The 115343-nt window shown below is 68.5% G+C and carries 99 protein-coding genes and 2 pseudogenes (2 of these 101 cut by a window edge); 52 read left to right on the forward strand and 49 right to left on the reverse strand.

Going from position 1 to position 115343, the window contains the following annotated elements:
* From AVL48_RS32200 to AVL48_RS32215, 4 genes are all read left to right on the forward strand, one after another.
* On the forward strand, positions 1-17 hold the final stretch of the coding sequence (locus AVL48_RS32200; RefSeq protein WP_061984466.1) for a YifB family Mg chelatase-like AAA ATPase. The gene continues 1492 nt to the left of window position 1, outside the view; the window shows 17 of its 1509 coding nt (coding positions 1493-1509); its start codon lies off the left edge, out of view; the stop codon is at positions 15-17.
* Complete coding sequence (gene dprA / locus AVL48_RS32205) at positions 17-1156, forward strand: DNA-processing protein DprA (protein WP_061984464.1); 1140 nt, start codon at positions 17-19, stop codon at positions 1154-1156. The genes AVL48_RS32200 and dprA overlap by 1 nt, the downstream gene beginning before the upstream one ends.
* A gap of 105 nt (positions 1157-1261) precedes the next feature.
* Entirely contained in the window at positions 1262-2257 is a 996-nt protein-coding gene (locus AVL48_RS32210) for a tyrosine recombinase XerC (RefSeq protein WP_061984566.1), read from the forward strand.
* A gap of 20 nt (positions 2258-2277) precedes the next feature.
* Positions 2278-3213, forward strand: coding sequence for a FliA/WhiG family RNA polymerase sigma factor (locus AVL48_RS32215; RefSeq protein WP_061984564.1), 936 nt, complete (start codon positions 2278-2280; stop codon positions 3211-3213).
* Between the two features lie 28 nt (positions 3214-3241).
* On the opposite strand, the gene AVL48_RS32220 is transcribed toward AVL48_RS32215, so the two are convergent.
* Positions 3242-3904, reverse strand: coding sequence for a M23 family metallopeptidase (locus AVL48_RS32220; RefSeq protein WP_082857836.1), 663 nt, complete (start codon positions 3902-3904; stop codon positions 3242-3244).
* Positions 3905-4285: 381 nt separating this feature from the next.
* Here AVL48_RS32220 and rpsB point away from each other — a divergent pair, with 381 nt between their 5' ends.
* From rpsB to AVL48_RS32250, 6 genes are all read left to right on the forward strand, one after another.
* Positions 4286-5170, forward strand: a complete 885-nt coding sequence (rpsB, locus tag AVL48_RS32225; protein WP_061984463.1) for a 30S ribosomal protein S2 — start codon at positions 4286-4288, stop codon at positions 5168-5170.
* Between the two features lie 93 nt (positions 5171-5263).
* Entirely contained in the window at positions 5264-6088 is an 825-nt protein-coding gene (gene tsf, locus AVL48_RS32230; protein WP_061984461.1) for a translation elongation factor Ts, read from the forward strand.
* A gap of 93 nt (positions 6089-6181) precedes the next feature.
* Positions 6182-6925 carry a UMP kinase gene (gene pyrH / locus AVL48_RS32235; protein ID WP_061984459.1) on the forward strand — a complete coding sequence of 248 codons (744 nt, stop codon included), beginning with the start codon at positions 6182-6184 and terminating at the stop codon, positions 6923-6925.
* 51 nt (positions 6926-6976) lie between these two features.
* The gene (frr, locus tag AVL48_RS32240) at positions 6977-7534 is read left to right on the forward strand and encodes a ribosome recycling factor (protein WP_061984457.1); all 558 of its coding nucleotides are present in this window, start codon (positions 6977-6979) and stop codon (positions 7532-7534) included.
* Complete coding sequence (locus tag AVL48_RS32245; RefSeq protein WP_061984455.1) at positions 7534-8430, forward strand: phosphatidate cytidylyltransferase; 897 nt, start codon at positions 7534-7536, stop codon at positions 8428-8430. Before frr ends, AVL48_RS32245 begins: the two co-directional genes overlap by 1 nt.
* A 67-nt stretch (positions 8431-8497) precedes the next feature.
* The gene (locus AVL48_RS32250) at positions 8498-10030 is read left to right on the forward strand and encodes a carboxylesterase/lipase family protein (protein ID WP_244162539.1); all 1533 of its coding nucleotides are present in this window, start codon (positions 8498-8500) and stop codon (positions 10028-10030) included.
* Positions 10031-10074: 44 nt separating this feature from the next.
* Here the strand turns inward: AVL48_RS32250 and AVL48_RS32255 are convergent, their stop codons facing one another.
* Positions 10075-10920, reverse strand: a complete 846-nt coding sequence (locus AVL48_RS32255) for a VOC family protein (protein ID WP_061984453.1) — start codon at positions 10918-10920, stop codon at positions 10075-10077.
* A 115-nt stretch (positions 10921-11035) separates the two neighbouring features.
* Between AVL48_RS32255 and AVL48_RS32260 the strand changes: the two genes are divergently transcribed.
* A complete protein-coding gene (locus AVL48_RS32260) occupies positions 11036-11890 on the forward strand; it encodes a class I SAM-dependent methyltransferase (protein ID WP_061984451.1) in 855 nt (284 codons plus the stop codon).
* On the opposite strand, the gene AVL48_RS32265 is transcribed toward AVL48_RS32260, so the two are convergent.
* Together AVL48_RS32265 and AVL48_RS40755 are read right to left on the reverse strand one after the other, a co-directional pair.
* Entirely contained in the window at positions 11821-12459 is a 639-nt protein-coding gene (locus tag AVL48_RS32265; RefSeq protein ID WP_061984560.1) for a PadR family transcriptional regulator, read from the reverse strand. The two genes, AVL48_RS32260 and AVL48_RS32265, sit on opposite strands and share 70 nt — an antisense overlap.
* Before the next feature lie 88 nt (positions 12460-12547).
* Complete coding sequence (locus tag AVL48_RS40755; protein WP_341865677.1) at positions 12548-12799, reverse strand: GNAT family N-acetyltransferase; 252 nt, start codon at positions 12797-12799, stop codon at positions 12548-12550.
* An 89-nt stretch (positions 12800-12888) separates the two neighbouring features.
* On the opposite strand from AVL48_RS40755, the gene rlmN reads away from it, so the two are divergent.
* Both rlmN and AVL48_RS32275 read left to right on the forward strand, forming a co-directional pair.
* Positions 12889-13998, forward strand: coding sequence for a dual-specificity RNA methyltransferase RlmN (rlmN, locus tag AVL48_RS32270; RefSeq protein WP_061984449.1), 1110 nt, complete (start codon positions 12889-12891; stop codon positions 13996-13998).
* Between the two features lie 205 nt (positions 13999-14203).
* Positions 14204-14719, forward strand: a complete 516-nt coding sequence (locus tag AVL48_RS32275; RefSeq protein WP_244162540.1) for a YybH family protein — start codon at positions 14204-14206, stop codon at positions 14717-14719.
* A gap of 62 nt (positions 14720-14781) precedes the next feature.
* On the opposite strand, the gene AVL48_RS32280 is transcribed toward AVL48_RS32275, so the two are convergent.
* Positions 14782-15279: an SRPBCC family protein gene (locus AVL48_RS32280; RefSeq protein ID WP_061984447.1), complete on the reverse strand. Its 498-nt coding sequence runs from the start codon at positions 15277-15279 to the stop codon at positions 14782-14784.
* A 213-nt stretch (positions 15280-15492) separates the two neighbouring features.
* On the opposite strand from AVL48_RS32280, the gene AVL48_RS32285 reads away from it, so the two are divergent.
* From AVL48_RS32285 to AVL48_RS32295, 3 genes are all read left to right on the forward strand, one after another.
* The gene (locus AVL48_RS32285) at positions 15493-16305 is read left to right on the forward strand and encodes a DUF1206 domain-containing protein (RefSeq protein WP_061984445.1); all 813 of its coding nucleotides are present in this window, start codon (positions 15493-15495) and stop codon (positions 16303-16305) included.
* 247 nt (positions 16306-16552) lie between these two features.
* Complete coding sequence (locus AVL48_RS32290) at positions 16553-18538, forward strand: hypothetical protein (RefSeq protein ID WP_061984443.1); 1986 nt, start codon at positions 16553-16555, stop codon at positions 18536-18538.
* Between the two features lie 80 nt (positions 18539-18618).
* The gene (locus AVL48_RS32295) at positions 18619-19800 is read left to right on the forward strand and encodes a cysteine desulfurase-like protein (RefSeq protein ID WP_061984437.1); all 1182 of its coding nucleotides are present in this window, start codon (positions 18619-18621) and stop codon (positions 19798-19800) included.
* Here AVL48_RS32295 and AVL48_RS32300 read toward each other — a convergent pair.
* Both AVL48_RS32300 and AVL48_RS32305 read right to left on the reverse strand, forming a co-directional pair.
* On the reverse strand, positions 19793-21133 hold the full coding sequence (locus AVL48_RS32300) for a pyridoxal phosphate-dependent decarboxylase family protein (protein ID WP_061984435.1): 1341 nt from the start codon (positions 21131-21133) through the stop codon (positions 19793-19795). The two genes, AVL48_RS32295 and AVL48_RS32300, sit on opposite strands and share 8 nt — an antisense overlap.
* Positions 21134-21153: 20 nt before the next feature.
* Complete coding sequence (locus AVL48_RS32305) at positions 21154-21963, reverse strand: helix-turn-helix transcriptional regulator (protein ID WP_061984432.1); 810 nt, start codon at positions 21961-21963, stop codon at positions 21154-21156.
* 276 nt (positions 21964-22239) lie between these two features.
* Between AVL48_RS32305 and AVL48_RS32310 the strand changes: the two genes are divergently transcribed.
* Positions 22240-23064 carry a GAF and ANTAR domain-containing protein gene (locus tag AVL48_RS32310; RefSeq protein WP_061984556.1) on the forward strand — a complete coding sequence of 275 codons (825 nt, stop codon included), beginning with the start codon at positions 22240-22242 and terminating at the stop codon, positions 23062-23064.
* Positions 23065-23231: 167 nt separating this feature from the next.
* Here the strand turns inward: AVL48_RS32310 and AVL48_RS32315 are convergent, their stop codons facing one another.
* From AVL48_RS32315 to AVL48_RS32330, 4 genes are all read right to left on the reverse strand, one after another.
* Entirely contained in the window at positions 23232-24770 is a 1539-nt protein-coding gene (locus tag AVL48_RS32315) for an alkaline phosphatase D family protein (protein ID WP_061984430.1), read from the reverse strand.
* Between the two features lie 107 nt (positions 24771-24877).
* Positions 24878-25840, reverse strand: coding sequence for an NAD(P)-dependent alcohol dehydrogenase (locus tag AVL48_RS32320; RefSeq protein ID WP_061984428.1), 963 nt, complete (start codon positions 25838-25840; stop codon positions 24878-24880).
* Between the two features lie 13 nt (positions 25841-25853).
* Positions 25854-26069: a helix-turn-helix transcriptional regulator gene (locus AVL48_RS32325; protein ID WP_061984426.1), complete on the reverse strand. Its 216-nt coding sequence runs from the start codon at positions 26067-26069 to the stop codon at positions 25854-25856.
* Positions 26063-26491, reverse strand: a complete 429-nt coding sequence (locus AVL48_RS32330; protein ID WP_143104973.1) for a hypothetical protein — start codon at positions 26489-26491, stop codon at positions 26063-26065. Before AVL48_RS32330 ends, AVL48_RS32325 begins: the two co-directional genes overlap by 7 nt.
* A 178-nt stretch (positions 26492-26669) precedes the next feature.
* Here AVL48_RS32330 and AVL48_RS32335 point away from each other — a divergent pair, with 178 nt between their 5' ends.
* Entirely contained in the window at positions 26670-27302 is a 633-nt protein-coding gene (locus AVL48_RS32335; RefSeq protein WP_061984424.1) for an LLM class flavin-dependent oxidoreductase, read from the forward strand.
* Here the strand turns inward: AVL48_RS32335 and AVL48_RS32340 are convergent.
* Positions 27289-27672 (reverse strand): MarR family winged helix-turn-helix transcriptional regulator, encoded by a 384-nt coding sequence (locus AVL48_RS32340; RefSeq protein WP_061984422.1) that lies wholly within the window; start codon positions 27670-27672, stop codon positions 27289-27291. The genes AVL48_RS32335 and AVL48_RS32340 overlap by 14 nt on opposite strands.
* A gap of 86 nt (positions 27673-27758) precedes the next feature.
* Here AVL48_RS32340 and AVL48_RS32345 point away from each other — a divergent pair, with 86 nt between their 5' ends.
* Positions 27759-29216: an MFS transporter gene (locus tag AVL48_RS32345; protein ID WP_061984420.1), complete on the forward strand. Its 1458-nt coding sequence runs from the start codon at positions 27759-27761 to the stop codon at positions 29214-29216.
* 48 nt (positions 29217-29264) lie between these two features.
* Here AVL48_RS32345 and AVL48_RS32350 read toward each other — a convergent pair whose 3' ends face one another.
* The gene (locus tag AVL48_RS32350; RefSeq protein WP_061984418.1) at positions 29265-30521 is read right to left on the reverse strand and encodes a cytochrome P450; all 1257 of its coding nucleotides are present in this window, start codon (positions 30519-30521) and stop codon (positions 29265-29267) included.
* Between the two features lie 48 nt (positions 30522-30569).
* On the opposite strand from AVL48_RS32350, the gene AVL48_RS32355 reads away from it, so the two are divergent.
* The gene (locus tag AVL48_RS32355; RefSeq protein WP_061984417.1) at positions 30570-31298 is read left to right on the forward strand and encodes an alpha/beta fold hydrolase; all 729 of its coding nucleotides are present in this window, start codon (positions 30570-30572) and stop codon (positions 31296-31298) included.
* A gap of 54 nt (positions 31299-31352) precedes the next feature.
* On the opposite strand, the gene pdxR is transcribed toward AVL48_RS32355, so the two are convergent.
* Positions 31353-32789 (reverse strand): MocR-like pyridoxine biosynthesis transcription factor PdxR, encoded by a 1437-nt coding sequence (gene pdxR / locus AVL48_RS32360; protein WP_061984415.1) that lies wholly within the window; start codon positions 32787-32789, stop codon positions 31353-31355.
* Between the two features lie 12 nt (positions 32790-32801).
* A complete protein-coding gene (gene metH, locus AVL48_RS32365) occupies positions 32802-36410 on the reverse strand; it encodes a methionine synthase (RefSeq protein WP_061984413.1) in 3609 nt (1202 codons plus the stop codon).
* A gap of 332 nt (positions 36411-36742) precedes the next feature.
* Between metH and AVL48_RS40900 the strand changes: the two are divergent.
* Positions 36743-37444, forward strand: a pseudogene (locus AVL48_RS40900) (DUF6531 domain-containing protein); the annotation flags it as partial.
* 99 nt (positions 37445-37543) lie between these two features.
* A complete protein-coding gene (locus tag AVL48_RS32370; protein ID WP_158070224.1) occupies positions 37544-44641 on the forward strand; it encodes a polymorphic toxin-type HINT domain-containing protein in 7098 nt (2365 codons plus the stop codon).
* Between the two features lie 653 nt (positions 44642-45294).
* Here the strand turns inward: AVL48_RS32370 and AVL48_RS32375 are convergent.
* Positions 45295-45972: a peptidylprolyl isomerase gene (locus AVL48_RS32375; RefSeq protein WP_061984409.1), complete on the reverse strand. Its 678-nt coding sequence runs from the start codon at positions 45970-45972 to the stop codon at positions 45295-45297.
* A 360-nt stretch (positions 45973-46332) separates the two neighbouring features.
* Here AVL48_RS32375 and AVL48_RS32380 point away from each other — a divergent pair, with 360 nt between their 5' ends.
* On the forward strand, positions 46333-46944 hold the full coding sequence (locus tag AVL48_RS32380; RefSeq protein ID WP_061984407.1) for a hypothetical protein: 612 nt from the start codon (positions 46333-46335) through the stop codon (positions 46942-46944).
* Between the two features lie 13 nt (positions 46945-46957).
* Here AVL48_RS32380 and AVL48_RS32385 read toward each other — a convergent pair whose 3' ends face one another.
* Entirely contained in the window at positions 46958-47227 is a 270-nt protein-coding gene (locus AVL48_RS32385) for a DUF2631 domain-containing protein (RefSeq protein ID WP_061984405.1), read from the reverse strand.
* Positions 47228-47322: 95 nt separating this feature from the next.
* Here AVL48_RS32385 and dxr point away from each other — a divergent pair, with 95 nt between their 5' ends.
* The 6 genes from dxr (at position 47323) to map (ending at position 54802) form a co-directional block, all read left to right on the forward strand.
* Positions 47323-48528 carry a 1-deoxy-D-xylulose-5-phosphate reductoisomerase gene (gene dxr / locus AVL48_RS32390; protein ID WP_061984403.1) on the forward strand — a complete coding sequence of 402 codons (1206 nt, stop codon included), beginning with the start codon at positions 47323-47325 and terminating at the stop codon, positions 48526-48528.
* 3 nt (positions 48529-48531) lie between these two features.
* Positions 48532-49776 carry a M50 family metallopeptidase gene (locus AVL48_RS32395; protein WP_061984401.1) on the forward strand — a complete coding sequence of 415 codons (1245 nt, stop codon included), beginning with the start codon at positions 48532-48534 and terminating at the stop codon, positions 49774-49776.
* A 118-nt stretch (positions 49777-49894) separates the two neighbouring features.
* Entirely contained in the window at positions 49895-51046 is a 1152-nt protein-coding gene (gene ispG, locus AVL48_RS32400) for a flavodoxin-dependent (E)-4-hydroxy-3-methylbut-2-enyl-diphosphate synthase (RefSeq protein ID WP_061984399.1), read from the forward strand.
* 164 nt (positions 51047-51210) lie between these two features.
* Entirely contained in the window at positions 51211-52065 is an 855-nt protein-coding gene (locus AVL48_RS32405) for a GNAT family N-acetyltransferase (protein ID WP_061984397.1), read from the forward strand.
* A gap of 50 nt (positions 52066-52115) precedes the next feature.
* Entirely contained in the window at positions 52116-53921 is a 1806-nt protein-coding gene (locus AVL48_RS32410) for a penicillin-binding transpeptidase domain-containing protein (RefSeq protein WP_061984395.1), read from the forward strand.
* A gap of 23 nt (positions 53922-53944) precedes the next feature.
* A complete protein-coding gene (map, locus tag AVL48_RS32415; protein WP_061984393.1) occupies positions 53945-54802 on the forward strand; it encodes a type I methionyl aminopeptidase in 858 nt (285 codons plus the stop codon).
* Positions 54803-54874: 72 nt separating this feature from the next.
* Here map and AVL48_RS32420 read toward each other — a convergent pair whose 3' ends face one another.
* Entirely contained in the window at positions 54875-55564 is a 690-nt protein-coding gene (locus AVL48_RS32420) for a FadR/GntR family transcriptional regulator (RefSeq protein WP_061984391.1), read from the reverse strand.
* A gap of 48 nt (positions 55565-55612) precedes the next feature.
* Between AVL48_RS32420 and AVL48_RS32425 the strand changes: the two genes are divergently transcribed.
* Positions 55613-56860 (forward strand): CynX/NimT family MFS transporter, encoded by a 1248-nt coding sequence (locus tag AVL48_RS32425; RefSeq protein ID WP_061984389.1) that lies wholly within the window; start codon positions 55613-55615, stop codon positions 56858-56860.
* An 89-nt stretch (positions 56861-56949) separates the two neighbouring features.
* The gene (locus tag AVL48_RS32430) at positions 56950-57426 is read left to right on the forward strand and encodes a hypothetical protein (RefSeq protein WP_061984387.1); all 477 of its coding nucleotides are present in this window, start codon (positions 56950-56952) and stop codon (positions 57424-57426) included.
* A 75-nt stretch (positions 57427-57501) separates the two neighbouring features.
* Here AVL48_RS32430 and AVL48_RS32435 read toward each other — a convergent pair whose 3' ends face one another.
* The gene (locus AVL48_RS32435; protein ID WP_061984385.1) at positions 57502-58896 is read right to left on the reverse strand and encodes a mycothione reductase; all 1395 of its coding nucleotides are present in this window, start codon (positions 58894-58896) and stop codon (positions 57502-57504) included.
* A 262-nt stretch (positions 58897-59158) separates the two neighbouring features.
* Here AVL48_RS32435 and AVL48_RS32440 point away from each other — a divergent pair, with 262 nt between their 5' ends.
* Together AVL48_RS32440 and AVL48_RS32445 are read left to right on the forward strand one after the other, a co-directional pair.
* The gene (locus AVL48_RS32440) at positions 59159-59992 is read left to right on the forward strand and encodes a S1 family peptidase (RefSeq protein WP_061984383.1); all 834 of its coding nucleotides are present in this window, start codon (positions 59159-59161) and stop codon (positions 59990-59992) included.
* A 33-nt stretch (positions 59993-60025) separates the two neighbouring features.
* Entirely contained in the window at positions 60026-60502 is a 477-nt protein-coding gene (locus AVL48_RS32445; protein WP_061984381.1) for a GNAT family N-acetyltransferase, read from the forward strand.
* Here the strand turns inward: AVL48_RS32445 and AVL48_RS32450 are convergent.
* The 5 genes from AVL48_RS32450 to AVL48_RS32470 form a co-directional block, all read right to left on the reverse strand.
* Positions 60474-61661: an 8-amino-7-oxononanoate synthase gene (locus tag AVL48_RS32450; RefSeq protein WP_061984379.1), complete on the reverse strand. Its 1188-nt coding sequence runs from the start codon at positions 61659-61661 to the stop codon at positions 60474-60476. The genes AVL48_RS32445 and AVL48_RS32450 overlap by 29 nt on opposite strands.
* Before the next feature lie 139 nt (positions 61662-61800).
* Complete coding sequence (locus tag AVL48_RS32455) at positions 61801-63303, reverse strand: DEAD/DEAH box helicase (RefSeq protein ID WP_061984377.1); 1503 nt, start codon at positions 63301-63303, stop codon at positions 61801-61803.
* Between the two features lie 373 nt (positions 63304-63676).
* The gene (locus AVL48_RS32460) at positions 63677-64765 is read right to left on the reverse strand and encodes a lytic polysaccharide monooxygenase auxiliary activity family 9 protein (protein ID WP_167386369.1); all 1089 of its coding nucleotides are present in this window, start codon (positions 64763-64765) and stop codon (positions 63677-63679) included.
* Positions 64766-64926: 161 nt separating this feature from the next.
* Positions 64927-65880: a serine protein kinase RIO gene (locus tag AVL48_RS32465; protein ID WP_061984375.1), complete on the reverse strand. Its 954-nt coding sequence runs from the start codon at positions 65878-65880 to the stop codon at positions 64927-64929.
* A gap of 301 nt (positions 65881-66181) precedes the next feature.
* Complete coding sequence (locus AVL48_RS32470; protein WP_061984373.1) at positions 66182-69046, reverse strand: ATP-binding protein; 2865 nt, start codon at positions 69044-69046, stop codon at positions 66182-66184.
* Between the two features lie 270 nt (positions 69047-69316).
* Here AVL48_RS32470 and AVL48_RS32475 point away from each other — a divergent pair, with 270 nt between their 5' ends.
* The 3 genes from AVL48_RS32475 to AVL48_RS32485 all read left to right on the forward strand — a co-directional run bounded on the left by AVL48_RS32475 (position 69317) and on the right by AVL48_RS32485 (position 73623).
* A complete protein-coding gene (locus AVL48_RS32475) occupies positions 69317-70480 on the forward strand; it encodes a S8 family peptidase (protein WP_061984371.1) in 1164 nt (387 codons plus the stop codon).
* The gene (locus AVL48_RS32480; protein ID WP_061984369.1) at positions 70480-72027 is read left to right on the forward strand and encodes a S8 family serine peptidase; all 1548 of its coding nucleotides are present in this window, start codon (positions 70480-70482) and stop codon (positions 72025-72027) included. Before AVL48_RS32475 ends, AVL48_RS32480 begins: the two co-directional genes overlap by 1 nt.
* A 72-nt stretch (positions 72028-72099) precedes the next feature.
* On the forward strand, positions 72100-73623 hold the full coding sequence (locus AVL48_RS32485; RefSeq protein ID WP_061984367.1) for a phytoene desaturase family protein: 1524 nt from the start codon (positions 72100-72102) through the stop codon (positions 73621-73623).
* Between the two features lie 58 nt (positions 73624-73681).
* On the opposite strand, the gene AVL48_RS32490 is transcribed toward AVL48_RS32485, so the two are convergent.
* Together AVL48_RS32490 and yaaA are read right to left on the reverse strand one after the other, a co-directional pair.
* A complete protein-coding gene (locus tag AVL48_RS32490; protein ID WP_061984365.1) occupies positions 73682-75133 on the reverse strand; it encodes a trypsin-like serine protease in 1452 nt (483 codons plus the stop codon).
* Between the two features lie 87 nt (positions 75134-75220).
* Positions 75221-75976 carry a peroxide stress protein YaaA gene (gene yaaA / locus AVL48_RS32495; protein WP_061984546.1) on the reverse strand — a complete coding sequence of 252 codons (756 nt, stop codon included), beginning with the start codon at positions 75974-75976 and terminating at the stop codon, positions 75221-75223.
* 57 nt (positions 75977-76033) lie between these two features.
* On the opposite strand from yaaA, the gene AVL48_RS32500 reads away from it, so the two are divergent.
* Both AVL48_RS32500 and AVL48_RS32505 read left to right on the forward strand, forming a co-directional pair.
* The gene (locus AVL48_RS32500) at positions 76034-77002 is read left to right on the forward strand and encodes a GNAT family N-acetyltransferase (RefSeq protein WP_061984363.1); all 969 of its coding nucleotides are present in this window, start codon (positions 76034-76036) and stop codon (positions 77000-77002) included.
* A gap of 246 nt (positions 77003-77248) precedes the next feature.
* Positions 77249-78184, forward strand: a complete 936-nt coding sequence (locus AVL48_RS32505) for a hypothetical protein (protein ID WP_061984360.1) — start codon at positions 77249-77251, stop codon at positions 78182-78184.
* A 39-nt stretch (positions 78185-78223) separates the two neighbouring features.
* Here AVL48_RS32505 and AVL48_RS32510 read toward each other — a convergent pair whose 3' ends face one another.
* Together AVL48_RS32510 and AVL48_RS32515 are read right to left on the reverse strand one after the other, a co-directional pair.
* Positions 78224-79138 carry a 2-hydroxyacid dehydrogenase gene (locus AVL48_RS32510; RefSeq protein ID WP_061984358.1) on the reverse strand — a complete coding sequence of 305 codons (915 nt, stop codon included), beginning with the start codon at positions 79136-79138 and terminating at the stop codon, positions 78224-78226.
* 28 nt (positions 79139-79166) lie between these two features.
* On the reverse strand, positions 79167-79523 hold the full coding sequence (locus AVL48_RS32515; protein WP_061984356.1) for a VOC family protein: 357 nt from the start codon (positions 79521-79523) through the stop codon (positions 79167-79169).
* Between the two features lie 126 nt (positions 79524-79649).
* Between AVL48_RS32515 and AVL48_RS32520 the strand changes: the two genes are divergently transcribed.
* On the forward strand, positions 79650-81398 hold the full coding sequence (locus AVL48_RS32520; RefSeq protein WP_061984354.1) for a proline--tRNA ligase: 1749 nt from the start codon (positions 79650-79652) through the stop codon (positions 81396-81398).
* Positions 81398-82336, forward strand: a complete 939-nt coding sequence (locus tag AVL48_RS32525) for a DUF8017 domain-containing protein (RefSeq protein WP_061984352.1) — start codon at positions 81398-81400, stop codon at positions 82334-82336. The genes AVL48_RS32520 and AVL48_RS32525 overlap by 1 nt, the downstream gene beginning before the upstream one ends.
* On the opposite strand, the gene AVL48_RS32530 is transcribed toward AVL48_RS32525, so the two are convergent.
* The 7 genes from AVL48_RS32530 to AVL48_RS32560 form a co-directional block, all read right to left on the reverse strand.
* Positions 82273-84462, reverse strand: a complete 2190-nt coding sequence (locus tag AVL48_RS32530; RefSeq protein ID WP_143104975.1) for a bifunctional lysylphosphatidylglycerol flippase/synthetase MprF — start codon at positions 84460-84462, stop codon at positions 82273-82275. The two genes, AVL48_RS32525 and AVL48_RS32530, sit on opposite strands and share 64 nt — an antisense overlap.
* A gap of 70 nt (positions 84463-84532) precedes the next feature.
* Entirely contained in the window at positions 84533-85150 is a 618-nt protein-coding gene (locus AVL48_RS32535) for a DUF8017 domain-containing protein (protein ID WP_244162541.1), read from the reverse strand.
* Positions 85151-85184: 34 nt separating this feature from the next.
* Positions 85185-86090, reverse strand: a complete 906-nt coding sequence (locus tag AVL48_RS32540; RefSeq protein ID WP_061984348.1) for a DUF8017 domain-containing protein — start codon at positions 86088-86090, stop codon at positions 85185-85187.
* A gap of 9 nt (positions 86091-86099) precedes the next feature.
* Entirely contained in the window at positions 86100-86786 is a 687-nt protein-coding gene (locus tag AVL48_RS32545) for an HAD hydrolase-like protein (protein ID WP_082857840.1), read from the reverse strand.
* A 199-nt stretch (positions 86787-86985) separates the two neighbouring features.
* A complete protein-coding gene (locus AVL48_RS39880) occupies positions 86986-87282 on the reverse strand; it encodes a hypothetical protein (RefSeq protein ID WP_061984344.1) in 297 nt (98 codons plus the stop codon).
* Positions 87283-87317: 35 nt separating this feature from the next.
* Positions 87318-87728, reverse strand: a complete 411-nt coding sequence (locus AVL48_RS32555) for a secondary thiamine-phosphate synthase enzyme YjbQ (RefSeq protein ID WP_061984342.1) — start codon at positions 87726-87728, stop codon at positions 87318-87320.
* An 18-nt stretch (positions 87729-87746) separates the two neighbouring features.
* The gene (locus AVL48_RS32560) at positions 87747-88310 is read right to left on the reverse strand and encodes a helix-turn-helix domain-containing protein (protein ID WP_061984340.1); all 564 of its coding nucleotides are present in this window, start codon (positions 88308-88310) and stop codon (positions 87747-87749) included.
* Between the two features lie 40 nt (positions 88311-88350).
* Between AVL48_RS32560 and AVL48_RS32565 the strand changes: the two genes are divergently transcribed.
* Positions 88351-88866: a GNAT family N-acetyltransferase gene (locus AVL48_RS32565; RefSeq protein WP_061984338.1), complete on the forward strand. Its 516-nt coding sequence runs from the start codon at positions 88351-88353 to the stop codon at positions 88864-88866.
* Between the two features lie 141 nt (positions 88867-89007).
* Here AVL48_RS32565 and AVL48_RS32570 read toward each other — a convergent pair whose 3' ends face one another.
* The 5 genes from AVL48_RS32570 to AVL48_RS32590 are packed head-to-tail and all read right to left on the reverse strand — an operon-like array spanning position 89008 to position 93414.
* Positions 89008-89652: a response regulator transcription factor gene (locus AVL48_RS32570; RefSeq protein ID WP_061984337.1), complete on the reverse strand. Its 645-nt coding sequence runs from the start codon at positions 89650-89652 to the stop codon at positions 89008-89010.
* 14 nt (positions 89653-89666) lie between these two features.
* On the reverse strand, positions 89667-90932 hold the full coding sequence (locus AVL48_RS32575; RefSeq protein ID WP_061984336.1) for a sensor histidine kinase: 1266 nt from the start codon (positions 90930-90932) through the stop codon (positions 89667-89669).
* Between the two features lie 47 nt (positions 90933-90979).
* Entirely contained in the window at positions 90980-91183 is a 204-nt protein-coding gene (locus tag AVL48_RS32580; RefSeq protein WP_037313821.1) for a hypothetical protein, read from the reverse strand.
* A gap of 10 nt (positions 91184-91193) precedes the next feature.
* Positions 91194-92309: a fatty acid desaturase family protein gene (locus AVL48_RS32585; protein ID WP_061984334.1), complete on the reverse strand. Its 1116-nt coding sequence runs from the start codon at positions 92307-92309 to the stop codon at positions 91194-91196.
* 13 nt (positions 92310-92322) lie between these two features.
* A complete protein-coding gene (locus tag AVL48_RS32590) occupies positions 92323-93414 on the reverse strand; it encodes a ferredoxin reductase (protein ID WP_061984327.1) in 1092 nt (363 codons plus the stop codon).
* Between the two features lie 89 nt (positions 93415-93503).
* Between AVL48_RS32590 and AVL48_RS32595 the strand changes: the two genes are divergently transcribed.
* The 5 genes from AVL48_RS32595 to AVL48_RS32615 all read left to right on the forward strand — a co-directional run bounded on the left by AVL48_RS32595 (position 93504) and on the right by AVL48_RS32615 (position 97868).
* Positions 93504-94160: a TetR family transcriptional regulator gene (locus AVL48_RS32595; protein ID WP_061984326.1), complete on the forward strand. Its 657-nt coding sequence runs from the start codon at positions 93504-93506 to the stop codon at positions 94158-94160.
* Between the two features lie 180 nt (positions 94161-94340).
* The gene (locus tag AVL48_RS32600) at positions 94341-95447 is read left to right on the forward strand and encodes a Re/Si-specific NAD(P)(+) transhydrogenase subunit alpha (protein WP_061984325.1); all 1107 of its coding nucleotides are present in this window, start codon (positions 94341-94343) and stop codon (positions 95445-95447) included.
* A complete protein-coding gene (locus tag AVL48_RS32605) occupies positions 95447-95746 on the forward strand; it encodes an NAD(P) transhydrogenase subunit alpha part 2 (protein WP_037313815.1) in 300 nt (99 codons plus the stop codon). Before AVL48_RS32600 ends, AVL48_RS32605 begins: the two co-directional genes overlap by 1 nt.
* Entirely contained in the window at positions 95743-97128 is a 1386-nt protein-coding gene (locus AVL48_RS32610) for an NAD(P)(+) transhydrogenase (Re/Si-specific) subunit beta (RefSeq protein ID WP_061984324.1), read from the forward strand. Before AVL48_RS32605 ends, AVL48_RS32610 begins: the two co-directional genes overlap by 4 nt.
* On the forward strand, positions 97125-97868 hold the full coding sequence (locus AVL48_RS32615) for a lipoate--protein ligase family protein (RefSeq protein WP_061984320.1): 744 nt from the start codon (positions 97125-97127) through the stop codon (positions 97866-97868). The genes AVL48_RS32610 and AVL48_RS32615 overlap by 4 nt, the downstream gene beginning before the upstream one ends.
* Before the next feature lie 94 nt (positions 97869-97962).
* Here AVL48_RS32615 and AVL48_RS32620 read toward each other — a convergent pair whose 3' ends face one another.
* Entirely contained in the window at positions 97963-98667 is a 705-nt protein-coding gene (locus AVL48_RS32620) for an Lsr2 dimerization domain-containing protein (RefSeq protein ID WP_074038241.1), read from the reverse strand.
* Between the two features lie 156 nt (positions 98668-98823).
* Between AVL48_RS32620 and AVL48_RS32625 the strand changes: the two genes are divergently transcribed.
* Positions 98824-100197, forward strand: a complete 1374-nt coding sequence (locus AVL48_RS32625; protein WP_061984316.1) for a dihydrolipoyl dehydrogenase family protein — start codon at positions 98824-98826, stop codon at positions 100195-100197.
* A 3-nt stretch (positions 100198-100200) separates the two neighbouring features.
* On the opposite strand, the gene AVL48_RS32630 is transcribed toward AVL48_RS32625, so the two are convergent.
* Entirely contained in the window at positions 100201-101682 is a 1482-nt protein-coding gene (locus AVL48_RS32630; protein ID WP_167386370.1) for a hypothetical protein, read from the reverse strand.
* A 424-nt stretch (positions 101683-102106) separates the two neighbouring features.
* Here AVL48_RS32630 and AVL48_RS32635 point away from each other — a divergent pair, with 424 nt between their 5' ends.
* The 3 genes from AVL48_RS32635 to AVL48_RS32645 all read left to right on the forward strand — a co-directional run bounded on the left by AVL48_RS32635 (position 102107) and on the right by AVL48_RS32645 (position 105672).
* Positions 102107-102610: a DUF3145 domain-containing protein gene (locus AVL48_RS32635; protein WP_143104976.1), complete on the forward strand. Its 504-nt coding sequence runs from the start codon at positions 102107-102109 to the stop codon at positions 102608-102610.
* 41 nt (positions 102611-102651) lie between these two features.
* On the forward strand, positions 102652-103245 hold the full coding sequence (locus AVL48_RS32640) for a hypothetical protein (RefSeq protein ID WP_061984314.1): 594 nt from the start codon (positions 102652-102654) through the stop codon (positions 103243-103245).
* A 66-nt stretch (positions 103246-103311) separates the two neighbouring features.
* The gene (locus AVL48_RS32645; protein ID WP_177242368.1) at positions 103312-105672 is read left to right on the forward strand and encodes a cation-translocating P-type ATPase; all 2361 of its coding nucleotides are present in this window, start codon (positions 103312-103314) and stop codon (positions 105670-105672) included.
* A gap of 79 nt (positions 105673-105751) precedes the next feature.
* On the opposite strand, the gene AVL48_RS32650 is transcribed toward AVL48_RS32645, so the two are convergent.
* The 5 genes from AVL48_RS32650 to AVL48_RS32670 form a co-directional block, all read right to left on the reverse strand.
* Positions 105752-107002, reverse strand: a complete 1251-nt coding sequence (locus AVL48_RS32650; RefSeq protein WP_061984312.1) for a beta-ketoacyl-[acyl-carrier-protein] synthase family protein — start codon at positions 107000-107002, stop codon at positions 105752-105754.
* Between the two features lie 40 nt (positions 107003-107042).
* Positions 107043-107288: an acyl carrier protein gene (locus tag AVL48_RS32655; protein ID WP_004559006.1), complete on the reverse strand. Its 246-nt coding sequence runs from the start codon at positions 107286-107288 to the stop codon at positions 107043-107045.
* A gap of 68 nt (positions 107289-107356) precedes the next feature.
* Entirely contained in the window at positions 107357-108340 is a 984-nt protein-coding gene (locus tag AVL48_RS32660) for a beta-ketoacyl-ACP synthase III (RefSeq protein ID WP_061984310.1), read from the reverse strand.
* On the reverse strand, positions 108337-109263 hold the full coding sequence (locus tag AVL48_RS32665) for an ACP S-malonyltransferase (RefSeq protein ID WP_074038242.1): 927 nt from the start codon (positions 109261-109263) through the stop codon (positions 108337-108339). Before AVL48_RS32665 ends, AVL48_RS32660 begins: the two co-directional genes overlap by 4 nt.
* A gap of 333 nt (positions 109264-109596) precedes the next feature.
* Positions 109597-110811 carry a PucR family transcriptional regulator gene (locus tag AVL48_RS32670; protein WP_061984308.1) on the reverse strand — a complete coding sequence of 405 codons (1215 nt, stop codon included), beginning with the start codon at positions 110809-110811 and terminating at the stop codon, positions 109597-109599.
* 329 nt (positions 110812-111140) lie between these two features.
* Here AVL48_RS32670 and AVL48_RS40905 point away from each other — a divergent pair.
* Positions 111141-111533: pseudogene (locus AVL48_RS40905) on the forward strand (hypothetical protein).
* Positions 111534-111761: 228 nt separating this feature from the next.
* The gene (locus AVL48_RS32680; RefSeq protein WP_061984304.1) at positions 111762-112403 is read left to right on the forward strand and encodes a nicotinamide mononucleotide transporter family protein; all 642 of its coding nucleotides are present in this window, start codon (positions 111762-111764) and stop codon (positions 112401-112403) included.
* A 73-nt stretch (positions 112404-112476) separates the two neighbouring features.
* On the opposite strand, the gene AVL48_RS32685 is transcribed toward AVL48_RS32680, so the two are convergent.
* Positions 112477-113688, reverse strand: coding sequence for an alpha-hydroxy acid oxidase (locus tag AVL48_RS32685; RefSeq protein ID WP_061984302.1), 1212 nt, complete (start codon positions 113686-113688; stop codon positions 112477-112479).
* Positions 113689-113813: 125 nt separating this feature from the next.
* A protein-coding gene (gene aceE / locus AVL48_RS32690; protein WP_061984300.1) for a pyruvate dehydrogenase (acetyl-transferring), homodimeric type crosses the window boundary here: on the reverse strand, positions 113814-115343 show its 3' portion. The gene runs 1266 nt beyond the window's last position; the window shows 1530 of its 2796 coding nt (coding positions 1267-2796); its start codon lies off the right edge, out of view — the gene reads right to left on this strand; it ends in the stop codon at positions 113814-113816.

The following is a 115343-nucleotide window of genomic DNA, read 5'->3' on the forward strand; positions in this document are numbered from 1 at the left end:
GGGAGAGGTCATCCTGATGGGTGAATTCGAGGCTGAACGGATCGCGCGGTCGTACTTACTGCGCGTGGCCGAGCCACCGGCGCCCGCGCTGACCGATTTCGTCGGCGAGCACGGTCCGGTCGTGGCCGCGGAACGGGTGCGCCGAGCCGATTGCCCGGCGAAGGTGCGCGACGAGACGGCCGCGCGGCGAGCGCACGACTACGCCGAGCGAGATCTGGAGCGGGCGGCGGCGGGCGAGACCCGGCTCGTCATCCCGGAAGACGGTGAATGGCCTGCCTGGCCCTTGCTTTCACTGGCCGTCGCCCGGGGCAGGGGCGTCTCTGGAGTGGCGTCTCCGCTGGCGCTGTGGGTGCGCGGTCCGGCCAGGCTCGACGAGGCGGTCGACCAGGCGATCGCGATCGTCGGCGCCCGCGCGGCGACCGAGTACGGCGAGCACAACGCGGCCGAGGTGGGCTATCACCTCGCGAGCCGGGGGATCCCGGTGTTCTCGGGAGCGGCGTACGGCATCGACGGCGCGGCCCACCGGGGCGCGCTGAGCGCGTCGGGCACGACGGTCGCCCTGCTCGGCTGCGGGATCGACGCCGGGTACCCGGCCCAGCACGCGACCTTGTTGCGCACCATCGGGCAAACCGGCGCCGTGGCCAGCGAGTATCCGCCGGGGACACCGCCCGCGAGGCATCGCTTCCTCGTCCGGAACAGGCTCATCGCGGCGCTCACCGAAGGGACGGTCGTGATCGAGGCGGGCAGGCGCAGCGGTGCGCGGAACACCGCGGGTACGGCCGGGGCACTGGGCAAGGTCGTGATGGCGATGCCGGGGCCGGTTTCGTCGGGGATGTCCGCGGGCTGCCACGCGCTGATCCGCGAAGGCGAGGCCACGCTGGTGACCTCGGTCGACGAGATCCTCGAGACCGCCGGCCGGCTCGGGCAGCAGGGCGAGGAGCCGCGGAAACCGGGTCGCCGCACCGATCGGCTCGGCCCGGAGGCACTGCGCGTGCATGACGCGCTGTCCGAACGGTCGGCCAAACCGGAGGAACGGATCGCGGCCGAGTCCGGTATTCCGGTGGAGCGGATCCGCTCGTTGCTGCCCGAGCTGGAACTCGACGGCTTCGCGGAAAGAGGTGACGCAGGGTGGCGAAGACGGACAGCGAAGACCTGACTGGCCTACCCGTGCGACGCCATCCCGGCACGATCCGACCACGGACACCGCAACAGGGTGCGGCGATACTTGACCATCCGCCGGACATCGCGCAGCGTGATCGGCATGCCGTCGACCGAAGGTACCCACGGCACGGGAAAACGCGCCCACAGGCCCGATCTGCGCGCCGCCCGTGCCGCGCTGCCGGAACCTGTCCGGAAGCTGATCGACGACTACGAGCGGCACCTTTCCCTGGAACGCGGGCTGTCCGCGCATACGGTGCGTGCCTATGTCGGCGACGTGGTGTCCCTGATGAGTTTCGTGGACGGGAACGGTGGCCGGTTCCCCGAACTCGACATCGCGACGCTGCGCGGCTGGCTCGCCCGGCAACGCGAGGAAGGGGCCAGCCGGACGACCTTGGCCAGGAGAGCGGCGGCGGCCCGCACCTTCACCGCGTGGGCACACCGCGGCGGGGCGCTCGCGACCGATCCCGGTGGACGGCTGGTGGCGCCGCGCGCGCACCGCAAGCTCCCCGGGGTCCTCCGGGCGGAGCAGGCGAGTGAGGTCATGCGGGCCTCAGCCGCCGGTGCCGAACAGCGGGACCCGGTGGCGTTGCGGGACAGTGCCATCGTGGAACTGCTTTACGCGACGGGGGTGCGGGTCTCCGAACTGTGCGGGCTGGACCTGGACGACGTCGACTTCTCGCGCCGGGTCGTGCTCGTGCTGGGCAAAGGCGGCAAGGAACGCGTCGTGCCGTTCGGCGTCCCGGCCGAAGCCGCGCTGCGTGCGTGGCTGGACGAGGGCAGGACGAAACTCGCCGTCGAAGCGAACGGCCGGGTGGAAGCCGCGCTCTTCCTGGGGGCGCGAGGCGGCAGGCTCGATCCGCGGGCGGCCCGCCGCGTCGTCCACGACGCCGTCGGCTCTGTGCCGGGCGCGAGCGACATGGGACCGCACGGCCTGAGGCACTCGGCGGCCACCCATCTGCTCGAAGGCGGTGCCGATCTTCGGAGCGTTCAGGAACTGCTTGGTCACGCTACGCTGGCTACGACGCAGCTCTACACTCATGTGACCGTCGATCGGCTGAAGGCGATCCACGACCGCGCGCACCCCCGGGCCCGATGATGCCGGGGAAGACTCGGCAGGTGACCCGACGGCCCGAATCGGCGGCGCACGCGCATCCGCACGAGCACGGAGACCATCCTGAGTCGCATGCTGAGAACGGCGGTCCGATGACCGCCGACCCACATGTCACCGAAGCCGCCGGGAAACACCGTTCCGGCGGGGACGGTCCTGCCGTCGCGCCCGAAACGCGGACGAGTTACGAAGTGGACGCTGGGATACAGGCGCTGTGGCGTGAGTTCACCGAGTCGCCGGACCAGGTCGTGCGTGACAGGCTCGTGCTGCACTACGCCCCGCTGGTCAAGTACGTCGCCGGCCGGGTCGGCACCGGCCTGCCCACCCACGTCGACGTCGGGGACCTGATTCAATCGGGGATCTTCGGCCTCGTCGACGCGATCGAGAAGTTCGAGCCGGCCAGGGGCCTGCGCTTCGAGACCTACGCCATGCAGCGCATCCGCGGCGCGATCCTCGACGACCTCCGCTCCCAGGACTGGGTCCCGAGGGCGGTGCGCAGCAAGGCTCGTGAGGCCGAGCGCGCGCTGGAACGCCTCGGTGCCCGGCTGAACCGCACGCCGACCGACGCCGAACTGGCGGCCGAACTGGAAATCGGTGTCGACGACCTGCGTGAGTTCTACGGCCAGCTGCAGCTGACCAGCGTCATCGCGCTGGAAGACCTCGTCGCCGCCGGCAAGGACAGCAGCTCGCTGGTCGACACCCTGCCCGACGACGGCGCCGTCGACCCGGTGGCCGTCCTGGTCGACCAGGACAACCGCCGCCAGCTGGCGCAGGCGATCGCCCAGCTCACCGAACGCGACCGGATCGTGGTCGGTCTCTACTACTTCGAGAGCCTGACGCTCGCCGAGATCGGCAAGGTCCTCGGCGTCACCGAGTCGCGGGTCAGCCAGTTGCACACCCGCGCCGTCATGCGGCTGCGCGCGAAGCTGGTCGAGCAGGCCTGAGCGTCTGTCGGTGAACCCGCGTCCGCGATCACGCATGTGGTCCCTTGCGAGGTAAGTCTTCAGCTCCGCCAACAGGCGTTGAAAGCCGGCCGCCCTCCCACGGTTTGAGGCGGATTTCCGACGGCTCACCGATCAACGCGAGCGGATCGACGTACTCGTCCCCTTTCCGGACACCGAAGTGAAGGCACGCGGGCTCCGGGCAGCCCGGATGTCCGGCCGCGAGCGTTCCGAGTAGCTGCCCCCGGTACACCTGGTCACCCGCGGTGACGACCGGCGCGAGAGGTTGGTAGGTGGTGTGCAGACCGCCTTCGTGATCGATCGAAACCACCCCGCGACCCGCCACCTGTCCGGCGAACATCACCACTCCCTCGGCGGCGGCGAGCACGTTCGTACCCGGTGCGGCGACGAGGTCCACGCCGCGATGCCCGGGACCGTACGACGTCGCCGGTGGCTCGAAGTACCTGGTGACGCTGGGTATCGGTGCGAGCGGCCAAGAGAGGCGTCCCTGGAGCGAAAAGGCGGCCCTGGCCGTTCCCGGAACGGCGAACGAGGCCATGAGCGCGAGTGTGATCGCCAGGATCGCGACGCGGGGGAGGCGTCTCGACCGCCCGGGACGGCGGTGCCTGCCGCCGGTGCGGTCGATCGCGAAAGAATGCCTGGTGACAGGGCGGGAACAGGTCGTCATGGTCATGCGTTCCAGCCTGGGCGCCCGGCGTGGCGAGTGGGGCGCGCCGGTGGAATCTGTGGATAACCGAGGCGGTTGTGGACAACCGCTCTCATCAGGGCTGCCGGTGCGGTAGGCGGTGACGACAGGGAGTAGACTCTTTTGCGCGGTCCGCGGCAGCGGACTGACTTCGCGTGCACGTGCGCGCTTCCGATGGCCGATCTCCTCACGGAGGGTCAGGACAACCGGGGGCACACGGTCCGGCGGTCCTTGGGGTCACTTCGCCTCCGGGTCCGGGCCCGAGCATCTGCACCAGGGCGATCGGCCACCCGGCCGAGAGCGACGAACCGAGCAAGCGCGTCCCGGCGGAGCCGGGCGCGCACGACACAGAAGAGGTTGATTCCGGCAATGGCCGTCGTCACCATGAAGCAGCTGCTCGACAGCGGCGTGCACTTCGGGCACCAGACCCGTCGGTGGAACCCGAAGATGAAGCGCTACATCTTCACCGAGCGCAATGGCATCTACATCATCGACCTGCAGCAGACGCTGACCTACATCGACCGTGCGTTCGAGTTCATCAAGGAAACCGTCGCGCACGGCGGCACCATCATGTTCGTCGGCACGAAGAAGCAGGCGCAGGAAGCCATCGCCTCCGAAGCCGCGCGCGTGGGCATGCCCTACGTCAACCAGCGTTGGCTCGGCGGCATGCTGACCAACTTCCAGACGGTGCACAAGCGTCTTCTCCGCCTGAAGGAGCTCGAGTCGCAGGAGCAGACCGGTGGTTTCGCCGGCCTGACCAAGCGCGAAATCCTCACGCTCACCCGTGAGAAGGACAAGCTCGAGAAGACCCTCGGCGGTATCCGCGACATGGCCAAGGTGCCGAGCATCGTGTGGATCGTCGACACGAAGAAGGAGCACATCGCCGTCGGCGAGGCTCGCAAGCTGAACATCCCGGTCGTCGCGATCCTCGACACCAACTGCGACCCGGACGAGGTCGACTACCCGATTCCGGGTAACGACGACGCGATCCGTTCGGCCGCGCTGCTGACCAAGGTCGTGGCCGAGGCCGCCGCCGCCGGTCTGATGGCCCGCTCCAGCCGCAACGGTTCCTCCGCCGACGCCAAGCCCGAGGCGGGCGTCGCCACGGACGAGCCGCTGGCCGAGTGGGAGAAGGAGCTGCTCGCCGGCTCCGAGACCGCCGCCGCGGACGCCAAGGAAGCCGCCGCCGCGACCGAGAGCGCCACCGAGGCGCCGGCCGAAGCCCAGGCCGAGCAGGCCACCGCCTCCTCCTGATCCACCCGCCCGTGGGGCCGCCGCCTGGCGGCCTCACGGGTGACTTCCCCAAAAGACTTTTCTCGTACCTGAAAAAGGACGGACACACCCACGATGGCGAACTACACCGCCGCAGACGTGAAGCGTCTCCGCGAGCTGACCGGCTCCGGCATGATGAACTGCAAGAAGGCGCTGGAAGAGACCGACGGCGACTTCGACAAGGCCGTCGAGTTCCTGCGCATCAAGGGCGCGAAGGACGTCGGCAAGCGCGCCGAGCGTGCCACCGCCGAGGGCCTCGTCGCCGGTGACGGCGGCGTGCTGATCGAGCTCGACTCCGAGACCGACTTCGTCGCGAAGAACAAGGACTTCCAGGACCTCGCCGCGAAGATCGTTGAGGTCGCGAAGGCCGAGAAGACCAGCGACGTCGAGAAGCTGAAGGCCGCCTCGCTCGACGGCAAGACCGTCGACGAGACCGTCCAGGAGATGGCCGCCCGCATCGGCGAGAAGCTCGAGCTGCGCCGCGTCGCCGCCTTCGAGGGCACCACCACCACCTACCTGCACCGTCGCGGTGCGGACCTGCCGCCCGCCGTCGGCGTGCTCATCGAGTACACCGGTGAGGGCGAGGCCGCCGCCGAGGCCGCTCGTGGCGCCGCCATGCAGGTCGCCGCGCTGAAGGCCAAGTTCCTCACGCGTGACGAGGTCCCGGCCGACGTCGTCGAGAACGAGCGCAACATCGCGGAGAAGACCGCTCGCGAAGAGGGCAAGCCGGAGCAGGCCATGCCGAAGATCATCGAGGGCAAGGTCAACGCCTTCTACAAGGACAACGTCCTGCTCGAGCAGCCGTCGGTCAAGGACAACAAGAAGACCGTCAAGGCCCTGCTCGACGAGGCCGGCGTGACCGTGAGCCGGTTCGCCCGGTTCGAGGTCGGCCAGGCCTGATCCAGGCCGCGGAACACAAGAGTCACCACTGTGCCCCGTCTCCGTCCATCGGGGACGGGGCACAGTCGGGTCCAGAGCATTAGGGAGGGCGACATGGGTGTCCGGGTCGAAGGCGGATACCGGCGGGTGCTGCTGAAGCTGGGCGGCGAGATGTTCGGCGGCGGTTCCATCGGGGTTGATCCGGATGTGGTGCACTCGGTCGCTCAGCAGATCGCCGACGTGGCGCGCACAGGCGTGCAGATCGCCGTCGTGATCGGCGGCGGCAACTACTTCCGCGGCGCGGAACTGTCGCAGCGCGGCATGGACCGCGACCGCGCGGACTACATGGCGATGCTCGGCACCGTCATGAACTGTCTGGCACTGCAGGACTTCTTGGAGAAGGAGGGCCTGCCGACACGCGTGCAGACCGCCATCACCATGGGCCAGGTCGCCGAGCCGTACATCCCGCGTCGCGCCGAGCGTCACCTGGAGAAGGGCCGCGTCGTCATCTTCGGTGCCGGGGTCGGCATGCCGTACTTCTCCACCGACACCGCCGCCGCGCAGCGCGCGCTCGAACTCGGCTGTGAAGCCGTCTTGATGGCGAAGGCCGTCGACGGCGTCTACACCGCGGATCCGAAGAGCGACCCGACCGCGGAGATGTTCCACGAGATCAGCCACCGCGAGGTGCTGGAACGGGACCTCAAGGTCGCCGACGCCACCGCGTTCAGCCTGTGCATGGACAACAACATGCCGATCATCGTGTTCAATCTGCTCACCGAGGGGAACATCGCTCGCGCGGTCGGTGGTGAGAGGATCGGCACACTGGTCGACACCCCCGCCGACAGGGTGCCCGCGTAGTCCTGCTCTGCTCTTCGCAACCGGTACGAATACACAACAACGGGAGTTGCCGTGATCGACGAGACCCTCCTCGACGCCGAGGAGAAGATGGAAAAAGCGGTGTCCGTCGCCAAGGAGGACCTGTCGTCGGTGCGCACCGGCCGGGCCCACCCTGGGATGTTCTCGCGCGTTGTCGTCGACTACTACGGCGCGCCGACCCCGCTGAACCAGCTGGCGGGCGTCAACATCCCTGAAGCCCGGATGGCGTTGATCAAGCCCTACGACCAGACCTCGCTCAACGCCATCGAGAAGGCGATCCGCGAGTCGGACCTCGGCGTCAACCCGAGCAACGACGGCAACGTGATCCGCATCGTGATCCCGCAGCTCACCGAAGAGCGCCGCAAGGAAATGGTGAAGGTCGCCAAGGCCAAGGGTGAGGACGCCCGTGTCTCGATCCGCAGCGTCCGCCGCAAGGCCAAGGAAGAGCTCGACCGGATCAAGAAGGACGGCGAGGCGGGCGAGGACGAGGTCGTCCACGCCGAGAAGGAACTCCAGAACCTCACCGACACGTACACGCACAAGGTCGACGAGCTGGTGAAACACAAGGAAGCCGAGCTACTCGAGGTCTGATGAGCCAGGTGAGCGAGGAACGCGACGACCGGGTGGACGTCCCGGAACCGGTTCCGGCTGAGAAGCCGGAACCGGCGCAGAAGGTTTCCCGCGCCGGCCGCAACCTGCCCGCCGCGATCGGGGTCGGGCTGCTGCTGGGGGCGGCGATCATCACGTCCCTGCTCACCGTCCGGTTTCTTTTCATCGGCATCATCGCGATCGCCATCGCGGTCGGCACGATCGAACTGGCCGGTGCGCTGAAGCGCGCGGCGGACATCCGGATCGCGCTGGTCCCGGTGCTCGTCGGCGGTCAGGCGATGATCTGGCTGGCGTGGCCGTTCGGCCGTGAGGGCGCGCTGACGGCGTTCGTGCTGACGGTGCTGGTCTGCCTGTTGTGGCGGTTGCCCGGCGGGGCGGAAGGCTATCTGCGCGACATCAGCGCGTCGGTCTTCGCCGCCGCGTACATCCCGCTCTTCGGCGCCTTCGCCGCGATGCTGGTGCCGCCCGAAGACGGGGTCGGCCGCGTCCTGGCCTTCATGATCGGGGTCGTCGCCTCGGACACCGGCGGCTACATCGCCGGCGTGCTGGGCGGCAAGCATCCGATGGCGCCCAGCATCAGCCCGAAGAAGACTTGGGAAGGCTTCGCCGGTTCACTCGTGGCGGGTGTGGTCGCCGGGGCGCTGACGCTGAGCCTTCTGCTCGACGGCCACGCCTGGCAGGGTGTGCTGTTCGGCGCGGCGATCGTCTTGACCGCGACGCTGGGCGATCTCGTGGAGTCGCTGATCAAGCGCGATCTCGGCGTCAAGGACATGGGGAACATGTTGCCGGGGCATGGTGGCCTGATGGACCGCCTCGACTCGCTGCTCCCCTCGGCCGTCGTCTCCTGGCTGCTGCTCTCCGCCTTCGTCCCCGTTTAGACAGCGGCGAAAGCAATGTGACAAGCCCGCGCCGTTGGGCCAAGGTCGGAGTATGCGAACTCAACGGATGAGTAAGCGACTTCTGACCCTGGCAATGAGCGTCCTGACGCTCGGCGCCCTGACGACATCCGTGGCGGAGGCGGGCGAAAGTCCGGTCGTCCGCACGGATTCCGGCCCCGTTCGCGGGGTGCTCACCAGCGAATACCGGAGTTTTCAAGGCATCCCGTTCGCCGCGCCACCGGTCGGCGAGCTCCGCTGGGCACCACCACAGAGACCCCGGCCGTGGACCGCTGTGCGGGACGCGAGCAAACCCGGACCTCGGTGCGCGCAAGGGGAGGGCATCGGCTCACCCTCGAGCGTCGACGAGGATTGCCTGTACCTCAATGTGATCAGCCCGGCCAAACCGACGCCCCGACCGCGTCCGGTGCTGGTGTGGGTCCATGGCGGCGGCTTCACTTCCGGCGCCGGCAGTGACTACGACTTCGAACGGCTCGCTCTCGGCGGGGATGTCGTCGTGGTGACCGTGAACTACCGGCTGGGTGTGTTCGGCTTCTTCGGCCATCCTGGACTCGGGCGCGACTCCGGCGTCTTCGGCCTTCAGGACCAGCAAGCCGCTCTTCGCTGGGTCCAGCGCAACGCCCGCGCTTTCGGCGGGGATCCTCGCAATGTCACGTTGTTCGGTGAGTCAGCGGGCGGGATGAGCACCTGCGCCCAGCTGACTTCGCCGTCGGCCGCCGGGCTCTTCTCCCGCGCGATCATCCAGAGCGGGCCGTGCACGATCGACTGGCCCGCCAACGGGATCTTCCCCGGTGCTCCCGAAGGGAAGCTCTTCCAACGCCGCTCGGACGTCGAGGCGTTCGGCGACGCCGAGGGGCAGAAGCTCGGCTGTGCCGACGTGGAGTGCCTGCGCCGCTTGCCTGTCGACGCGTTGCTGCCGTTGCCGTTCAACGCCCCGGCCTTCGACACCCGCCTCTTGCCGACCGATCCGGCGGAGGCGTTCCGGGCGGGCCGGTTCGCGAAGGTGCCGGTGATGACCGGGACCACGCGTGACGAGGGCAGGTTGTTCGCCGCGTTCTTCCCGGACCAGCCGATCACCGAAGCGCGCTATCAGCAACTGCTGCGGGACGCCTTTGGCGACAAGGCGTCCGTCGTCGCGGCGAAGTATCCGTCGGCCGCGCATGGCAGTCCGGGCAACGCCTTCGCCGACGTCATGACAGATCGAGTGTGGGCGTGCTCGGAGGTCGAGGCTCAGCGTCACCTCGCCGCGAGGACACGGACGTTCGCTTACGAATTCGCCGATCGCGGCGCTCCGTCGCTGATCCCCTTCCCGCCTGGGATCGACCCGGGAGCTTCCCATGGTTCAGAATTGGCGTATTTGTCTGAGTTAGGTGGTTCTCCGGCGAAGTTGACGCCCGCGCAGCAGAAACTCGCGGCGCTAATGATCCAGTACTGGACCCGGTTCGCCAGGACTGGCGATCCGAACGGCGAAGCCCTGCCGAAGTGGCGCCCGGCGCCGAAGGTGCAGTCGCTGGCACCGGACCGGATCGGCCCGGTCGACTACGCCGCCGAGCACAACTGCGGCTTCTGGGCGAAGCTCTGACGAAAGAGCCGGGGGCGAGCTGACTCGCCCCCGGCTCGATCAGCTCAGTCGTCGTAGGGGTCGTCGACTTCGGCGGTACCCCAGCCTTCGGCGACCCGGGAGTGGTCGATCACCGCGAACACCGAACCGTCGGGGTCGGCGAGGATCGCGACGCGGCCGTACGGGGTGTCGTAGGGCTGGACCACGACGGCGCCGCCGAGCATCAACGCCTGTCCCGCGGCGGCGTCCGCGCCGCGGGCGGGATCCAGCGCGAGGTAGACCATCCAATGCGGGGGAGTGTCCGGCCGGTATTCCGTGCCCATCACGTACCGGTACAGCACGGGCTCGTGCTCGATGAGCCATTCGGCGTAGTCGAGCGAGGTGCCGTCGCCGATCTGGTGGCTGGTGTAGTTGAAGAGGCGGCAGTAGAAGTGATCCGCCGCCGCGCCGTCGTGGGTGTTGAGGTCCGCGCCGCTGAAGGTGTTGGGGATACCGGTCGCGAACTCCCAGGTGACCGGCGGTTCCCAGAAGACGACGTGCGCGCCGCAAGCGTCGACGGCGTGGACGATGGTGCCGCGCTCGGGAATCGCCACCGGGCCGAGGGTGACCCGGCCACCGAGACTGTCGACCCATTCCGCGGCCGCGGCGGCCGAATGGGTCGACAGGTGGACGCTCCATCCGCTCGGCCCGCCGGTGCCGGAGCGGTACAGACCGCCGACGGGGACGCCGTTCAGGGTCGCGATCGAGTAGCGTCCGGTCGGCGTCGCGGGATCACGCTGGACAGTGAACTCCCAGTCGAAAAGCCCGCTGTAGAAAGCTTGAGCGGCCGCTTCGTCTCTGCAGGCGAGTTCGATCCAGCACGGGATTCCTGAAGGGATGACGGAAGTGTGAGCGGCCGAGCCAAGCGACATGCGGTTCTCCCTTACCGGTAGGGGTAAAGTCTAGTCGCTTTCCGCATTGTTTCCGTCAAAGACTTGGATCCGGGCGGCCTGGAACCCGGCCCGGTGTTCCGTCGTTGGAGTTTTCGTGCGCTGGTTTCCCCGATCCGTCTCCTCCTTCCGCCGCGGTGGTGAGGAAGTGCTGCCGAGCCCGAACATCTGGTACTACCAAAAGGCCTACGAGATCGAGAACCGCGCGCAAGACGTCGACGACGAGATCTGGCGGGTCCTCGCCGAGTATCGCGACTGGGCCGGTGCGGACGTGCTCGACCTCGGCTGCGGCGACGGTTTCCACCTGCCCCGATTCGCCGCGACGGCGCGGTCCGTGCTCGGGGTCGAACCCCACGAACCGCTCGTCCGTGACGCGCGGCACCGCGTCGGGGACCTGGCGAACGTCGAGGTGCGGCAAGGCCGTGCGCAGCGGCTTCCGGTGCCGGACGCGGCTTTCGACGTCGTTCACGCGCGGACGGCGTACTTTTTCGGCCCCGGCTGCGAGCCCGGCCTTCGTGAGGCGGAGCGGGTACTGCGGCCCGGCGGGACGTTGATGATCGTGGATCTCGACGTGACGAGTGAGCCCTACGGACGCTGGATGCGACAGGATCTGCCGCACTACGACCCGTCCGGTGTCGAGAAGTTCTTCGCCCGTCAGGGATTCGGCTGCCGCAAGGTGATGACGCGGTGGCTGTTCGAGGACGTGGCCGCGATGGAAGCGGTGCTGAAGATCGAGTTCAGCGCGCCGGTCGCGGCGAAGGCGATCGCGGAGGTCCGGCGCCTCAACGAGGTTTCGTCAGGAGCCGGGGAGAAGCGGATGACGGTGCCGGTGGGCTATCGCGTGCATACCCGCACCAAGCCCACCGGCCTCGTCGTGCCAGGTCACTCCGCGTCCTCGGGGGACGCCCCGTCCGGAGTGGTGTCGTCGTCGGCCTCGCCGAGGATGCCGTAGATCGTCCGGCGTGCCTCGTTGAGCACGTCGACGGCGCGGGACTGCTGTGCTTCGCTGCCGGCGTGCATGACCTGCATGACCGCGGCGGCCAGGGTCGCGCCCGCCTTGCGCAGGTTCACCTCGACCGGGTCGACGTCGTGGGCGATCTGCTCCCACGGCGGGACGGCGTCCTGTTGCTGGGCCGCGGCGCGACCGGATTCGGTGAGCTCGAACAGCTTCTTGCCGCTCTCGTCCTTGCTGATCACCAGGCCTTCGTCGGCCAGCATCTGCAGGGTCGGGTAGACCGAGCCGGGACTCGGCTTCCAGAAGCCGCCGCTGCGCTCGCCGATCTCGCGGATGATCTCGTAACCGTGCCTCGGCTGCTCGGAAAGCAGCGCGAGGATCGCGGCGCGGACGTCACCGCGCTTGCCGCGACGGCCGCCGGGGCCACCACGACGGCCGTGCCGATGCCGGTGCCCGGGTCCGCCGGGGCCCCAGCCGGGCGGCGGGGGGAATTCGCCGAAGCCGCCGCGTGCCCAGGGTCCGAAGGCGGGTCGGCCGTGTTCTGGAGGAAAAGGTCGTCCTCGCATGATGTGAATCCTCTCTACGTAATGTTCCGACACGTTCACGATATATCGGAACCAGTCGTACGGCAACCCAATCTTCGTGACGTGGGTCTCAGCTGAGGTCGAGGGCGAGCAGATCGACGCCGCCCGTGTCGAACCCGCCGACCTTGCGCCAGCCCCAACGGCGGTACAGCGCCCTGGCAGGCGCCGCGACGCGGGACCCCAGGAGCGCGAACCGCTCCGGCCGGTCTTTCAGCAGGTCGTCGAGCAAGGCACGGCCGTGTCCTCGGCCTCGCAACTCCGGGACGACGGCCGGCTCGTATACGTCTTCATGGCGAACCCAGGAGCGCGGCGTGTTCGGCACAAGCCCGGGCGCGCGTCACGTGAGCTGGCGAACAGCGATGGAGGGCGGCGCGGGCGCGTCGAAGGTGGACATGGGAGACTGGGTGAGCTATGACTGCCCTCCCTCTCGTCTTCGACGCGCCCAAGCGCGGCCTCCCGCCGCGCCACCTCGCCGACCTCACCGCCGCCGAGCGGGCCGAGGCCGTCGCCGAGCTGGGTGAGAAGCCGTTCCGCGCGAAGCAGCTGTCGAACCACTACTTCTCGCGGCTCACGGTGAATCCGGAGGAGATGACCGACATCCCGGCCGCGTCGCGGGAGAGGCTCGTCGCCGACCTGATGCCGCCGCTGCTCACCGAGATCAAAGCACTCGCCTGCGACGACGGCGCCACCCGCAAGACCCTGTGGCGCGCGCACGACGGGACGCTGCTGGAGAGCGTGCTGATGCGCTACCCGGACCGCGCGACCCTGTGCATCTCGAGCCAGGCGGGCTGCGGCATGGCGTGCCCGTTCTGCGCGACCGGGCAGGGCGGCCTCGACCGGAACCTCTCGACCGCCGAGATCGTCGACCAGGTCCGCGCGGCCGCCGCCGTGATGCGCGACGGCGCGATGGCCGGTGGCCCCGGTCGCCTCTCGAACATCGTCTTCATGGGCATGGGCGAGCCGCTGGCGAACTACAAGCGGGTGGTGGCGGCGGTACGACGGATCACGGACCCGTCGCCCGAGGGGCTCGGTATCGGTCAGCGTTCGGTGACGGTGTCGACCGTCGGTCTCGCGCCCGCCATCCGCAAGCTGGCGGACGAGAAGATGCAGGTCCGGCTCGCGGTGTCGTTGCACACGCCGGACGACGAGCTGCGGGACACCCTCGTGCCGGTGAACGAGCGTTGGTCGGTGGACGAGGTTCTCTCGGCCGCCCGGTACTACGCGGACACGTCCGGTCGCCGGGTGTCGATCGAGTACGCCCTGATCCGGGACATCAACGACCAGCCTTGGCGCGCCGAGCTGCTCGCCAAGCGGCTGCGCAAGCATCTCGGCCAGCTGGTGCACGTGAACGTGATTCCGCTGAACCCGACTCCGGGCAGCAAGTGGGACGCGTCGCCGAAGCCGGTGGAGCGGGAGTTCGTCCGCCTGGTCAACGCCGGCGGTGTCGCGTGCACGGTACGGGACACGCGCGGCCAGGAGATCGCCGCGGCCTGCGGCCAGCTCGCGGCCGAAGAAAGCTGATCACTCGCCTGCCCACGGGCGAAGTTTCTCCGGGTCGCGGATGGCCCAGCTCCGCGTGATCCGGTCGTCCGCGACGTCGAACGCGTAGCCCGACGAGACATCGTGTCGCATTGTCAGGGTGGGATTGCGCCTGACGTTTTCCAGGGCTGTGTCGTCGTAGTGCTCGGAAGTGGACGCTACGAGCAGCTGCGGCTGATGGGCGCGGGTGACGCTGTCGTTGTCGGCCGAGTTCGAGAACTTCGTGCCGCGCCCCCGGTCGCCGTTGCTTGATTCTCCGGAAGGACTGATGATGCGGGAAACGGGCGAAGCCGGACTCAGGCGGCACATCGGCGAAATCGTCGAAGGGATCAAGGCCAAGGATCCGGACCGTCTCCGGCGGCTCTACTCCGACGACGTCGTGTCCTTCGACATCGATCCGCCGTTGCAGCACGTCGGCATCGACGCGAAATTGAAGAACTGGGCGAGGGTGTTCGTGTTCTTCGAGGACGTGCGCTACGAGATTCGCGATCTGCGGTTGACGGTGGGCGAAAGTGTCGCGTTCGGACACTGCTTCGGACGGCTCAGCGGCACGACGAAGGACGGGACCGCGGTGGGCGGGATGTGGGTCCGGGGGACCTTCGGCTTCCGGAAGATCGACGGGCGCTGGCTGATCACCCACGATCAGGTTTCGGTCCCGCTCGACATCGCGGGCGGTAAGGGGATGACCGATCTCGAGCCGTGAGCCGGGATCGACGATCGGCGCCGACCACGACGGCTTGTGGCCGGTGCCGATGCCGGGGGTCGCTAGGGCCGTTCGGAGATCGCAGCCGTCCGTGTGGCGATTTCGGCCAGGTGGCGCAGCGAGTTGATGAGATGGTCGGGGCCGAACGGCGGGAACTGGAGGTATTCGCGGATGGAAGGCGGCACCGCCGACCAGTCGTAGGTCAGCGTGACCTCGGTCTCGGCCGGGCCGAGCGGTGCCAGGTCGTAGCGCCAGCTCCAGCCGCCGAACTCCAGGCTGCCGCCGGCTTTCTCCGTCCCCGTCAGCCAGCCGATGGCGCGCGGCGGGTCGAAGACCGCGACCTTGTTGACCACCCGGTAGTCACCGTCGGGACGGGCGGCGTGATACATGTCCATCCGGAACAGCTGCCCCACCACGGCCAGTGGCGCCTGGTCGACCGCTTCCTGAACCCAGCCGGTGCCATCGATCGCGGAGTGGGTCGTCGGATCCGCCAGTATCGCGAACATCCTGGCGACCGGCGCGGCGACGGTCATGGTGGCGGTGACGTTCTCCTCGGCCATGGTGTGCGCTCTCCTTCGTCTCGGGCCTCCCAGCGGCCCGTCGTGGTCTCTCACTCTCGCTACGAACGGGACCGGCGCTTTTCGACATCGTCCGCGAAAGAACTTCGGCGAGCCCGGAAAAGGGGCCCGCACTGGGCCGGATGGCCCAGTCGCGCGGCGGACCCGGCCGTCGGCCGCGACACTCGGAGGAAGTCGACGGCGGAGGTGAGCAGGATGTCCGGGACGAAGGCGAGACAGGTTCGCCACAGCGACACCGTGCAGGTGCTCGGGCGGATCGGAATGGGGTGCTATGGGTTGGTGTACCTGCTGATCGGGTACCTGGCGGTGCGGATCGCCGTCGGCGGCGGCGGTCAGGAGGCGGACGGGCGCGGCGCGATCACCGAGGTCGGCTCGACGCCGCTCGGTGGTGCGCTGTTGTGGGTCCTCGCGGCCGGTCTGGTGGCGTACGGGCTGTGGCAGGCACTGCTGGCCGCGGTCGGATACACCTGGATCGACAAGGAGTGGCGCCGTACGGTCAAACGCGTGACCTCCGGAGCGCGGTGCGTGGTCGGGATCGGGCTTGGCCTGTACGCGGTCCGGCTGGCCGCGGGGGCGGGAGAGCAGAGCGGTGACCAGAAGCAGCAGGAGTTCACCGCGCGGCTATTGGCGCTGCCCGCCGGTCCGTTCCTGGTGATCGTGGTGGCGGTCATCGTGTTCGGGGTCGCCGTCGCTTCCGTGGTGAAGGGGGTGCGGCGGACGTTCTTGCAGGATCTCGACCTCTCGTCCTTGCCGTCGGGTACCCGGCGCTGGGTCGAGCGGCTCGGCCAGATCGGTTACGTGGCAAGGGGTGTCGTGTTCGGCGTGGTCTCGGTGCTTCTCGGGTACGCGGCGCTGACGCATGATCCGTCCCGCTCCGGCGGTCTCGACGCCGCCCTGCGCACCTTGGCCGCTCAGCCGTTCGGCACGGTGCTGCTCTTCGTTGTGGCCCTCGGTGTCGCCGCGTTCGGTGTCTATTGCGGCGGAGCGGCACGGGCACAGCGCGGTTGAGTCCGCTCTGGGGGACAGAACACTCCGGATGCCGTCCGGAAGCGGCGACAGGGAGAGCAGGCATAGGCCCGTTGCCGCCGGCGGGCGAAACTCAGCCCGGTCTCGGCGATGAAGAGCCGGTTCTCCGCTAGTGATCCGATGAGTCGAGGCTCGAAGCAATGTCTCGGTGGACAAAAGCGGGCCTTGTCGCCAATAGATCCGATGAATCCTCTATCTCTTTGCCGGATCTTGCGCCAAGATGCTCCGCATGAAACTGAGATCGATCACCAAACGCATGCTCGTTCTCGGGCTGCTGACGGTTCTGGGGACCACCGGGATCCCGTCCGCGGCCACCGCCGACCCGCTGCCCGGCAACCCGGACGTGAACGCGACCGGGCTGCCGCGTGGCGGCTGGGAACCGGTCGGTCCGAACAGCATCGGCGGGCTGCTGGCGGTTTCCCCCGCCGGCCTGCTCATGATGCAGCCCAGCCCGCCCGCGTTGTGGGTCTCCGGCGATCGCGGCGCCTCGTGGACGGCGCGCCGAGGGCTCCCGGCGGAGACCGTCATCCAGGGGTTCTTCGCCGATCCGGTGAACCCCGGCCGGATGCTCGCGGTGGGCAACAAACCCGCGGGACTGCAGGGCGAGTGGCGCGGACTGCTGATGAGCACCACCGACGGCGGCCAGACCTGGGAGACCCTGCGTGAGTGGTATCCCGACGGCGCGTTCGGCATGGCCACGGACCCGGCCGGTCGCGTCGTCGTCGTGCAGAACCTCGACTCGCTGAGCGTGAGCACCGACGGCGGTGTGCACTGGAACGACGTACCGAGGACGTGGCCGCGTGAAGGGATCGCCGCGCCGGTCGGCGGGCTCAAGCTCACCCTGGTCGGCGACGACGCCTACTTCACGACGGTCTACCCGGAGTACTCGCTGTGGGTGGTCCGCGGTGTCAGCGGCAAGGAGCCGAAGGCCGAACTCGTCTACCGCGTCAACGGCGAGATCGGGCAGGTCGCCGCGGACGGCGAGCGGTTCGTGGTCACGGTCGGCCCCGAACTGCACGGTTCCGCCGACGGCGGGAAGACCTGGACGGTCCTGCGCCGCGAGCCCGGCGGGCAGCCGCTGCGCGAACCGCACTTCGTCGGCGGCCGCCTGTATGTGGCGACGTATAACGACATAGACGTCAGCGCGGACGGCGGCCGTACCTGGACCCGCAAGCCGGTGCCCGCGGCGGGCGAAGGCGTCACCGACATGGCCCAACTCCCTGCCGTCGCCGGCAAACCCGCCACCACGCTGATCTCCGCGGTGTACCGAGGGGTGTACGCCGACGGCGGCAAGAACGGCTACCAGCAGATCGGGGTGCCCGGCGAGTCCATTCGCGACCTCGTGACCACCGGGAACCTTCTGCGCGAGAACGTCGTCGCCGCCGGGATGCAGGAGATCTACAACACCCCGCTGCCGCGCGGCAAGGTCACCGCGGCGACCAGGATCTGGCAGTCGCACCCCACCGACCGGCTGCACGAAGACGCGCGCCTGTCCGTCTCGCCGAGCCGCCCGGACGTCGTCTGGCAGGTCACCCGGAACGGCTTCGCGCTCGACGTACTGCGCAGCGGCGACGGCGGCCGCACCTGGCAGTTCGCGGCGAAGGCGAAGGAAGGCCTCCCCCGGGCGATCTTCGCCCATCCGGCTGACCCGGACAGGCTGCTCGTCTCGGCCTTCGCCCCCAGCGGCTACGTCCTCTACCGCAGTGGCGATGCCGGGAAGACCTGGGAAAAGCTCCCCACCGACCACGGCTTCATCGCCTTGGCCGGGGACCCGTGGAACGCGGATCGCGTCTGGGGCGGGGACTTCGATGGCCTGTCCCGATCCGACGACGGCGGCAAGACCTGGACCCACGTGTCCGACGAACCGGTCAGTTCGATCTCGGTGAGCCGCTGGGGCGGCGGCCGCGTTCTCGTCGGTGGGGCGGGCCTGCTGCTCAGTGAGGACAACGGCCGGACGTTCCGCCGGGTCCGCGACGGCGAGGACCCGCGCGAGATCAGCCGGATCCTGCCGCATCCGTTCGATTTCCGGGTGTGGTTCGCGGCAGGCTCGACCGGGGGAGGCGTCCTGCGCAGCACGGACTTCGGCCGCACCTGGTCGCCGGTGCCCGGCGCCCTGCCCGACGCCAGGGTGCTCTCCCTGACGACCAGTTCGGACGGCCGGTACCTGTTCGCCGGAACCGCGCAGTCCGGCGCTTACCGCCTGACGCTGTACTGAGCCGAGGCGCTTCGTGGCCGGAGCAAGTTCCGGCCACGAAGCGTTTACTCGGTCCACCACCGGATGTCAGAGTCGAGGTCATGGCCATCGACGTCGCCGCCCTCCGGGCCCACTTCCCGTCTCTCACCACCGGAACCGCCTTCTTCGACGGACCAGCGGGCACCCAGACACCCCGGCAAGTCGGCGACGCCATCGCGGCGACGCTGACCGGTCCGCTGTCGAACCGGGGCAGGGTCAGCCCGTCCGAACTCCACGCCGAGAACGCGGTCGCGGACTTCCGCGCCGCTTACGCCGACTTCCTCGGCGTGCCGGCCGAGGGGATCGTTCACGGCCGCAGCGCCACCCAGCTGACGTACGACTTTTCCCGGCATCTGGCCAAAACCTGGCGTGAGGGTGACGAGATCGTGGTCAGCCGTCTCGATCACGACGCCAACGTCCGGCCCTGGATCCAGGCCGCCGAACGGGCCGGGGTGACCGTCCGCTGGATCGGCATCGATCCCGACACCACCGATTTCGACCTCGCTTCCCTCGTCCTCACCGAGCGGACGCGGCTGGTCGCGGTCACGGCGGCGTCGAACGTCCTCGGCACCAAACCGCCGGTCCGCCGGATCGCCGATCTCGCCCACGACGCCGGGGCGCTGGTGTTCGTCGACGGCGTGCACTACGCCGCGCACAATCGGGTGGACGTTCCCGCGCTGGGAGCGGACTTCTTCGTCTGCTCGCCGTACAAGTTCCTCGGCCCGCACTGCGGCGTGCTCGGCGCGTCGCCCGCCCTGCTGGAAACCGTCGAGCCGGACAAGCTCGTGCCGTCGCCAGGCACCGTGCCCGAGCGGTTCGAATTCGGCACCCTGCCCTACGAGATCCTCGCGGGCGCCACGGCCGCGGTGGACTTCCTCGCCGGTATCGACCCGGGCGCGGGCGGATCGCGGCGGGACCGGCTGACGAATTCGCTGAACTCCTTGCAGGACCACGAACTCTCGCTCCGCACGAGGCTGGAAAAGGGGCTGGGCGGCGCGATCACCGTCCACTGCAAGGCGGACGACCGGACCCCGACCATCCTGATGAGCCTCGGCGGCCGGGAGCGCGAGGCTCAGCGGCGGCTCGCCGAACGGAACATCGTCGCCCCGGCGGGTTCTTTCTACGCGTACGAAGTCTTCGCGGCTTTGAACCTGCGGGATCCGGCGCTCCGGGTCGGGGTCGCTCCCTACACCAGCGCCGAGGACGTCGACAGGTTGCTGGACGGGCTGGCGGCGTTCAGCTGAGGGACCGGATCTCCTCGACGGCGCCCAGCACGTGCTCGGCGTGCGTGCGGTGGCTGAGCACGCAAAGCCTGATGAAGAACCGTCCGCGAATCCTGGTACTGGTGAGCAGGTACCGTCCCCGCGCGCGGATCTCGTCGAAAAGCCGTTCCGTGGCCTCGTCACCCGCGCTCGCCCGGAAGACCACAGTGGACAGTTGAGGCGGCCAGGGCAGGTCCAGACCGGGGATGTGGAGAAGCTCCTCGTAGGCCCTCCAGGCGAGGTCGAGCTTCTCGTCCAACGCATCCCGGAAGGACTGGACCCCGTGCAGCCGCAACGGAAGCCAGACGGCGAGCCCGCGATGCTCCCTGGTCAACTCGAGGCCGCGATGGGCGTAGTCGGGCAGTCCCTCACGCCGGCCGAGGTCCTGGTAATAGGCGGCTTGCCGGTGATACGCCCGATCGAGTGTCGCGGTGTCCCGCACCAGTAGCGCGCCGATCCCGTAGGGCAGGAACAGGCCCTTGTGCGGATCGAGGGTGATCGAGTCGGCCTGTTCGATCCCGGCGAAGCGAGCACGGCCGCGCTCGGTCAGCTGGAACGCGCCGCCGTACGCGCCGTCGACGTGGAACCACAGGTTTTCGCGGCGGGCGAGGTCGGCGAGTTCGGCCAGCGGGTCGACGGCGCCGGTGTCCGTGGTGCCCGCGGTTCCGGCGATCAGGAAGGGAACCAGGCCCCGACGCCGGTCCTCGGCGATCATGCGGGCGGCCGCGAGCGGATCCATCCGCAGCTCGTCGTCCACCGGGACGACCCGGACGCTTTCCGAGGGCAGCCCGGCGATCGACGCGGCTTTGGCCACGCAGACATGCGTGTGCTCGCTGACGTACAGCGTGCCGTCCGGCGTGCGTCTCGCCGCTACGACGGCGGTGAGCGTCGCCAGCGAACCGCCGGAGGTCAGCACCCCGCCCGAACCGGCGGGAAGGCCGAACTCCGCGCACAGCCAGCGCAGGACGCTCTCCTCGATCGCGACCAGACCGGGCGCCATGTCGGCGACCGTCCCGAACCGGTTCATCGTCAGGGTGAGCAACCCCGCTATCGCCGAGGTGACCAGTCCGCCCGCCGGGATGTACCCGAGATAGCGCGGTCCGGCGGTCTCGACGCCGACCGCGGCCGCCGCGCCCACGGTGTCGAGCAGTTCGCCCAGCGGCCGGGCGTCGTCGGTGATGGAGACGTCGCCGTCGAAGGCCGTGGGATCGTGCGCGGGCCTGTCGGGCAGTCCGGTGACGAAGGAGGTGACGAAGTCGAGCGCCGCGGTCCCGAGTTCGCGCAGTTCGGCGTCGGAGGGTTCGAGAGGGAGCATGTCCCGCAGTCAAACGGTGTTCAGCCCGCCGATCTTGTACGTTCTTGCACCGCACGCCGGTACTGACCGGGGGTGATCCCGAGCGTTTTGCGGAAGTGCCTGCTCAGATGCGCCTGATCGACGAAGCCGACGGCCGTGGCCGCGCCGGCGAGATCGGCCCCGCGCCGGATCAGCGTGCACGCCTTCCGTACGCGGTACTGGGTCAGATACGCGTGCGGCGGGAGGCCGTAGGTCGCGCGGAAGGCGCGCAGCAAGGCGAACCTGGTGGTGCCCAGCACTTCCGCGAGTTCGCCGAGGCTCGGCGGCGCGAGGTGTTCGTCGCTGAGGATGTCGCGGGCCGCCGCGGCGACCGGTCGCACCTGAACCTGCTTCCGCGGGTGTCCGCCGTACCGGCCGAAGACATGGGCCAGCGCGGTGCACAGCAGAGTGTCCGCCGTGCAGACGTCCTCGTCCATCGCCCGGACCGCCGCGCGGAGCGCGTTCCGCGCCACCGGGTCGTCCGCGATCCTCGTGGTGAGGGCCGGGGCTTCGCCGAGACTGGACCGCACGAACCCCACGGGGACGTAGAGCGCGTGGTAAGTCCAGCCCGCGCCGGTCATCGCCCGCCCGGTATGGATGGTCTCGGGGTTGATCAGGACGACGTCACCGGCGCCGGCGTACTCGCGATCGTCGCCGTAGGAAAGTTCCTCCGACCCGTGTTCGACCACGCCGATCGTGTAGGTCGAGTGGGCGTGCCTGCCGAAGGCGTGGCGGCGGTAGCGAGCGTGCAGGACGCCCAGTTCGGGTGAACACGGATGCCATCGGTAGTGGACGAACTCGCCGGCTTCCACCCGGCCAGCGTAACCCGCAGGTCTCGTGGGCGGTGAAGACGGTTCTCGCCGTCTTTACCACCCACGAAGGGCGGTCGGCACGCGGGTCGCGGTAGGCGGGGCGATCGCATTCGGCTAAGGTCGGCTCCAGAAGCGGTTCTGAGCGTTGAGAAGTTAGCGCCGATCCGCCGGTAACCGGGTTGGTTGCGGCGGTTGATGGTGCGCGCTCGGCGCCGGTTCCCGCCGGTGGCTCCCGTGGTGCATCACGCCGATGTGCAGAAGTGGGAGAGGCGGGCTTTGGTCAATGAAACCGACTGGCAGCAGGACAAGAACCGATTCGTCGAGGATGTCGGCGACGGCGAACTGCCAGTGACCTCTGAGAACGGTACCCGGCTCGTCGCCGGGCCATTGGTTACCCAGTTCGTGTCCCTGACCAGGGCGTTGCTGGATTCCGGTTCGGTCGCGGCGGTACTCGAACGCGTGATCTTCGCGACCCGGGACCTGGTACCGGGGGCGGACCTGGTGAGCGTCACCCTCCTCGATCCCGACGGTCGGTTCCACACGCCGGTGGGGACCGACGAGATCGCCGGTGAACTGGACCAGTTGCAGTATCAGTACGGAGAAGGTGCCTGTGTCGAAGCGGCGCGGGTTTCGGGACCGGCGGCGGCTTTCAGCGACAACCTCGCCGAAGACGCCCGCTGGCCCCGGTTCGGGCCTGCCGCCGCGACGCTCGGGTTCCACTCGCTGGTTTCGACGGCTTTGCTGCCGGAAGCGTCGAGTTCGCAGCTGTCGGGAGCCTTGAACGTCTACTCGCGGCATCCGCACGGTATCGCGAGGGAGGACAGGGACGTGTTGTTGCTGCTGGCGACGCACGCGTCGCTGGCACTGGCGACCACGCAGGCGGTCACGCGCGGCCAGCTCCAGGAGGAGCAGCTCCAGCAGGCGCTGGACAGCCGGGACGCGATCGGGCAGGCCAAGGGCATCCTGATGGCGCGGCGCGGGATCGACGCGGCGGAGGCGTTCGAAGTCCTGCGGCACACGTCGCAGAACATGAACGTCAAACTCCGGGAACTGGCGGAGATGCTGTCCAAACGGCATACGGAATTGCACATCCCCGAGTGAGCAACGAAGGCGCCCCGGTGGTGCTGTGGCACGGAATACCGTGCCGCGGCATCGTCGGGGCGCTTTTCATACGGTCCGGCCGGGCGCCTGGAAGAGCACCCTTTCCGACGCGCGGTGTGCGACCACCCGGTAGGTCTGTGACACAGGGGAACCGTTCCTCTTTCGGCCTAGTGCCGCCGATATTGCGCCGGGGACGTGATCGTCGCCCGGTCCTCATAGGATCCCGGCCTGCCGCGGTCGACGTGGAACGTGGTCAGGGTGCTCACCGGTGAACGCGGGTCGCGCCTGTCGCCGATCACCCGGAGGTGGGTACTCCAGCGGCGCGGGGTGACCTCGTAGACGTCGTAGCCGTACCGGTTGCCCTCGAAGTACTTGAGATGCGGGTTCGCCGCGCCCATCTTCGGCCCGTTCGTGGCGTTCCATTCGGGGGAGTAGGCGCCGGAGGAGACCGAATGCGCGGTGAACTCGGTTCCGATCACCGGGGTGGCCGGGTCCGCGAAATCCGGGCGGATGTCGTCGACGAACGCGGAATGCCAATCTCCGGTGATCACCACGAGGTCTTCGAGACCGCTTTGGGCCACATGGGTCAGTACCTCCTTGCGTTCGGCGAGGAAGCCGTCCCATTGGTCGGTGAACATGTAGCCGCCGCCGCCCGGCTTCGCCAACTGGCTCAGCATGATCGAGTTCACCCAGCAGTGCCATGCCTCGCCGGCACCGGTCACCTGGTCCTTGAGCCACGCCTTCTGGTCCGCGCCGAGGATCGTGCCGTCGGGCAGGTTCTGTGCCGACCGGTACTGCCGGAGGTCCAAAATGGACAGATCGAGCAGGTCGCCCCAGCGCCGCTGCCGGTGGATCCTCGGCGTCGAGGGGTGGTCCGGCCGCACCGGCATGTGCTCGAACCAGGCCTGATACGCCGCCGATCGCCGCGCCCGCAGTGACGGGGAGGTGCCGCTGTAGTCGTTGACCACCTCGTGGTCGTCCCAGGTGACGAACCACGGGTGGGCCGCGTGGGCGTCCCGGAGCGAGGGATCGGATTTGTAGAGCGCGTGCCGCCGCCGGTACGACGGCAGGGTCAGCACCTCGGGGCCTTCGTGGTCGCGCAGCGGATTGCCGCCGACCTGGCCGTGCTCGTAGATGTAGTCGCCGAGGTGGACGACGAAATCGAGCTCCTCCCGTGCGATCCCGGCGTGCGCCGCGTAGAAGCCGTCGTGGAACGCCTGGCAGTTCGCCGACGCGAACCGCACCCGCCGGACCGGCCCGACCGGGGCGGTCCGGGTCCGGCCGATCCGGCTGACCTTGCCGAGCGCGTGGAACCGGTAGTAGTACTGCGAACCGGGCTCCAGCCCGGACACCGGGACGTGCACGCTGTGCCCGAGCCCGGCGGTGGCCGCCACGGTCCCGCTCGCCACCCGGCGGCGGAAGCCGCGGTCGGTGGCGAGCTCCCAGCCGACCTCGACGGTGTCGTCCAGCGGCTGCTCGAACTCCATCGGTTTCGGTGCGAGCCTCGTCCAGAGCGCGATGCCGTAGGGGACCGGGTCGCCGGACGCGACGCCCAGCGTGAAGGGCGCTTCGTCCCAGCTCGCGCCCAGTCGCGTGGCGGCCTCCTCCGCCTGCGCGACGGTCATCCGCGAGCTCAGCGGCCACGCCAGCCCCAGCGCACCGGCGGTGGCGGCGCCTCGCAACAGATCCCGGCGGTTGACGGACATCGGTGGTCTCCTCGGCGTTCGGCGGATCGCTCTCCGACACCGAACACTCCCAAGATGGCCGGGGGTGAACACGCGGGCGAACTCTTGTCAGCCGAGTCCAGCCGAGTTCAGACGGTGATGACGACCTTGCCGCGCGCATGGCCCTCGCTCACATAGCGGATGGCTTCGGGAGCGTCGGCCAGTGCGTAGGTCCGATCGATGACCGGGGTCAGTTTCCCTTCCTCGATGAGCGCACGCAGCGCTTCGAGATCGTCGGGATTCTCCGTGGAGAACAGGCCGCGGAGTCGGTGTTTCACGAACGGGCCGATGAGCAGCGCTCGCAGATTGCGGCCGACCGGTCCGATCCATTTCCCCTCGCCTTCACCGCCGACGATCACGAGGGTTCCGCGCGGGGCAAGGGATTTCCGCAGCGAGCCAAGCGACCGGTTCCCGGCGGTGTCGAGGATGAGGTCGTAGGTTCCGGTGATGTCTTCGCGGGTGTAGTCGAAGACGGTGTCCGCGCCGAGCGAGCGGACCAGGTCCACCTTGCCGGTGCCGCATACGCCGTCCACCTCGGCGCCGAACGCCTTGGCGATCTGCACGGCGTAGGTGCCCACGCCGCCGCCCGCGCCGATGACGAGGACCTTCTGCCGGGGCTGGACGCCGCCTCTGTCACGAAGTGCCTGGAGCGCGGTGAACGCGGAAATCGGGACGGCGGCGGCCTCTTCGAAGCCGAGCCGCCCGGGTTTGCGGGCGATCTTGTCCACCGTGGTCAGTGCGTACTCGGCGAAGGAACCCTGGCAGGTGCCGAAAACCTCGTCACCAGGCCGGAATCCGGTCACGTTCTCGCCGACAGCGTGCACGACACCGGCGAAGTCCAGCCCGCGGACCCGCGCTTTCGGTCTGCGGACTCCGAATCCCATCAGCCGTACGAGGTAGGGCCTTCCTTCCATGAGGTGCCAAACCCCGGGGTCGACGCCTGCCGCGTGTATCCGGACGACCACGCCGTCCGGTCCGGCTTCGGGTTCCGGCAGGTCGGTCAGCGCCAGGACATCCGTCGTGCCGTACTCATTCTGGACGATCGCCTTCACGGCGGCCTCTTTCTTAGTCTGGGTACTGGAAAACGTCGTCGAGCCCGACGCCGAACACCCGGGCGATCTGGAAGGCCATCTCCAGGGACGGCGAGTAGCGGCCCTGCTCGATGGCGATGACCGTCTGGCGGGTGACGCCGATCCGGTCCGCGAGTTCGGCCTGCGTCATCTCGCCGGTGGCGAACCGCAGAGCGCGGATGGAGTTCGTGACCTTGGTCGGTTTCACCATGTCTGGAATCCCCGGCGGTACGCGGCGATCTTCGCGATCGAACCGAGCAAGGACGAGAGGACGAAGGCGAGGTACACGGCGTTGGCGATCCAGAAGTGGTCGAGTTCGGCCATCGCCATGACCAGCGCCGCGACACCGCCGATCACGACGAACGACTGTCCGATGTGCTCGCCGAACCGGCCGATCTCGCGGTCTCGCTGGTCTTTGCGGCCCGCGTCCTCCGGTGAAAGCAGCGACGCGGCGATGTGCAGCACGATCGAAGCCACGATGGCCGCCCCGACCGTCCACAGCAACGGCGCCACGTAGAAGACGTCGGCGAGCGGGCGGGAATTCGTCCGGCCGAGGACGACGACCAGGTAGACCGCGTAGGCGCAGATCGTGACCACGGCCATGATCCACGCACGTTTTTCTTCCAGTGCCACGGCGTCTTCTCTCGGTTCGGGTCGAGCTGACCAGTTCAAGGTAAAGAGTTCTAGACACCGTGTCAAATATTCTTTACCTCGGCTCCAGCAAGTAGTTCGCGATATCAATAGTACGTACTACGAACTAAGGAGTGATGATGACACTGTTCGGATTCGGGCTGAGACCGGCGTCGGCGAGGTGGAAGAGCTTCTGCGGCACGCGGAACAGGCGGATCGTGCCGGGCTTGACGTGGTCAGCCTCGAGGGCGAGTTCTATTCCGTCGCCGGCCTCGAGCCGGCCGCCGCGGCGGCTCCGCCGGTCTGGACCGGCGCGGTCGGACCCAAATCCCTCGCGGTGACGGGGAAGCTGGCGGACGGCTGGCTCCCGGGGCGCGCGGCGGACTGGCTGAGCCCCCGGTTCGCGGAATCGCGCCCGATCATCGACAAGGCCGCCGTCGAAGCGGGGCGAGACCCGGCCGAGGTCGCGACCATTTACCACTTCCCCGGCCGGATAACGGAAAACCCGCTGGCCGCCACCCGGGGCGACGACGGCCGCTGGATCGGCGGCTCGGTGGAGCAGTGGGTGGAGGAACTCACCTCGGCGGTGCGGAACCATGCCGCGGCCGGATTCATCTGCTTTCCGGTCAACGACGGTACGTCCACCGGCAGCGTGCTCGGCCGCAGTTATCGGCAAAGTCGCATACCTGCTGGCCGACCCTGCACGAAACCGAGAGGGGAACTTCACGGCAGCAGCCGATCACGCCGAATTTGCCTTGACGCCAAGTCGACAGAAGGCGTCTCTGAGAGCTTCGCGGGGCTCAGGCTTTGGTGAGGGTCTCTCCGAGAGTCGAACGATGGGTCGGCTTCGCCTCTTCGTAGCGGCGACGTCCTTCGTCGGTCACGACGACGAAGATTCCCCGCCTGTCCGACTCGCAGAGCGCGCGCTGGACGAGCCCTTCCCGTTCGAGGCGGGCGACGAGCCGCGACGTGGCGCTCTGGCTCAGGTGGACGACCTCGGTCAGGTCCGCCGCGCGGCACTTGCCGACAACGCAGGTCACCAGCCGCTCAAGGGCTTCGAACTCGGTGACGCCGAGGCCGTGGCGCTCCTGGAGGCGGCACTCGAGCAGACCGAAGACCGCGGCATGCCGCGCGGACAGGGCGTGCCACTCCTGCAGCAGGTCTTGCTCGGCGACGTCGCTCACGCGGCCCAATATAACATGCGCATGAATTTAATGCAAAGGCATTAAATGCACTTGCATTAGATGCGCGTGCATGTAGTGTACGGATCATGAGTTCTTCCGTGCAGCTGTCCACCAGCTCGACAAGGTGGGACGCGCGCCTCTGGGGTGTCCTGCTCACTGTGTCCGTCGTCGTGGGCCTCGACGCGCTCGACGTGTCGATGGTCGCCGTCGCTCTCCCGTCCATCCAGGCCGAACTCGGCCTCTCCACCGGTGCCTTGCAATGGATCATCAGCGCCTACGTGCTCGGCTACGGCGGGCTGCTGCTCCTCGGCGGCCGCACCGCCGACCTGCTCGGCAGGCGCCGGGTCTTCCTCGTCGCCGTCGCGGTCTTCGCGCTCGCTTCCCTGCTCGGCGGCCTCGTCGATGACGGCGCGCTGCTGATCGCCACCCGCTTCATCAAGGGTCTCGCGGCCGCGTTCACCGCGCCGGCGGCCCTGTCGATCATCACCACGACCTTCCACGAAGGCCCGGCCCGCAACCGCGCGATCAGCATCTTCGCCGTGTTCGGTGCCAGTGGCTACTCCGCGGGCCTCGTCTTCTCCGGACTGCTCACCCAGGTCGGCTGGCGCTGGACGTTCCTGCTTCCGGTGCCGATCGCGCTCGCCGCGTTGGCCGCCGCGATCAAGCTGATTCCGCACTACCAGCCGCAGACCGGTGGCGGCTATGACTTCCCCGGTGCCATCACCGGTGCCGCCGGTTCGCTCCTGCTGGTCTTCGCCGTGGTCGAGGCGCCGGAAATCGGCTGGGCCGCGCCGCGGACGCTGATCTCGTTCGCTCTCGCGCTCGCCCTGCTCGCCACCTTCGTGTTCATCGAGAAGCGCAGCAAGCACCCGCTGCTCCGCCTCGGCATCCTGCGCTCGGGTCCGCTGGCCCGCGCCAACCTCGGTGGCGCGACGTTCTTCGGCGCCTACATCGGTTTCCAGTTCGTGGTCATGCTGTACCTGCAGAACGTGCTGGGCTGGTCCGCGCTGCAGACCGCGCTCGGCTTCCTGCCCGCCGCGCTGATCGTGGCCTTCGGTTCGCCCAGGATCGAGCCGCTGATCGACCGGCTCGGCACGCCGCGCACGATCCTCGCCGGTGTCGTCGCCCACGTCATCGGGTACGCGCTGTTCCTGCGGATCGACGAGAGCTCCAGCTACGCCGGTTCGGTACTGCCGAGCATGATCCTGCTGGGTATCGGCTTCATGCTGGCGTTCTCCTCGCTGAACATCCAGGCGACCAATGGCATCTCCGATGACGAGCAGGGTCTCGCCGGCGGTCTGCTGAACACGTCGATCCAGGTCGGCGGCGCGATCGGCCTCGCCGTGGTGACCGCCGTCCTGACCGGCAACTCGGGTGGGGCGACCGGCCCGGCCGCACTGCTGAACGGTTTGGCGCCCGCGCTGACCGTCGTCACCGGTATCGCCGTGATCAGCCTCCTGGTGGCGCTGTCCGGAGTCATCGGCCTGCGCAAGGCCGAAGCCCGCTCCGCCATCGCCGAACCGGAGTTCGCCGCGGCCGAATGATCGAGGGGTGATCGGCCCCTTCCCGCGCTCGGGGGCGCGGGAAGGGGCTCATCGCCACCAGCGGATCGGCAAGGACTTCAGCCCGTTTTGGAAGTTCGACCGCAACCGCACCGGAGTACCGGCGAGCTCGACCTCGCCGAGCAGGTCCAGCACCGCTTCGAACATCGCCCGCAGCTGCACCCTGGCGAGCTGGGCGCCGAGGCAGAAATGCGGGCCGTGTCCGAAGGTCAGATGGTCGTTGGGCGTACGGCCGATGTCGAAGCGGTCCGGGTCCGGGAAAACGGACTCGTCGCGGTTCGCGGCGGAGAACCAGACGACGACCTTGTCTCCCGCGCGGATGTCCACATCGGACAGCCGGACGTCTTCGGTCGCGGTCCGGCGGAAATGCATGACCGGCGTCCACCAGCGCAACATCTCTTCCACCGCACCGGGAAGCAGGGAACGATCGGCCAGCAACAGCCGGTACTGCGCCGGATGTGACAGCAGTGCCAGCAGTCCACCGGGGATGCCGTTGCGCAGCGTTTCATTGCCCGCCACGGAAAACAGCCAGAACAGGTTCTCGAACTCCGCGATCGACACCCGCCCGCCGTCGTCGACGTGGCTCATGAGATTGCTCACCACGTCGTCGCCGGGGTGCCGCCGTTTGTACTCGCCGAGCGCGGTGGCATAGGCGTAGAGATCCGGCATCCCGGCGCGCGTGCGCGGATCGGGCATTGCACCGTCCGGCCCCGGCACCGGTCGCACGGCCAGCGCCGCCCGCGCGAGATCGGTGACCTGGTCCGCCTCGACCGTCGCGCTCACCGCGTAGTCGGCGTCCTGGTAGCCGATCACGCGATTGCTCCAGTCGTACATCAGCCGCCGGTCCTGTTCGGGAATCCCGAAGACCTCGGCGAGCGTCAGCAGCGGGAGATCGGCCGCGACGGCGGCGAAGTCGCATCGGCCGTCCGCGGCGACCGCGGTGATCAGCTCCCTCGCCCAGCCGTGGATCCGCTCGGTCAGCCTCCCGACGGCGCGCGGGGTGAACGCCTTGGTGAGCAGGCCACGCAGCCGGGCGTGCTCGGGCGGGTCCATGTTCAGCATCATCCGGCGGACGTAAGTCAGGTCCTGTTCGGTCGCCGGATCCCGGATCTGCGTCCCGCCGAGGTGCGAGGAGAACAGTTTCGGGTTCCGCAGCACGTATTTGACGTCCGCATGCCGTAGTACCGCCCAGAAATCGTCCACGCGCACCACCGGCGACGCCCGGCGCAGCGACGCCAGGTGCTCGTACGGCACGCCGCGCGTGTACACGTCAGGATCGGTGATCACGGACCGAGACTAGCTCGGGGACGGGTGGCTGGGGAAAGATCGGGAGCTGTGGAGACACTGAAGATGCGCACCGCCGGAACCGACGGCCCCACCGTTCTACTCCTGCACGGCCTCGGCGCGACGGGTGCGGTGTGGGACGGCCTGATGCTGCAGCCCGGCTACCGCTGGCTGGCACCCGACCTGCCGGGACACGGTGCCTCACCGCGGTTGGCGCACTATTCGTTCGGAAGCCTCGCCGGGGCGGTCGCCGACCTGCTGCCGGAACGCGGTCCGCTGCTGGTGATCGGTCACTCGCTGGGTGGAGTGGTCGGGCTCGCGCTGGCCAGTGGCTGGTTCGGGCTCCGGATCGACGGCCTGCTCGCGATCGGGGTCAAGGTCGAATGGAGCGAGTCCGACCTCGCCAAGGCCGCCGACATGGCGGCGAAGCCGCCCAGGGTGTTCCCGAACCGTGAAGACGCCGAACGAGCGTTCCTCAAGATCGCCGGTCTGACCGGACTGGCCGAAGCGGACCCCGACGGCATCGTCGAAACCGAAGGCGGGTGGCGGCTGACCCTGGACCCTCGCGCGTTCGCCGTCGGCGCGCCCGACATGCCCGGCCTGCTCGGCGCGGCGCGCTGCCCGGTCGCCCTCGCCGCCGGGACGCACGACCCGATGAGCAGCGTGGATCAGCTTCGCGCCCTCAGCCCGGCTTCCGCGGAGCTTCCCGGGCTGGGCCACAACCCTCACGTCGAAGACCCGGCCGTATTGCTGGCCTTCCTCCGGCAATTCGTCCTCTGAACGCGGTGGTTCGGCGCCGAACCACCGCATTCAGAGGACGAAACGCGGGGGTCTCTAGCGCCGGATCCGGCCCAGGACGGCGATGCCTTCGGCGATGTCGCTCGCCGGGCTCGCCCCGTAGCCGAGGACCAGGCCCGGATTCATCGGCCGCTGGCAGTGCCAGGACAGCGGCTGCACCTTCACGCCCTCTTCCAGCGCGGCGGCGGCGAAGTCGAGATCGGAGAACCCGGCGTCGAAGGTGATCGTCAGGTGCAACCCGGCGGCCGCGCCGTGCACCACGGCGTCCGGGAGATGGGTCCGCAGCGCCTCGATCATCGCGTCCCGGCGCCTCCGGTGCCGTTTGCGCACGAACCGCAGTTGGCGCTCCATCTCACCGGACTCCATGAGATGCGCGAGCACCAGCTGCGGGAGGACGGCGTTGCCCAGGTCGGCGAACCGTTTGGCCGCGACCACCTCGTCCCGGTAGCGCGGCGGCACCAGCATCCAGCCCACGCGGAGCGCGGGCGCGAGCCATTTCGACACGCTGCCCGCGTAGCAGACCTGTTCGGCGAGCATCGAGCGCAGCGCGGGGACCGGCGGGCGGTCGTAGCGGTGCTCGGCGTCGTAGTCGTCCTCGATGATCAGCCCGCCGTCGGCGGCCCAGCGCATGAGCTCCCGCCGCCGTTCGCCGCCGAGCACGACGCCCGTCGGGAACTGATGCGCGGGTGTCAGCAGCACGGCGGGCGCCCCGCTGCGGACGAGTTCGCCGACGTCGACCCCGTCCTCGTCCACCCGGATAGGCGGGGTCGCCAGCCGCCGGTCGTGCAGATGCTGCCGGGCGCCCAGTGAACTCGGGTCCTCGACGGCGATCTCGGAGATCCCGTTGTCGCACAGCACCTGCGCCAGCAGCCCGAGGCCTTGCGCGACGCCGGCGACGATCAGGACGTCGTCGGCGTCCGCCGTGATGCCGCGGGTGCGCGCGATCCAGTGCGCGATGGCCAACCGCAGCGCGGGAGCACCCCGCGGATCGCCGTAGCCGAAGGCCGCCGCCGACAGGTCGTTGAGCACGGTACGTTCCGCGCGCAGCCAAGCCGTCCTCGGGAACGCCGTCAGATCCGGGACGCCGGGGGACAGGTCGATCCTGGCCGGGGTCGACCGCAGCGAGTCGAAGACGCCGATCCCGGGAGCGGGCTGGAAGATCGTGCCCGCCGATGGCGGCCCGGGTGCCGTTTGTTCCTTCGTCCGCGCGGGCGCGGCGACGACCACCGTGCCGGCCCGGCCGCGTCCGGCGACGTGGCCGTCCTCGACCAGCCGCTGGTAGGCCTCGGTGACCACGCCGCGGGAGACCCGCAGGTCCGCGGCCAGTGCCCTGGTCGCGGGCAGTTTGCTGCCGACCGGCAGACGACCGTCGGAGATGGCGTGCCGCAGCCGCGACGCCAGCCAGTCCGACCGGCGCCCCGGTGGTGCGTCCCCGATGTCCAGCTGCAGGAAGTCCGAGCCCTCGGCAGTCACCTGATCATTGTGTCACTCGGGGTCGTAGGCGAGGTTCGGGCGCAGCCACTGCTCCATAGTGGACAGTTCGAGACCGCGGCGGGCGGCGTAGTCCTCGACCTGGTCCTTGCCCAGCCGTCCGACGGTGAAGTACCGCGATTCGGGGTGGGCGAAGATCAGCCCGCTGACACTCGCCGCCGGTGTCATCGCGAACGACTCGGTCAGCGACATCCCGAGACGGTCGGAGTCGAGCAGGTCGAACAGCTCCTGCTTCTCGCTGTGATCAGGGCTCGCCGGATAGCCGAGCGCCGGACGGATGCCGCGGAACTTCTCGGCGTGCAGGTCCTCCAGCTTCGGCTCGGCGCCCGGCTCGAACCAGTCCCGCCGCGCCTGGAGGTGGATGTGCTCGGCGAACGCCTCGGCGAGCCGGTCCGCGAGGGCCTTCACCATGATGGCGCGGTAGTCGTCCTGCTTGGCCTCGAACTCGGCGGCGAAGTCCTCGGCGCCGAGGATGGTGACCGCGAAGCCGCCGAGGTGGTCGCCCGCACCCGCCGGAGCGATGTAGTCCGCCAGGCAGCGGTTCGGCCGGGACAGCGGCTTCTTCGTCTGCTGACGCAGCATCGGGAACTTGACACCCGACTCCAGGATGATGTCGTCGCCCTCGGAATGCGCGGGCCAGAACGCGTACGCACCCTTGGCCTGGAACCGCTTCTCGGCGATGATCTGGTCCATCAGGGTGTTCGCGTCGTCGAACAGCTCCCGCGCCACCGGGTTCTCGAGGATCGCCGGGTACTTGCCCTTCAGCTCCCACGCCAGGAACAGAAAGGTCCAGTCGACCATCTCGCGCAGCTCGGTGAGGGTCGGCGAGACGTACCGGACGCCGGTGAACGCGGGCGTCGGGATCTCGTCGAACGAGACCTTCTCCGGGTTGGCCCTGGCCTGCTCGACCGTGAGCAACGGTGTCCGTTGCTTGTTGGCGTGCTGCTCCCGCAGTTTCTCCTGGTCCTCGCGGTTGTTCTTGTCGAGGATCTCGGCGCGGTCCGCGTCGAGCAGGTCGCCGACGACGCCCACGACGCGCGAGGCGTCCAGGACGTGCACCGTCGTGCTTTCGTACGCGGGCGCGATACGGACCGCGGTGTGCTGGCGCGACGTGGTCGCGCCGCCGATCAGCAGCGGCAGTTTCAGCCCGCGTCGCTGCATTTCGGTGGCCACGTTGACCATTTCGTCGAGTGACGGCGTGATCAGCCCGGAAAGCCCGATGGCGTCGGCACCTTCGGCGACGGCGGTGTCCAGGATGACCGATGCCTGGACCATCACGCCGAGGTCGATCACCTCGTAGTTGTTGCAGCCGAGCACCACGCCGACGATGTTCTTGCCGATGTCGTGCACGTCGCCCTTGACCGTCGCCAGGACGACCTTTCCGTTGCCCTGGCGGGTTTCGACGCGGCCTTCGAGGCGAGCCTTCTCCTTCTCGGCCTCCATGAACGGTTCGAGGTAGGCCACTGACCGCTTCATCACGCGCGCGCTCTTGACCACCTGCGGCAGGAACATCTTGCCGGAACCGAACAGATCCCCGACGATCTTCATGCCGTCCATCAAGGGGCCTTCGATGACCTCGAGCGGTTTCGGCAGCAGCTGCCGCGCCTCCTCGGTGTCCTCCTCGATGAAGTCGACGATCCCGTGCACCAGCGCGTGGCTGAGCCGCTCCGCGACCGGCTTCTCCCGCCAGGAGAGGTCGACGACGCGCTGGGTTCCCTTGCCGTTGACCGTTTCCGCGAAGGCGACCAGCCTGTCGGTGGCGTCCTCGCGACGGTCGAAGAGGACGTCCTCGACCAGTTCCAACAGATCCTTGGGGATGTCCTCGTAGACCGCGAGCTGCCCGGCGTTGACGATGCCCATGTCCAGTCCCGCGCGCACCGCGTACAGGAGGAAGGCCGAGTGCATCGCCTCGCGCACGACGTTGTTGCCGCGGAAGGAGAACGAGAGGTTCGAGATACCGCCGCTGATGCGCACACCGGGGCAGCGTTCCTTGATCCGCGGCAGCGCGTCGATGAACGCCTTGGCGTACCCGTTGTGCTCGGAGATGCCGGTCGCGACCGCGAGCACGTTCGGGTCGAAGATGATGTCCTCGGCGGCGAAACCGGCCTTCTGCGTCAGAAGGTCGTAGGCACGGCCGCAGATCTCGACCTTGCGATCGGCGGTGTCGGCCTGGCCCTGTTCGTCGAAGGCCATCACGACCACGCCCGCGCCGTAGTCGCGGATGCGCCGGGCCTGCTGGAGGAACTGCTCCTCGCCTTCCTTGAGGCTGATGGAGTTGACGACACCCTTGCCCTGCACGCACTTCAGCCCGGCTTCGAGCACCGTCCAGCGCGAGCTGTCGATCATGATCGGCAGCCGGGCGACCTCGGGCTCGGTGGCGATGAGGTTCAGGAACGTCGTCATCGCCTTTTCGCTGTCGAGCAGGTCGGCGTCCATGTTGACGTCCAGCAGGTTCGCCCCGCCGCGGACCTGCTCCAGCGCGACGTCGACGGCGGCCTGGTGATCGTCGGCCTCGATCAGCTTGCGGAACTTGGCGGATCCGGTGACGTTGGTCCGCTCGCCGATCATGACGAACCCGGTGTCCTTGCCTATTTCGAACGGCTCGAGGCCGCTGAACCGCGTGCTGGGCCGCGGCTGCGGGACGACCCGTGGCGCCATCCCGCGCACGGCGTCGGCGATCTCCTTGATGTGCGCGGGAGTCGTGCCGCAGCAGCCGCCGACGACGTTGACCATCCCCGCCGTGGCGAAGTCGCCGAGCAGCCCTCCGGTCTCCTCGGGCGTCTGGTCGTAGCCGCCGAAAGCGTTCGGCAGCCCGGCGTTGGGGTGGCAAGCGGTGTATGTCCCCGCCAGGCGGGACAATTCGGCGATGTGCGGGCGCATTTCCTCGGCGCCCAGCGAACAGTTGACGCCGACCAGCAACGGTTCCGCGTGCTCGATGGAACTCCAGAACGCCTCGACCGTCTGTCCGGACAGCGTCCGCCCGCTCAGGTCGACGATCGTCACCGAGATCCACAGCGGCAGATGCGGCGCGACGTCGCGCGCGGCGGAGATCGCGGCCTTGCAGTTGAGCGTGTCGAAAATCGTCTCGATCAACAGCAGATCGACGCCGCCCTCGGCGAGCGCCTTGATCTGGTCGGCGTACGCGGCGTACACCTCATCGAAGGTCACCGCGCGGAACGCGGGATCCTCGACCTTGGGCGACAGCGACAACGTGACGTTCAGCGGTCCGACCGACCCGGCGACGAACTTCCCGCCCGCCGCGTCCGCGGCCTCGCGCGCGATCTGGGCCCCGCGGAGGTTCATCTCGTACGCGAGATCCTCGAGCCCGTAATCCGCCTGGCCGATCGTGGTGGCGGTGAACGTGTTCGTCGTCGTGATGTCCGCGCCCGCTTCGAGATACTGGCGGTGGATGTCGCGCACGACGTCCGGCCTGGTGATGTTCAGCAGGTCGGGGTCGCCGGTGATGTCGCGGGGGTGATCCTGGAACCGCTCGGTGCGGTAGTCCTCCGGCTTGAGGCCGGCATTCTGGAGCATCGACCCCCACGCGCCGTCGAGCACGACGATGCGCTCATCGAGCAGCTTTCGCAAGGCGGTCGTTTCCATCCAGCGCTCCTCCCATGTGGTGGGAGGCGCCCTTGCGATGAAGTCCGGGGCCGAGCGTGGCGGACCCGTGGTCCGTTGCAGCGCCTCTCGACCTTGGCGACGAGCTTACCGGATCTCGCATCTGGATCGTCACTCGAAGTTGTCCTCCGTTGCCGGTATCCGATGTTGGCCATGAGTCCCCTGCTCAGAGGGGGGTGTCGACGTGATGGTGACCACTGCCAGGGAAAGGGAGGTGTCCACAAGGTGGGACGGCCGTCGTTGGAGGTGAGCCGAACGGCGCAACTGTAAAAGAATCAGTAACAGCTTTCGGAGTGTGCCGATGTGATCATCGGATGGCTCGCGGGAGGCGAGCCCGGTCCGACAACGGAGGTAGGCGCTCAGGGAGGGGACGCTGGCCGGTCGCTTTCGATCGGGAGGCATCCGTCGACATCCCCCCGGTGGTGAAGGCCCAGTACCCGCCGAACGGTTACTCCGCGCCGACCCTGACGCCGCAGTTGTGGGTCGACGCCGTCGACGTGGACGCGCCGCCGAACACCAACGGCCTGAAGTACCGGTTCGAAATCTGCGAGAGCTACCGCCAGAACCCCGACGGGTCCCAGACCGGGGTTTCGTGCACCGATTCCGGGTATGTCGCCAAGCGCACGTGGACGGTTCCCCAGAACGCCTTGCGCTGGAGCAAGGACTACCAATGGCGTGCCTTCGCCTATGACGGGAACTCCGAAAGCCAGAAGTTGCCGCCCAGCCACCTGCTGACCGCGGTGCCGCAGCCCGAGATCACGTCGCACCTGGCCAACGCGCCCTACAGTGGCGGTCCGTCGGACTTCGATCCGCAGACCGGTAACTACTATTCGAGCGCTGTGGACGCGACCGTCCGGGTCACCGGCCCGGAGCTGAGCGTCGCGCGTACCTACAACAGCCTCGATCCGCGGCGGGATCTGATGTTCGGCGCGGGCTGGTCCACTCGCTACGACATGCGCGTCGTTCCGGACGACGACGGCTCCGGCAACGTCGTCGTCACCTATTCCGACGGGCAGCAGATCCGGTTCGGGCGCAACGCCGACGGTACTTATGCGGCGCCCGAAGGCCGCCAGATGGACTTCCACGCGGAGGTCGAAGCCGCCGGCGGTGGCTGGATGCTGGTCGACCGGTCGGCGACCGTGTACCGGTTCCGGCCCGATGGCAGGCTGATCACCGTACACGATCAGAACGGCCGGTACATCGAACTCGACTACGGAACGGTCGACCATCTCAAGCGCGTCATCAGCAGGACGAGTGACCGGATCCTTTACTTCAAGTGGACCGGGGACCATGTCACGTCGGTGAGCACCGACCCGATCGACGGCAAACAGCTCACCTGGAACTACACCTACGACGCCGACAAACTGACCAAGGTCTGCGACCCGTACGGCGGATGCACCGGGTACGAGCAGACCTCGGGCTCTCACTACCGCAGCTCCGTCATCGATTCGCGTCCCGCGTCGTACTGGCGGTTCGGGGAGACCACCGGCGCCGATGCGAACAGCCAGGTGCAGACCAAACTCGGCAAGGACAAGGGAACCTACAAGGACGTCGGACTGGGCCAGCCGGGCCCCCTGGCGAACGCGGGTGACACCGCGGCTTCCTTCAACGGGACGTCCTCGGTGGTCACCCTGCCGGACGGCACGGTGAAGAAGAACCGCGACCTCGCGATCGAGCTCTGGTTCAAGACCACCCAGGGCGGGCCTCTCTTCGGGTATCAGAAGTCTCGGATCAACGAGACGCCGCAAGGCGCTGTTCCCGTGCTCTATGTGGGAACGGACGGCAAGCTGCGAGGACAATTCTGGAACGGCGCAGCCGGTCCCATCACCTCTTCGGCGCTGGTGAACGACGATCAATGGCACCATGTCGTGCTCTCCGGCTCGCTCGCCACTCAGACGCTCTACCTGGACGGGCAAAAGGTCGGTACGGCCGCCGGTGAGATTCAGCATGATGACATCACCTTCAACCAGATCGGTGCCGCATATACGGTTCCGCCGTCGTCGTGGCCCGCATGGGGCACCCAGCCTCGCCGGTTCTTCTCCGGCTTGATCGACGAGGTAGCCTTCTACGAGTACCCGCTCGGTCAGACCGCCGCTCTCTCGCATTTCCAGGCGAAGGCGGGTGCGGACTACCTTTCGAAGATCACGCTGCCGAGCGGGCGGGTCGCCGCGAAGCTTTCCTATGACGTCGCCGCGGACCGTCTCAGCGAGTTCACGGACCGGAACGGCGGGAACTGGAAGATCGTCTCGCCCGTGGTCACCGGGACGGCGACGAACCTGGTGCGGACGACGCAGGTCACCGATCCCGGCAACCGGCTCCACTTCTACGACTACGACCCCGCCCGAGGACGCATCCTGCGCTCCATCGCGCCACTCGGTCAGGGAATCCGCGCCGAGGACCGGTTGGACAACGTAGGAAAGCCGACACCGGAACCCACCCCCGGTTGCCCGCCGACAGGTGGGTTCTGCGGCGGACCGGCGAACGGAGGCAGCACCTGGGTCGGTGGTCCGGTGGTGGGTCTGGGTGTGCGGACCTATGACTACGACGACAAGGGCTTCCAGACGACGATCAGCGACGAACTGGGTGACCAGGTCGTCCTGACCAATGACGCACGAGGGAATGTCACCTCACGCAAGAGCTGCGGGGTCGCTCCCGGCGACTGCCAAACGAGTTACTACAGCTACTACTACAACTCGGATGACGTAACCGACGCACGAAACGGAAAGATCCTTTCGTCGCGCGATGCGCGTTCTTCGGACGCCAACGACTCCAGGTTCGCCACGACGTACACCTACACCGACGGGTGGAGCCGCGGGCTGCTCGCGACCCAGACGACGCCCGACGGTGCCGTCGTCCGGCATGTGTACACCGATGGAACGGAAGCGGCCGTCGGTGGCGGGAACGTCCCGAGTGGACTGATCGAAAAGACCACAGACCCTCGCGGCGGGGAAATCAGCTACTCCTATTACAAGAACGGTGATCTCGCCGAGCTGGTCAACGCCGCCGGCCTGATCACGAGATACACCTACGACATGCTTGGGCGGAAGAAGTCCGAGACCCAGATCAGTGACGCGAATCCGAACGGCATCACGACCACGTTCACCTATGACCTGCTGTCCAGGCAGGCGACGGCCACGAGTCCGGCGTCGAGTGACCCGGTCACCGGTGTAACCCATACCGCACAACGGAAGACCGACTACGACGCGGATGGAAACGTAACCCGTGACGAGGTCATCGACTTGACGGGAGGGGACCCGAGCCGAGTCACCAACATGTCCTACGACGCGTTCGGCAGGCCGAGTGAGGTCACGGATGCCGAAGGCGGTAAGCGCTTCTTCGGGTACGACGGATTCGGCAACCGCACGTGGATGGTCGACCCGATCGGGAACAAGTACGAGTACGCGTACACCGCCCGGAACGCGATCGCCGAGATCCGCCTGCGTGGCTGGCACGGCGGGACGATCGAGGCCGGAACCGGTGAGGGGGACGGAGACGGAGACGGATCCCCTACGGCTTCGCTCACCCTTAAGTCGTTCGCTTACGACTTCGCCGGTCGGCTGATCCGCGAGACGGACGCGGTGGGACGCACCATCCGCTACCAGTACTACACGGACGACAAGCTGCGGAAGAAGATCGCGACCGACGTGTCGGACCCGGACAATCCTTCGGGCCCCAAGACGAACGTCACACTCAGCGAACTGACGTATGACGCCGCCGGAAACGTGGTTCAAGAGGTTCGTCAGGGCGGTGGAGTGACCGCCTACGAGTACGACCCCACGGGCCGCCGGACGTCGCAGACCCACGATCCGGACGGGCTGGCCAACCGGAGCGAGTTCCAGTACTCGCTCGCTGGTGACCTGACCGCCGTGACGCACACCGGTCGCAGCTCGAACAGTTCACGCATCGACGCCGGACGGGTGGAGAGCACCGAGTACGGCTACGACACCGCCGGTCGGAAGATCAGCGAGGCCGTCCTCAATGGAGGGTCGCAGAAGTTCACCACCACTCAGACGTTCGATCAACGTGGACTCGTCACGTCGGTGACCGATCCGCGCGGGAACGTCGGCGGCGCGGACCCGGCGGCGTTCACCACGAACTTCGGGTACAACAGTGCCGGGCTCGCGACGACGGTGACAGGACCCGCGGTCGACGTCGAAAGCGGAGGCGCCCCGGCCACGCGCTCGCGGCCGCAGACGCTGACCGGCTTCAACACTTTCGGTGAGCCGACGGCGAAGCGGGACGCGAACGGTCACGTCAGCACGGTGACCTATGACCGTCTCGGCAGGGTCACCGACTCATCGTCGCCGGAGTATCGCAAACCCGGGGAAACGGCGTCGGCGAAGTCAGTGTCCAGGACGCAGTACGACGCCGCCGGAAAGGTCATCGCTTCCACCGATCCGAAGGGTGCTGTCACCCGGTACCGGTACGACCAGCTCGGTAGGCTGCTGGAGCGGGCCGATCCGCGGGCGGACGCGGGCGATCAGGAGGGTGGTGTCTGGAAGTACTCCTACACGAACGCCAGCGATCAGCTCTCCGTCATGGATCCGAACGGTTCGCGACAGGAGACGACCTACGACGATCTCGGACGTCCGATCACAGCCACCCAGCTTGAGCGGTACCCGCAGCCTGCTGCCTACACGACGAACATTCGCTACGACGCGGCCGGAAACCTGAAGTCGACGACCTCGCCGTCCGGTGAGATCACCCGGTTCGGTTACGACGCGCTCGGACAGCGGATCACCGCCACCGATCCCGCGGGCGTCGTGACGCAGTTCGGGTACGACCTGGCGGGGAACCGCGTCCGCGCCAGCGATGGAACCGGGTACACGCAGTACACGAGCATCGACGGTGCGGGCCGCCCGACCGGCAGCTTCGATCTCGATCCGGGTGAACGCATTCTGCGGAAGTCCTCGGCGAGCTACGACTCGGCGGGCAACCGCCTTTCGACCACGGATCCCTACGGACACACCGTTAAGTTCGCTTACGACGCGCAGGGAAGGATGACTCGGCAGGAGGAGCAGGTCTCGGCGACCGACTCCATTGTCACCGGTTTCGGTTATGACGCTGTCGGTCAGCGGACCCGGATCACCGACGGCCGGACCAACGCGACGATTCAGACGTTCAACTCGCTGGGACTGCCCGAATCGACCGTCGAACCCGTCACCGCGGCTCATCCCGAGCCGAAGGACCGGACGTGGACCACGGGTTACGACCTCAACGGCCAGGCCACGAACTTGCTGGCACCGGGCGGAGTGACCCGGGTACGCGAGTTCGACGCTCTGGGCCGGCTGACCGGTGAGACCGGTGGCGGCGCTTCGGAGGCGACGACGGAACGGAAGCGAAGCTTCGACTTAACAGGTCGGCTGACCAGCGTCGATTCACCCGGTGGGGCCAAGGTCTTCACCTACAACGACAGGGGAGGGCTCCTCACCAGCACCGGCCCGACGACCGGCGTGTCGACCTACGAGTACGACAACTCGGGGCGTCTGGCCAAGCGTGCCGATGCAGCTGGGACCTCTTCCTTTACTTACGACAAGGGAAGGCTCGCGACGCAGACCGACGGTCTGACCGGAGTGCGCCAGGCGATCGGCTACGACGCGGGTGGCCGTGTCGGGACGATCGATTACGGCGCGGGGCGAGTCAGAACATTCGGTTACGACGATTTCGGACGGATGTCTTCGGACACGCTGAAGGGCGCGGACAACGCGACTCTGTCAGGGATGGCGTACGGCTACGACCTCAACGATCGACTCACGACGAAGAACACCGCCGGCCCCGAGGGATCGCGTAGCAATGTTTATGGCTACGACTTCGCCGGCCGGATGACGTCGTGGACGGCGAGCGGTGAGAAGACTGAGTACTCGTGGGACAAATCCGGCAACCGCACCAAGTCCGGCGACAAGACCGCCACGTTCGATGAGCGGAACAGGCAGCTCACCGACGGGGCGACCAGGTTCGCGTGGAGCCCCCGAGGCACGCTCGAGTCCCGGACCACCGCGAGTGGTTCCGTGCAGTCCGGGTTCGACGCCTTCGACCGAGCGGTCAAGGAAGGCACCAGCACCTACGGGTATGACGGCCTCGACCGGATGTCGGTCCGCAACGGCCAGACGTTCGGCTACGACGGAACAAGCCTGGACCTGATCACCGACGGCACGGCGAAGTTCGCCCGCGGCGCCGGTGGCCAGCTGCTCGGCCAGCGCTCGGCGGTCGGGGTGTCGCAGGTCGCGGTGACCGACCAGCACGGCGACGTCGTCGCCGGTCTCGACCCGGCCGGTGGCCTGAGCGGATCGACCAGGTTCGACCCCTTCGGAAAGAAGCTCGGTTCGACTGGGGCGACGTCGACGCTTGGGTACCAGTCGGACTACACCGATCCTGACAGCGGGAACGTGGACATGGGTGCCCGGTGGTACTCGCCGGGGACGGGCACGTTCAATGCGCGGGACGACATCGCGCTGCCGAGCAATCCGTCGGTCGCCGGTAACCGGTATACGTATGGCAACGCGGCTCCGATGAACGGGAGTGACCCGGACGGGCACATCAGCAAAATCGGCTGTCTGATGTTCACGCCACTCTGTTTTGGTGATCCTAGCGATCTTCTTCCGCCGAAAAGGGAGATGCGGCGAGCCCCTATTTCACCTGTCCAGGGCTATTTCGGCTGGACCTGGTTCGACCTTAATGCCGGCTGGGATTCTGTGGCCGGTGGTACGGGCGGTGGGCCGGGGCAGAAGGTCGGTACAGGCGGTGGACGTGGCACGAAGCCTGGTGTGGGCGGTTCGCGAGGAGGCAAGCCCGCGAGTGGCGGTGCTCCGGTCGTCGACCACCGGGCTGCTGCACAGAGCGCGGCCAAGAACAATCCGCTGCCGGTTCCTCAGGCGGTGGCACAACCGGTCTATGCAGGTGGGGAGGGTATAACAGCACCGGTCTCGCCGAGCCCTCACCTCCCGGCGATTGCTGTCGGCGGAAGCGTGGCAGCGGACAACAACGTCAACAAGATCACGAACGCTGTGACCGGCGATGGTCCGATCGTCCAGAACGTCAACGAACTGCCGCCGTCAGAGCTTGGCGGCGCCGGTCGATCGAACAGCAGCGGTGGCTTCCCGTCGATCTCCGATGTACTCGACGTGATCCTTCCCCCGGTGAGCCTGCTCGGGATGCTCTGGCAGTTGGGCAAGGCGGACAGTCCTTCACAGCTCGCGCACGGTGTTCTCGACCTGATTGGCTATGTGCCACTTCTCGGTGAGGTCGCAGACCTGTCAAATGCTGCGCTGTATGCAGATGAAGGAGACAGCCTGAACGCGGGAATATCCGCGGCTGCCGCAATTCCTTTTCTCGGGTGGGGAGCCGCCGCTTGGAAGTCGGGTAAGCAAGGGGTCAAGGGTGTACAGGACGTCGCTGAGCGTGCGACCCATGACTTCCCGGTCAACCCGTCCTGCGTCGGCAAGAACAGCTTTGTCCCTGGTACGCGGGTTCTCATGGCCGGTGGGCTGACCAAGCCGATCGAAGAGGTTCAGCTCGGTGACCAGGTCGTCGCGACGGATCCGGAGACCGGTCGTACCGAGTCGCGCCCGGTCGTGGCCACCATCATCGGCGAGGGGCAGAAGGACCTCGTAAGGGTCTCGGTCGGAGATGGGGTGAGCAACAACCGTGCAGGTGAGGTCATCGCAACTGCCGAGCATCCGTTCTGGTCTAATGTCCGCAATGAGTGGATCAGTGCAACTCGATTGGAGGCTAGTGAGAAGCTCCTCGCAGCCTCGGGGGAGCTGGTTTCAATTGCTGGAATTGACAAGTGGTCTGCGGCGCAGCAGCGTGTTTATAACCTTACGATTGAGGGCGTACATACTTACTATGTTCTCGCAGGAGTTACTTCTGTACTGGTTCATAACTGTACTGCTGGGCAGGTGCCGTACTTTAGCGCGTATCCATCCGAATTCATGGATCAAGCCAAGAAGTATGGAAAGGGAGGGATTCGTGAACTTTCGGATGGGCGGGTTCGATTTTATGGTGAAATAGCTGAGGCGAGAACTGCGGGAGAGATGCTCGGTAGGCGACTGGTTCGCGAGTGGGATCCAAGTACAGGTGTTACGCGTATTTGGCATGAAACGTTGGATCACGCTGGAAATGTGCGGATTGTTCGACCTGACGTAGATGTAACGAACGGAAAAAAGATTCACTATAGTTTCGATTCGCTTGGCAACTATACGGGAAGGTGGTAGTCGGGTGCATAATGTCTTTGGTGAGGTGAGGGCAATGCTGGCGGCTTTGGTTAAGTCTGAGATCTCGCGAGAAGAGGCTGCCGATTGGGCGATAGTGCGAGTCCGGGAGGGCGCGTCCATCTATGTGGATAATCCTCGTGTTTGGACTGCTCTTGACCGCCTGGGAGGCGCTGACCTCAAGATTGGACCTGACGCTTACCTTCATGGGCAAGCGGACTTTGAGTCATGGTTGAGGGAATTGGATGCCTAATCGCGACTAGTCAAGTAATGGGGTTTGCAAACCAATTGCAGATGAATTTAGTTGTTGGAATTTGTCGATCGGGTGCGCCTAAGCCCTCTTCTGGCGTCGTCGAGACTATTTAGAGGGTCCAGTGGATCTGGCCCCGGCGCGTGGGTCTGGTCTTTAATGTGGCGGTGAAGCATGCGTCGAGGAGTGAATAATATGCGACGGTTTAGCGCGCCTAGCTAGTTGTGGTGCTACCTGGGTCAATGTTTACGTCGAGACTTTGGTCTGATGCGCAGCGGTGGCCCCTGTGGAGGGGACTCAGGTACTCTAGGCAAGGCTTCGCGGCGCGAACGGGCACATATATCAGGAGGCAACTGCTTGGAGACATCGATCGACGCGAGGTATCCGAAGTCCTGCGGCGGTCTGTTCAGAAACCCACGGTCGCCTTCTGGATCTTCACCGGCTTCGCGGGCAGCCCGTCGGCAGGACCGTTCGGATCCGTCGGGATGATCCCGGCGGCCACGATCCGGTCCAGCACCTCCATGCCCCGCACGACCTTGCCCATCACCGAGTAGTTCTTCGGGATGTTCGCGAACGAGTGCACGATGAAGAACTCGCTGCCGTTCGTCCCCGGTCCCTGGTTCCCCATGGCGATGGTGCCGCGTTCGTAGGTCTCGGTGCCGTCGACCTCGTCCGCGAACTTATAGCCCGGCCCGCCCTTCTCGGCTTCGTAGATGTCGCCGCACTGAAGGACGCCGAGGCGCGACGAGTTCGTCAGGCGCCAGCACTGGCTGTGGTCGTAGAAGCGTTGCAGCGCCAGGCTCGCCAGGTTGTGGACGGCGCAGGGAGCGGCGCCCGCGCGGTTCAGGCGCACGGTCACGGGGCCGTAGTTGAAGCGGAACGTGACGTCGACGGTGCCACGGGTCAGCGCGAAGGGGAGCGGCCGCAGGACCGGGCGGGCCGCGGGGTTTTCCGGCGTCGGCGTGAACTCGCAGCGCACGATCGGCAGGGACGCCGAGGACGTGGGCGCGGCGGCGGCCACGCCGGGCAGGAACACGGCGGCGAGAGCGGAAACGACAGCGGTGACACCCCAGCGCAACTTCATGAGGGGGAACCTAACCCAAAAGGGTGGTCGTTGGGTAGCGGTTCACGCGGTCACCCCTCACCTCAGTCGACCTTCACAGACTGGAACGCGAACACAGAGGACCACTGGCCTCTTTCGAGGTCGGCTCAAGCCGCTGACCGTGTGGATTTTGCTGCGTTGGATGACACGAAATCCACACGGTCCGACGTCACCGGTCCGGTCACGACTTTGCCGGGGCCCTGCCCTGAAGGTGGCGAAGGAGGCCTTCACACCTTCATGTACGCAGGAGAGAACTACCGCGGTCCAGGTGGTCGTGAGTGGCGATTCGGGTTAGAACACGAATCGCCACTCAGGACCACCTGCACCGAACGGTCACCGCACATGCTGAGCTCACTCACCGCCGCGTACCTCGCCTTCTCCCTCGTCCTGCTCCCGCCCACCGAGAGCCAGCCGGACCAGGTCGACCACGTCGCCCTGCCCTGCGCCCAGACGGGCCCGTCGGCCGACGACGGCGACACCGCCAAAGCGCTCAACCAGCAACTCGGCACCAAGATGCGCGGCTACATGAATCCCTACAACACTTCGTGCGCCAGAGTCGTCGTGGAATCGGTACGGAGAGCGGGGCTCGACGACCGCGCCGCGGCCATCGCGATCGCCACGGTCATCGTCGAATCGAGTATCGCCAACCTCGACGGCGGTATGGGCGACTCGGTCGGGCTCTTCCAGCAGCGCGCGAGCTGGGGCTCCTTCGCGCAGCGGACCGACCCGGTCTGGGCGACCGGCAAGTTCCTCGCGGTGATGCGCCAGTTCTACCCGAACGACTCGTGGAAGGCCGCCGCCATCGGAGACGTCGCGGCGGCGGTACAGCGGCCGGCGGCGAAGTACCGGCATCGCTACGGGGTCGAGGCCGGCGACGCGGTCAAGATCGTCAACGAACTTTGGGTCCAGGACGGCAAGCGGCCCCCGTCCTCGAAGGAGAGCGGGGGCCGCTGAAGCCGTGATGAAGCTACTTGCGCCAGGCCGTGCGCCGCTTGCGGATGTCCAGCACCAGCGCGAACATGACGGCCAGCGACAGGCCGATCAGCCACAGGTTCTCGGTCCAGCCGTGGTGGTTGCCGTACAGCATCACCAACAGGATGATCGCGGTCAGCCATCCCGCGACTCGCGACGCCTTCGGGAAGGAGCCGTGCCAGCCCCATTCGGCCGACGGTTCGTCGCGGGGATCGACGGTGTCGACGCCCACCCGGCCGCGCTTTTCGACCGCCTTGCTCGCCACGATCAACTCCTCAAGACCCGGTGGTTCACTTGCCCGCGAATGATCCCACACCTGGCTGCGCGCGCCCGACGGGGCCCGCGCGACAATGACCCCCGATGACTACCTCGCGAAGTGTGCTCGTGCTCGGTTCGACCGGTTCGGTCGGCGCCCAGGCCCTCGACGTCGCGGCCCGTAACCCGAAACTGTTCCGGGTCGCCGGGATCGCCGCGGGCGGCTCCGACCCCGCCGCGCTGGCCGCCCAGGCCCTGGCGCACCAGGTCGACGCCGTCGCCATCAGCAGGCCGACGGCCGTGGAAGACCTGCAGCTCGCGCTGTACGCCGAGGCGCAGAAGCGCGGCTACAACCGTGGCGACTTCAAGCTCCCGCGCATCTTCGCTGGGGCCGACGCGGTCGTCGAGATGATCGACGCCACCCCGGTCGACGTCGTCCTCAACGCGCTTCCCGGCTCTCAGGGACTCCCGCCGACCCTGCGCGCGCTCGCCACCGGCGCCACGCTCGCGCTGGCCAACAAGGAATCGCTGATCGCGGGCGGGCCGCTGGTGCTGGCCGCGGCCAAACCCGGCCAGCTGGTCCCGGTCGATTCCGAGCACTCCGCGATCGCGCAGGCCCTGCGCGCCGGCCGCGAATCCGAGGTCGCCCGGCTGGTGCTCACCGCGTCGGGTGGGCCGTTCCGCGGCCGCAAGCGCGAGGAGCTGGCGGACGTCACGGTCGAGCAGGCGATGGCGCATCCGACCTGGTCCATGGGCCCGCTCATCACCATCAACTCGTCGACCCTGGTCAACAAGGGGCTGGAGCTGATCGAGGCGAAGCTTCTCTTCGACATCGAGACCGACCGCATCGACGTGGTCGTCCACCCGCAGTCGATCATCCACTCGATGGTGACCTTCGTGGACGGCTCGACGATCGCCCAGGCCAGCCCGCCGGACATGCGGCTGCCGATCGCGCTCGCCCTGCACTGGCCCGACCGCGTGCCCGGCGCCGCGGCCGCCTGCGTCTGGGACAAGCCCGCGAACTGGACTTTCGAGCCGCTGGACAACGAGGCGTTCCCCGCCGTCGAGCTGGCGAGGCACGCCGGAACCGTCGGTGGCTGTGTCCCGGCGGTCTACAACGCGGCGAACGAGGAGCTGGTGGCCGCGTTCCTGGCACAGAACACCGGCTTCACCTCGATTGTGGACACTATTGCCCAGGTGGTGGAAGCCGCCGACGAATGGCGTCGTGAACCTCGCGACGTGGATGACGTACTAGCTGCCGAGCGCTGGGCTCGCGCGCGTGCCGGTGCGCTGATCGGTAAGGGGAAGTAGCGCGTGGTCTGGTTCATTCTCGGGATCGTGCTGTTCGCGCTGGGTATCTGCCTGTCCGTCGCGCTGCACGAGGCCGGTCACATGTGGGCGGCCAAGGCCTTCGGCATGAAGGTCCGGCGTTACTTCATCGGCTTCGGGCCGACGATCTTCTCGTTCCGCCGAGGTGAGACCGAGTACGGCGTGAAGTGGATCCCGCTCGGCGGATTCTGCGACATCGCGGGCATGACCGCGCTCGACGAAGTCACTCCGGACGAGTCGAAGCGCGCGATGTGGCGCTTCAAGACCTGGAAGCGCACCGTCGTCATGTCGGCGGGCTCGGCGATGCATTTCATTCTCGGTTTCATCATCCTGTACCTGATGGCCGTCACCATGGGCCTGCCGAACCCGGCCGCGCAGGCCGCCCCCACCGAAGCGGTGATCAGCGGTACGTCGTGCGCCCGTGCGGCCACGACCATGGAGCAGCTCAACGACACGAGCTGCCCGCCCGGCGCCCCCACGCCGGCGAAGACCGCCGGGCTTCAGGCGGGCGACAGGGTTGTCTCCGTCGCGGGCAAACCGATCAAGACCTGGCGCGAAATGCTCGCGGCCGTCCAGGTCGCGAGTGGCCCGACGCCGTTCGTGGTCGAGCGGAACGGGCAGCGGATCAACCTGACCGTCGACGTGCCGAGGGTGCAGCGGCTGGTCGCCGACGGCTCCGACAAGACCACGGTCAAGGACGTCGGCATGATCGGCGCCTCACCGGTCCAGAACACCGCGCCCCCGCTGCTGACCTACGGCCCGGTCGACGCGATCGGCGGGACGCTCGGCTTCACCGGCACGATGTTCTCCGAGACCGCCAAGCGGCTGATCGAGTTCCCGTCGCGGATCCCCGCGGTGGTGGACTCCATCTTCGGCGGCGAGCGCGACCCGAACACCCCGGTCAGCGTGGTCGGTGCCAGCCGGATCGGTGGCGAGGCGGCCGAGCAGGGCCTGTGGGAGATCTTCGTTCTTCTGCTGGCGAGCCTGAACTTCTTCATCGGCGTGTTCAACCTGCTGCCGCTGCTCCCGCTCGACGGCGGGCACATCGCGGTCGTCTGGTACGAGCGGGTCCGGGATTGGGTCCGGAAACTTCGCGGCAAGGCGGCGGGCGGTCCGGTCGACTACACGAAGCTCTCGGCGGTCACGATGGTGCTCGTCTTCATCGGCGGCGCGGTGACTCTGCTCACCGTCACCGCCGACATCGTGAACCCGGTCAAGCTGTTCCAGTGACGGGGACCGCCGATTACGGAGCGCGCTGTCAGGACCGTTGGGCTGCCCAGGTAATGCTGCTCACCGTGACGGCTGACGTCGTGCATGTCCGCCGATCGGGGTAGGTACGCTTGAAGGCGTGACTGTCGCTCTAGGTATGCCAGCGCTTCCTCCTCCCGTCCTCTCCGAGCGTCGCAAGACCCGACAGCTGCAGGTCGGGCCGGTCGGCGTCGGTAGTGAGCACCCGATTTCGGTGCAGTCGATGACCACCACCCTCACCTCCGACGTCAACGCGACCCTGCAGCAGATCGCCGAGCTGACCGCTGCGGGCTGTGACATCGTGCGGGTCGCGTGCCCGTCGGCGGACGACGCCGAGGCGCTGCCCGCGATCGCGAGGAAGTCGCAGATCCCGGTGATCGCCGACATCCACTTCCAGCCGAAGTACGTGTTCGCCGCGATCGAGGCGGGCTGCGCGGCGGTCCGGGTGAACCCGGGCAACATCCGCAAATTCGACGACCAGGTCAAGGAGATCGCGCGGGCGGCGAAGGACCACGGCACGCCGATCCGGATCGGGGTCAACGCGGGTTCGCTGGACAAGCGGATCATGGACAAGTACGGCAAGGCGACCCCGGAGGCGCTGGCGGAGTCGGCGTTGTGGGAGGCGTCGCTGTTCGCCGAGCACGACTTCCACGACGTCAAGATCTCCGTGAAGCACAACGACCCGGTGGTCATGGTGCGCGCGTACGAGATCCTGGCCGAGCAGTGCGACTACCCGCTGCACCTCGGCGTCACCGAGGCGGGCCCGGCGTTCCAGGGCACCATCAAGTCCGCTGTGGCGTTCGGTGCGCTGCTGCGCCAGGGGATCGGCGACACCATCCGCGTGTCGCTCTCGGCGCCGCCGGTGGAAGAGGTCAAGGTCGGGATCCAGATCCTGCAGTCGCTCAACCTCAAGGAGCGCAAGCTCGAGATCGTGTCCTGCCCGTCGTGCGGCCGCGCGCAGGTGGACGTCTACACCCTCGCCGAGCAGGTGACCGCCGGGCTGGAGGGCATGGAGGTCCCGCTGCGCGTCGCGGTCATGGGCTGTGTCGTCAACGGCCCGGGTGAGGCGCGCGAGGCCGACCTCGGAGTCGCGTCCGGCAACGGCAAGGGCCAGATCTTCGTGAAGGGCGAGGTCATCAAGACCGTGCCCGAGCACGCCATCGTCGAGACGCTCATCGAAGAGGCCATGCGCATCGCCGAGGAATCGGGCCAGACGATCGGCGAGGGGCAGCCCACCGTCAGCGTCGGCTGAGACCGGCCGGAAGGTCGAGACCACGCTAGGAAAGGTCCTTTCCTCGCAAAATTTGCCAGGAAAGGACCTTTCCTGGCGCTTGTGGCCCTCCACCAGCCAAGGTTCTCTCAGCGTGTCTTAAAGCTTGCGTTCCGTTTAAGGCGCCCATCTGGCACCCTGGAGTGGTGTTGCGGCTTGCAGGTGCACGGCTGCTCGATGATCGGGACTATCCGGCGGTCCGTGCCGCGCTCGCCGCAGACCCGGTCGGCAGCTGCATGGTCAGTGCCAGGGTGGAGACGGCGGGTCTCGACCCCTGGCGGCTCGGTGGTGAGCTCTGGGCTGCCGATTCCCGTCCGGTTCGCGCCGGCAGGCTCCAGGGCCTGTGCTTCTCCGGGCCGAATCTGATCCCCCTGCGCGGCAACGCCTCCGCTTTGCGTTCCTTCGCCGATCGCGCCCTGCGCCGCCAGCGCAACTGTTCCTCGCTGGTGGGCCCGGCCGAACAGGTCCTCGGGCTGTGGGACGAACTCGAGCCGGAATGGGGCCCCGCCCGCGAAGTCCGGCACGACCAGCCACTGATGGCGCTCGACGGGATCCCGGCCGTGGCCTCGGATCCGTTGGTCCGCCCGGTGCGGCCGGAAGAACTCGACAGGTACCTTCCCGCCGCGATCGCGATGTTCATCGAAGAGGTCGGTGTCGACCCCCGCAACGGTGACGGCGGCGCCGGTTATCGCGCCCGGGTGGCGGAACTGATCGCCGCCGGTCGCGCGTTCGCGCGGTTCGAGGACGGGGAGGTCGTCTTCAAGGCCGAGATCGGCGCGATGTCTTCGACGGTCGGCCAGATCCAGGGTGTCTGGGTGCATCCGGAACGCCGTAGCGGCGGTCTCGGCACGGCCGGGACGGCGTCCGTCGTGACCCGGCTCGTCCGCGGGATGAACCGCACCGCGAGCCTGTACGTCAACGCCTACAACGGCCCGGCGCTCGCCGCCTATCGCAAGATCGGCTTCCAGCAGGTCGGGCAGTACGCGACGGTTCTTTTCTGAGTCGGCGTTTCGACCGGGCGGAAACCGCCGGGACTGGCAGGATCCGGGGCATGCCAGCAGGTCGTCGTGTCGCCGTCGTCATGCTCGCGGGAATGGTCGGCCTCGCGGCCGCAGGCTGCGGCCTGTTCGCCGATTCCGGTCCCGAAGACGCCATCACCGGCTTCCTGGACGGCCTCTCCTCCGGTGACACCGCCGCCGCGGCCTTCTTCACCGATTCGCCGGACGCCGCGCGGTCGTCGCTGGAGATGGCGCGGAGAGCGCTTTCCCCGGAGTCGGTCAAGGTCGCGGCCAAGAAGGTCCAGCACGCGTCCGGCGCGGACAACGGGACGGCGACCTACGAGCTCACCTGGACGCTCCCGCGTGGCCGGGTCTGGACCTATCAGGCCGACGCCCAGGTGCATTCCACTCAGGACGGTTGGAAGGTGCGGTGGCTGCCGACGGCGCTTCACCCCCAACTGGCCGCTCAGCAGACCATCGCGCTGAAGCCCGAGCCGCCGGATCTCGCCCCGGTCCTCGATCGCGACGGATTGCCGTTGCTGCGCCCGCAGACCGTCGTCAGCGTGGTGCTCGACCCGGCGAAGGCGGGGGATCTGGTCGCGGTCTCCGACAAGCTCGGCGCCGCGCTCAACCGCTTCGAGCCGTCGGTGACCGGGCAGTCCATCCGCGACGGGGTGAAGACGGTCAAGCCCGGCGCCGGCTATCCGGTGATGATCCTGCGGGCGAACGACTACCAGGCGGTGAAACCCGAGATCTACGACCTGCCCGGCGTCCGGTTCAGCCAGCAGGACAGGCTCCTGCCCGACGACAAGAACTCCGGCAAGCAGGTGCTGCCCGCCGTCCGCTCGCTCGTCGAGGACCAAGTGGACGGCGCGGCGGGCTGGCGCGTGGTCACGCTCGACGTGAGCGGCGGCGAGATCGTCGACCTGCACAATGAACAGCCCAAACCGGCACCCGCGGTCGTGAGCACGCTCAGTGTGAAGACACAGGGTTCGGCGGAGCGGGCGCTGGCCTCGCTCCCGACGGCCTCCGCGCTGGTCGCGATCCAGCCGTCGACCGGCGAACTCCTCGCCGTGGCACAGAACGCCCCGGCCGACGCGCAGGGCGCGATCTCGCTCAGCGGCCGGTTCCCGCCGGGTTCCACGTTCAAGGTCGCCACCGCCGTCGCGGCGCTGTCCGCGGGCACGGTGCAGCCGGGCAGCCCGGTCGATTGCCCCGGCACGGCCACCTTCGAGAACCGGACGGTGCCGAACGAGGGCAAATTCGCCCTCGGTGTCGTCTCGCTGTCGAAGGCGTTCGCCCACTCCTGCAACACGACGTTCGCGAAGCTCGCGACGGACCTCCCGCCCGCGGCGCTGACCGACGCGGCGCGAGACCTCGGCATCGGGGCCGACTTCGTCATCCCCGGCGTGACCACGATCACCGGCTCGGTACCGCCCGCGAATACCGTCGCGCAGCGCGCCGAAAACGGCTTCGGCCAGGGGACCGTCGTGACGAGCCCGTTCGGGCTGGCGGTCGCCGCCGCGACGGTCCAGTCCGGGAAGGTCCCGGTGCCGACGCTGATGCGAGGGATGCCCGCGACGTCGTCCGGCCTCGGCAAGCCGATCCGGCCGGAGGTGCTCGACGCCGTCCGCGGGATGATGCGCGAGGTCGTCACCGACGGCACGGCGACACTGCTCAAGCCGCTGCCCGAAGTCCGGGGCAAGACCGGGACCGCCCAGTTCGGCGACGGGACGCACTCGCACGGCTGGTTCGTCGGCTACACCGGTGACCTGGCGTTCGCGGTACTGGTCACCGACGGCGGGACGTCCAAACCGGCGGTCGAGGCGGCGCAGCGCTTCCTGACGGGACTGGGCTAGCGAGCAGGTCGTAGGCTGGGCTCATGTCCGTTCGTTCCCCCTTGAAGCCCGGCGTCCAGACGCCGAGGCGACTCGTCCCCGCCAGCATCGCCCGCCCCGAGTACGTCGACAGGCCGGCGCCGAAACGCGACACGGGCAACGGGGTCCGCACGCCCGAGGTGATCGAGGCGATGCGCGTCGCGGGCCGGATCGCGGCGCAGGCGCTCGAGGAGGGCGGCAAGGCCGTCAAACCCGGCGCGACCACGGACGACATCGACAAGGTGATCCACGAGTTCCTGCTGGACCACCACGCCTACCCGTCGACACTGGGCTACCGCGCCTTCCCGAAGTCGTGCTGCACCTCGCTCAACGAGGTGATCTGCCACGGCATCCCGGACTCGACGGTGATCGAGGACGGCGACATCTGCAACATCGACGTCACCGCGTTCATCGGCGGCGTCCACGGCGACACCAACGCGACGTTCCTGGCGGGTGACGTCTCCGAGGAGGCGCGGCTGCTGGTCGAGCGCACGCGTGAGGCGACCATGCGGGCCATCAAGGCCGTCCGGCCGGGCAGGCAGCTCAATGTGATCGGCCGGGTCATCGAGGCGTACGCGAAGCGGTTCGGGTACGGCGTCGTGCGTGACTTCACCGGCCACGGCGTCGGGCCGGCGTTCCACACCGCGCCGACCGTCCTGCACTACGAGGAGCCCTCGGTCGAGACGATCATCGAGCAGGGCATGACCTTCACGATCGAGCCGATGATCACTCTCGGCACCATCGACTACGACATCTGGGCCGACGACTGGACCGTCACCACCAAGGACAAGAAGTGGACCGCCCAGTTCGAGCACACCCTCGTGGTCACCGAGGACGGCGCCGAAATCTTGACCCTGCCGTAGCGGCTCCGAAGTACATGAAGGCCCCCTTCCTTGTGCCAGGCGCAAGGAAGGGGGCCTTCATGTACTTCAGGATCAGTCCTCGTCTCGCTCCACCCGGGCCAGGAGTTCGTCGAGGAAACCGCACGCCTCGGTGGCGGCCCGGTCGGCGTCGCCGTCGGCGATGGCCTCGGCGAGTCCCTCGTGACCGATCTCCGGCAGGTACTCGCGGCCCGGCGTCACGTTCGACGTCGCGGCCACGCTGGCCGTGATCACCTCGGTGAGCCCGCGGTACATCTCGGTCAGCAGCGTGTTATGTCCACTTTGGACGACGGCGAAGTGGAATTCCGCGTCCAGACGGGCGAATTCCTCCCAGTGACGCTCGCGCAGCTCCTCGTTGCGGCGTTCGAGCAGCGATCGGAGAGCGGTCACCTCCTCTTCGGTCCGCGACACGGCGGCGAGCCGGGCGCCTTCGACCTCGAGGATGCGCCGCACCTGCAGCACCTCGCGCAGCTCCGAACCGCACAACCGCCGGATCGCGCCCGAGACCTCGCTCGTCGCCCGCACGTAGGTGCCGTCGCCTTGCCGGACCTCGAGCAGTCCCGTATGCGCGAGCGCGCGGACGGCCTCCCGGACGGTGTTGCGCCCGACCCCGAGCTGTCCCGCCAGCTCCGGCTCGGTCGGAATCCGCTGCCCGATGGGCCATTCTCCCTGCGTGACGGCGTCACGCAGCTGCTCGATGACCTGATCGACCAGGCCGGCACGGCGCGTGGTGGCCAATGGCACAGCGTTGTCCCTTCATCCAATCATCCTATGTATGTGATACTAGCCGACGTGCGTGTCGACTCCCGAGAATCCGTGTCCCCGTTCGACGAGCGTCTTGAACTCGAAGGCGCGATCGAAACGGAATGGCGGCCGGGAGTGCTCTCCGGGGGTCTCCTGCTCGGTGTCGCGGTGATCCTGGTCGCCCTGAACCTGCGCCCGGCGATCACCAGCGTCGGCCCGATGCTCGGCGACATGCGTGCCGATCTCGGCGCCACGGCGACCTGGGCCGGCGTGCTCACCACACTCCCCGGCCTGTGCTTCGCCGCCGCCGGTCTCGCCGCCCCCGTGCTGGCCCGCCGCTTCGGCGTGGGCGCCGCCATCGCTTCCGCGCTGTCGATCCTGGCCGTCGGCCTGGTGCTTCGGGTGCTCGACGGACCGTACGTCGTGCTCGGGGGAACCCTGGTGGCCACGGCCGGAATCGCCTTGGCGAACGTGCTGATCCCAGTCGTCATCAAGGACTCCTTCCCGGCGCGTGTCGGCATGATGACCGGCGTGTACACCGCCGCTCTGCAGGGCGGAGGCGCCCTGGGGTCCGCGCTCACCCCTCCCTTGGAGAACGCGTTGGGCGGCTGGCGCCAAGGTCTCGGCGCCTGGTCGGTTCTGGCGGTGCTCGCACTCCTCGTCTGGATTCTCGCAGCCCGCGGTACGGGGCGTGCGACCGTCGACGAGGCAGGCAAGCAGGGTAGCGGGCGATCGCTGCTGCGTAGCCCGCTTGCGTGGATGGTCACCCTTTTCTTCGGCACTCAGGCCTTTTTGGCCTACGTCGTGATGGGCTGGCTGCCGGAAGTGATGATCGACGCCGGGGTGAGCAAGGGCGACTCCGGCCTGCTGCTCGGGCTGATCTCGCTGATCGCCGTCCCGATCAGTCTCGTGGTCGCGCCGATGGCCGCGCGGCACCGCAGTCAGAGCGCGTGGATCGTCGGGCTGGGCGTCTTCGGCTTCGCCGGAATGGCCGGCATGATGCTCGCCCCTAGCGCCTCGCCGCTGCTCTGGAGCATCCTGATCGGCCTCGGGATGAGCGTCTTCTCTCTCGCGCTGACGGTGATCGCGCTCCGGGCGCGCACCGGCGCGGACACCGCCCGGCTCTCCGGGATGGCGCAGGGCATCGGCTACCTGATGGCGGCCGTCGGGCCGTTCCTGTTCGGGCTGCTTCACGACCTCACTCACGACTGGACCGTTCCCTGGATCATGATGCTCGTGATCTTCGCCGCGCAGATGACCTTCGGCGCCCTCGCCGGTCGCCGCCGCTTCGTCTGAACGCGTTCAAAAACTTCTTGACCCCACGCCCGGCGGAGCCATACGCTGAGCGAGTTGAACCTGTTCAAAACTCGGTTCTGGGGGTCGGCGTGGTGGAGGACCTGGCCTTCGGGGCGGCTCTGGCCTGCTTCGCCGCGGTGTGCGTGGCGGTGGCGCCGGTTCCGCAGGCACCTGCTGTTTCGCCGTTCGAGTTCTACCGCGCCGTGGACCGGGTGTGCGTGCGGGTGTGGGAGGACAGCGCCGCCGCGATCCGGCGCTACTGGCCGGACCGGGAGGGGGACGTCGCGACGGAGCAGCGCAAATGGCAGCACTACGTCGCGACGAAGGTGGACGACGCCAAGGACGTCCTCAAGGGGGCGACGGGGGTCCGCACGGTGCCGGGAGGGGCGGCATCGGCGCGTGAGGAGTTCTTGGCGGCCGTCCACCACTACGTCGAGGCGGCCGAACGGTTTCAACGGAATGGGGCAGGCTCGGCCGTCTTGCTGGGCGCGTCGGACCTCAAGCTGACCGCGGTGACCGAACTCGCGGTGCGGCACGGGGCCCGCAACTGCGAACGCGTCATTTGAGGCTCGGAGGATGAGATGAAGGGGCCTTTCATTGCAAATTTTGCAATGAAAGGCCCCTTCATCTCACGCCGGGCCTCAGTCCAGCGGCAGGTTCAGCAGCGCGTTCTCGACCAGTTCCGGCATCGCCGGGTGGATCCAGTACTGCCCACGGGCCATGCGCTTCGCGTCGAGACCGAAGCTCATCGCCTGGATCAGCGGCTGGATCACCGACGACGCCTGCGGGCCGATGATGTGCGCGCCCAGCAGCTGCCCGGTGGCCGGGTCGGCGAGCAGTTTCGCGAAGCCGGTGGTGTCCTCCATCGCCCAGCCGTAGGCGATACCGGCGTAGTCCTGGTGCGACGTCACGTACGACACGCCTCGCTCGCGAGCGTCGCGTTCGGTGAGCCCGACCGAAGCGACCTGCGGTGAAGTGAACACCGCGTGCGGGACGAACCGGTGGTCGGCTTCGATCCGCTCGTCCGGATGCAGCAGGTTGTGCTGCACGACGCGCTGCTCGTGGTTCGCGACATGCTTCAGCTCGAAGACCGACGAGATGTCGCCGAGCGCGTAGATCCCGTCGACCACGGTCTGCTGGTATTCGTCGACCACGACGTGCCCGCGCTCTCCGGTGGTCACACCGGTGGCGGCGACGTCGAGGATGTCCGAGTTCGGCGTGCGCCCGGTGGCGACCAGCAGCACTTCGGCCTCGACGGTCTCGGCGCCTTGGGGACCTTCGAGGTCCAAAGCGACCCCCGACGAGGTCTTGCGGGCGCGGACGGTCTTCCGGTCGAGCCGGACGTCGAACCGCTGCGAGGCCAGGTCGGTGAATCGGGCGCTGACGTCGTCGTCCTCGGAGCGCAGCAGCGCGCCGGACCGGTTGACCACGGTCACCTTCACCCCGAACGAGGCGAAGACGTGCGCGAACTCGGCCGCGATGTACCCGCCGCCGAGGATGACGATGTCGGTGGGCAGCTCGTCGAGCCGCATCACGGTGTCGGAGGTGTGGTAGCCGGTCTCGGCGAGCCCTGGGATGTCCGGGATCACCGGGCGGCCGCCGGCGGCGAGCACGAACCGGTCGGCGGTGACCGTCTCGGCCGGGCGGCCGTCGGAGTAGCTGACCCGGAGTTCCTTGTGGCCGGTGAAGCGGCCTTCGCCCTCGTACACGGTGACGTTCTTGTTGTCCTCGTGCTCGACGCGGTACTCGCGCCCGCCGGCGGCGATCGGGTCGATCCGCCCGAAGATCCGGTCGCGGACGTCGCGCCAGCGGACCCCGGTCAGCTCCTCGTCGACGCCGAACTTCGCCGACGACGCGGGGGTGGCCGCGACATTGGCGGCGTGGACGAACATCTTCGTCGGGATGCAGCCCACGTTCAGGCAGGTGCCACCGAACGTGCCCTTCTCCACGATCGCCGTGTTCCAGTCCGCGAAGCGCGGGTCGAGGATCGAGTTACCCGATCCGGTACCGACGATCACCAGGTCGTAGTGGGGCACGCTGTCTTCCTTTGCGGCGGGAGCGGGTGGTTCCGACTCTAGCCAACCTGTCACGGTGACCGGTTGTTCCCGCCCGCGGACGAAGGTGTACCCGGTTCAGTGACACCGCATCGGGCCTTCTCCGATTAAGGTATTCGCGATCGCTTGTGTACGCGCTGGAGTCGATTGATCACGACCACGATGATCGCGATGGCCCAGTGCCGCGGCGCCCCGGCCCCTGCCACCAGATGGCAGTACGTACGCCTCGGTGAAGGGACAGAACATGCCCAAGAAGTCACGTCGCACCCTGCTGCTCGCTGTCGGAGCGGTACTCGCGACGGCGGTGATGGTGCCGATCGCGGTCAACAGCGCGTCGGCGGACGACAGTGCGGTCAGTGGACCGGACAAGGCCGCCGAACCGAGGATCGTGGGCGGTGAAAAGGCTTCCGTCTCGCAGTACCCCTACGCGGTCTACTTGGCCGACCGCGACGGTAACCAGTACTGCGGAGCGGTGATCGTCAGCTCCACGACGGTCGCGACGGCGGCGCACTGCGCGGTCGCGTACGACAAGAACAACGTGCAGGTGGTGGCCGGCCGCGAGGACAAACGCTCGCGGGAAGGCCAGGTACTGCGCGTTTCGAAGGTCTGGGTCAGCCCCGGCTACAGCGGAGACCCCGGCAAGGGCGACGACATCGCCGTCATGACAGTCAGGGGGCAGTTGCCGTACCGGCCCGCGAAGGTAGCTGACACCGGTGATGCCGACCTGTACAGCGAAGGGACTAAGGCGACAGTCCTCGGCTGGGGTCGTATCGCCGACGGCGGCGCGCGGTCGGACTACCTCCGCAGCGCGGTCGTCCCGGTGGTCAGTGACAAGACCTGCCAGAGCGCGTACGCGGGCTACGACCCGACCGACATGGTGTGCGCCGGTTATCCCGAGGGCGGGGTCGACGCCTGTCAGGGCGATTCGGGTGGCCCACTCGTCGTGGGTGACAAGCTCATCGGGATCGTTTCGTTCGGCGAAGGCTGTGCGAAGCCGAACAGGCCGGGCGTCTACACCCGTGTCTCGCACTACGCCAAAGAGATCTCTCAGCAGAGCAGTCGCGGGCTGATCGGCTGATCGATGCCTTCTTCACGTCCGATGTGCTAACAAGTGGGCGTGAGCACCGACACCCCGATCATCGAGACCTCGTCGTTCCCGCTGTCCGTCGCCGGTGACGAGATCACCGCCGCTCAGCTGCACGGCATCCTCCGCCTGCGCGTGGACGTGTTCGTCGTCGAGCAGGAATGCGCCTACCACGAGATCGACGGACGTGACCTCCTGCCCGGCACCCGGCATCTCTGGATCGGGGGTTCCGTCGCCGTCGATTCGTACCTGCGGGTGTTGCAGGACGCGGGCGGCACCTTCCGCATCGGCCGGGTGTGCACGGCCGTCCGCGCACGCGGCAAGGGGCTGGCGGGACGGCTGATGGAGACCGCCCTCGCGGGGATCGGGGACGCGCCGTGCGTGCTCGACGCGCAGACGTACGCGAAGGATTTCTACGCCAAGTACGGATTCGTGGTCGAAGGCGAGGAGTTCTTGGAGGACGGCATCCCGCACCTCACGATGTGGCGCCGGGAGGTGCGGTAGCCGTGATCACCCCGACCGCGCGGTCCACCTCGGCCTCGGTGAGGTCGGCCCGTGCGGTCAGGCGCAGGCGGGAGATGCCGTCGGGTACGGACGGCGGACGGAAACAGCCGACCCGGACACCCTGATCCGCGCACGAAGCGGCCCACGCGACGGCCGCTTCGGGGGACGGCGCCTGCACGGAGATCACCGCGGCGTCCGGGAGACTTACCCGGAACCCCGCCGCTTTCAGTTGCATCGCGAGGTTTCCGGCCGCGTCGGTCACCTTGGTGGCCAGCTCCGGCTCGGCCTTCAGCGCGTTGAGCGCGGCCAGCGCGGCGGCGGCACTGGCGGGCGCGAGGGCGGTGTCGAAGATGAAACTGCGCGCGGTGTCCACGAGATGCTTGATCACACGACGCGGCCCGAGTACCGCTCCGCCTTGGGCGCCAAGGGATTTCGACAGCGTGATCGTGGTGACGACGTCCGGCGCGCCGGAGAGTCCCGCCGCGTTGACCGCGCCGCGGCCGCCCTCGCCGAGGACACCGAAGCCGTGAGCGTCGTCGATGAGCAGTGACGCGCCGTGCTCCCGGCAGACCGCCGCGAGTTGCTCCAGCGGCGCGATGTCGCCGTCGACGGAGAACACGGAATCGGTGACGACGAGCGCGCGCGGTTTGCGGCGGGTCGCGAGGGCGTGCTTGAAGGCGTTCGGATCGCTGTGGGCGACCGCGGCGATGTCCGAGCGGGACAGCCGGCAGCCCTCGATCAGCGAAGCGTGGATGTACTTGTCCGTGACGATCGCGGAATCCGCACCGGACAGAGCCGTGACGGCCCCGAGGTTGGCGGTGAAGCCGGACGAGAAGACCAGCGCGGCCTGCGCGCCACAGAAGCGGGCGAGTTCGTGCTCGAGTTCGACGTGGACCTCGGTGGTGCCGGAGACGAGACGGGAGCCCGTCGACCCGGCGCCCCAGCGCAACGCGGCGGCCGCGGCCGCACCGGCGACGCGTTTGTCGCGGGCGAGCCCGAGGTAGTCGTTGCCCGCGAGGTCGAGCTCCGGTTCCTGCGCCTGCCGGATGCGCAGCTTGCGCACCAGTCCGGCCTCGGCCCGCTTCTCAGCCTCCACGTCGAGCCAGTCGAAGACCTGGTCGGGAGGGAGGTTCTGGGGAGCGGGGGCGGGAGAGTTCACGTCCCGCAGTCTCCCATCCGGCCTTCGGCGCCGGGCGTGGTGGTCCCCACAGCGAGCGCAATGAAGGGGCCTTTCATCGCAAAATTTGCGATGAAAGGCCCCTTCATCTCATGCTTGGAGCCGGACCAGCCGGCTCGGCTCAGCTGTCGAAGCTGCGACGCGGGCCGCGGCTCGGCCGCTGCGGGCGGCCACTGCCGCCACCGGACTCGCCACGACGCGGGCGGCCGCGGAAGCCGCCGGGACGGCCGCCTTCGCGGTGACCGTGACCCTCGCGCGAACCCTGGTAGCCACCGCGGTCGCCGCCACCGTAGCCGCGGCCACCGCCGCGACGCGGGGACTCACGACGACGTTCGATGACCGGCTCGCCGCTGGGCTGCTGCGCACCGGTGATGCGGATCAGTTCGGCGTCGCCCGGGCGGACCGTGGTCTGCTCGGCGCGGACACCGGCGCGGTCGGTCATCCGGCGCACCATGCGGCGCTGGTCGTGGGTGACCAGCGTGACCACGACACCGGACGCCCCGGCGCGCGCGGTGCGGCCCGCGCGGTGCAGGTAGTCCTTGTGGTCGGCGGCCGGGTCCACGTGCAGCACCAGCGAGATGTCGTCGACGTGGATACCGCGCGCGGCGACGTCCGTGGCCACGAGGACCGGGGCGAAGCCTTCCTTGAAGTCCGCGAGGACCCGGTTGCGCTGGCCCTGGGTCTTGCCGCCGTGCAGTGCGGCCGCGTGGACGCCCTTTTCGCGCAGGCGCTCGGTGAGGCGGTCCACGTGGTGCTTGGTGCGGACGAACATGATCGTGCGGCCCTCGCGGGCGCCGATCTCGGTGATGACGTCCTGCTTGTCCTGGTGCGACACCTGGAACACGTGGTGGTCCATGGTGGTGACGCTCGCGGTCGACGGGGCGACCGAATGCGTGACCGGGTTGGTCAGATACGCGCGGACCAGGCGGTCGACGTCACCGTCGAGGGTGGCGGAGAACAGCAGACGCTGGCCGTCACGCGGGGTCAGGTCGAGGATCTCGCGAACCTGCGGCATGAAGCCCATGTCGGCCATCTGGTCGGCTTCGTCGAGCGCGATGAAGGTGCACTCCGACAGCGACGCCGTGCCCTGGCGGACGTGGTCCGACAACCGGCCCGGGGTGGCGATCAGCAGGTCGACGCCGCGGGAAAGCGCGTCGGCCTGACGGGTGAAGGCCATGCCGCCGACGGCGGTGCGGCACCACAGGCCGAGCGACTTGGCCAGCGGGGTCAGCGAGTCGGCGACCTGCATGGCCAGCTCACGGGTCGGCACCAGGATCAGCGCGCGGGGGTGCTTCGGGCGGGCCCTGCCGCCGTTGAGCCGGGTCAGCATCGCCAGGCCGAAGGCCAGGGTCTTGCCGGAACCGGTCTGCGCGCGGCCGAGCACGTCGCGGCCGGCGAGCGCGTCGGGGATGGTCGCCGACTGGATGGGGAAGGGGGTGGTGATTCCGCCCTCGGCCAAGGCCTTGAGCAGCGGGTCGGGAAGCCCGAGCTCCGCCCAGGTCGTGGCCTTGACACTCTCGACGGTGTCGTTGTGCAGCATGCCGTCACCCGCGGGGCGGGTGCGCGGCTTACGGTGCTGCCTGGCCGACGGCGAGGTGGGGCCGGAGTTGAACGTGACTGTCACAAATACCTCTCGGACGTGGTACGTCACAAGGAGGCCCGGGCTGCCCGCGCGCAAGCAGGGCAAGATGGTGTGCACAGATGGGCGTTCACAGGGACGAACCCGGCACACCGCGTCTGCATGACACCGCGCGCCAATTGGTTGATACGGATACCGCGAGCCATTCGGTTGGCTTTGGAGGCGACGGACACCACTCATCCACGCCGCCGATTGCGGTCTAGCACTACTGTACCGGACTGTTATCCGCACTCCCAACGGGAGGGACCGATTGTGGGCAGGGTCTCCACGACGGCGTCCGTCCCGGGAGATGCGGGAAAGGGTCTTCCAAGACGTGTTCCGCCTTGAAAGACCCCTTCGTGACACTGTGGACAGTCGCTCAACTTCCCTGACAGGTCACCGACGGCTGCGCCGGATCCGTCCCGGGTGCCTCGACGACGAGACCGAACGTCGTCTCGCCGTCCGGCGCGACCGCGCCGTTCCAGTTCGCGTTGACCACGTTCACCACGTTCCCCGCTTGGCTCAGCGTCCCGTTCCACACGCCGGCTATCCGCTGCCCGGCCGGCAGCACCCAGCCCGCCAGCCAGCCGGCGTAGGCGGTCGTGCCGTGGTTCATGATCGTCACGGTGGCCTGGTAGCCGCCTGACCACGAGTTCGTGACGGCGAACATCGCCATGCACGAACCGCCGGTCGGCGGCGGGGAGGTGGGCGTGGTCGACGAGGGCGGCGTGCCCGGTTCGTTGATGCCGGTCACCTCGCCCTTGCCGCCGTCGAAGACGACGTCGGAGCAACCGTAGAACGTCTCGGCGCTGTCGGAGCGTTTCCACACCGAGTAGATGATGTGCCGCCCCGTCTTGTTCGCCGGTAGCGCGCCGCTCCATTTGTACTGGCCTTCGACCGTCCCGACGGAGCCGGTCACCGGCGGATGGTCCACGGTCAGGAACGGCTGATCCTCGAAGTCGTCCCAGCGCAGCGGCCGGTTCGCAGTCCAGCCGTCCTTGGTGACGAACGTGTAGAACCAGCCAGGGTGCGCGGCCCACGCGTTGTAGGAGAAGTCGAACGTCGCGCCCGCCGTCAGATGCGTGAGCGGCCAGTCGCCGACGCCGTCATAACCGGCGTACCCGGGATTGCCGCCCGAGCACAGCTGCCCGTCGGGGATGAAACCGCGGGTGCGCCCGGCGCCGTCGGAACGCAGGACGGAGAACCAGTTGTAGAGCGAGTTCGCGCCGCTCGTCCGGACGGCGGCGGAGCACGCCGGGTTGTGCGGGACGATCTCACCGGTCGGGGACAAGCCGTCCTTCCAGCAGAGGAACGTGCGGCTGCCCGGTTTCATCATCGCGCCGTGCGCGGCGGCGGTGCCGGTGTTCAGCACCACGGCGAGCACGCTCGCCAGCAGCACGGTCACGACGGCCAGGACGGTACTTCGTTGTTTCGTCACGTCGGCTTCGCCCTTCTCCCATGCGGACATGGCCGCCGGGCTCCGGCGGCAGTGTTTATGGGAGCGCTCCCAGTAAGGAGGGTAAGCCACTTCCGGGTGGCGGGGAAGAGCTTTCACCGCTCTCGAAGCGCGAGGGTCACAGGGGATCCCCAGGGGACCGATTTCGTCCCATGGGGATCCCCTGTGACACGTCAGCGCAGTCCGGCGATCTCCCGCAGTTCCTCGATCAGCTCCGGGACCGCCGTCAGCCGCTCAGGCAGTCCTCGCGAGTGGAACCACGTGGCGATGTTCCGCACGTCGCGCGCGAGGAACTCCAGCCCGCCGGGGTTGGCCACGATGTCGACCACCTGCGGGAGGTCGATCACCATGATCCGCTCGCGGTGGACGAGCAGGTTGTACGCCGAGAGGTCGCCGTGCGCGAGCCCTTGCGACGCCAGGAGTTCCAGCATCGCCGAGGTCTGGAACCACAGTTCCCGCAGCTGCTCCGGCTCGGGCCGGACCTGCGCCAGCCGCGGCGCGGCCGTCTCGCCGTCGCCGAGGAACTCCAGCAGCAGCTCGGTACCGTCGCGTTGCACCGGATACGGCACCGGCGCGCCCACCGCCCAGAGTTTGCTCAGCGCGGAGAATTCGGCCACCGCCCACTGTTCGGCGATGAGGTTGCGGCCGAAACTGCTGCGCGACTCCATGGCCCGCATTTCGCGCGACCGCCGCATCCGCCTGCCTTCGAGGTAGCCCGCGTCGCGGTGGAACAGCCGGTGCTCCCCGCTGCGGTACCGCTTGGCGGCCAGCACCGTGCCCGGCGTGTCGGGCAGGCCACGGCGCACGAGATGGACGTCGGCCTCCTTGCCGGTCTTGAGGATGCCGAGTTCGGTGTCCACCGCCGCGAGTTCGGTGATCACCCAGTCCGGCCGCGGATACGGCCCGTGCTCGGCTTCGCCCCAGGTGCTCCAGCGGTCGCCGCCGCCGGGGATGGCGGTTTCGGTGTAGGCGTCTTCACGCAGCCGGGCGAGCCGGACGCGTTCGGCCTCGGTGAGCCTGCCGCCGCGGTCGGGTTCGGGTTCGTCGTCGAACCGGCCGCGCCGGGCACGACGAGGACGGTCGATCTTTTCGAAAGCGTGCGATTCTTCGAGATCGTGCTTGCGCACTGGTGGGTTCTCCTCGTCAGGGTGCCCCACCGGGCGAGCGTGGTCGCGCTCAGCCTCGAGGGGCGAGTGGATGGGGGCGGCAAAGGCCCCGGACAGTCATCAGCACGAGGCACCTCCCAGTCGCATCCACCGGCTCCTGCCGGATCGCGCACGATCATGCCGGACGCTCTTCCGCGCCCGCAACCGAATTAAGTCGTGAGTGGCGACGGCCGGTCCTCCGCACCTTCCCCAGTACATGATGGCCCCCTTCCTTGCGCTAGGCGCAAGGAAGGGGGCCATCATGTACTTCACGCCCTACGCCCTACGCCGAACGCAGCCCGGCCAGCTCGCTCCGCGACCGCACCTTCAGCTTGCGCAGCACGCTCGCGACATGCTGTTCCACCGTGCGCCGCGACAGGAACAGCACCTCGGCGATCTCCCGGTTGGTGTGCCCGGCGGACAGCAGCCGCGCGACGTCACGCTCGCGCGGGGACAGCTCGTCGCCGTAACCCCGGCGGCCGCGTCGAGACGGGGCGACCGCACCGGTGGAGCGGAACGCGTGGCGGCAGCGCGCGGCGTCGCGAGTGGCGCCGAGGTGGTCGAACGTCTCGGCGAGCGCGGAGAAGGTCTCGGCGACGTCCTCGTTCCCGGCCAGGCGGCACCGCGCGGCCCGCTCCGCGATCAGTGCCGCGTGATACGGCGCGGGGAGGGTGTCGAAACGCGCGCGTGCCTGCTCGAAAGCCAGGATCGCTTCGGCGTGCTCTCCCCGCGAGGCCGCGACGAGCCCGCGGTTCGCGGCCAGTGCCGCGCGGGTCGATGGCGCGTCGAGGCCGGAGATCTCGCGTTCGAACTCGTCGGTCAGTGCGTGCGCCGCGGCGTCCCGTCCGGTGGTGCAGTACGCGTCGGCGGCGGCCATGACGAGATCGGCGCCCCAGGCCCAGACACCCTTGGCGCGCAGGAGTTCCAGGCCTTTCTCGGCCTGCGCGACGGCCGCCTCGCCGAGGTCCTGCGCGAGCAGCATGCCCGCCATCCCGGCGTGCGCGGCGATCGCGACCGGGGTGAACGCGTTCTCCGGCTGGTCCGCCGCGGTTCCGGCGAACCGGGCCGCGGCTTCGTCCCATTCGCCGCGGGCGGCGGCGAGCAGGCCGAGCACGAGACACAGTTCGCTGGTCACCGGCAGGAGGTCGCGGTACTCGTCGATGAGCGCGCCCGCCCGTTCGGCGAGGCCGTCCCAGTTCCCGGTGAGCCAGTCGGTGTGGACCGCGGTCGCGCGAGCGGTGCTGACGACGTACGGTGCGCCGCAGTCGGCGGCCAGTTGCATCCCGCTGCGCAGCAGGCTCCTGGCGCGCCGGTGATGGCCGATCCAGGCACAGGCGTCGGCGCTGTTGCAGTGCAGCCGCGCCAGATGCCGTTGCTCGTCGGCCGAACCGACGCTGGTCGGGGCCCGGTCCAGCATGGCCCAGCCGCGAGCGTCCCCGATGTGCAGCCGCGACGCGACGTTGTTGGCCATCAGGATGATCCTCAGCCGCCGGTCGGTCGCCCGGTCGATGAGCCCGTCGACCCGGTCCATCCAGCGGCGGTGCTCGTGCAGCGGGGTCGCGCCGACCCACGGCTGGGCGAGCACACCCATCCCGCGTCCGGCGAGGTCGGGCCGGTCGGCGAGGTCGTTGACGGCGATCTCGATCTCGGTCCTGGCCGCCTCCAGCCCACCTGCCTGGCGCACCAGCAGGAGCCCGAGTCCCAGCCGGACTTCGCCGCTCAGCCTGCCGGAAAGCCTGCCGTCGGTGAGCAGTCGTTCCAGCGCCGGGACGACCTCCGCCTGCGCGAGTCCGTTGCACGCCACCGAACTGAACTTGACCGCCAGTCTGTCCACATCGGACGGTTGGAGGCCCGGTTCGTCGAGCAGGGTACGGAGCAGGTCCGTCGCCGTGGCGAGGTCACCGACCGTCGACGCCTGATCGGCGGCCGCCTCGCCGTACTTCAGGGCACCGGCCCGGTCACCCGCCTTACGGCAGTGTTCGGCGAGCCGCACCAGTGACTGCGGGAGGCGGTCGCGCAACAGCCGGGCCGCACGCCGATGCAGTTCCTGACGGTCGGGGCCCGGGATGGTGCGGTAGACGGCTTGCTGGGCGAGCGCGTGCCGGAAGCCGTATTCGCCTTCATTGGTTTCCACCAGGACATTGCGTTCGAGCGCGAGGACGAGTGCGCGGTGGCCGCGTTCGGCGGTGAGCGCGGCCGCGGCCGCCAGCAGGTCCGAAGTGGACGGTGTGCCGAGTACGGCGGCGGCCTCGGTGATCCGCCGGGCGGCCGTCGGCAGGGCGGCGAGCCGTTCCACCGTCGCTTCCCGCAGCAGTGCCGGGACTTCGACGGCGTCGAGCAGACGCCGTGCGGTCGCGCCGTCGGCGTGCACCGCGCCTTCGATGCCACCGATCGCGTGCACGACCTCCTCGATCACGAACGGGATCCCCGCGGTCCGCTCGTGCAGCCGCGCGGCGAACTCCGCCGAGACGCCTCCCTCGCCGAGCAGCGCCGACACCAGCGTTTGGACGCCGTCGCGGTTCAGCGGCCGGAGCGTGACGAGCACGTGTTCGGTGCCGGGCGCGGGGCGGTAGGCGCTGCCGAGTGGAATGCCGCCGGGGGTTTCCTCACGCCGGTAGGTGAGCAGGAGGGTCAGCCCGGTCGGCGGATCGGTCATCAGGAACCGCAGCAGGCGGCGGGAGCCGTCGTCCGCCCAGTGGAGGTCTTCGATGAGGAGGACGTGCGGGCCCAGCGAGCCGAGCAGTTCCCGGACGGCGCGGAAGAGCCGGTGCCGGTCGGCCCTCGGGTCGCCGAGCCGCGGTGGCGGCGGGGGCAGGAAGGCCGCGAGTTCCGGCAGGTATGGCCCGAGTACGCCGGTCACGGGGTTGAGGTCGCGTGGCGGGCGGACGTCCTTGAGCGCGTCGAAGACGACGCCGTACGGGAAGGGTTCGCGCAGTGGCTGGCAGCTCCCGGTCAGGACCGGCCGTCCGGCCAGTTCGGGACAGGCCAGCAGTTCGGTGGCGAGCCGGGTCTTGCCCACGCCCGCTTCACCTTCGAGCATGATCACCGCGGGCGAGCGCATCGCGCCGTCGAGGATCGCGCGTAGTTCCGCATCACGGCCGACGAGTACCGGCGAACTCGTCCTGCGTCGGCATCCACCGATCACCATGCCGGGTCACCCCCGCTTCACGAACAACACCGTTCGAGTGAACGCAGCTTAAGCGCGCGCTCAGTGCTCACGGAACCCGCTCGGACGGTCACGGAACTTTCGTAGGGACGGAGGCTTTCCCCAATAGATACGTAGTCCTACGGACTGTTGCCTCGCTTGTTCAGGCAGGTACCGCCACCCGAAAGTGATTCCAACGTGACCGCCCGTCACGGCGCTGGCCTCGACCCCCGCCGGCGCGAACCACCTGTTCGAGTGAACGGAGCTCAGGAAATGCGTGGAGATCTTCGACGTCACCGGATCGCGGGTGCGGTGCTCACCGGAGCCGCGGTAGCGGCTTCCGTGGCCTTCGCCGGACCGGCCGCGGCCGCCGAGGGGCAGATCCGCGGCGCCGGTGTGCCGGGAGCCGTCACGGACGGGTACATCGTCTCGCTGAAGAGCGGCGACGCCGGCCTCGCGGCGAAATACGGCGGTCAGGTGAAGGCGACCTACACCGCGGCGCTGAACGGCTTCTCGGCCAAGATGACCGAGGCTCAGGCGAAGCGGCTCGCCGCCGACCCCAATGTCGACTTCGTCCAGCAGGACGCGGTCGCGCACATGACCGGCACCCAGACCAACCCGACCTGGGGCCTCGACCGCATCGACCAGAAGAACCTGCCGCTGGACCGGAAGTACACCTACCCGAACGACGGAGCCGGTGCCACGGTCTACGTAGTCGACACCGGTGTCGACTACCGCCAGGCCGAGTTCGGCGGCCGGGCGACCAGCGGTTACGACTTCATCGACAACGACAGCGACGCCCGCGACTGCCAAGGACACGGTACGCACGTCGCCGGCACCGTCGGCAGCGCCACCTACGGCGTGGCCAAGGGCGCCAAGATCGTCGCGGTCCGCGTGCTGAACTGCCAGGGCAGCGGCCAGTACTCGCAGATCATCAGCGGGATCGACTGGGTCGTGAAGAACGCCAAGGGTCCGTCGGTGCTCACCATGAGCCTGGGCGGACCGGCCGACTCCGGGGTGGACGCAGCCGTGCGCCGCGCCGTCTCGGCGGGCATCACCAACACCGTGGCCTCCGGGAATTCCAACACCGACGCCTGCGGCACCAGCCCGGCCCGCGTGCGTGAGGCCATCACCGTCAACGCGACCCAGAGCGACGACCGCCGGTCCTCGTTCTCGAACTACGGCAGCTGCACCGACATCTTCGCGCCCGGCACCAACATCACCTCGCTGCGCAACGGTGGCGGTACCCAGCAGATGAGCGGCACCTCGATGGCGACGCCGCACGTCGCCGGCGCGGCCGCGATCTACCTGACGTCGCACCCGTCGGCGACCCCGGCCGCCGTCGCGTCCGGTCTGGCCGCCGCCGCCACCTCCGGCGTCGTGACGAGCCCGGGCTCCGGTTCGACCAACAAGCTGCTGAACGTGGCGGGTCTCTGATGCGCCGCGGCGTGCGGGCCGGTGTGGTGGCCGTCGCGGCCACCGCGCTGGCCGCGCTCGCCGCGGGCAACGCCCTCGCCGTGGAGGCGGAAGGCGTTGTCGTGCAGGCGAACCAGCACTACGGCGACCAGTACATCGTGGTGCTCCACGACGTCGGGACGCTGGCGGTCGAGCAGTCTTCGGCCGCGCTGACCGGCCGCTACGGCGGTGAGGTCCGGTCGGCGTACAAGAACGTGCTCCGTGGGTTCTCGGTCAAGGGCCTGTCCGAGCGGCAGGCCAGGCGGCTCGCGGCCGACCCGGGGGTCAAGGCGGTCTACCAGGACGGCACCGCGCGCGCCGTCGGCACTCAGACCAACCCCACCTGGGGGCTCGACCGGATCGACCAGAAGACTCTGCCGCGCGACAAGAGCTTCACGTACCCGAACACGGGCGAGGGCGTCACGGCGTACGACCTCGACACCGGCATCAACCCGGAGAACCCGGAGTACGAGGGGCGCGCGTCCATCGGCAAGGACTTCGTGGGCGGCAACGGGAAGGACTGCAACGGGCACGGCAGTCACACCGCGGGCACCATCGGCAGCAAGACCTACGGCGTGGCGAAGAAGGTCAAGCTCGTCGGGCTGAAGGTGCTGGGCAACGACTGCTCCGGCAACGGTCCCGACTCCGCCATCGTCGACGCGGCCGAATGGCTGACCGCGAACGGCACCAAACCGGCGGTCGCGAACCTGAGCCTGCGGATGGATCAGGTCGGGCTCGGCGACGACGTCATCAAGAAGTCCATCGCGGCGGGCTTCGTCTACGCGGTGGCGGCGGGCAACGAGAACCAGAACGCCTGCAACGTCAGCCCCGCCCGCATCCCCGAGGCGATCACGGTCGGCGCCTCGGACGAGAACGACAACAAGTCCTCGTTCTCCAACCACAGTTCGTGCGTGGACATCTTCGCCCCTGGCAGCAACATCACGTCGCTGTCCACGTCCAACGGTGGTTCGGCGAACATGAGCGGGACGTCGATGGCCACGCCGCACGTGGCCGGGGCGGCGGCGCTGTACCTCGCCGCGAACGCCGGTGCCACCGCGCAGCAGACGCGGGACGCGCTGGTGGGCAACGCCTCTGACGGCGTGCTCAAGGGACTGCCGTCCGGCACGGTCAACAAACTGCTGAACGTGTCGTTCATCGGCGGCGGTGGCCCCACGCCGACGTGCGGGGCCAAGTCCAACACGACACCGGTGTCCATTCCGGACGCGGGTGACGCGGTGACCAGTTCGGTGACGCAGGAAGGCTGTGACGGCAAGGCGTCGGCGACGCTGCCGGTCAAGGTCGACATCGCGCACACCTACACCGGTGACCTGGCGATAGACCTGATCGGGCCGAGCGGTGCGGTGTTCGGCCTCAAGCAGGCGGGAGGGATCGGCGAGGCGAGCGGCGTGCACACGTCGTACACGGTGAACGCCTCGTCCGAACCGGCGAACGGGACCTGGAAGCTGCGGGTCCGTGACGTCTACCGGTTCGACAGCGGGACGATCGAAGGGTTCTCCATCACCTTCTGAGTCCTTGCGAACGGCGGTGCGCCGCGGTCACGATGACCGCGGCGCACTGTCGTTTCGCGGGGGGAGGCCGGGATGGAGTCCTACGACGCCGTGATCGTCGGTGGCGGGCACAACGGGCTGGTGGCGGCGGCCTACCTGGCCAAGGCGGGCCGTTCGGTGCTGGTGCTCGAACGGCGTGACGAGGTCGGCGGGGCGGCGGTGTCGTTCCGTGCCTTCCCCGGCGTCGACGTCCGGCTCTCGCGGTACTCGTACCTGGTGAGCCTCCTGCCGCGCAAGATCATCGCGGACCTGGGGCTCGGCCTGGAGCTGCGGCGGCGGCGGATGTCGTCCTATACCCCCGTCGGCGACGGAGGTCTCCTTGTCGACACGGGCGACGACGGCCGTACGGCGGCGTCTTTCTCCGCGCTCACCGGGTCCACAAAGGACTTCGACGCGTGGCGGCGGTTCTACGCGATGACCTCCGGGGTCGCCGAGCGGACCTTCCCCACGCTGACGGAACCGTTGCTGTCCAGGGCGGAACTGCGGTCACGCATCGACCCGGAGGCGTGGGACGCGCTGTTCGAGCGGCCGGTCTCCGAAACGCTCACCCGGATGTTCGACGACGACACCGTCCGCGGCGTCGTCCTGACCGACGCGTTGATCGGGACTTTCGCCGACGCCGGCGATTTCCGGCAGAACCTGTGCCTGCTCTACCACGTGATCGGCAACGAGACCGGCGACTGGGACGTGCCGGTCGGCGGGATGGGTGCGGTGACCGGCGCGCTCGCGTCCGCCGCGCGGGCAGCTGGAGCGCGGCTGGTGACCGGCGCGGAGGTGCTGTCGGTCGATCCCGGCGGCTCAGTGCGGTACCGGCGGAACGACGACGAGTTCGTGGTGCGGGGTGGCCACGTCCTGTCGAACGTCGCGCCGCGGACGCTCGCGCGGTTGCTGGGGGAGGAGCCGCCACCGGCACCGGAGGGCGCGCAGCTCAAGGTGAACATGGTGCTGTCACGGCTGCCGCGGTTGCGCGATTCGGGAGTCGGCCCGCGAGAGGCGTTCGGAGGCACCTTCCACGTCAACGAGGGCTACGGGCAGTTGGCGACGGCGTACGCGGAGGCCGCTGCGGGCAGGATCCCGTCGCTGCCGCCGTGCGAGATCTACTGCCACTCGCTGACCGACCCGTCGATCCTCGGTCCGGCGGAACGAGCCGCCGGGGTGCAGACGCTGACGTTGTTCGGGCTGCACATGCCCGCGCGGCTGTTCGAGGGACGCGACGACACCGCGCGCGAGGCGGCGCTGCGGGCCACCTTGTCCTCTTTGGACAGTGTGCTGGCCGAGCCGATCGAAGACTGCGTGCTCCGTTCACCGGATGGCCGGTCGTGCATCGAAGCGAAGACCCCGCTGGACCTCGAAGCCGAACTGGGCTTGCCCGCGGGGCACATCTTCCATCGGGATCTGTCCTGGCCTTACGCCGCGGATGCCGCTCAGGTGGGTCGCTGGGGCGTCGAGACCGCGCACGATCGGGTGCTGCTCTGTGGTGCCGGGGCCGTCCGGGGCGGTGGCGTCTCCGGCATCCCCGGGCACAATGCCGCGATGGCTGTGCTGGCAAGCGCGTGAAGGTCCCCTTCCCTTCGGCCGAGCCGAAGGGAAGGGGACCTTCACGCGCGAAGCGGTACTACTGGACCGTGAGGGTGTAGGTCGCTGTGGAGGTCTTGCCCGCCGAGTCCGTCGCGGTGACGGTCACCGGATAGGTGCCGCGCTGGAAAGGCGCGACCACCTGCATCGTCGAACTACCACCGCTCGAGATCGTCTTCGGGTTGAAGAACGGCGCGAACGGCAGGCCCTGACCGGAGGCCGAAAGCGTGATCGTGCCGGTGCCGCCGGTGGCGGAAACCGTGACGTTGCTGAAGAAACCGGGCTGGGAGGTCCCGCTGGTCGGGCTCAGGCTCACCTTGAGCTCGCCGGGCTGCGGACCACCGGCGCCGACGGTCAGCGTCAGGTTCGTGGTCGCGGTGTCGGTGGTGCCCTTGCCCGAGATCGTGACCGCGTAGTCCTTTTCGGCCGTCCCGGCGGGGACTTCGATGCTCACCTTGGCCGACTCGCCCGAGTTGATGGACGCGGGCTGGAAAGTGGCCTTCGCGCCGTCCGGCAGCCCCGAAGCGCTCAGGTCGACCTTCTCCGCGCCGTCCTTACCGGGCTTGCTGGTCACCGTGGCCGAAACGTACTCGCCCGGCTCGACCTTGAGCGAGGGCGGTGTCACGGCGAGGGAGAACTTCTCCGGGTTCTGCGGCTCGCCGATCTGCTGCTTGACCCAGTCGCCCATGTCGTTGTTGAGCCTGCCGTACACGCTGTACCACTTGAAGTCGCTACGGCTCCACGACGCGACACCGACGACCTTGCCGTCCACGATGAGCGGTCCGCCGCTGTCGCCGGGAAGGATCGTGACGTGACCGTCGCTGTAGCCGCTGCAGATCATCGTGGCGTCGCGGAAGCCCGCGCCGACACCGTTGCAGTTGCTGCCCGCCACGATCGGCAGGGTGAACTTGTGCAGTTCGACGTTGCGGGTGTCGTCGTTGAAGTCCTTCTTGCCGTAGCCGAGTCCGAGCCCGGACTTGCCCGGCTTGTTCAGCTCGGTGTCGGCCGACGTCGCGACCTTCGCGTACTGACCCCCCGGCACTGGGATGTCGGCGTCCGTGGTGACCACGGCGACGTCGTAACCCTGGTCGAAGTTGACGTACTTCGGGTGCTTTTCATAGCTGACGACGCCGATCCGCGTTCCGCCACCGGCGTTGAGATCGTCCAGGCCGTAAAGAAAACTCTTCGCCCCCGCCGCGTCCTTGCAGTGCGCGGCGATCAGGATCTTGCGCGGGGCGACGACCGAACCGGTGCAGGTCTGACCCTGCGGCCGCGTCCCGCCTTCGCGCAGGCCCGCGATGATGAACGGGTAGTCCCGGACCGAGGCGGGCGTGCCGCCGATGGAACTGGTGTGCAGTCCACCGGGGACGACCGCCTGATCCGTCGGGGTGACGGCGGTCAGGTTCGCGGCGGCCGCCGGTGCGGGCAGGAGGACCGAGAGGCAGCCGAGGGTGGCGGTGGCGATCCCCAGAAGCCGTTGTCTTCTGTTCACGGTGGTTCCTTTCCAGATGGCTGGAAATCACTTTCCGCATGTGCACCTGGCGGAACAACCGAGGAAGGGGCCCGTAGGGCTACGGAACTAATGCACGCCGTCTCCGGTGAGCAGCTCCAGACTGTGGTCCCCGGTGCGCTCGACGTCGAGTCCCGCCTTCGACAGCACCCGGATCAATTGCTCCACAGTGGACGGTTCCGCGCGGGACTTCACCAGTTCCGCGGCCAGTCTTCCCTTGTACGCCTTGTTGAAGTGGCTCACCGTGGTGCGGTTGCCCTTCGCGTCCTCGGTCACGACGCGCACCGTCACCGCGTCCGGACGGAGTTTCGCGAGCGCCGAGTAGGTTCCGGACCTCAGATCGACGACAAGCCCCTCGATGCCCTGGAGTACCGGTTCGAGCACCGGCTTCCACACACCGCGGACGGAGCCGAGTGACGGCAGCGCGTTCCCGCCGGACAGCCGGTACGCGGGGATCGGGTCGGTCGCCGCGACCACACCGAACAGTGCCGAAGCGACGGCGAGGCGCTTCTCGGCCTTCGCCAGCGCCGCCTTGGTGAAGGACTTGACGTCGAGAGCGTCGTAGAGCACCCCGGTGTAGCGGCGCAGCGCGGGCATCGTGGGCGAGGACCACAGCTCCGCGTTGCGGGCGACCTCGTCGGCCTGCCTCGGCGTGATGCCGAGCGCGGCGATGCTGGCGGGGACGTCGCCCGCCAGTTCGGCCAGTGCGTCGGCCAGCTTCGCCCTGGTCGGGTTCAGTGCCGGGAACGACAGGGCGCCGAGGTCCAGCGGCGCGCCGGTGCCACCGGCGGCCTTGGTTTCGGAAGGGGGGAGCAGCACGAGCACCACGGAAGCGTAACTAAATGGAATGCGTCACCCGAGGCGCGGGCTTAACCTCCTGGCATGAGCTTGACCTGGCGCCCGCTGACCATGGACGACATGCCGCGACTGGCCGAAACCTTCGCCGCGGCGGAGCGCGTCGAGCCGATCGACGAGCACTACAGCGCCGAGGATCTCGCCGAAGAGATCGCCTCGCCGAACGTCGACCTGCCCACCGCGACCACCAGCGCGTGGGACGGCGAAACGCTGGTCGCCTACGGGCTGCTCCGCCGTCGCGACGCGGCGAATCCGGCGCATATGGTGCGGGTCGAGACGCTCGTCCATCCCGAATACCGCGAAGACGCGATCGCCGCGCACCTCACCGGCTGGTTCGAGGAAGCGGGCAAGCGTGTCCACGCGAAGTCCTTCCCGGACGCGCCGCTGGAGCTGCACGCCGCGGCCAACACCAAGCAGCGCTGGCTCTCCGACGTGCTCGTCGGTGCCGGGTACGAGCACGCGCGGTGGTTCGTCGACATGCGTGCCGACCTCGCCTCGATCCCGCCGGTGAAGCCGCTGCCCGAAGAGTTCCCGCTCGTCACGTACGAGGAGAAGTACGAGGCCTTGACCCTTCGGTCCCGCAACGAGACCTTCGCGGACCACTGGGGGAGCACGGCGCAATCCCCGGAGGCGTGGCGGCATCTGGTGGTCGGCGGGAAGGACTTCCAGCCGGACCTGTCGTTCCTGCTGCTGAGCCCGGCCAGGGACAAGGTGGTCGCGATGGTGCTGAGCGCGTTCTTCGCCTCCGACGAGGCCGCCACGGGTGTGAAGGACCTGTACGTCAGTCATGTCGCGACCGACGCGAGCCTTCGCGGACGCGGCATCGCGAGCGCGCTGCTCGGGCGCACGCTCGTCCAAGCCGAGGCCAAGGGCTTCCAGCGGGCTTCGCTCAACGTCGACCAGGACAACACCCACCGCGCCCTCGGCGTCTACGAACGCGTCGGGTTCAGCGAGCATCAGCGCTGGGCCGGGTACGTGAAGCCCATCCCGACCTGACCGCTTGCCACCCGAAAGGGTGGATTTCGGTACAGTCGATCTTCTCTGAGTGTCTGGTGGTGAACCCCGTCCGCGATCGACGTCGGCAGGACGCTGCCTGGTCATCGGCGTCACGGTGGTGGTTCAGGCGTCCTGCCACCGCGATAGCGGCGCCTTCGGCCGTGGCGGGTTACACGTCTGGTCACTTCGGAGGTAAGTCTTCAGCTTCGCCAACAGGCTCGGAGAGATCGCGGGGGTGGTAGGGCGTTGCCGGTTTCCGCACGCCTCGGCTGGCATGACCTGCCGTCGGCGACGCGTGACGCCGTGGAGCGTGAGCTCGGGTCGGTGGTCCGGCGTTCGCTGTGGCAGACCCCCGAATTCGACGGCGGTGTCGCCGCGAGGCTCGAACTCGGACGCGATCATCGCTGGGTCTTCCTGAAGGCGATCCCCGCGAACAGCCCGCGCGCGGGTGGCTACCGGACGGAGGCGGCCATCGCGCGAAGACTGCCCGCGGAAGCGCCCACGCCGACGCTGCTGTCCTTTGTGGACAGCGACTGGCTGGTGCTCGCCTTCGCCGACTTCGACGGCACCAGGCCGAACCTGCGCCCCGGATCACCGGATCTCTCCGCCGTGCTGGCCACGTTCGGCGCACTCGGGCGCACGCTCACGCCATGTCCGCTTCCCGACGTCCCGGACGCCCTCGACGATCTCGGCCCGCTCCTGCGCGGCTGGCATGAACTCGCGAAGGAACCACCGGACGACCTCGACGGCTGGGCCGTCCGCAATCTCGACCGGCTCGTCCAGCTGGAGACGTCGTGGCATCCCTGGGCGGCCGGGGACACGTTGCTGCACAACGACATCCAGCCCGAATACCTGGTACGGACCGGAACCGGCCGAGTGCTCGTCACCAACTGGCGTTACCCCGCCAGGGGCGCGGGCTGGCTCGACCTGGTGGCGCTGGTCCCGTACCTGCTGGACGCCGGGCACGGGCCGGCCGACGTCGACCGCCTGTTGCGGCGGCGTCCGGTACTCACCGGCGTCCCGGTCTGGGCGGTCACCGCGTTCGGCGTCGCCTTGGCCGGGCACGCCGAACGTGCCTGCCGGCTGCCGGAACCACCCGCGACGACCGGCGTCCGCGCGGCGCAACGGCGTCTCGCCTCGGCCATGCGCGAGTGGCTCGCCTACCGCACGCACTGGCAGTAGCGCCGCACTGTACGCAGTCAGAGGTACGCATTTAGAGGACTAAACGCGGGGTCGGCCGACCACGTTCAGCGGCTCTTCCCCGGCGACGTAGCGGCGAAGCTGCTCGGTGACCAGCCGCTTCGCGCGCGGGTAGAACGACGCCGACCCGCCCGCGACATGCGGCGTGATGACCACCCCCGGCGCGGTCCACAGTGGATGCCCGGCGGGCAGCGGCTCCGGGTCCACGACGTCCAGCGCCGCGCGCAACCGTCCGGCCACGGTCTCGGCGGTGAGGGCGGCGGTGTCGATCGCCGAGCCCCGCCCGACGTTCACCACCAGGGCGTCGTCCGGCAGCGCGGCGAGTTCCGCGGCGCCGAACAGGCCCGTGGTCGCGGGCGTCTCGGGCAGAATCAGGACCACGATGTCGGCCGACGGCAGCAGGTCCGCCAGCTCACCGACGCCGTGTACCCGCTCCTCGGGGCGCGCCGTGCTCGCCACCCTGGTCACGACCGCTTCGGCCGCGAGCAGTTGCCGCTCGATGGCCCGGCCGATCGAGCCGTATCCGACCAGCAGCACCCGGCTGTCGGCCAGCGACCGCGTGTGCTCGCGCTCCCACGAACCCGTCGACTGCTGCGCGAACCAGCGCGGCAGATCCCGCTGTGAGGCGTGGATCAACGCCAGCGCGTGCTCCGCCACGCTGAGGTCGTGCAGGCCACGGCCGTTGGCCAGCTTCACCCCCGCCGGCACCAGCGGGAGCAGCTTCTCCACCCCGGCCGAAAGCGACTGCAGGAGCTTCAGCGACGGCAGCCGGGCGATCAGCTTCGTCGGCTCCGCTCCGGTGTCGTACGGCAGCACGTAAACCTCGACATCATCGAGGTCGCCATCCGGCAAGGGACCGGTGCCGTCGTACCACCGGGCGTTCAGCCCCTCGGGCAGCTCGATGTCGGTCCAGGGCAGGATGGCGCGCTCGTTCATGCCGCCATTCTGACCATCGGGATCGGCGTCAGCCCTGGTGGGTGGCGACGCAGAACTCGTTCCCAACCGGATCGGTCAGCACCGTCCAGGCCATCCCCGGCATCTCGTGCTCCTCCACCTTCCTGGCACCCAGTCCGATCAGACGCTCCACCTCCTTCTCCCTGTCTTCGGTACCGAAGTCCATGTGGACCCGGTTCTTGCCCACCCGCGGCTCCGGTACGCGCTGGAACGCGAACACGGGCCCGTTCTCCGTCTTGGGTCGCAGGATCAGGAACTCGCCGTCGTAGTCCTGATCCACCGCCACCCCGAGCGCCTTCGTCCAGAACGCCGCCAGCTCGCGCGGCTCGGCGCAGTCGATCGTGATCATGCCCAGCTCGATACCCATGGCGGCAAGCTAGCGGCACCCACCGACAAAAACCGCGCACCGCGATAACCGGTTGAATCGGCCCGGGGCGGGGTGACTACGCTGCGCAGAACGTCTCAGCACGTAATTCCAGCGAGGAGCCCAGAAGTGATCACCAGGATGTCGTCGTTGTTCCTTCGCACCCTGCGTGAGGATCCGGCGGACGCCGAGGTACCGAGCCACCGGCTCCTGGTACGCGCCGGCTACGTCCGCCGAGTCGCTCCGGGCGGCTACTCCTGGCTGCCGCTGGGCCTGCGGGTGCTGCGCCGGATCGAGAACGTCGTCCGCGAAGAGATGAACGCCTTCGGCGCGCAGGAGATCCAGTTCCCCGCGCTGCTGCCGAAGGAGCCCTACGAGGCCACGGGCCGGTGGACCGAGTACGGCGACGCCCTCTTCCGCCTCAAGGACCGCAAGGGCGCCGACTACCTCCTCGGCCCGACGCACGAAGAGCTCTTCGCGCTCACCGTGAAGGGTGAGTACAACTCGTACAAGGACTACCCCGTCGTCCTGTACCAAATCCAGACGAAGTACCGCGACGAGGCGCGTCCCCGCGCCGGGATCCTGCGCGGCCGCGAGTTCGTCATGAAGGACTCCTACTCCTTCGACCTCGACGACGAGGGCCTGGCGAAGTCGTACGAGCTCCACCGCAAGGCGTACACGAAGCTGTTCGACCGCCTCGGCATCGAATACGTCGTCGTCAAGGCGACCTCCGGCGCGATGGGCGGCTCGGCCTCCGAAGAGTTCCTCGCCGTCGCCGAGACGGGTGAGGACACCTACGTCCGCAGCACCGAATCGGGGTACGCGGCCAACGTTGAAGCGGTCACCACGCCCGCCCCCGAGACCAAGCCGATCGAAGGCCTGCCCGAGGCGAAGGTCCACCACACGCCGAACACCCCGACCATCGAGTCGCTGGTCACCTTCTTGAACAACGCAGACCTCGGCCGCACCTTCACCGCCGCGGACACGCTCAAGAACGTCCTGGTCAAGACGCGTCAGCCGGGCGCGAAGGAGTGGGAGCTGCTGGCCGTCGGCCTCCCCGGCGACCGCGAGGTCGACACGAAACGCCTCGAAGCCTCACTCGAGCCCGCCGAGTTCGAGCTGCTCGACGAAGCCGACTTCGCCAAGAACCCCTTCCTGGTGAAGGGCTACATCGGTCCGAAGGCGCTGAAGGACAACGGCGTCCGCTACCTGCTCGATCCGCGCGTCGTCGACGGCACCGCCTGGGTCACCGGCGCCGACGAGCGTGACCACCACGTGGTCGACCTGGTCGCGGGCCGCGACTTCACCGGTGACGGCACGATCGAGGCCGCCGAGGTCCGCGAAGGCGACCCCTCGCCCGACGGCAAGGGCACCCTGGTCGCCGCGCGCGGTATCGAGATCGGGCACATCTTCCAGCTGGGCCGCAAGTACGCGGACGCCTTCGAGCTGGACGCGCTGGGCCCGGACTCCAAGCCCATCCGCATCACCATGGGCTCCTACGGTGTCGGCGTCTCGCGGCTGGTCGGTGTGCTCGCCGAGCAGAACCACGACGACCTCGGCATCATCTGGCCGCGCGAGGTCGCGCCGTTCGACGTGCACGTGGTCATCGCGGGCAAGGACGAGACGGTCGCCGCCGGCGCGGAGAAACTCGCCGCCGAACTGGACGCCGCCGGGATCGAGGTCGTCCTCGACGACCGCAAGGCCAGCCCCGGCGTGAAGTTCGCGGACGCCGAACTCGTCGGGGTGCCGACCATCCTGGTGGTCGGCCGCGGCCTGGCGAACGGCGTCGTCGAGGTCAAGGACCGCCGCACCGGCGACCGCGAGGAGATCGCCGTCGACGCGGTCGTGAAGCACCTGGTCGAACTCGTCCGTCCGTAATGGGCTGGTTCGGCAAGAAGCGCGAGGATTCCCCGGGCTACGAGGACAACGCCGCGCTGGACGGGTTCGGGGGCTACCAGCCCTCGGACTCGCCCGGCTACACGCCCGTCCCCGAGACTCCCGCTTCGACCGAACCGGAGCCGCAGAAGCCCGCGAAGCAGCCGATGTCGCGGAGCGGGCGAAGGGCCATGTACGGCTTCTTCGCCACGCTCGGTGTCATCGCGGTCGCCGCGCTGGCGAACAACGGTGACAGTTCCTCGGAAAGCAGTGCGCCGAAGACCCGGACCCCGATCGTCTACACGCCTTCGCCGCAGGTCGTCGCTCCGCCGGTGACCGATGGCTGGCAGTCGGTGGCGGGGAAAGACGGCGTCTACGCCTACGACGTGCCGCCGGACTGGACCCCGAAACCCGGCACGATCCATGGCTGGGAGAAGGGCTCGCAGGTCCCGGGCATCACCATGGTCGCCAGCGCCTTCGTCGGTGAGGGCTACTGCCCGCAGGAGAAGCGAAGCCGGATCGGCGGCAGTGGGGTGACGAAGGTGCAGGTGGCCGCACCGGCCGCCGCGGCGGAGAAGGCGGTCAACGACCTCGCGGTCAGCGCCTACAACCCCGAGAACGGTCCGCTGACGGCCAAGATCACCCCGGAACCGGCCCAGCCGACCGAATTCACCCTCGGTACCGGCAAGAAGGTCCCCGCGAGCATCGTTCTCGCGGAGGTCGTCACCCCGCAGCCGGGAGCGTGCGGGGTACGGCGTGCTCTTGTCGGGGTGCTCGCGCCGGAGCTGGGCGACGCCTCGGCGGCCCTGACCGTCTATTCGGGCCAGGACACGCCGGGTGCCGCGGATCGCGAGCTGATCTTGAAGATCCTCAAGTCCTACCGGGGCGTCCCGGAGGCCGACCGCAAGACCATCACGCCGCCGCCTTCGACTTTGCGCTGATCTTTTCGGGGCTGGGTCTTCTTGCCGGACCTCGCGAGTTTGGCCAGTCGCAGCAGTCCGGTGTTCGGCAGGTAGGCCCGGCCGAGCGCGATCCCGATCCGCGGCAGATCCGCTTCGTCGCGGAACGCGAGGTACAGCGGGACGTGACGAGGCTGGAACTTCGCCTTGAACGCGTGCAGCGAACGGAAGCCGTAGAACGGCTCCATCATCGTGCCGAGCGCGTCGAGGACGCGTTCGACGGCGTGCGCGGGTTCGCCGGAACTCGCCAGCGGAGCGCCGGACAGCGAAACGAATTTCGCGCCTTCTTCGCGGAAGGCCAGGCACGACGACGCGATCAGGAACTCCATCGTGGGACGGAACCCGTCGGCGCGTTTGCGCATGACGTCCAGCGTCCAGCCACCGACGGCGCCGGCACCGGTGTGGACCGGCAGCCACGACGTCACCCCGTGGACCACGCCGTCGGCGTCCACCGCGAGACCGACCCGGGTCTCCGGGTCCATCGCCTCGTCGACGCCACCGAGCGTGAAGCCCATCTCCGGCATGCCCTTGTCGCCGATCCATTCCTCGGAGATCGCGCGCACCTGCGAGAGCACCGAACGGGGCTGATCGGCGAGCCGGACCAGCCGGAACTCGATGCCGTCCTTCTTGGCGCGGTTGAGCGCGGTCCGCACGTCCTGCCAGCGCTTGCCGCGGAACTCCAGCGTGTCCAGTTCGATCAAGGTGTCTTCGGCGACCTGGACGTGCTTCCAGCCGAGATCCGTCGTCTTGGCGGTGGTGTCCCCGGTGGCGGAGAACAGGCACGGCACGAGACCGGTGTTCTCGCACATCGTGATGAACTCGGCGATCGTCCGGTCACCGGCGCCGTCGGGCGCGATCGGGTCGCCGAGCGCGATCGCGACACCGGCATGGCGACGGTAGGCGAGGTAGGACTTGCCGTCCGCGGCCACGAAGTACGAGTTCTGCGGCCAGGTCGTCATCCACGAAAGCGTGCTTCCACCGTGACGGCTGAGCAGTGTGCGGGCCAGCGCGGGGTTGCCCATCCGGCCGAGACGGCGGCACTTCCGCCGCGACGGGACGCGGAAGGCGCCGCGCGAGGAGATCAGCAGCGCGAACTCGACCGTCCACAGGAGATTGTCCACGAAGAACAGCGGCGGATCCGAAACCCCGGTGTCCTCACCGAAGACCTCGGCCAGCGCGAGCACTCCGCCGTAGGCCATCACCTGCAGGATGACGAACGAGGTCAGGAGCATCGCGCACCACCAGGCGACCTGGCTGCCCTTGCGCAGGCCGTTCATGATCGGCAGCACGATCAGGCACAGGACGCCGACCTCCCAGGTCGACAGCGAAAGCTCCTCGGACGAACCGAAGGGCCCGTTGCCCGGGACGAAGGACATCACCAGTTCCGCGACGGTGAGCACCAGCAGCCCGGCGACGACGTAGAACCGCCATTCGCGCAGGCTCGGCCGCCGTTCGCGGGCGGAATCCGGGGAACCGATGAACTTGCGCCCGAACGGCAGGGCCAGCACGAGTGCGAAGAAGTGCACGAGGTCGGCGAGCGTGCCGACGAAGATGATCGCGACCCCGGCGTAGACGCACAGCCCGGCGCGCAACCGCAGCCGCCACGGCGGCCGCAGGGTGGCGCTGGCGACCGCGACCGCGGCGAGCGCGCCGCCGGAGAATCCGACGTCGAGGCTGCCGGCGACCCGTTCCGCCCACTCCCAGCCGGAGTTGCGGCTCAGTGCGAGGAACTGGACCGCGACCAGCACGCTGACGAACTGGCCGCCGATGGCGACGGCCATCGCCCGGCGGGTGCCGAGCCGCCATTCCGCGAAGCCGGCGAACAACGCGAAACTCAGCACCATCGGCAGGTAGTACAGCGGGACGACCGCGAACAGCGGTCCGGTGAGCAAGGTCCACCACCGGCCTGATTCGAGCGACGGCAGCCCATAGGCGATGTACGGGTACACCGCGCGGTCCTCGGCGGCCGACCAGAGCGCGCCCGTGGCCAAGGCGAGCGCGAGCATGGTCACCGTGACGAGGGTGGTGAAAGGCAGCCGGTGCCTCAGCACCGTGGTGATCTTGTGCGTCCGGTCCGGCGCGGCCGTCCCGCTTCCCCCTGTTGGCATGGGAACAAGGTAAGCGGTCCGAGGCCGCCGGGACATCGGGCAGGGGACCCATATTTCCCTTAGGGGAGTGCTACTCCCGACGGATGCTTCCACCCATCTTGAGGACGATGTCCCTGGCTACCGCACCGGGGATCCCCTGGTCCGCCAGGACCAGGAGGACGTGGTAGCGGCCGGATCCGGGCAAGGCGCGCGGCGGCAGGGCGATCGCGGTGATCGAGACCGAGGGTGCGGCGCACGGCCCGTCTGCGGTGGGGACGACGGCCGTGGCCACCGTACCGCCGTCGAGCGCGCTCACCGGTCCGACGGCACCGGTTTCGGTCTTCGGGGCCGCCCGTCGCTCGCCCGCGCCGAGTGGCCGGAGCCGGGACAGGAATCGCGGTGGTACCGGGCGACGCCCTGCAAGGTGACCGGTTCTCGGCCGGAGTTTGGTAACCGACGGTGACCTCGGGCTTTTCGATCGTCCGGACAGCACCGGATCGGGCAGGACGAGGTCGGTGACCGACGGCGGGGGCGCGGTCTTGGCCTGATAGGTGGCCGTCGTGCCGACCGCGAGGACGACGATCAGGCCGATGACACCCAGTGTCGGCAGCAGGCGGAAGCGGCGGCGCGGCGTCCCGGACCGGGGATCGGCTTCGTCTGTTCGGCCTCGGATTCGAGCGGTCGCCCGATGAGCGGATCGGCGAACCACGCTCGCGGTTCGCCGGGGCGCCCACCGGGGCCGGTCATGGCTGTGGCCTCAAACTCGCGAGGATCATCTGCGCGTCCGCTTCGGACAGGGCGTCCGGGGTGCCCTGGTCGAGGATCATCACGAAGCAGATGGTCTGCTCACCGACCTTGAACGCCGCGGAAGTGACCTTCACACTCGGCGCCCGGCAGCCTTCGCCCTCGCTCGGGATGTACGAAGCGGAGGAACTGAGAGCCTGCATCGTGCCGCCCGCGATGGGGATCTGCTTGACCTCGGGCAGCGGCACGTCGGTCTTGCCGGTGGCGGATTGGATCCAGAGCCGGACGGCGCCTCTCGCGGCGTTGTCGACCGGAATCTGATCCGCGGTGGCGAAGCCGACCGTTCCCCGGTTCGAACCGGAAATGTCGGGGCAGGCGCCGAGCCTGTACCGCATCGCGTCGTGGATGACCATCTTCAGGTCGCGCCCGGTGTTCCCGGTGGTGTAGCCCGGCTTGGTCTCCCAGCCCGTCGGGGGCAGGTCGTACGCCGTCTTGTCCTGCCTGGAGACGATTCCCTGCCAGCCCAACGTCTTGGCCGGGACCTTGTTGTCCTCCGGGGCGTCGCCGCTCTGTGCGGTCGACGGAGGCTTCGACGCGGAAGCGGCCGCGGGCGGCGGAGTGGGCTCAGGGCGCGGATCGTCGCCGTCACGCAGGACGAAGAAGAGCGTGGCCCCGACGGCGATGACCACGACGAGCGCGCCGAGGCCGATCCACAGGCCCTTCTTGCCCTTCTTCGGCGGTGCCGGAGAGAAACCCTGATAGGTCTGCTGCGGGAACTGCTGGTGGCCCTGGTACTGCTGCTGGGGATCTTGGGCGTACTGGGGCGGGTACCCCGGGGGCGGGGGTTGCCGCTGATCGGGCTGCTGTGGTCGCTCCGGCCAGCCGTTGCCGCCTGGGTATGCCATGGATCGAGTTTAGTCGGCGCTCCCCAGCACAGCGGCGCGAACCGCGGCCAGGTCGGTCAGGTCGCCGAGCACCGTGTGCGCGCCCGCGTCGGCCAGTTCCTCCGCGCTGAACTGCCCGGTCGCCACGGCCACCGCGACGGCGCCGTTGTCGAGCGCGGCCCGCACGTCGTCCGGGGTGTCGCCGATGACGACGACCGACGTCGGCGCGAATTCGGTGCCGTGTTTCGCCGAAGCGTGGCCGACGGCCGCGGGCACGAGATCGGGCCGGTGCGCCGAAAGGGAGCCGTAACCGCCGATCTCGAAGTCCACGTGCTCGTGCAGGTCGAACGCGGTCAGCTTGTGCACGGAGATCTCCGGCAGGTTCCCGGTGACCAGTGTCTGCACGATGCCGCCGTGCGAGGCGAAGGCGTTCAGCGCGTCTTTGGCGCCCGGAAGCGCGCGGCCGTTCGAGGACAGTGTCGGGGCGTGGCTTTCGGAGACCGCGATCAGCGCGAGCCAGAGCTTGCGCACGTTCTCCTCGGTGGGCTCGACGCCGTGCGAGGTCAGGATGTCCGCGCTGATCGCGCGTTCGGTGCGGCCGCCGAAGTTCGGCAGCGCCCGCAGTTCGAGCCCGGCGACCTCGGCGAGCGCGGCCGTGTACCAGGCGGCGCCGATACCGCGCAGGTCCACGAGGGTCTGGTCGATGTCCCACAACACGAGCCGGTGCGGAGTAGTCACGTTGCCGACGGTACCGGTGAGCTAGTTCAACACGCGAAGAATAAATGGAGGGCGGTCATGCAGACCCAGAGCCGGCGCCCCGCCGGGGCGTTCGCCTCACTCGCCGCGGTGGCAGGCGCGAGCGGCCGCCCACGGGATCGCGTCCCGCAGCGGAGGCCTGGTCTCCTGGCGGGTGACCTCACCGGAGGGCGGCCGGAAGCTGTTGATTGTCGGACACCGCGTCGGCCGAGACGCGGGAGTCGCCGCGCGCTTCACACAGATCGTTTCGGCAGGCGTGCTGGTCACCGGTGTTTTGGCCGGATTCCTGAAACTGTGGGACTCCTCGCTGCCGCTCGGCTGGGACGTCCTCGGGTTCCTCTTCCTGACCTCGACCGGGTTCGCCGCGCTGCAGACCGGCCTGCCGCGGCTGCTCGGCGTGCGGGCGATGGCGCTCCTCGGCCCGCTGTACCTGGTCGCGCCCGCCGTCGCGGGTCAAGTGCCGGAGCTGCCGAGCCGGTCAGCCCGTCGGAATCAGCCCTCCAGGAGGCTGAAGCGGACGCGCCGGACCGGGTTGTCCAGGTTGGTGTCCACCAGGCAGATCGACTGCCAGGTGCCCAGCGTCAGCACCCCGCCGAGGACCGGGATCGTGGCGTACGGCGGCAGCAGCGCGGGCAGGACGTGGTCACGGCCGTGACCGGGACTGCCGTGCTGATGCCGCCAGCGCCCGTCGCGGGGGAGCAGGTCATCGAGCGCCGTGAGCAGGTCCTCGTCGCTGCCCGCGCCGGTTTCGAGGATCGCCAGCCCGGACGTCGCGTGCGGCACGAAGACGTGCAGGATGCCGTCTTCGGCGTCCGCGTCGCGCAGGAAGGTCTCGGCGTCCTTGGTCAGGTCGTGCACCACGGCCACGCTGCCGGTGCGCACCTCGATCTCCGTGGAGTACATGTAGTTCACGGTAGTGCGTCAGGCGTGCCGCCGGGCGAGGGCGACCAGATAGCGCACCGGTCGATCCGTCGGGTTGACGTAGGCGCACGGCTGGGGCGTGCCGAGCTGAAGGCAGTCACCGGTGTCGAGTTCGTGGTCGACGTCGCCCTCGCGGAACCGCAGATGTCCGTCGAGCACCCAGATCTGGTGATGGGTCAGCGCGTAGGTGTGGGCGGGGAACGAGACCTCGGCGCCCGCGGGCAGGACGACCTCCACCAGTTCCAGCGGTCCGCCGAGCGACGGCGAGACAGCGCGGCGTACGTACCCCGTGTCCGGGTCGACCCATGTCGGCTGGTCCGCCACGCGAACGAGCCGCCGGTCGCCGTGTTCCGCGCGCGCGACCAATTCGGACAACGTCATTCCGAGCGCGGCCGAAAGCCGGCTGAGCAGGACCGCCGTCGGCTGCGCCTCACCGCGTTCGATCTTCCCGATCATCGCCCGGGACACGCCGGACATCTCGGCGAGCGCGTTGGCCGAGAGATTCTGGCCGACTCTCGCGGATTGGAGCGTCGCGGCGAGCGACGCGGACAAGGGATCCGACATGCTGCTCACTATAGTGGCAACCTCGGTTACTATACTCGCCATGGTGATCAGGGAAGCGACCGAAGACGACGCGGCGGCGTGCGCGGAGATCTACGCGCCGTACGTCACCGACACGGTGATCTCGTTCGAGACCGAGCCGCCCAAGCCGGACGAGATGGCCGAGCGCATCACCAAGGCGCGGCGGTCGCATGCCTGGCTCGTGCTCGAAGACGACGAAGGCCGCGTCATCGGTTACGCCTACGCGGGCCCGTTCAGTGGCCGTCCCGCCTATCGCTGGTCGTGCGAGGTCAGCGTCTATCTGGAGCGGGGCCGGCAGCGGAAGGGTGGCGGCCGCGCGCTCTACCAAGCGCTGCTGGACAGGCTGGCGTCACGCGGATTCCGGAACTTCTGCGCCGGAATGGTGGTGCCGAACGACGCGAGCGCCGGACTCCACAAGGCGATGGGATTCGAGCCGGTGGGGACCTACAAGCGCATCGGGTACAAGCACGGAGCCTGGTGGGATGTGGCGTGGATGCAGTTGTGCCTGCCGGAGGCGGAACCGGTGGAGCCGCGGTAGAGGTGCGGCGGGGCTCAAAGGCCCTGCAGGAGTCCTTCACACCTTCCCCGGTACATGATGGCCCCCTTCCTTGCGCTAGGCGCAAGGAAGGGGGCCATCATGTACTTCACGCGAGCAAGACCGCCCAGGGCTCGCCACGCCTCAAGACGCCAAGTACCGCAGTACCGCCAGCACCCGCCGATTGTCCCCTTCGGACTGAGGCAGCGCCAGCTTCCCGAAGATGCTCGACACGTACTTCTCCACTGAGCCCGCCGAAAGGAACAGCGCCGCCGCGATGGCCGAGTTCGACCGCCCTTCGGCCATCAGTCCCAGCACTTCCCGTTCCCGCGGCGTCAGCCCGGCGAGCGCGTCGGTTTTCCGGGTGGCGGTGAAGAGCTGGCTGACCACTTCCGGATCGAGCACGGTCTCACCGTCGGCGACCCGCCGTAGCGCGTCGAGGAAGTCCGACACCTCCGCGACGCGGTCTTTCAACAGGTAGCCGACACCGCCCGCGCGGTCGGCGAGGAGTTCCGTCGCGTACTGCGTCTCGACGTACTGGGAGAACAGCAGGATCGCGCAACCGGGCAGTTCCGAGCGGAGCGCGATCGCCGCGCGCAGGCCTTCGTCGGTATGCGTCGGCGGCATCCGGATATCCACAATGGACACATCCGGCCGGTGTTCCCGGACCGCCGCGCGCAGACTGTCGCCGTCGGCGACGGCCGCGACGACTTCGTGCCCCCGAAGGTTGAGCAGCTCGACGAGTCCGGCCCGCAGGATGGCCGAATCCTCCGCGATCACGACGCGCACGCCGCCCCCATGTCCTATTTCCGTAGTGGTATCTCCGCGCTGATCACCGTAGGCCCTCCCGGTGGACTGTCGATGTCGAGCCCGCCGTCGACGGTCGCGAGCCGTTCGGCGATCCCGGCGAGCCCGCCGCCGGGTTCCAGCCGCGCCCCGCCTTCACCGCCGTCCCGCACCACGAGCCGCAAGCCGTCACCGACGATGCCCACGTCGACCTCGATCGCGGCCGAGGTGTGCTTGGCGGCGTTGGTCAGCAGTTCGGCGACGGTGAAGTAGGCGATGGTCTCGATCGACGGTGACGGTCTGCTCGGCAGGCCGACGGTGATCCGCGCGTCGATACCCGAACCGGCGGCCAAAGTGGACAGTGCGACGTCGAGGCCGGAGTCGAGCGCGGCCGGGTGGATTCCACGGGCGAGATCCCGTAGTTCGACCAGTGCCTGCTTCGCGTTGGCATGCGCGGCGGTGACCAGGGTCGTGACGTGGGCGACGTCGGCGCCGTCCGAGGCGAGTTCGTCCTTCGCGATGCCGAGTTTCATCGCGAGCGCGACCAGCTGGGCCTGCGCGCCGTCGTGCAGGTCCCGTTCGATCCGGCGCAGGCGCAGTGCCGCGTCGTCGACGGCGGCCGCCCGGCTGCGTTCGAGATCGCGCACGCGTTGGGACAGGTCCTCGGCGCCGAGCACGCCGCGCACGAGCAGCCGATCGAATTCGGCCAGGCCGTGGACCACCCACGGCATCGCCAGCAGCACGGCCAGCCCGGTCAGCGCGAGCGGCAGGGTGAGCGGCCACGTGTCGACGCGGAGGTCGAACGTGGGCATGGCGTCGCCGTTCAGGGTGAACCAGAAAAGCGGATAGGTCAGCGTGCTGACGGCGTAGACGAACAGGGTCGCGACCAGGAAGAGTTCGATCAGCGTGAGCGGCAGCCGGATCAGCAGGTAGGCGATCGAGCGCCAGCCCGCCGGATCACCGAGCTTGCTCTTGATCCCGTTCCACAGGCCCGGCCGCAGCTCGGGCCGGGCGGGTGGCGTGACCCTCGTGCCGAGCAGGGCCCGGGCGAGGCGGATCTGCGCGGCGCCGATCAGCCGTGCTCCCGCCAGCACACCGATGAGTACCGGCAGTCCGATGGTGAGCAGGCTCAGACCGGTCCCGATGACGAGTCCGGCGACGACGAGCACCACGAGCACCAGCGTCAGCGGCGCTCCGATCAGCACCCACGCCAGCTCGGCCCAGTACGCGCGGCTCAGCTGTGCGCCGAGGACGCGTCCGAGCAAGGCGAAGCGGGTGGTCACGGCATTCAGCCTGCCGTGGCCACCCGCCTCATGCCATCCAGGTTTCCCTAGTCTTCGCGGTGCTGTTCGTCCGCCTGCGCCCGCTGGGACGCCTCACGCATCTCGATGACGTCCGTCAGCCAGTCGCCGGTCTCGCGGGCGATGTCCCGGATCGCGCCGGTGATGATCGTCGCGATGTTGCCGATGTGGGTGGCCGCCGACTCGGTGACCTCTTGGACCACGTCTTTGGTGCTCTCGAACTGACCGACCATGTCAGCCACCTTATGCCGCTCGGAGGGTCTTGTCGTTCTCAACGGTAGCGGTCGCGCGGGGTTCGCCGTTCCAGGGCATGGCCAGTTTCACGATCTTCTTTGCCACCGAGAACAGCTGCTTGTGCAGCGGGCCGGTGTTGTACGGGAGACCGTACTTCTCGCAGATCGCCCGCACCTCGCCCGCGATCTCCGGATAGCGGCGCGCCGGGATGTCGGGGAACAGGTGATGCTCGATCTGGTGCGAGAGGTTCCCGGTCATGACGTGGAAGAGCTTGCCGCCGGTGATGTTCGCCGAGCCGAGGATCTGCCGCAGGTACCACTGCCCCCGCGACTCGTTCTCGGTCTCCTCCTCGGTGAAGCTCTCCACGTCGGCGGGGAAGTGCCCGCAGAAGATGATGGAGAACGCCCACAGGTTGCGGGTCAGGTTCGCGGTCGCGTTGCCGAGGAAGGTCAACGGCGCGAGCGGACCGGTCAGCAGCGGGAAGAGCACGTAGTCCTTGCCGACCTGGCGACCGGCCTTCTTGAGCATCTTCAGGCCGACCTCCTTGTTGTCCGACCATTTGCGCTCGCCCTTGACGATGCGGTCGAACTCGAGGTCGTGCAGCATGACGCCCCACTGGAACATGAACGCCAGCGCCACCGCGTACACCGGGTTGCCGAGGTAGTACGGATTCCACTTCTGCGCCGGGTCCATCCGCAGGACGCCGTAGCCGATGTCGCGGTCCTTGTCGAGGATGTTCGTGTACGTGTGGTGCATGTAGTTGTGCGAATGGCGCCAGTTCTCGGCGGGGGCGACGTTGTCCCATTCGAATTTCTGGGAGCTCAGCGCCGGGTCGCGCGTCCAGTCGTACTGGCCGTGCATGACGTTGTGGCCGATTTCCATGTTGTCGAGGATCTTCGCCACCGAAAGCGCGGCCACGCCGGCGACCCACGCGGGCGGGAAGAAGCCGGCGAACAGCAGACCGCGGCCGGTGACCTCGAGCGCGCGCTGGGTCTTGATGACGTTGTGGATGTAGTCGACGTCGGCCTGGCCGAGATCGGCGACGATCCGCTGCCGGATCTCGTCCAGTTCGCGGCCGAACTCCTCGACCTGAGCGGGGGTGAGCTTGTCCTGCAAGCCGGTCATGGGCCGGTCCTTTCTAAGCGTTGATCTCGACGTCCCCGACGGGGACGGAGACGCAGAGTTGGATCTCTTCGTTCTCTTCGCTGGAGGTTTCGCCGGTCTTGGCGTTGCGCACGCAGCCGGAGGTCTTGACCTGCGTGCAGGAGAAGCAGATCCCCATCCGGCAACCGTGTTCCGGGCGCAGTCCCGCGTCTTCGGCCTGCTCCAGCAAGGGCTTCCCGGAGTTCTCGAACTCGCGGCCGCTGCGTGCGAACCGGACCTGCCCCTCGGCGCTCTCGGTGTCGAAGGTGAGCGCGGGCGGGGTGAACTCCTCGGTGTGCAGATGGGCGCCGAGCCCGTCGGCCTCGAACGCTTCGCGGACGGAATCCATCAGCGGTTTCGGGCCGCACAGGAAGGTTTCGGCGTCGGGGTACCACGGCGCGGCCTCTTCGAGGTGCTCCTTCGAGAAGAATCCGTGCAGGTCACCGCCCGTCTTCGCGTGGGTGAACGCGTGTACCACCCGGAGACCGGGGAGGCGGCGGGCGAGGTCGCCGAGTTCGGCGCGGTAAAGCGCGTCTTCGGCGCCGTTGGAGTAGTGCAGGAAGGCGACGTCGCCCTCGTACTGCTCGTCCGCGAGCGTGCGCAGCATCGACAGGACGGGCGTGATCCCGCTCCCGCCGCTCAACAGCAGGATCCGGCGCGGCCTCGGCGAAGGCAGGGTGAATGCACCGTCCGGAGTGGACAGTCCGAGGACGGAGCCGATCGTGACCGTGCGGTTCAGATGCCGTGAGACGAGGCCCTGCGGATCCGCCTTGATGGTCAATTCCAGTGCGCGGTCGTGCTCCGAACCGGCGGGTGAGTAACACCGGGTCCGGCGGACGCCGTCGATCTCGACGGTCACCCGCACGTACTGACCCGCGACGAAGCCGCGCCAAGCCCGGCTCGGCCGGATGGTCAGGGTGACCGAGTCGGGCGTCTGCCGCCGGACGTCGGTGACCAGGCCACGGAGCTCGCGGCGGACCAGCATCGGATCGACGAGTTCGAGGTAGCGGTCCATGCCATGGGGCGTGAGCAGGGCCTCGGCCAGCGAGGCCAGCCGCCTGGCCCTGCGCGGTAGGAGTGCCGTCATCACTTCTCCCAAATTCAGTGAACGCTTGTACACTGAATAGTGAAGTGGCGATACTCGCGCTTGTCAACGCGAGAGGAGGGCGATGTGACGTGGGTGATAGTGCGGAGGCGATTACGCTGTCCGTCGTGACAACGGAGCCCGTTTCCCGGCAGGAGCGCAAGCAGCGCACACGGCAGGCGCTGCTGGACGCCGCCCTGGACCTGGTGGCGGAACGAGGGTTCTCCGGGCTGAGTCTGCGCGAGGTGGCGAAGCAGGCCGGGATCGTGCCGACGGCGTTCTACCGCCATTTCGCGTCCATGGACGAACTGGGCGTCGCGCTCGTCGAGGAGTCGATGCGCACGCTGCGCACGATGATCCGGTCGGCACGCACCAAGCCGGCCGCGTACAACGACATGATCAAGACGTCGGTGCGGATCCTCCGCCGGCACGTGCGGGCGCACGAGGACCACTTCCATTTCCTGACCAGGGAGCGGTACGGCGGCACGGGACCGGTCCGGCAGGCGATCACGTTCGAACTCAAGCTCTTCGTCAGCGAACTCGCCGTCGACCTCGCGCGCTTCGACAATCTCCGCGAATGGAGCACCGAAGACCTCCATCTGCTCGCCGACCTGATCGTGACGACCATGCTCACGACGGTGCTGGAGCTGCTCGAAGCGCCTTCGCGTGACGACGAGATCGGGCGCACGGCCGAACGACGGCTGCGGCTGATCTTTCTGGGCGTGCCGAACTGGCGCAGCGTTCCATGATGCGGGAAGCGCTGCCATAAGCCCCTTATGACGTCGCGCACCTGGATCGATGGCTGGATCGATCGTGATGAGCGATGTCACGGAAAGATGCCGTCCGGATACGTTCAGCCAGGAAAGTTGTCGGCCTGGCGTGGTAAGAAGTGCGGGTTCGTGTGGTCCTCTCCAGCGAGGAGGTCGCCTGTGGCGGCAGAGAACGAGCAGCTCACGGTCGGTGTGGTCCGGGAAACCGGACAAGGCGAACGCCGTATCGCGCTGGTACCGAAACTCATCGAGCGCGTTTCCGGACGCGGACTGCGGGTGGTGGTCGAGCCCGGCGCGGGCGCCGGCGCGCTGCTCGCCGACGAGACCTTCGAGCAGGCGGGAGCGGTGATCGGCGATCCGTGGGATGCCGACATCGTGGTGAAGGTGGCGCCTCCGAGCGCGGCCGAAGTCGCGAGGCTCAAACAGGGCACCATTCTCATCGGCTTCCTGAACCCGAGGGGTGATCCCGACGGGATAGCGGCCCTCGAATCGGCGGGCGTGCGCGCCTTCGCCGTCGAGGCGATCCCGCGGATCTCCCGCGCGCAGGCGATGGACGCGTTGTCTTCGCAGAGCAGCGTCGCGGGTTATCGCGCGGTCTTGCTGGCCGCGGAGAAACTCACTCGGTTCTTCCCGATGCTCACCACCGCCGCCGGGACGGTGCCACCGGCGAAGGTGCTCGTGCTCGGCGCCGGTGTCGCCGGGTTGCAGGCCTTGGCGACGGCGAAACGGCTCGGTGCGCAGACCACCGGGTACGACGTCCGGCCCGAGGTCGGCGAGCAGGTGAAGTCGCTCGGCGCGAAATTCCTCGACCTCGGCATCGAGGCGGTCGGCGAAGGCGGGTACGCCCGCGAGCTGACCGACGAGGAAAAGGCCGAGCAGCAACGCAGGCTCACCGAGGCGATCACGAGGTTCGACGTCGTGATCACCACGGCGCTCGTCCCGGGCCGCCGGGCACCGGTCCTCGTCACCGCCGACGCGGTGAAGGGCATGCCCGCCGGCGGTGTCGTGGTCGACCTCGCCGGTGAGTCCGGCGGCAACTGCGAACTGACGAAACCGGGCGAGGAGGTCGTCGAGCACGACGTCACCATCTGCTCGCCGCTCAACCTCGCCGCGGAGATGCCCGCGCATTCCAGCGAGCTGTACGCGCGCAACGTCACGGAACTGCTGGAACTGCTCGTCGACAAGGAAGGCAAGCTCGCGCTCGACTTCTCCGACGAGATCGTCGCCGGGGCCTGCGTGGCCGGAAAAGAAGAAGGGGGCGAGTGATGCTGGTAGGCAGTTTGGCGATCCTCGTACTCGCCGGATTCGTGGGTTTCACGGTCATTTCCAAGGTGCCCAACACGCTGCACACCCCGCTGATGTCGGGGACCAACGCCATCCACGGCATCGTCCTGCTCGGCGGGCTGATCGTGCTCGGCCTCGGCGTGGACGGCGTACTGAACAAGATCCTGCTGGTGATCGCGATCGCCTTCGGCACGATCAACGTGGTCGGCGGCTTCCTCGTCACCGACCGGATGCTTTCGATGTTCAAGGCGAAGAAGCCGGAAGAGGGTGGTGACAAGTGACGACCTTCATCGCCGTCCTCTACATCATTTCCTTCGCACTGTTCATCTACGGCCTGATGGGGCTGACCGGTCCGCGCACCGCGGTGCGCGGCAACTGGATCGCCGCGGTCGGCATGGGCATCGCGGTGATCGCGACGCTCTTGACCCCCGGGATGGGCAACTGGCTGCTGATCGCGCTCGGTGTGGCGATCGGTGTCGTCGTCGGCGTGCCGTCCGCGCGCAAGGTGAAGATGACCGCGATGCCGCAGATGGTGGCGCTGTTCAACGGCGTCGGCGGCGGGGCGGTCGCGCTCATCGCGTGGGTCGAGTTCCGGACCACGGACGGCTACGCGCACGAGCCGGCGTACGTCGCGATCGCGTCGCTCTTCGCCGCCATCGTCGGTTCGATCTCCTTCTGGGGCTCGAACATCGCGTTCGGGAAACTGCAGGAGCTCATCTCCGGCCGCCCGATCACCTTGGGCAAACTGCAGCAGCCGGTCAACGCGCTGGTGCTGATCGCCGCGGTCGTCCTGGCCGTCGTCATCGCCACCGGCGGCGACGCCGAACTGCTGATGATCGGCCTGCTGGTCGCCGCGGGTGTGCTCGGCGTGGTGGTCGTGCTGCCGATCGGCGGTGCGGACATGCCGGTCGTCATCTCCCTGCTGAACGCGCTCACCGGTCTGTCGGCGGCGGCCATGGGGCTCGCCCTCGACAACACCGCGCTGATCGTGGCGGGCATGATCGTCGGCGCTTCGGGTTCGATCCTGACCAACCTGATGGCGAAGGCGATGAACCGGTCGATCCCGGCCATCGTCGCCGGTGGGTTCGGCGGCGGCACGGCGGTCGCGAGCGGCGGTTCCGGCGAGGTCCGGCCGGTCCGCAGCACGAGCGCGTCCGACACCGCGATCCAGATGGCGTACGCGAACAAGGTCGTGGTCGTCCCCGGTTACGGCATGGCCGTCGCGCAGGCGCAGCACGTGGTCCGCGAGATGGCGAAGTTGCTGGAGGCCAAGGGGATCACCGTCGCCTACGCCATCCACCCGGTGGCCGGCCGGATGCCGGGGCACATGAACGTGCTCCTCGCCGAGGCCGACGTCCCGTATGAGCAGCTCAAGGAAATGGACGAGATCAACTCCGAGTTCGCCCAGACCGACGTCGCGCTGGTGATCGGCGCGAACGACGTCACGAACCCGGCGGCGGAGACCGATCCCGGCTCGCCCATCTACGGGATGCCGATCCTCAAGGTGAACCACAGCCGGTCGGTGATCGTGCTCAAACGCTCGATGAGCTCGGGCTTCGCCGGTATCGACAACGAGCTCTTCTACGATGCGAAGACCAGCATGCTCTTCGGCGACGCGAAGTCGTCGGTGGGCGAGATCGTGGAGGAACTCAAAGCGCTGTGACCGGCCCCTCGGAAGTCGTCGCGTCGTTCGACGACCCGGCCGACAACCTCGCGTTCGACGAAGCCCTCCTGCGCGCCGCACCGGAAGCGCCGGTCCTGTGGATCTGGCGCAACACCGACTGTGTGGTCGTGGGGCGGGGGCAGAAGATCGAACGCGAGGTCAAGGCCGACGTCTGTGCGAGCGACGGCGTCCCGGTGCTGCGCCGGGCCAGTGGCGGCGGCACGGTGTTCCACGATCCCGGGAATCTCAACATCACGCTCGTCCTGCCGGGGCAAGGTCTGTCGGCGAAAGCCGTCAGACCGCTCGAAGCGCTCGGGGAACTGATGACCGCGACGGTGGCCGGACTCGGGCTGCCGTCGCGGCTCGGTGATCGAGGGCTGTTCGTCGGTGACGCGAAGCTGTGCGGTTTCGCCGTGTTCAGGACGAGAACGGGCTTGCTCGCGCATTCGACCCTGCTCGTTTCGACCGCGGCCGAACGCGTCGGCCGGTACCTCACCGCGGCACCGGCGGATCCCCGCCCGCTCGACTCGCATCGGAGCCGGGTCGCGTCGCTCGCCGACCATGGCCTGCGCAAAGGTGTCGCGGACGTCACGGCCGCGGTCCGCGCCGCGGCGGCCGCGCGACTGGGTGAACTCACCGCCCGGGAGCCCACGGCGGCGGAGCGCGAGTGGCACAGCTCGCTCCGGCACACCCGGTACCAGTACCCGCAATGGCACTCCGAAGGCGCTCAGCGTGAATAGTCGTGAGTGGTAATGACGGTCAGAACCGTCATTACCACACGAAAAGAAAGGGCCCCATTCGCTTTTTTCGCGAATGGGGCCCTTTTCGAGAGAACTACTTTTCTTTCGCCGAGAAGGTGACGGCGGGCACCTTGCGGGCGGCCCGAGTGGTCTTCTTCGGCTCAGCGGTCTTCTTCACCGGAGTCTTGGCGGCGGCCTTCGGAGCGGCCTTGGCTGCCGTCGTCTTCGCGGTCGTGGTCTTGGCCGCGGGCTTCGCGGCCGTCGTCTTCGCCGGGGCCTTGGTCGCGGCGGCGGCCTTGGCACGACCGGCCGGAGCCTTGGCTGTCGTGGTCTTCGCCGCAGTGCCGCGGGCCGCCTTCGCCTTGGCGGCGGTGGCTTTCGCCGTGGTCTTGGCGGTGGTCTTGCTCTCCGCCTTGGGGGCGGCGACCTTCGCGGCGGTGGTCTTGGGAGCGGCCTTGGCGGCGGCGGGCTTGCGGCCGGCGACACCCTTCGCGGCGGGCTTGCGACCCGGCTTCGCGGCGGTCTTCGCCTCCGCCTTCGCGGCGGTCGCCGCGGTCTTCGGGGTCGACTTCGACACCCGGGCGCCCTTGGGCCGCTGCACGACCCGCGGACGCAGTTTCCGGCCACCGATCCGGCGGCCGTTTTCCACATAAGCACGCAGGATTTCCCGGAGCGCGGTGGCGTTGTCGGCCGAAAGGTCGATGTCGTAGGCGATTCCGTCCAAAGCGAAGGCGACCGTTTCTTCGGCCGCTTCACCGGTCAGATCGTCCAGCAAATGCACAGCAGTGTTCCTGGCCATGAAAAAACCTCCCGCGCTCGATCGTTCTACTGCGTAACCGGCACGGTGCAACCTGAACCCGCGGCTGTTACTCACGCAGCGACACGAGGATAGCGGCAGGTTGCGCGAAGCTGCGCGGTGGTGTGCGCTGAATGCATGTCAGCACAGACTTTTGACGTGATCGTGATCGGAGGCGGCCCGGTCGGCGAGGTCGCCGCCGAGCGCGCAGCCCGCGGCGGCCTCCAGGTCGCCCTCGTCGAACACGAACGCTTCGGTGGCGAATGTTCTTACTGGGCCTGCATTCCGAGCAAGGCGCTGCTGCGCCCGGGCAACCTGCTCGCCGCGGCCAAACGCGTACCCGGTGTCCCGGTCGGCGACGCCGTCGACCCGGCGGCGGTGTTCGCGCGCCGGGACTGGTTCACCGGCAAGGGAGACGACACCGGACAGGTCAAGTGGGCGGAAGGCGCCGGGATCGCCCCGATCCGCGGGCACGGCCGGATCACCGGTGAGCGGGAGGTCACAGTCGACGGCGGTGACGTGCTGACCGCGCGGCACGCGGTGATCGTCGCCACCGGCAGTGTGCCGCGGACGCCGTCCATCCCCGGACTGGACACCATTTCCCCGTGGGGTTCGCGGGAGGCGACTTCGGCGGAAGAGGTCCCGCGCCGCCTCGGCGTGCTCGGCGGCGGTGTCGTCGGCGTGGAAATGGCGCAGGCCTACGCCACGCTCGGCGCCGAAGTCCACCTGATCATCTCGGGGGAGCGTCCCTTGCCGCGGCTGCCGGAGTTCGCCGGCGACGCGGTCATCGCGGGACTGCGCGACGCCGGGGTCATCGTGCACACCGGCTCCGGTCTCGACTCCGTGTCCGCTTTGGACGGTGGTAAGGAACTGGCGCTGAAGGGTGGCGACCGGTTGATCGTCGACGAACTGCTCGTCGCCACCGGCCGCCGTCCCGCGACCGACGGACTCGGCGTCGAGGTGCTGGGTCTCGAAGCCGGTGCGGCGCTCACGACCGACGACAACGGTCGTGTGTCCGCTGTGGACGGTGACTGGCTGTTCGCCGTCGGTGACGTCACCGGCCGGGCGCCGCTGACCCACCAGGGCAAGTACGCGGCCCGTGCCACCGGCGACGCGGTGGCCGCGCGGGCGGCGGGCAAGCCGGTCGACTCCGCCGCGTGGAGCGCGCACAGCTCCACGGCCGACCACCACGCCATCCCGCAGGTCGTCTTCACCGACCCGGAGGTCGCTTCGGTCGGGCTCGCCGGGCCGGAAGAGGGCAAACCGCACCGTGTCGTCGACATCGACATCGCGGTCGCCGGTTCGTCACTGCACGCCGACGGCTACGCGGGCAAGGCGCGGATCGTCGTCGACACCGAACGCGGTGTCCTCCTCGGTGCGACCTTCGTCGGGCAGGACGTGGCCGAACTGCTGCATTCCGCGACGATCGCGATCGTGGGGGAGGTCCCGCTGTCGAGGCTGTGGCACGCGGTTCCGTCGTTCCCCACGATCAGCGAGGTGTGGCTTCGTCTGCTGGAGGCGTACGGGCTCTGAGTCTCAGCCGTTGACGGGGAGTTCGAGCGCGGCCTTCGCGCCACGGACCAGGCCGGGATCGTCCGGAGTGGACGGTCCCGGCACCCACACCACCTGGATCAGCCGGACCGCCTTCCCGTCCTGGCTGCTCTGGTAGGCCGCCCCCTCGAACACGGGGACCTCACCCTGCCACTGGTTGGTTTCGGTGGCGAGATCGAGGATGCCGCCACCGCCGGGGGTGTCGGCGGCCGCCTTGAACGCGGTCGCCTGCGCGGTGTCCGGGAACTCCACGACGGCGATCGTCACCGCGGCGGCCCGGCCGTCGATGGAACTGGCGAAGCTGGCCCGTTTCACGCCCGCGCAACTCGTCTGCTGAAGGCTCGCCTGGACGTCGCCGTACGCGTGCGACGCGCATTTCTGGTCCGCGGCCGACGCCCGGGAGGTGAACTGGATGTTCTCCACGGCGCTGCTGCTCGGCGGGGCGGAACTGGTCGCCGGGGCCGGTGCCGGTGGAGGCTGCGTGGACGCGGTGTCGTCCCCGCCGGAAGCGACGGTGACGGCCGCGATCAGCAGCACGATGAGCAGGCCGATCGCGGCGACAGGAAGCCACTTCACCGTCTTGGACTGGTGAGGCGCCTTCGGTGCGGGCTCGGCGGGAGCGGGGGCGGCCGCCGGGGGCAGGGTCTGCCGGACCGGCGGAGCCGGTTTCGCGGCGGCGGCCCGCGGCGGGGTCTGAACGTGCTGAACAGGTGGAGTGGGTTTGACGGGCGGTGCCGAACGAGCGGCCGGTTTCGCCGGTTTCTTCACCTTCCCCGGATGCTGCACGGGAACCGTCGGCGCGATCGCGACGAGCGGGTTCTCGCGGATCACGGTCGGCTCGTCGTCGGAGTAGGCGCTGAATCCCTCGCCGAGCAACATCTCTTCGGGCATCGGCGGGGCGTCCGGGGCGAGCGCGGCGATCAGTTCCCGCGCCTGCTGGACCGACCGTGGCCGGTCCGCGGTGGCCAGCGAGACCGTCGCGGCGAGCATCGTCGTCGCCGTCGGGTACAGGACGCGGACCGAGCCGGCGAGATCCGACGGCGGCTGATCGACCGTCTCCACATACGGGCCGACGGCGATGATCGTGCCGATCGGACCGGCACCGGGGGCGACGTCGGCGATCTTGTGCGTGCACGCGGCGGACAGCGAGAGCGCGTCGGTGGCCGGGTTGATCGACGTGTCGCCGTGGACCAGCGGCCAGCCGTCGGCCTTCCACGGCCCGCCGAGCGGGGCTTCGAGTTTCAGTGCCGGATCCGGCAGGTCGACACCGATGACGATGATGACGCCCTTGGGCATGACGATGACGGCCTCGACGGCCCGTTCGTCCGCCGGGCGGGCGCCGACCAGGGCGACCCCGCCGACGACAGTGCTGCCGCGGCCGAGCGAGGCCAGCGCGGCACGAACGTCCTCGGCCACCCGGGACGGCTGCTGAGCGAGGCGAACGAGTCGCACCGAACCCCTCCCCATCTCGTCGGTCTCGGTGCACAAACTAGCGCCTCCATCCGGACTAATGGGGAGACACGTCCCAGGTAGGGGCGGTGAGGTTGCTCGAAAGGTCGTAATGCGCGTGCGCGCCGTCACCCGTCCGGGTGGTGCTCGTTGGTAGGTGACAGTTCCCCGTCCACCGTCACCAGGAGAACGCAGGGCCGCATTTCGCCACCGGCGTCGACATGCAGCGCTCCTCGTCGCCCTGCCCGCGGACCGCCGGCACCCGTCGCCGCGCGGTCCCGCGTCCCAATCAGGTGCGACTTATGGTGTTCATGTGGCCAAACAGCACAGTTGGGGTGCACAATGTGCTCACGCGTATCGGGCGGCGGCACGAGCCACCTGACCAGCGCAGCTCGCGAGGTCGTAGGGGAAGACGCCCCTCGTCGAGTAGCGGAGGTCAGCAGTGAGCACCCGTGGCAACACCCGTGGCGTGGTGTACGTCCACTCGTCGCCGTCTGCGGTCTGTCCGCACGTCGAGTGGGCTATTTCGGGCACCCTGGGTGCCCGAGTCGAGTTGAAGTGGACGGCGCAGCCCGCCAGTCCAGGACAGCTCCGCGCCGAATGTGGTTGGCGCGCGCCTGCGGGCACCGGCGCGAAGCTGGCGTCCGCGCTCAAGGCGTGGCCGATGATCCGGTTCGAAGTCACCGAAGAGCCCAGTGCGGGGGTCGACGGTGAGAGGTTCTGTTTCGCCCCCGGCCTCGGCCTGTGGCACGGCAGGACCAGTGCCAACGGCGACATCGTCGTGGGTGAGGACCAGTTGCGCGCTCTCGTGAGCAAGGTCCGCACCGGCGAGTCCCTGGCGCACAAGCTCGATGAGCTCCTCGCCGCCAATTGGGACGAAGCGCTCGAACCGTACCGGCATGCCGGCGACGGCGCTCCGGTCACCTGGCTGCATCAGGTCGGGTAGAGGGCGTGAAGACGGAAGAGGCGGGCGGCTAACCTTCCAGGGTGACCGCCCAGCCTCGCCCCGCCTCTCGCCAGCGGTGGCTGATCCCCGTCCTCGTGGTGGTGATCTCGCTGACCGTCGGCATCGGGTTGCTGGCGCGTGAGCTCTACCGCCGTCCCGAGGCCGAGCCCACCGATCCGGTCGTCAGTGACTCGCCGTCGTCGGTCGCCCCGGAGGCGCAGCCGGGTTCGCCCACCGTCGAAGTCACGCCCGACGTCTTCGCGCATCCGCAGTACCAGAGCGTCCGGCAGGTGCTGCAGGGGTATTTCGACTCCATCAACAATCGCGACTATTCGAAGTGGACTTCGGTGGTCAGCCGGGAACGGGCCAAGACCAAGACCGCCTCGGAGTGGAAGAACGACTATCAGTCCACTCGGGACGGCAGCATCCTCGTCTACCGCATCGAGCCGGGCTCGCCGGGCTCGCTCCGCGTGCTCGTCGCCTTCACCAGCACGCAGGACGTCGACGACGCGCCCGTGTACCTGCCGGAGGGCTGTATCCGCTGGCGGCTGGTGCTGCCGCTGCGGCTGGAGAACGCGACCTGGCGCGTCGACACCACCGACGGCGGCACCAACCCCGAGCACGAAAGATGCTGAAGTAACGCCCGACATGGTCCCTCAGGCTGACGCGTGCGCTGACGGGGGCGGAATAGAGTCGCGGGCATGGCAATTGATCAGCCGACCCTGCTGACCGACGCCTCGAGGGGGCTCACCAGCGAAGAGGTCGCCCAGCGGGTCGCCGCGGGCCAGACGAACTCGGTCTCGACGAAGACCAGCCGGACCACCGGCGAGATCGTCCGCGCGAACGTCTTCACCCGGATCAACGCGATCTACGGCGTGCTGTTCGTCCTCATCCTGTCGACGGGGTATTTCATCGACGGGCTGTTCGGCGGACTGATCATCGTGAACAGCGCGGTCGGCATCATCCAGGAGCTCCGCGCGAAACGGACGCTGGAACGGCTCGCGATCGTGGGGCAGGCGAAACCGACCGTTCGCCGTGACGGGCGGAGCGCCGAGATCGCCCCGGAGGAGGTCGTCCTCGGCGACCTCGTCGAGCTGGGGCCCGGCGACAAGATCGTCGTCGACGGTCCCACGCTGACGGCCGAGGCACTGGAGGTCGACGAGTCGCTGCTCACCGGGGAATCCGATCCCGTGGTCAAGCAGCCCGGCGACAAGGTGCTCTCCGGCAGCTTCGTCGTCGCGGGCAGCGGCACCTACCGCGCGGACATCATCGGCGACGAATCGTACGCCGCGAAGCTGGCCGCGGAGGCCAGCAAGTTCACCCTGGTGAAGTCGGAACTGCGGCAGGGTATCGACAAGATCCTCAAGTTCATCACCTACCTGCTCGTCCCGGCGGGCGCGCTGACCATCTACAACCAGCTCGCGGGCGACCAGGCGTGGCCGGACGCGTTGCGCGGCATGGTCGCGGCGCTTGTGCCGATGGTGCCCGAAGGCCTGGTGCTGATGACCAGTGTCGCGCTGGCGGTCGGCGTCATCCGGCTGGGCAAACGCCAATGCCTGGTGCAGGAACTGCCCGCGATCGAAGGGCTCGCCCGGGTCGACGTGGTGTGCGCGGACAAGACCGGCACGCTCACCGAGAACGCCATGCGGCTTTCCGAGGTCCGGGAAATCACTTCGGGACATCCGGTGGACACCGTGCTGGCCGCGCTCGCCGCCGCCGATCCCCGGCCGAACGCGAGCCTGCGGGCGATCGCGGAGGCGTACCCGGCCGATCCCGGCTGGCGGGTCTCCACGACGATGCCGTTCTCCTCGGCGCGCAAGTGGAGTGGCGCGTCGTTCGGCGGCGACGGTGACTGGGTGCTCGGAGCGGCCGACGTCCTGCTGCCCGAAGGGGAACACCGGGCGGCGGCCGAGAAGATCGGCTCGCGGGGACTGCGTGTCCTGTTGCTGGGCCGGGCCGAACGTGCCGTCGACGCGGCCGACGGCCCCGGTGACATCGAACCGGTGGCGCTCGTGGTGCTGGAGCAGAAGGTCCGCCCCGACGCGAAGGACACTCTGGACTTCTTCGCGCATCAGGATGTCGCGGTCAAGGTCATCTCCGGCGACAACGCCATCTCGGTGGGCGCTGTCGCGGGCACCCTCGACCTGCCGGGCGCCGACAAGCCCGTCGACGCACGGAAACTGCCGGAGGACGCCGAAAAGCTGGCCGATACGGTGGAGAATCGCGCCGTCTTCGGCCGCGTGACGCCGCTGCAGAAACGCGCGATGGTCGGTGCGCTCCAGTCGAAGGGGCACACCGTCGCGATGACCGGCGACGGCGTCAACGACGTCCTCGCGCTGAAGGACGCCGACATCGGCGTCGCCATGGGCGCCGGCAGCCCGGCCACCCGCGCGGTCGCGCAGATCGTGTTGCTGGACGACAAGTTCGCCACCCTGCCGCACGTCGTCGCCGAGGGACGCCGGGTGATCGGCAACATCGAGCGCGTCTCGAACCTGTTCCTCACCAAGACGGTCTACTCGGTGCTGCTGGCGCTGATGGTCGGCATCGCGCAGGTGCCGTTCCCGTTCCTGCCGCGGCACATCACGATCACGGCTTGGTTCACGATCGGCCTGCCCGCCTTCGTGCTCTCGCTGGCGCCGAACAACGAACGCGCCCGCACCGGCTTCGTCGGCAGGGTGATGCGGATGGCCGTACCGGCCGGGCTGGTCATCGCCACGGCGACGTTCGTCAGTTATCTGCTGGTCTACAAGGGATCCGGACAGTCCGAAGTGGACAAGATCCAGGCGGGGACGACAGCGCTGATCACGCTCATCACGATCGCGCTGTGGGTGCTCGGGATCGTCGCGCGGCCGTACCGGTGGTGGAAGATCGGGCTGATCGGCGGGATGGTCGTGCTGACCCTCGCGCTGTTCCTGATCCCGTTCACGCAGAAGTTCTTCGCGCTGGACCCGAGCGTGAGCGCGTACACGCTTTCGGCCTTCACCTGTGCCGGAGTGGGGATCGTGCTCGTGGAAGCGGCCTGGTGGATCGGGCGACACCTGGTGAAACGCTCGGAGGCCTGACCGTCGTCCGAAGTACGTGAAGGCCCCCTTCACTGCGCTAGACGCAGTGAAGGGGGCCTTCACGTACTTACAACCGGTCTCAGGCCGCCGGGGTGAACAGCAGCGCCGTGTTGTGGCCGCCGAAGCCGAACGAGTTGCTGATCGCCGCGCTCAGCTCGACCTTGCGGGCCTCACCGGAGACGACGTCGAGCTGCACCTTCGGGTCCAGGTCCTCGAGATTCAGCGTCGCCGGGATCAGGCCGTGGTAGATCGCCAGGATGGTGGCGATGCCCTCGACCGCGCCCGCACCGCCGACCAGGTGGCCGAGCGCGCCCTTGGGCGCGGTCACCACGGTGTGGTCGCCGATGGCGTTGCGGATCGCCGCGGCCTCACCGACGTCGCCGACGACCGTGGAGGTCGCGTGCGCGTTGACGTGGCCGACGTCGCTCGGGGAGACCCCGGCCATCGTCATCGCCTGCCGCATGGCGGCGATCTGGCCGATGCCCTCCGGGTGGTTACCCGTGATGTGGTACGCGTCCGAGGTGATCCCGTAGCCGCTCAGCTGCGCGTAGATCCGTGCGTTACGGGCCTTGGCACGGTCCGCCCGCTCCAGGATCACGACACCGGAACCCTCGCCGAGGACGAAACCGTCACGGTTCACGTCGAACGGCCGGGACGCCTTCGTCGGATCGTCGTTGCGGGTGGACACCGTCCGCGCCTGCGCGAAACCGGCGAGGGTGATCGGGTGGATGCACGATTCGGCTCCACCGGCGACCACGACGTCGGCGCGGCCCGAGCGGATCATCTCGTAGCCGGCGGCGATGCCTTCCGCGCCCGACGCACAGGCCGACGCGGGCGAGTGCACCCCGGCGCGGGCCTTCAGGTCGATCCCGACGTGTGCGGCGGGACCGTTCGGCATCAGCATCGGCACGGTCAGCGGGGAAACCTTGCGGAGTCCCTGCTTGTGCAGAAGGTCGTTTTGGGAGATCAGGGTGACCGGACCGCCGACACCGGTGCCGATGGTCACCCCCAGGCGCTCGGGGACCACGTCCTGATGCTCATCGGTCGGCTGCGTGAACCCCGCGTCCGCCCATGCCTGACGTGCGGCGATGAGGGCCACCTGCTCGCAGCGGTCCAGACGGCGAGCCTGGACCCGAGGCAGGACTTCGGACGGGTCCACGGCGAGCATGGCGCCGATCTTCACCGGCAGGTCGAGTTCGTCGACCCAGTCGGCTTCGATGCGGCGGATCCCGCTCGCCCCGGCGAGCAGACCGTCCCACGTGGACGCGACGTCCCCGCCGAGTGGCGTGGTGGCGCCCATCCCGGTGATCACGACGTCGATGTTGCTCATTGGTGTCTCCCCAAGGTCGGCGCCAATCAAGAACTGGGAATTACTTGGAGTTGGCGGACACGTAGTTCACCGCGTCGCCAACGGTCTTCAGGTTCGCCAGCTCGTCGTCCGGGATCTTGACGCCGAACTTGTCCTCGGCCTGAACAGCGATCTCCACCATGGACAGCGAGTCGATGTCGAGGTCGTCCACGAAGGACTTCTCGGCGGTCACGTCGTCCTGCGCCACACCGGCGACCTCTTCGACGATCTCGGCGAGGCCGGCGAGGATCTCTGCGTTGTCTGCCACTGGTTGTTCCCTTCTCGGTGATGCTTTCGGCTGCCCCGCGGACACGGCGTCCGCAGGGGAAGTATTCATCACGGGCAGATGAAGGCCTGGCCCGCGTAGGAGAGTCCGGCCCCGAAACCGACGGCGAGTACGACGTCGCCGGACTTCGCGGTGCCCGCCTTGCGCATGTGGTCCAGCGCGAGGGGGATGGACGCGGACGAGGTGTTGCCCGAGTACTTGATGTCGTCGGCCACGACCATGTCCTCGCGGCCGCCCTTGGCGCGCAGCTTCTTGGCGATGGCTTCGACGATGCGCAGGTTGGCCTGGTGCGGGATCAGCACGTCCACATCGGACGGTTCGAGCCCGGCCAGTTCCAGTGCCCGCAGCGCGATCGGCGCGATCTGGGTGGTCGCCCACCGGAAGACCGACTGGCCCTCCTGGTAGATCCACTTGTCGTCGCGCATGTAGATGAGGTCGACGTGCTCACCGGCGCTGCCCCAGGCGACCGGGCCGATCTGCGGGGTGTCGGCCGCACCGACCACCGCGGCGCCGGCGCCGTCGGCGAAGATGATCGCGTTCGCGCGGTCGACCGGGTCGACGTGATCGGTGAGCTTCTCGGCGCCGATGACGAGCGCCTTCTTCGCACTGCCCGCCCGGATCAGGTCCGAGGCGACACCGAGGCCGTAGCAGAATCCGGCACAGGCGGCGTTGAGGTCGAACGCGGCCGGATGCGTGATCCCGATCCGGTCGGCGACCTGGGCGGCGGCGTTCGGGATCTGGGTGGGCATCGTGCAGTTGGGCAGGATGACCGTGTCCACTTCGGACGGATCGACGCCGGCGTCGGCCAGTGCGGCCGTGCCCGCCTTGACCGCCATGTCGACCAGCGACTCGTCCTTTTCGGCGAACCGGCGCTCGATGATGCCGACGCGGTCGCGGATCCACTGGTCGTTGGTGTCCATGATCTTCGAGAGATCGTCGTTGGTCACGATCTTCTCGGGTTGGAAGCTCCCGACCCCGAGGATGCGGGTCCCGGCGGCGCCCGGCGCCTGCCGCAAGGTGGATCGGTCGGTCACGAAGCGTCCTCCTGCCCCTGAAGCTTCGCCAGCTCCGCGGGCGTCTTCAGTGCGATGGTGGTGGTCACGGTTCCCTTGAGCTGTCGCTTGACCAGTCCCGTCAGCGTCCCCGCCGGCGGCAGTTCGAGCGTCGAAGTGACACCCAAGGAAACCAGCCCGTCCATGGTGAGGTCCCAGCGCACCGGGCTGGTGACCTGCTTGACCAGCCGGTCGAGGTAGTCGGCCCCGCTGGTGACGACCTGGCCGTCGGCGTTCGACAGCAGCGGACGCGTCGGGTCCGCCGGGGTGATCTTCGCAGCGTGGGCGGCCAGCGCCGCACGCGCGGGTGCCATGTACGACGTGTGGAACGCGCCCGCGACCTTGAGCGCGCGGACCTTCGTCCCTTCGAGCGGCTCGGCCACGATCTTCTCGATCGCGTCGGCGGCGCCGGAGGCGACGATCTGCCCGGCGCCGTTGCGGTTCGCCGCGGCGAGACCGTGACCGTCGAGCCAGGCGACGACCTGCTCCGGGTCGCCGAGCATGACCGCGGCCATGCTCGTCGGCTCCAGCGCGCACGCCTTCGCCATTTCCGCACCGCGGACGGCGGCCAGCGCGACGGCGTCCTCGGGGTTCAGCACGCCCGCGATGGCGGCGGCGGCCAGCTCACCGACGGAGTGACCGGCGACCGGCGCGTCCGCGGCGACCGGGGCCGCACGCTGCAGGTGCTCGAACGCCAGCAGGGACAGCGCCACGATCAGCGGCTGCGTGATCGCGGTGTCCTGGATCTCCTCGGCGTCCGCTTCGGTGCCGAGACGGACGAGATCGAGACCGGCGCGCTCGGACCAGGCTTCGACGCGCGCGCGGGCGCCGTCGAGTTCGAGCCAAGGGGAAAGCATGCCTGGGGCTTGGGAACCCTGACCGGGGGCGAGGACTGCTGCTGTCACCTCTCAAGGGAACACTCTCGGCCACCATGGTCGTGATGCCGACGGTCACCAAGTCCGACCGACGTAATTGTAGGAACCCTCCAAAAGGGTCTTCCTGATCTCCGCTCTTAACCCAAAAGCCTTGTCGGGTTCAATCAGCTTTCGCTATGAAGTCTGTCACTGGATTGGTTATGCCGCGGTCGCGAACGGGTCGCCGGGCCGTGACTTTCGAAACCGGCTGGAGCGGGTGCCTAGGCGGCCCGCCGCCCCGTTCGCGAGCCCTTCGGGCAAAACGCGGCACTCCAAGGGATCAAGGGACCTTGGTCGCCTCAGCTTCGGTCACTTCGGCGTCGGTCACCAGAGGCCGCGGGCCCTGGCCAGCCGTCCGACCGTCAGCGCCACCTTCAGCACCCAGGCGTCGCGTGATTCGGCGGCGTGGCGTCCGGTGAGTTCGGCCGCCTTCCGCAGCCGGTACCGGACGGTGTTCGGATGCACGAACAGCGTCCGCGCGCAGGTTTCCAGCACACCGCCGCTGTCGAGGTACGTCTCCACGGTCCGCAGCAGCGCCGGGCCCGCCTCCTCCAACGGCCGGGCGATCTGCTCGACGAGCAGGCGTTCCGCCTCGGGATCGCCGGACAACGCGCGTTCCGGCAGCAGATCGATCGATCTCGCCGGCCGCGGCGCGCCGGGCCAGCCGACGACGGCGCGCAGGCCGGAGAGCGCTTCGGTGGCGCTGTGGTGCGCCTCGGCGAGGGTGGGCACCGTCGGGCCGGCGACGACCGGGCCCTCGGCGAAGGCGATGGACAGCTTGGTGAGGATTTCGCGGTCCTTGACGCTGCCGTCGGTGGGCCCGGCGACGACCACGACCAGCCGGGAGCCCTGCACCGAAAGGAGGACGGGGCGGCCGACCCGGGCGGCGCGGCTGCGGACCTCGAACACGACGGCGGGCGGGTCGTCCGAGGTCGGCGTGCCGACCAGCGCGGTGGCGGGCGCGGCCGGATCCCAGCCGAGCGCGGCGGCACGGGAGAGCACCGCCTCCTCGGCGTCACCGCGGACGATGCCGTCGACGACCAGCGCCTCCAGCCGCGCGTCCCAGGCGCCGCGCGCCTCGGCGGCGGCCGCGTAGGAGTTGGCGGCGGCGAACGCGATCTCCCGGCCGTAGCGCAGGATCCCCTCGATCAGCGCGGCGCGCTCCGCCTCGTTCGCGGCGAATTCCGGCAGCTGCTCCTCGAACACCTCGATCGCGAGCCGCACCATGCCGACCGCCTGCCGCAGGCTCACCCAGCGGGACAGCTCGGCGGGCGCTTCGCGGAACGCCTCGGTGGTGAGGGAGAGGGCCTCCTTCGAGTCGCGGAGCCAGTCGACGAACCCGGCGGCACCCGCTTGGGTGATCAGCAGGACGCTCGCGCGCTGATCGGCGGGGAGGCGGGCGAACCAGCTCAGCCGCTCCTCCATCACCGCCACGCTCGCGCTCGCGAGTCGGCCGGAGGCGTGATCGAGCCGCCGGAGGGTCTTGGCGGACAGCCCGTGGTGCTTGGGCACACGCCGTCCGGAAGTCGCGTCAGCCATGGTCAGCCGATCCTAGTCCGACCGGTCTCGATGCCCGTCGTCCTGCGGCCGGAAGGCTGATGAGTCCGAAGTGGACAGTCGCGGCGAAGGAATTGTGAAAGGTATTTGCATAAAACTCGAGGCCGCCCGGCGCTAGCGTTTTTCGCTGCGCCGGACGGCCTCGTCTCCCCGGTCCCCACCGGTAGAACAAGTATGGGACTTGTGGATCTTTTCCCGCTAGTTGACTCACTCGATCGTGGGGTGCCGAGTTGCCGGTGAGGTGCTCGTGATCAACGATCCCTCGCAAGCCGCGCCAGGCGCGGCGCGGATCGTGGAGGAGGGAGTTCGCCGTGGGCGAGCAGCTGAAAGACGGTCTGGGCGAGCATGGAACCTTGTCGCCACATCGCGGCCCAAACTGGTCGGATTCCTGATCATCTCGCTCTCACCGGAACGCTGAACAAGCGAATGTCGACGCCGGTGGGATCCTCGTCGAACTCGTGTACTACTTCATTCTCCTGATCGCCTCGCAACTCGCGTTCGGTGTATTCGCGGAGAGAAATCCGGTCAGCGCACTCGCCACCATCGGCGGCGTGATCGTCATCGATTTCGGCGGTAGCCTGACCAAGCCGGCACAGGAGCGCTGGCAGGGCCGGCTGGCCGAGTTGGAGCCCACGGCAGGCGAGCGGGAAGTCCGTTCGGAACCGCCGACGTCACCCGTGGGCATCGGTCGCGTAGATTCCTGAGCATCCCGCGGGCCCGGTGATCGAGGAAGGCACCGGGCCCGCGTGGACCCGAAGGGGCCCTTCGCCGCTCAACACGCGGCGAAGGGCCCTTCGTCGTGTGCTGGACGGCCGCCTCGTTACGCCACTTCAGCGGCTCTCCAGCCGGTTCCCTGTTCCGCACCTCACACTTCCTAGGGAATGGCGGTGCGGCGGAGCATGTTGGAGCGGTAGACGGAGAGGGGCGCGGACGTGGACTTCCTGCTGCACAACGGTGTCACGGTGCTCGGCCAGTGGATTTCCTTCGCCGAGCTGGCGGGGCAGATCTTCGCGCTGGCCGTGGTCTTCCTGGCGCAACGCCGCACGCTGTGGACGTGGCCGGTTCAGGTCGGCGCCACGGTGCTGCTGTTCTCGGTCTACGTTTCGGCGCATCTCGGCGGGCTCGCGACCAGGCAGGTCGCGATCCTCGCCATCTCGATCTACGGCTGGTGGGCCTGGTCCCGCCGCAGCGATCCGGTCTACGGCGTCGTCGTCCGCAAGGGGCGCCTTTCCGAACGACTCGCGATGCTCGGGGCGTTCGCGATCGGCACCACCGCGATGGCGCTGGTCCTCGACGCGCTGGACGCCTCGTGGGCGCCATGGCCGGACGCCGCGATCTTCGTCGGCACGCTGGTCGCCTTCGCCGCGCAGGGCGCCGGTCTGGTCGAGTTCTGGCTGGTGTGGCTGGTCGTCGACGCCATCGGCGTGCCGCTGCAGCTCTCCTCGGGCCTGTACTTCTCGGCCGCGGTCTACATCGTGTTCGCCGGACTGGTCGTCCACGGCTGGTGGAGCTGGAACCGCACGGCGAAGCAGGTCCGCACCGCGCCCTCCGGGGTCACTTCGGCCTCCGCCTGACCCGCGTTTCGTCCTCTGAATGCGGTAGTTGGTATCGCCAACCATCGCATTCAGAGGACGAAACGCGTGGGGGTCAGCGCATGGTGGCGTGCGAGGGCTTGAGGTCGGCGAGGGTACGGACGCCCAGCAGCTGCATGGTCCGGACTATCTCGGCGCGCAGGATGTCCACGCATCGCTGGACACCGCGTTCGCCACCGGCCATCAGGCCGTACAGGAACGCGCGCCCGATGAGCACCGCGTCGGCGCCGCGCGCGATCGCGGCCACGATGTCACCGCCGGAGAGGATGCCGGTGTCGACCCACACCTCGGCGGTGCCCTGGATCTCGTCCAGCACCGCCGGGAGCAGCTCGATCGGGGTCGGCGCGCGGTCGAGCTGACGTCCGCCGTGGTTGGACAGCAGGACCGCGTCGGCGCCGTGCTTGACCACGTCACGCGCGTCGTCGACGTTCTGGATGCCCTTGACCACGAGTTTGCCCGGCCAGGTCTGGCGGACCCAGTCGAGGTCGTCGAAGTTCAGGGTCGGGTCGAAGAGCTTGTTGAGCAGCTCGGCGACCGTGCCGTCGAAGTTGCTCAACGAGGCGAAGGTCAGCGGCTCGGTGGTCAGCAGGTTGAACCACCAGGCCGGATGCATCGCGCCATCGGCGAACGTCTTGAGGGTGAGCGCGGGCGGAATGGTCAGCCCGTTGCGCACGTCGCGCAGCCGCGCACCCGCGACCGGGGTGTCCACCGTCAGCATGAGCGTGTCGAACCCGGCCGCCCAGGCGCGATTCATCAGATCTTCGCCCGCCTTGTGGTCGCGCCAGACGTAGAGCTGGAACCACTTGCGGGCCTCGGGCGCGGCCGCCGCGAGGTCTTCGATCGACGTCGTCGCCATGGTCGACAACCCCATCGGGATGCCGTTGCGCTGCGCGACGCGGGCCACCGCGGACTCGCCCTCGTGGTTCATCATCCGCGTGAACCCGGTCGGCGCGAACGCGAACGGCAGCGCCGAACGCTTGCCGAGGATCTCCCTGCTCGTGTCCACATCGGACACACCGCGCAGGACGTTCGGGTGGAATTCCACGCTGCGGAAGGCCTGCCGGGCGCGACGGAGGCTGTCTTCCAGCTCCGCGGCGCCGTCGGTGTAGTCGAACGCCGCCCGGGGCGTCCGCTTGCGGGCGATCATCCGCAGGTCGGCGATCGTGTGCGCGCTCGCCAGCCGCCGGTCGGTCGGATTGAGCACGATCGGCTTCGGCCGCAGGATCTGCTTCAGCTCACTCGGCTTCGGCAGTCGACGCTTCGTCACACTCGCTCACCTTCTCCGCACACCCCAGAAACATCCGATGTCTAACCCTAACCGCTCTGCCGCCCAGTGCAATGAAGGGGCCTTTCATCGCAAAATTTGCGATGAAAGGCCCCTTCATCTCACGGCTAGGCGCTACCGGAGTCCGACAACTGCGGACCCGCGGCGGCGACGTCGTCGAGGCGGTACTTCCGCGCCGCCTCCGCCACCTTCGCCTGGTCGAACTCGCCGCGCTTGGCCAGCGCGCTCAGCGTGCCGACCACGATCGACTGCGCGTCGACCAGGAACTTCCGCCGGGCGGCCGGGCGGGTGTCGGAGAACCCGAACCCGTCGGTGCCCAGGGTCAGCATGTCGGTCGGCACCCACGGACGGATCAGATCCGGTACCGCGCGCATCCAGTCCGACACGGCGACGACGGGCCCGTTCACGCCGGACAGCTTCTGCGTGACATACGGCACACGCGGGGAGTCGCCCGGGTGGAGCAGGTTGTCGTGGTCGATCTCGACGGCCTCGCGCCGCAGCTCGGTCCACGACGTCGCCGACCACACGGCCGCGCGGACGCCCCACTCCTCGGCCAGCATCTGCTGGGCGCGGAGCGCGTCCGGCATGGTCACGCCGGACACCAGGATCTGCGCCTCCGGACCGTCGCCCGACGGGGCCTCGGCGTAGCGGTACAGACCCTTGAGCAGGCCGTCGACGTCGAGGTTCTCCGGCTCGGCGGGCTGCTGGTACGGCTCGTTGTAGATCGTCATGTAGTAGAAGACGTTCTCGCCGTTGCCGTCCGGCCCGGTCTCGCCGTACATCCGGCGGAGACCGTCCCGCACGATGTGGGCGATCTCGAACGACCATGCCGCGTCGTAGGCCACGACGGCCGGGTTGGTCGCCGCCAGCAGCAGCGAGTGCCCGTCGGCGTGCTGAAGGCCCTCACCGGTCAGCGTGGTGCGGCCGGCGGTAGCGCCGAGCACGAACCCGCGGGCCATCTGGTCCGCCGCCGCGTAGAGGCCGTCACCGGTCCGCTGGAACCCGAACATCGAGTAGAAGATGTAGATCGGGATCATCGGCTCGCCGTGCGTGGCGTACGAGGTGCCGACGGCGGTGAACGACGCGGTCGAACCCGCCTCGTTGATGCCCTCGTGCAGGATGACGCCCTTTTCGGACTCCTTGTAGGCCAGCATCAGGCTCGCGTCGACCGACGTGTACGTCTGGCCGTGCGGATTGTAGATCTTGGCCGTCGGGAACATCGAGTCGAGGCCGAAAGTGCGCGCCTCGTCCGGGATGATCGGGACGATCCGCTTGCCGATCTCGGAGTCCTTCGCAAGCTCACGGACGAGCCGGACGAACGCCATCGTGGTGGCGACCTCCTGCTTGCCCGAGCCCTTGCGGATGCCTTCGTAGACCTTGTCGCCGGGCAGCACGAGAGCCTTCGAGGCCTTCGGGCGGCGCTCCGGCAAGAACCCGCCGAGCGCCTTGCGGCGGCCGATCATGTACTCGATCTCCGCCGAGTCCTTGCCGGGGTGGTAGTACGGCGGCAGCTTCGGGTCGCGCTCGAGTTCCTCGTCGCTGATCGGGATGCGCTGGGCGTCCCGGAACAGCTTGAGGTCGTCGAGGGTGAGCTTCTTCATCTGGTGCGTGGCGTTGCGGCCTTCGAAGGACGGGCC

The organism is Amycolatopsis regifaucium (assembly GCF_001613935.1).
Classification (GTDB): Bacteria; Actinomycetota; Actinomycetes; order Mycobacteriales; family Pseudonocardiaceae; genus Amycolatopsis; species Amycolatopsis regifaucium.

Coding starts and splice junctions, on each gene's coding strand:
- dprA (WP_061984464.1), top strand. CDS start 17: ATGGGTGAATTCGAGGCTGAACGGATCGCGCGGTCGTACTTACTGCGC.
- AVL48_RS32210 (WP_061984566.1), top strand. CDS start 1,262: ATGCCGTCGACCGAAGGTACCCACGGCACGGGAAAACGCGCCCACAGG.
- AVL48_RS32220 (WP_082857836.1), bottom strand. CDS start 3,904: ATGACCATGACGACCTGTTCCCGCCCTGTCACCAGGCATTCTTTCGCG.
- rpsB (WP_061984463.1), top strand. CDS start 4,286: ATGGCCGTCGTCACCATGAAGCAGCTGCTCGACAGCGGCGTGCACTTC.
- tsf (WP_061984461.1), top strand. CDS start 5,264: ATGGCGAACTACACCGCCGCAGACGTGAAGCGTCTCCGCGAGCTGACC.
- pyrH (WP_061984459.1), top strand. CDS start 6,182: ATGGGTGTCCGGGTCGAAGGCGGATACCGGCGGGTGCTGCTGAAGCTG.
- AVL48_RS32245 (WP_061984455.1), top strand. CDS start 7,534: ATGAGCCAGGTGAGCGAGGAACGCGACGACCGGGTGGACGTCCCGGAA.
- AVL48_RS32250 (WP_244162539.1), top strand. CDS start 8,498: ATGAGTAAGCGACTTCTGACCCTGGCAATGAGCGTCCTGACGCTCGGC.
- AVL48_RS32255 (WP_061984453.1), bottom strand. CDS start 10,920: ATGTCGCTTGGCTCGGCCGCTCACACTTCCGTCATCCCTTCAGGAATC.
- AVL48_RS32265 (WP_061984560.1), bottom strand. CDS start 12,459: ATGCGAGGACGACCTTTTCCTCCAGAACACGGCCGACCCGCCTTCGGA.
- rlmN (WP_061984449.1), top strand. CDS start 12,889: ATGACTGCCCTCCCTCTCGTCTTCGACGCGCCCAAGCGCGGCCTCCCG.
- AVL48_RS32280 (WP_061984447.1), bottom strand. CDS start 15,279: ATGGCCGAGGAGAACGTCACCGCCACCATGACCGTCGCCGCGCCGGTC.
- AVL48_RS32285 (WP_061984445.1), top strand. CDS start 15,493: ATGTCCGGGACGAAGGCGAGACAGGTTCGCCACAGCGACACCGTGCAG.
- AVL48_RS32290 (WP_061984443.1), top strand. CDS start 16,553: ATGAAACTGAGATCGATCACCAAACGCATGCTCGTTCTCGGGCTGCTG.
- AVL48_RS32295 (WP_061984437.1), top strand. CDS start 18,619: ATGGCCATCGACGTCGCCGCCCTCCGGGCCCACTTCCCGTCTCTCACC.
- AVL48_RS32300 (WP_061984435.1), bottom strand. CDS start 21,133: ATGCTCCCTCTCGAACCCTCCGACGCCGAACTGCGCGAACTCGGGACC.
- AVL48_RS32315 (WP_061984430.1), bottom strand. CDS start 24,770: ATGTCCGTCAACCGCCGGGATCTGTTGCGAGGCGCCGCCACCGCCGGT.
- AVL48_RS32325 (WP_061984426.1), bottom strand. CDS start 26,069: ATGGTGAAACCGACCAAGGTCACGAACTCCATCCGCGCTCTGCGGTTC.
- AVL48_RS32345 (WP_061984420.1), top strand. CDS start 27,759: ATGAGTTCTTCCGTGCAGCTGTCCACCAGCTCGACAAGGTGGGACGCG.
- metH (WP_061984413.1), bottom strand. CDS start 36,410: ATGGAAACGACCGCCTTGCGAAAGCTGCTCGATGAGCGCATCGTCGTG.
- AVL48_RS32370 (WP_158070224.1), top strand. CDS start 37,544: ATGCTGGTCGACCGGTCGGCGACCGTGTACCGGTTCCGGCCCGATGGC.
- AVL48_RS32375 (WP_061984409.1), bottom strand. CDS start 45,972: ATGAAGTTGCGCTGGGGTGTCACCGCTGTCGTTTCCGCTCTCGCCGCC.
- AVL48_RS32380 (WP_061984407.1), top strand. CDS start 46,333: ATGCTGAGCTCACTCACCGCCGCGTACCTCGCCTTCTCCCTCGTCCTG.
- dxr (WP_061984403.1), top strand. CDS start 47,323: ATGACTACCTCGCGAAGTGTGCTCGTGCTCGGTTCGACCGGTTCGGTC.
- AVL48_RS32410 (WP_061984395.1), top strand. CDS start 52,116: ATGCCAGCAGGTCGTCGTGTCGCCGTCGTCATGCTCGCGGGAATGGTC.
- map (WP_061984393.1), top strand. CDS start 53,945: ATGTCCGTTCGTTCCCCCTTGAAGCCCGGCGTCCAGACGCCGAGGCGA.
- AVL48_RS32440 (WP_061984383.1), top strand. CDS start 59,159: ATGCCCAAGAAGTCACGTCGCACCCTGCTGCTCGCTGTCGGAGCGGTA.
- AVL48_RS32460 (WP_167386369.1), bottom strand. CDS start 64,765: ATGTCCGCATGGGAGAAGGGCGAAGCCGACGTGACGAAACAACGAAGT.
- AVL48_RS32470 (WP_061984373.1), bottom strand. CDS start 69,046: ATGGTGATCGGTGGATGCCGACGCAGGACGAGTTCGCCGGTACTCGTC.
- AVL48_RS32475 (WP_061984371.1), top strand. CDS start 69,317: ATGCGTGGAGATCTTCGACGTCACCGGATCGCGGGTGCGGTGCTCACC.
- AVL48_RS32480 (WP_061984369.1), top strand. CDS start 70,480: ATGCGCCGCGGCGTGCGGGCCGGTGTGGTGGCCGTCGCGGCCACCGCG.
- AVL48_RS32485 (WP_061984367.1), top strand. CDS start 72,100: ATGGAGTCCTACGACGCCGTGATCGTCGGTGGCGGGCACAACGGGCTG.
- AVL48_RS32500 (WP_061984363.1), top strand. CDS start 76,034: ATGAGCTTGACCTGGCGCCCGCTGACCATGGACGACATGCCGCGACTG.
- AVL48_RS32510 (WP_061984358.1), bottom strand. CDS start 79,138: ATGAACGAGCGCGCCATCCTGCCCTGGACCGACATCGAGCTGCCCGAG.
- AVL48_RS32515 (WP_061984356.1), bottom strand. CDS start 79,523: ATGGGTATCGAGCTGGGCATGATCACGATCGACTGCGCCGAGCCGCGC.
- AVL48_RS32525 (WP_061984352.1), top strand. CDS start 81,398: ATGGGCTGGTTCGGCAAGAAGCGCGAGGATTCCCCGGGCTACGAGGAC.
- AVL48_RS32530 (WP_143104975.1), bottom strand. CDS start 84,462: ATGCCAACAGGGGGAAGCGGGACGGCCGCGCCGGACCGGACGCACAAG.
- AVL48_RS32540 (WP_061984348.1), bottom strand. CDS start 86,090: ATGGCATACCCAGGCGGCAACGGCTGGCCGGAGCGACCACAGCAGCCC.
- AVL48_RS32555 (WP_061984342.1), bottom strand. CDS start 87,728: ATGTACTCCACGGAGATCGAGGTGCGCACCGGCAGCGTGGCCGTGGTG.
- AVL48_RS32560 (WP_061984340.1), bottom strand. CDS start 88,310: ATGTCGGATCCCTTGTCCGCGTCGCTCGCCGCGACGCTCCAATCCGCG.
- AVL48_RS32565 (WP_061984338.1), top strand. CDS start 88,351: ATGGTGATCAGGGAAGCGACCGAAGACGACGCGGCGGCGTGCGCGGAG.
- AVL48_RS32580 (WP_037313821.1), bottom strand. CDS start 91,183: ATGGTCGGTCAGTTCGAGAGCACCAAAGACGTGGTCCAAGAGGTCACC.
- AVL48_RS32585 (WP_061984334.1), bottom strand. CDS start 92,309: ATGACCGGCTTGCAGGACAAGCTCACCCCCGCTCAGGTCGAGGAGTTC.
- AVL48_RS32590 (WP_061984327.1), bottom strand. CDS start 93,414: ATGACGGCACTCCTACCGCGCAGGGCCAGGCGGCTGGCCTCGCTGGCC.
- AVL48_RS32605 (WP_037313815.1), top strand. CDS start 95,447: ATGCTGGTAGGCAGTTTGGCGATCCTCGTACTCGCCGGATTCGTGGGT.
- AVL48_RS32620 (WP_074038241.1), bottom strand. CDS start 98,667: ATGGCCAGGAACACTGCTGTGCATTTGCTGGACGATCTGACCGGTGAA.
- AVL48_RS32630 (WP_167386370.1), bottom strand. CDS start 101,682: ATGGGGAGGGGTTCGGTGCGACTCGTTCGCCTCGCTCAGCAGCCGTCC.
- AVL48_RS32645 (WP_177242368.1), top strand. CDS start 103,312: ATGGCAATTGATCAGCCGACCCTGCTGACCGACGCCTCGAGGGGGCTC.
- AVL48_RS32650 (WP_061984312.1), bottom strand. CDS start 107,002: ATGAGCAACATCGACGTCGTGATCACCGGGATGGGCGCCACCACGCCA.
- AVL48_RS32670 (WP_061984308.1), bottom strand. CDS start 110,811: ATGGCTGACGCGACTTCCGGACGGCGTGTGCCCAAGCACCACGGGCTG.